Source organism: Brumimicrobium oceani (assembly GCF_003143775.1).
Lineage (GTDB): Bacteria > Bacteroidota > Bacteroidia > Flavobacteriales_D > Crocinitomicaceae > Brumimicrobium > Brumimicrobium oceani.
Genome location: NZ_QFRJ01000005.1, coordinates 57672 through 173014, shown reverse-complemented (window position 1 = coordinate 173014; position 115343 = coordinate 57672). Strand labels below are relative to the sequence as shown.

The following is a 115343-nucleotide window of genomic DNA, read 5'->3' as shown; positions in this document are numbered from 1 at the left end:
AATCGTATCGCCTTGTTCAATAGCATCTACAACGTCTTGCCCTTCCATTACCTGACCAAAAACAGTGTGTTTTCCATTCAAATGTGGGGTTGCCAAATGTGTAATAAAAAATTGACTCCCGTTTGTGTTTGGACCGGCATTCGCCATAGATAAGGATCCTTTCGTGTGGTCTATTCCATTATCTGCTTCGTCCCAAAAACGATATCCGGGTCCTCCATTTCCACTTCCAGATGGATCACCTCCCTGAATCATAAAGTTATCTATTACCCTGTGAAATACTACACCGTCGTAAAAAGGATCTTTAATTTTGATTGAATCAAAAACTTTAAGTTTTCCCTCTGCTAATCCAACAAAATTGGCCACTGTCAAAGGGGCTTTTTCATGATGTAATTTCAAAAAAATATCTCCTTTGTTTGTAGAAATGTTGGCGTACAATCCTTTTTCCAGTTTCAAGTCTTTTCTTTGTGCAACTGATAAAAACGTAAAGAAAAAAGCAAAAACTGCAGTAAATAATAATCTCATAATATAAATTTAATTGCCCAAAAATAAGAAAACTCTTTATTTATACCATGGTTTATTACAGAGCTTTAACAATCATTTAATTGACTCTAATTAGTCGAAGAATCTTTCCTCTTTCTAAAGTAATTCTAAAACTCAAAAACAGCTCATTTCCTCAAACAGTCTATCTTCCAATAAAAATCAAAAATGAGCATGAAATAATTACTTTTGTAGCAATGAAAGCCAAAAAAATTATTGTTTCGGTAACGAATGACCTGTATACAGATCAACGTGTACACAAGGTATGCTCTTTTCTTCATGAAAATGGCTACGATGTACTGTTGGTGGGGAGAAAATTGAAAAACAGTCAGCCTATTACTGATCGAAAATACCGTTTTAAACGTTTTAAACTCGTTTTTACCACGGGTGCATTATTCTATGCTAACTACAATTTACGGCTTTTTTGGTTTTTGCTTTTCACCAAGTTTGATGTTTTATTGAGTAACGATTTAGATTCTCTTTTGGCAAATTACTGCGCACACAAAATTAAAAACAAATCAAGATTGGTTTATGACACGCACGAATTGTTTACAGAAGTTCCAGAATTAACCGCCCGACCAAAAGTTCGAAAGGTTTGGCTTAAAATTGAAGAATGGATTTTCCCAAAACTACAAACTGTTTATACCGTTAATGAGTCTATTGCTTCAATTTATTCAAAGAAGTACAATAAAAATGTTCGGATTGTTAGAAATGTTTCAAAACTGTGGAAACCTGAAACTATTTTAAGTAAAAAAGAACTCAATTTACCCGAAAACAAGCACATTATTATTCTTCAAGGTTCAGGAATAAATGTCGACAGAGGCGCTGAAGAAGCAGTTATGGCAATGAAACAAGTGAAAAACGCATTGTTTTTAATTGTAGGAAGTGGTGATGTTCTCCCTGATCTAAAAATCATGGTAAAAGAGCAAAATCTCGAAGAAAAAGTTCGATTTGTGGGCAGAGTTCCCTACGACAAAATGATGAATTATACTTATCACGCAGACTTAGGTTTAAGTTTGGACAAAGACAGTAATTCGAATTACAAATATTCTTTACCTAATAAAATTTTCGATTATATCCACACCACAACTCCAGTAATTAGTTCAGATTTAATAGAATTAAAACGCGTAATTCATAAACACAATGTCGGTAGAATAATTCCAGAACACAGTGCTGATGGTGTAGCGAGAACTATAAATTCCATATTAAGTGACCCAAAACTTTTAGAAGAATTCAAAGAAAATTGTAAAAAAGCCGCTTTAGTAGAAAATTGGGAAGAAGAAAGCAAGGTCTTGGAAGAGGTGTATTTGGATTTACATGAATTCCTAGGATGACGGAACGCGGATGACGCAGATGCAAAAAGCAGCGCGGATATTCACGGTTCTCTAATTAAATCCCATTTCACTAATTTCTATACCTTTCAAGAAAATCAGCAAAAATCAGCGTTCGAAGATTCGAGTCATCTGCGTTCCACTAAAGCGCAATAGGCTACAAAAATCACCTTTATTCTACATCCCCACTCAGTCAACAGTCGACTGTTTAAAATTATCAGCCATTCAATTAAAAAAGCACCTAAACATTATCGAACTTTACATCGAATGTATCAATAAAGAAATTATGCGATTAATATTTGGTGTTTTACTTTTAACAATCACACTTGGAGCTTGTGTTCCGGCAAAGAAATACAATGATTTAGTAGCGAAAGAGCAAAATTGTGCTGATGAATTAAAAAGGTACAAAACCTCTTCCTTAGATTATGAAGCGCAGTTAAAAACGGTGCAAGCGAGAGCAGAATTAATGCAAAAAGATGTAGCTAAATTAAAAGCAGACACCTCAGCTCTTGGAAATTCCTACCGTGCTTTGCAAGCAAAATACCAACAAGCCATTTCTATGGGGGCTTCTTTTGAAGAACAACTAGACAAAATTAAGGACAGTGACGCGAAGCATTTGGCCAGAATGCGCGCAGATTTAGAAGCCAAAATCATAGAGACTCAACGCAAGGAAGATGCTTTAATGGCTGCCGAAAAAGAATTAAAAAACAAACAAATTCTCTTGGCGGAGCGTGAACAGCGTGTTGCAGAGTTAGAAGAGATCATTTCCCGTCAAGAGCTTGCTGTAAAAGCACTAGAATCCAAAATTGCCAATGCACTTCGGGGATTTGAAAACAAAGGGTTAAAAGTGGAAGAGAAAAACGGGAAGATCTATGTGAGTTTAGAGGCCAAATTACTTTTCGCATCAGGCTCTACACTTGTTGAGGCAGAAGGAAAAAAAGCCATTATTGAATTAGCAAAAGCCGTTCAAGGGGATGATGAACTTGAAATCATTGTCGAAGGTCACACGGATACGGATGCTTTGTCGCGCGCCTCTCACCCAAAAAACAACTGGGAACTTTCTGTTTTACGTGCTACTTCTGTTGTTTCCATCATGACTGATAACTCCAGTATAAATCCAGCCATTCTTTCTGCATCAGGTCGTTCAGAATATCACCCTGTGGATCCTAACGATAAGGCAAAAAACCGCAGGATTGAAGTGATTATTGCGCCGAGGTTGGACGCTTTATTTGAATTAATTTCTAAGTAGTTTTTAATTTGAAAACAGTACGTGTTGTAAAACTGATATATAATACGTATTTTTATAAGAAAATAATCGTATGAACACCAAATTAACTTTGACAATAGAAAAAGAGGTCATTGAAATTGCTAAAGAATATGCAAAAGAAAAAGGGCAAAGTCTTTCGGAAATGGTTGAGAACTATTTCAAATTTGTCACAGTAAAAAGAATGAAAATCAAGGAGAATCAACTTTCTCCTAAAGTTAGGAAATTAAGAGGAATCATTAAAACTGATGACAATTTTGACTATAAACAAATTTTAACCGAAGAACTTTCAAAAAAATATGGAGTATAAACTTTTTGTAGATTCGGATGTGGTCATTGATTTTTTTACTGACCGAGAACCTCACGTAAACCCTGCGAGTGAACTTTTTGAACTCAGTGAACAAGGAAATGTAAAACTGTATCTATCCGCTTTAAGTATCAACAACATTTACTATATCGTGCGGAGATTTTTAGGACATAAAAAAACTTTGGAAGTCGTTGAGACATTAACTGAAATGACCGAAATCGTTGGAACGACAAAAAAAGAGATTATTCAAGCATTAAAGAATGATTTCACAGACTATGAAGATTCTGTTCAATACTCTTCTGCCTTGACAATTAAAGATTTGGATTTAATTATTACTCGGAATATAAAAGATTATAGAAATTCTTCAATTGCGGTTATGACACCTTTAAATTTTCTAAAAATGAAAGACAAAAACGAGAACTAACACTTTGTCATTATAGAAAGCCACTAATTATATAATAAAAAGACAATTTCTTAGTCCAAACCAACCTCAAATTTCAAAAAACCCACTTACTTCAACACAAACACAATAGCAATTATCTTTTTACTCACGCAAACCTCGCCTTGAGAAAGCGCGGGTTCCCATTTTGGCATTGATCTAATGGAGCGTTTGACTTCTTTATCAATTTCGGCATTTACTCCTCTGAGAATTCTGATATCAGTTAAACTTCCATCTTTTTGAACCGTAAACCTAACATACACTTTGTGGGGTTTACCGCCTTCCTTAACTCTAGATTCTACGATGTTTTCCGCTATCCATTGCTCCATCGCTTCTTTCCCCCCAGGAAATTTGGCTTCAACGTCTGGAAACTCAACAATCTTATCGACGTGTGCAAGTTCGGGAAATTCTTGTTTTCGTTCAAATTCGGGTACTCTTGGCTCATCCCAAGGATAGCGTTGTCTGCTGTAGTTTATTTTCGTACCGGATTTATTCACGACCGCCAACTTGAGCGCATCAAGACTTGTATAATCGCTCAATCTATACATTAAATTATTACAATTCACTGCTTTCAAATTATCAAAATGTGCCAATTCACTCCAATTAAATTTTTCTATATCTTCATCAGTTAACCTCAACCTTAACGATGTCAAAGCTTTAATTTCTCGCTGTTCAACCCAACCATTAAAGTTTAAATCATTTCGAAGTGCCACTTTAATTAATTGCTCTTCTTTAAGGTTGACACGAGGATTATACTGGATTACACCATTCACTACTTTTTCTGTGAGTGTTAGTTTTTCATTTTGATCATAGTAATAGATAAAGCCGTTATAGAGTTCAAAATGCTTGAAACTTCCTTTTTCTATTGCGGACATATTATCTTGTAAATTTCTTGGCTTTCCATTAGCAAAGCTATTATCCAAAATAACATCAAGTTGAGGTTCTTTGTAGAGACTCCTGATCTCAACAAGTTGTTTATTCTTGAAAATCAACTTACTCCAATTTCCTTTTCTTCCTCCTATAATCTGGTTCTCTATCTCCTCAGAGTAATTGATGCTTGCACTCAACCCATTCCTTAATTCATAACTTTTAGATTTAATGAATCCGTTTTCGTGGTAAAATATCCCAATTTCATCACCTTGCTGAATGCGCTTTTCTTTATCCTTCAAATAAAAGTATCCTCGTATTCCCCCATAATCATGCAGGTAGACCATACTCACGGTATCTCCCTTATTGTAAATATAATTTTTCCAAGCCACATTACGGAAGTCGCTCAATGATTCCTTTAAATTGGAAGGAATACGAATCGCTTCGGTTTCATTGGATTTCTGCGTAGTCCATAATCCTGTTTTTCGGCCTTCACGATCAATGAGGTTAATTTGATTTCCCTTTTTTTCATTTTTAGTAAGAACATTATCTCTTTTTCCATCAATAATCTGACTCGAAAACAGCAGTCTTTTTCTTGAAGAATAATAGTTTACATAACCATCAACAAGTTGATCATCTTGAAATGTTCCTGTGTGCTCTGCGTATTGAGAATATCCAATTTGTGGAAAAAACTTGATTCGTGTGATTTCTCCATTGTCATAGTAAATAATCCTGCTATTGTTGATTGTGCTGTCTTTAATTGTTTTGGATAATAGCTGATTACATTGAAGAGAATCATATTCTTTAATGATGGACGCATTGAGAAAGACTTCTTTTTGGAGACATCCATTTTGAAAGTAATAACTGACATAAGGGACTTCAGCGGAAAAACGTTCTTTTCCAGACTTATATTTTCGGTTTCCATTGGGATAATATTCTGTGTGAATTCCTTCATTATCCCAAGTCCTTTTCAAATAACCCGACTGATCAAATTCCTCTTTAATAATTCCATTTCTTTTGTATTCTTTAAAACGAACTGTTCCATCTTCATAAAATCGGATTTTAACAGGAATTGAGTCTTCTGCTCCGTTCTTATAAATTGCTTGTCTCGATTGTTCCTTTTCGAGCTGAATTTTCAGATGTTCTTCACGCTTCCTTTTTGCTTTTTCTTTTTGAACTCTTTCCAACGCCTCTTCTTGACGACTAAGTTCAAGTGAATCTATAAATTGACCTTTCGTTGAAACCGAAAAATACTGCATATTCAAATTGGAGCTACTTCTATACTGCAAAGTGATAGAACGGTTAAACGGACCATGCCTTCTTGCCCATTTAGCATATAAATGAATCGTATCATTGGGCATAACCAATCTACTCGGCTCCATTCCATCCAAAAACCAATAAAGCGGATGATTTCGACTTCCTACTCTATGTATCAGAATAGAATCTCCACTGTTATTTATTACATGAGCACGACATTTTTCGTAGCCATAGATCTTTCCCCAATTGATGGATTGCTTCGTATCACTTTTAAGGTAGAAATAGTAATCAATCTGATCTGAAGAATAATCATATTGTCGATTTTCAGGCAGGTCAACTTGTGACCATAGGGAATTACTTACCAGCAGTACAAATACGATTTTAGCTATTTTCATGTTCTTTTTGATTAAAGAGAAAGCTCATAAATCGGTATTAATTAACTATACCATAACGAATTAATAAAGTATGCTACCGCGAGGTTTTACCTCGTGGTAATACTTTATTTTACAAGTCTCGTTTCTTTAATATAAAATAAGCTATCAAAAAGAATACCAACATATAAGCTAAGCAAACGGCTATATTTATTGGGGTATCTAGAATTACTGGAACATTTCCGTTTCTCTCTTGTCCAGCGGCTATCATTTCCTTGAGAATTGGAAATGGCGTTAACTTAGAGAAGGCATTCATTGGCATAAAGGCGTAGAAAGTTTGAAAGCCACCCAGTGAAATAGAGATTCCAATGATTGTTTCAGCGATGAATGAAAGAATAAATAGCGTAATTGAAACGGCGGTTCTTTTCACTAAAACGGCAATGAAAAAGGCAAAACTGAAATAACACATGGTTTGTAAAAAGTACAAGCCAATACTCCCTATTCCATCCATAAAAGTGCTCTCAGTTGTGGTATTTACCAACCCAAAAAGCAAAGCTGTTAGAAAAGTGTACAAGGTGATAATAAGTGAAAAAGAAAGCAAAACAAGGAACTTTCCGAGGATGGCTTTTTTTATCGACAAACCATCTATCACATGTTGCCGAAGCGTTTTATAAGTGTATTCATTGCTAATGATAATTACGGCCAAAACTCCCATCAGTATATTAAAATAACTTGCTGAATAGGTAGCAACTGCCCAAACATCTGGAAATGCAAAAGGAGAATAATCCTTTGGCAAAAAGAAGGTCATGAAATTGGTGATGAATTTCGAAATCGTGTAAATCGCTACGGGAGAAATTACCGCATAAATCAAAAAGATAATTTGCAATGACCTCAGTTTTCGAAGCTTTAAAAATTCTATGGTAAGTATTTGTTTCATTTGTTTACAATTTCTAAGAATGTAGATTCTAAGTTCTTTTTGTGCAGCATAAGGGTATTCAAATAAACTCCATTCTCTGCAAACATTTTATTGACTGCAGCATTAGAAATTTCGCCATCAACAGTTACCAGCATATGCGGATCTAAATCTTTAAAGAATTTCAATTGTGGTATTTTTTCGATAGCCAATCTTAATTCTTCTCTATGATCGGATCCTACACACAAAACTTTATCTTGAATCATGATTTCATCTAGCGTTGCCTCCCTAATTAATGCTCCATCCTTTAAAATAGCTACATGCGTACACATTTTCTCTATTTCATCTAGAATATGAGACGCAATAATGATGGTTTTTCCCTCTGCTGCAATATCCAATATTAAAGATCGAATTTCTGCAATTCCTTGTGGGTCCAAACCATTGGTTGGTTCATCTAAAACCAGCACGTCTGGATCCGCTAAAATTGCACCAGCAATAGCTAAGCGCTGTTTCATTCCAAGAGAATAGGTTTTAAAAGTGGCTTTTTTTCTTTTCCACAAATCAACACGCTTCAACACTTTTTCAATGCGTTCTTTGGTGTTATCCAAAGACTTGATGGCCGCTACAATTTTAAGATTATCTATTGCATTTAAATAAGGATAGAAATTCGGGGTTTCCAATAAAGCTCCAATGTTATTGCGATTTTCGTCTAGCTCACCTTTTCCAAACCAACTAAAGCTGCCTCCATCCGCCTTTATTACACCAAGTAAAATTCCTAAAGTTGTTGTTTTTCCGCTTCCATTAGGACCCAATAAGCCATAAATCTGACCTTGTTTTACGGAAATACTCAGAGATTTTAGCGCCGTATGCTTTTTATAGGATTTATGTAAACCATTAGTTACTAGAATTTCTCCCATTATTGATAAAGTTTACTCTAAAATTAAGAGTAAATTGTAAATATCGAAGAAAAACAAGCTGTTTTATCCTTTTAATTACAAACTAAAATTAGAAAACTAAAAACTAAACGACCTCTCATTCCAAAGGCTTGTTCTTATTCCTCCAAAAACCATGAAGTGCGTTGTGTACTCATCGGCGGCCATGTTATTCAATTCTACTCCCGGACGAACAAAAGCATCAATCATCAGCTTTTCTGAGAGTCTGTAACTACCTTCAACAGACAAATTAAAGCGATTTACCTTTCCGTTTCCACCAATTTTGTAGCCGTACTCAAAAGGTCTATTGTTGTAGGGTACATATACATCAGCGCCGTAAGAAGTGGAATAATCCCCATCTTCTCCACCTTGTTGAGAGAAAAAGAAACGGCCCGACAAAGTAAAATTAGAATTGAAATGCATACTCGCTTCAGTGAAGACTTCTACAAAGTTTGAACCTAGCGGGTGCGCTAAAGCATTTCCTTGATTTCCGTAATTCGTTGCTGGTGATATGTGAGAATAGGTAAATGGACGAGCGAAATTCAATTCCGTTAACCACCTCAATTGACCATTTGTTAATTCTTGTTTTCCTTTCACCCCGATTTGACCACTGTATTTATTGGCCCACCAACGCGTTCTGTCTACCAATTCTTTCAATACGAAATCATCGATAGCCAGCTGACCATAAATCATGAATCGATCAAATTGATAGCTTGTGTTTAAACCAATCAGTAATCTGTCTTGGGAACCTAAAGCATATTCTGTTGGTCGATAAAACAAGAATGGATTAAGATAAGCCACTTCATATCCACGATTCAACAAAGTGTCTTTTGGAGCGAAAACTACAGACTCAAAAAATCCAATTTGGAAACGTTCTGTTGCGTTAAAATTAAAGAAATGTGTTGAAGCGAACTTTTTTGTTGTTTGAAACAACTCATCTTCTTTAAAGAATTGATAAAGATTAAGCACCTCTATTTTCCATATTTTTGTCCTCAATTGTGCAAAGGGATAAGGCGCACCATAGTCACCCAGCAGCATTGAGCGCTTACCTTGCCCTATAAAATGCTGGTCTATTCCGGCTTGAATATTTAAGAAATCATAAGGTGAAAAACTCAATCTAAACCTGGGTTGTAGAGTTAGTGTTGCCGAATTATTAAAGCTTTCTAAATAATCACTTCTAAAAATGCTTGAATAGCTCAAATTACTTCCTTCTCTGCGAAAAGCATTTCCCGTCAACAATAAACGGGCGTAGAATTTCTTCGACAATTGTGTTGTAATTCCAAACCCAGCTCCTAGATTCGCTGAATAAGTTGATGCTGCATCAGATTTAAAAGAAGCCAACACATCAACAATGGGAAAAATGTGTAAATAATTGTCTTGGTATTTTTCTTTTTTCGAGACCCATGGAAGTTGGTAACCCGGTAAATACGGCTTTGATAAATTGGGTAAAACTGGATCAACGCTCAATTCGTTACTTTCAAAGAAAGCGTCATAATTTAAGTAATTCACCTCTGAATTGATTCCTGTCTGCGCAATGAAATATGAACATTGAAAAAGCAGTGCTATGATAAGTAGTTTTTTCATTAGAAATCAAAATATTGGTTAGTTAATGCTGTGCGAATCCCTATAGATACCGCTCCATAATCTACATCGCTACCAAAATTGATAACGCTTGTTCGGTAATTCATATTTATAAAGGCGCGCAATTGTGTTGCAGGATTAAATTCATATCCCAATTCAATATTGGCATTTAAAACCTGTGTTTCATTATCAATTGAGAAGTTTTGTTTGGATTCAAACAGTCTAGACTTATCATCAATGGGTTGATCTGCCTCGTAATAAACAATCTTTGTATCAATAAAAACTCCCTTGAACAAATAATTTGCACGAACAAGCAACTCCGTAAAACCATTTCCTAGCGTGTGTGCCAATGGTAAATTAAAGTGGGTGTAATTCATGCGTTCATTATTCGCAGCATACAAATTAGATGTTGCCACATTAGCTTCTAATTGGAAATTTAAATTCTTCACATTAAAAGTGTTTCCTGTTCTGTATCCTAGTTGTATTCCATACTCCTTATTAGAGACATCATCACTCACAACTTGCCCGTACAGCATGTGTTGCGGATGAAATTGCCAAGCAAAATTCAAACCAAAAAGGTTTTTCATATTCACACTTTCTGTTCCATTCACCATGGTATTCACCCCAATAACAGGTTGATAGAAATAAGGATTTACGCGTTGACTACTTGTGGCGTTATCACGCAAGTAGATCGTGGATTCAAAAAGTCCAATCACCAAAGAAGGAACAGGGCTATAACTTAAGTAATGTACCCCAATTCCTTTTCTTTCATAAGGAGCTTCCACCATATCAGTGAATACTTTTCTGGTAAGGTTTAACTGTTTCCCCCTCATAAAAGTATAGGTCAATCCTTTAATAATTTCCCAGTCGATAGTAAGATTGGTATAATTATAAGAATTATCTGAAAGCAACATTGAGCGGTATCCCCAACCATAAAAACGAGGTGCGTTTCCAAATTGAATGGCTAATTTGTCGATGGGTGTAAAGCGAACATAACTTACTGATGAAGCATAATCAAATCCATTCACTTTAAACGGCTTTGTTCTTCCTCCTCCCGGAATTACCGCGTTTTGAACGTTCAACCCTGGAGGATTGTTTGGATAAAACTCACCTCTATCCTTAAAATAATCAGTCTGGTATTTTAAAAACCGTGCTTGATTTTCATAAAAGGCGGTATAGAAGGAAAGTTTATTTTTAAGATGTCCGAAAGCCTGGACTCCACGTGTATTTTGGAACAAATAGTCAGAAGTATTTTGCAATTGCTCTTGTCCAATTGACATATTTAGAAGAGGATCCACAGCAAAAAAGAAATCTTGATTTGACTTCTGCACCAAATGCTCCTTGAATAATTTTCGCATCACCCAATTTTGGGTAGTATCCTTTGTTGGAAGTTTAAGATTGGCCTCGCTGTAGGAAACAGGGAAAAAACCATTTCCAGCAATGTTTTTTGTTCCATGTGCAAATATTGCCTTATCCTTTACGGCACTCGATGTGGGAATAAGTATCTCTTGCGACCAAGCCACTGAAGTTAATATCAGCGTCAAGGCAAGTATTAAGTTAGTTGCTTTCAAATTATAATTTTTGAAAAAAATTCATAGATAGTTTCATGCTTTTCTTAGAAGCCACAAAATACGGATTTTTAAGATCTTTTTTATTATAAACCATTGGTTTTCCAGTTTCAGCTTGGATTACCTCACCACCAATAGCTTCATATATGGCTTGCCCAGCGGCTATATCCCACTCCATCGTTGGAGCAAAACGCGGGTAAACATCAGCATTTCCATTAACTAAATCAAAGAACTTTAGGGCAGAACCCATTGCTGTGGACTTTATTTCGCCATGCTCTTCTTCGATGTATTGCGCCAGATTGAGCAAGTTTCCTGAGTAATGACTTCTAGAAGCAATAATATGCACGGGGGAATTCACGGGCGAAAGTTGAGCTAACTTTGTCCATTTTTCAGGACTTAAAGCGTTTTCATAAGTTGTTTGAAAAGCACCAGACTCCTTATTTCCTAAAATAATTTCTTTTCTAATGGGTGAAGCAATCAATCCGTAAATGGGCTTACCATCTTCGATGAGTGCAATGTTAATTACAAATTCGCCGTTTTTCTTTATAAATTCTTTTGTACCATCTAAAGGATCAACACACCAAACCCTTTTCCATGTGGAACGAATAGAAAATTGTTCTTTCTCTATTTCTTCCCCTGTGATGGGAATGTTGGTTTGACGAAGATAATCGGCTATAATTTTTGATGAGCTAATATCTGCAATAGTTACAGGACTCCCATCTGCTTTTTCGATTCTTTCAAAGTCGCCAGCATAAATTTCCATGATTACTTTAGAGGCGTCCAAAGCAGCACGAAGGGTCAGGTGATATTTTTCAAAAAGATTATTCATTCATTAAGTTTCTAACCAAGGAACTTGCTCCGATTCTCAGAAGGTCAGGAGTCATAAATGGTTTTCCCAAATGTTTTTCAACGACCTCAAAATATTGTAGTGCGTCTTCGTATGTTCTTACGCCACCGCTAATTTTCAAACCCACCTTTTTTCCTGACTTTTGTTCTGCTATCACTTGAGCCATAACTTCAACCGCTTCTAAAGAAGCTCCAGGAAACTCTTTTCCTGTAGATGTTTTAATAAAATCAGCGCCACCTTGTATAGCCAATTCACTAGCCAATCGAATTCTTTCGGCGGTCTTCAGGTAACCGGTTTCTAAAATGACTTTAAGTGTTTTATTGGGCATTAATCCCTTAAAGGCTTTTATTTCATCTACCACATGGTCATGATTTCCAGCATCCAACTCTCCCAAATTTAAGACGATATCAACTTCATCTACTCCGGCTTCTAGGGCCAATTCACATTCATTGAGTTTTGTAGAGAGAAATCCTTGAGAATTCGGGAAATTCCCTGCGACTACCGCTACTTTTAGCACCGAGTTACTTAGTTCATTCACCGCCAAAGCAGAAAAATTAGGAAACAAGCACACTGCAGCAACTGGAAAATTCTTTTTTTCAAAATCTAATGCATCGGATAAAAAGCTTTTAATGCTTTCTACTGAATCATACGAATTGAGCGATGTTAAATCGACAAAGCTACAAATCTGTTTTTTAGTCCATGTCATCTTGAGATATTTTTGGCACAAGTTACAAATTTTAGCGTATAAAAAAATGTAGCGCCGCAGGAATGCTACGACGCTACAATATTTTATAACTAATTCAATTTTCTAAAAGTCTATTGTAAAATAAAGTTAATTGGAATACGACATCTTGCACGAACAGGTTCACCGTTTGATTCGGCTGGTTGCCACTTCGGCATTGAGCGCACAACACGACGTGCTTCTGCATCAATTTCACGAGAAACACCTCTCAAAACTTTAACTTGTTCAATTGTACCGTCTTTATTGACAACGAATTCAATAAAAACACGTCCTTGATCGCCCATTTCCATAGCTATTTCAGGGAACTTTATGTTTTCTGCAAGGAATTTTTTCATTGCCGCTGCTCCTCCAGGGAAACCCGCTTCTTGATCTGGATAATCGACAATAGGAGCTTCTGGTGCTGGCGCTTCAATTGGCTTAATGTCAATAGGAGGCGTTTCTACTTTAATCGGCTCATCCTTATCCACGTTTTGTTTCACTTCAATTTCTTCAGAAGGTGGAGGAGTTACTTCAGGCTCTTGAATTTCTTGAACAACAATATCTTCCTTTTCTTCTTCGATAACTTCTAGTTCTTCGGGAATTTCAGTTCTTTCACGTTTTTCATTTTCCGTAGAGACAATTTCCACCTCTTGTTTAAACGAGAATGATAATGTAACCATAGATCCAACAATGAAAAAACCTAAGAATATGAGTGGTAATCTCAAACGTTCGTTATCAACTTCTGGATTTTTTTTAATTTCCATAACTTTTATTTTTCTTTTAGCTTACAATAATAATACCACTATTACTTGTAAGAATCTTTATAGATAATTTTAAATAAGACTATCCCAAAAATACAACCAATTCCGTTAGCAATCAAGTCTAAAACTTCAAAACTTCTTGAGTACACCACATATTCTTGCATAAATTCGATAACAACGCTCAACAAAAAACCGCCTAAAACACTAATTTGCAGTGCAAACCTGCGTAGTCCGACATAAATATTTTGTCTTTTTAGACCTATGGTCCAAAACAAAGCAAGCAGCGTATACATTATAAAATGTGCTATTTTATCTACGCCTTTAAATTGAAAGTTATCTAGACTTACATTAGAACTGGGAACTAAGCTTAAAATTATAACAAGCGTTGTCCATACTACACTTGGAAGTATAAATCGAAGCACGACTTATTTCCCTATCAGTTCTTTATATGCTTCGCTTGTCAACAAATCTTCTAAATCTGCTACGTCGGCAGCTTTCACTTTAATCATCCAACCTTCACCATAAGGGTCAGAATTTACCAACTCTGGATTTGCTTCCAGTTCTTCATTGAATTCAACAACTTCACCAGAAACAGGCATGAATAAATCCGACACTGTTTTTACTGCTTCAATTGATCCGAAAACCTCGTCACGCTCTAATTCTTCGCCTTCAGTCTCCACCTCAACGAATACAATATCGCCAAGCTCACTTTGTGCAAAATCAGTCACCCCTATAGTAACTGTATCACCTTCTACTAAACACCACTCGTGGTCTTTTGTGTATTTTAAATTTTCAGGAATGTTCATAGTTTCTAAATTTAGAAATCAAAAGTAAAATTTTTAAGTGAACTTAGTTGAGTTTTACCGAAAATATTGTGTTTTTGTTGGCTTTTGGTTTTAGGCTGTTGGCTATATGCAAAAGAATCAAATCGAAGATCCAATGTAAGGACGGTTTGCAAACCGTCCATTCCATTGTTGATGCCAATTCTTTATTAAATTCATTTTTTAATAACTTTCTCCTTCCATTGATTCTCTTCACCAACTATATTCAAAATATAAATTCCTTTTTCTAATCTGTCAATATCTATTTGAACAACTTCTTGCGAATTTATTGTTTGCTTTTTAACGACTTTTCCGTTAACATCACTAATTAAAACCTCTGCTTTTTGAACATGTGCTGGGAGCTGAATATTCAAAATATCTTTTACTGGATTAGGGTAAACACTTATTCGAGGAACTGAAATTGTAAATTCTTCATTTGACAACCATCCTGGCGAGTTACTGTTTTCTAATGTATGTAAATCTTTACCAGAGGAAACCCAAATATTGCCTAAGGTATCAAACTCAAATCCATAAAACTCATCAAAATCAATTGGACTATTGGCAGCTGTGTAAACTTCTGACCAATTATCTCCTTCTAATTTCCCAATTGCAAAAAAATCATCATTAGCATCTCCAAAAGCAACCCATAGGTTATTGTCTTTATCGAATTCTATTTCTAAAACATTGGGTGAAGACATGTTTGTGGTGTTGTTGGGGGTGATGGTGTCGTAGCCTATTCCGTTGTGGAATTTTGAAATGCCGTTTATAAAACCAAGGTAGATTGTGTCTGATTCATTGTCGAATTCCATGACGTCTGTTGGACCCCAAATATAGAATGGGTCACTACTAAGAACAGTATATGCTCCATTTTCGTAATATGCATATGAACCTATATCAACGTATAAACTTCCATTTTTTGAAGAAACTTGAGAACCCGCAATATTTGTGTTTGCTGCACCCATACCTAAGGTATACTTTAGTAAATTGTCGTTACTTCTATCTATAAAAAGCGTGTCACCGTCGTAGTATATTTTTTTAAAATTATTATCTGTGTATAACAACTGTTTTTGATAATTATCAAATAAATATAATCCTGCCAATTGCTTGGTGTAAAAAGTATGCCCAGGTGTAAACCCAAAATTTAACCTATCGCTACCCCACCTTTGGCCTAATTCATTTTCTCCAAAAGTTGTAAACGTGCCATCTGGTTTAAACACTGTTGCATCATAAAAATCAACAATCCATAGATTATTGGTGTAAGGGTCTATGGTAAATTGAAAGAAAGCCTGGTGATTATGGTAATTCTCCCCTTGCACAGTAATCCATTGCGAATGAAGAGGTAGAGAAAATACAACGACCAATGTGTAGACTAAATTTTTCATTGTTTTAAGTATTTTAAGGTAAGCATCAAGTGCAACTTCATTCCTAAATAAAAATATTTCCAGACTAAAGATATCGAATTCGTAATTGATTAATCCATAATCAACCCTATTTCTTAATAATCTTTTCCTGCCATTGATTCTCCTCACCAACTACATTCAAAATATAAATTCCTTTTTCTAATCTGTCAATATCTATTTGAACAACTTCTTGCGAATTTATAGTTTGTTTTTTAACAGCTTTTCCATTAATATCACTAATTAAAACCTCTGCTTTTTGAACATGTGCTGGGAGCTGAATATTCAAAATATCTTTTACTGGATTAGGGTAAACACTTATTCGAGGAACTGAAATTGTAAATTCTTCATTTGACAACCATCCTGGCGAGTTACTGTTTTCTAATGTATGTAAATCTTTACCAGAGGAAACCCAAATATTGCCTAAGGTATCAAACTCAAATCCATAAAACTCATCAAAATCAATTGGACTATTGGCAGCTGTGTAAACTTCCGACCAAGTATCACCTTCCAGTTTTCCAAGTGCAAAAAAATCATCATTAGCATCTCCAAAAGCAACCCATAGGTTATTGTCTTTATCGAATTCTATTTCTAAAACATTGGGAGAAGGCATGTTGGTGGTGTTGTTTGGGGTGATGGTGTCGTAACCAATTCCGTTGTGGAATTTTGAAATGCCAAAAACGAAACCAAGATAAATTGTGTCTGATTCATTGCCGAATTCCATGACGTCGGTTGCGCCAGTGAGATAAAACGTGTCGTTCCCCAACCAACTATCAATACTATTTTCAACATAAAAATATGCGCCTCGATTCGTGTAAAGCTGACCGTTTTTAGCAGCGCATTGTGTAGCATTCAGAGTTGTGTTTTCTGCTCCAATTCCTAATCTATACTTTAATAAATAATCGTTACTGCTTGTTACAAATAGGGTATCAATATCATTTGTTATTTCATTAAAACTATTACTTTGATACAATAATTGCTTTTGATAATTATTAAAAGAATACAAACCAAAAAGCTTTTTCGTAAAAAATATATGTCCTGGAGTGAAGCCAAAATAAATTTCATCTCCAGGCTCTCTATCTCCTAATTCATTTTCATCAAAAGTTGTGAAATTTCCATCTGAATCAAAAACTGTTGTAAAATATAGACTTACACACCACATACTATTGGTGTAAGGATCTATGGTGAATTGGTCGTAAGCTGAATGATTGTGGTAGTTTTCTCCCTTTACTGTGACCCATTGAGAATGGAGAGGAAGAGAAAATACTATGACTAATATGTAGAGTAAATTTTTCATTGTTTTAAGTATTTTAAAGTTTTGGAAAATGAATCTCCATTCAATTTTATGTAGTACACTCCTTTTGCCCAGTTATTTACATTGACGTTTAAAGTATTGCCTTTGGTTGGGAAATGGGTGAAAAACACAAGAGCAATCTCACATTAAAGGAGAGTTAACTCTAGAACAGTACCTTTAACAGTCAGCTACATATTAATCACCAGACAACAAATTTGTTAGTGAGCAAAAGCAGAATTGTGTGTTTCAATAAATATAAGGAATAATTATTTATTCAATATAAAAATTTTACTTTCTCCTTCATCCTGCTAAAATTCTATAAATATCGTGGCGAATAGCGGCAAAATTTTACTTTTGTATTCATGGTAAATAGCGACCAAATAAAATCACTTAAGGAACGAATTCAAAACTTGTTCGCCTACTTGTCAATCGACGAGAAGAAACGCAGTATTCATGAAAATGAATTGGCAGCGCAAGACCCAACTTTTTGGGATGACCCTAAGAAGGCAGAGGTGCTTTTGAAGAAAAATCGACAACTGAAGTTCTGGGTAGATTCCTCTGCTTCTCTGGCTGAAAGAACAGAAGACTTGGAAGTTTTGATTGAATTTTACAATGATGGTTCAGGAAGCGTTGAAGAAATTGAGGAGCTGTACAATAACATCATTGAGGATTTAGAAAATCTGGAACTAAAAAACATGCTTTCTGGCGAAGAGGATGGCTTAAACGCTGTTTTACAAATCACCGCTGGTGCTGGTGGAACAGAAAGCTGTGACTGGGCGAGTATGCTTTTGCGCATGTACCTCATGTGGGGAGAAAAAAATGGATACAAATTAAAAGAGCTCAATTATCAAGAAGGCGAGGTAGCTGGAATAAAAACAGTGACCATAGAATTTGATGGTGATTTTGCCTTTGGATATTTAAAAGGTGAAAATGGTGTTCATCGTTTGGTGCGTATTTCTCCTTTTGATTCTAACGCCAAAAGACATACTTCTTTTGCATCGGTTTATGTTTATCCTTTAGTTGATGATACAATAGAAATTGAGATCAATCCCGCAGATATTTCATTTGAAACATTTAGGTCTGGAGGAGCAGGTGGACAAAACGTAAACAAAGTAGAAACTGCTGTTCGACTAAGACACAAACCTAGCGGAATAGTCATTGAAAACTCAGAAGGAAGATCTCAACTGGGAAATAAAGAGAAAGCCATGCAGCTCTTAAAATCTCAATTGTATGAGTTGGAATTGAGAAAAAGGATGGAGAAAAGGTCAGAAATTGAATCTGAAAAGAAAAATATTGAATGGGGTTCACAAATACGGAATTATGTAATGCATCCTTACAAATTGGTAAAGGATGTAAGAACAGGACATGAAACAGGAAATGTTGATGATGTTATGGATGGAGACCTCAATGCCTTTTTGAAAGCTTACTTAATGGAGTTTGGTTCTTAAAAATTCATAAATACTTGAATACTAAATTATTATTTTATACTTTGTAGCACTTTATACTAAATCAAAATAGAATGTCTGAAGAAAATCACGTCAATAAGGATCAAAAAAAGTCAAACTCTGGGGTTTGGATTTTGCTTTTAATAATCGCCCTTTTGGGAGCAGGATTGTTGGGCTGGATGTACTCAAAAGAATCTAAAGCTTACAAAAGTTGTCAGGCAACAAATGCTCAACTAGAGCAAGAAATGAAATCTATGAAAGAGGCAATGTCTGGCTATATTGATGGGTCTACAATGGATTTACGTAAAGATTTCCAAATGATGCTGGACACTTACGACAGATTGATTGAAAAAGACGCCTCAAAATCAGACAGCCTTCAAGCGCAAAAAGACAGTATTAGCGTTCTTTTAGCCGAATTGAAAGACACAAAAAACAGAAGTTATTATCAAATCAATAAATTAAAGAAGCGTAATGAGCAATTGCGTCAAATTATGAATCGTTATTTGATTACGATAGATTCTTTAAACACGCTAAACATTGATTTAACTTCTCGTTTAGATAAAACAAGTTCAGAATTGAACATGACACAAGCCGAGCGTGATGAATTGAGAAAGCAAAATGATCAGAATGCTGAATTATTAACGAAAGGAGCTAAGTTGAATGCATTTAACTTTGTGAGTGAAGCCTTGAGGTACCAAACTTTTGGAGGAGAAACTAAATCCGTTAATCGCGCCGCAAGAGCTGAGATTCTTTCGAGTACTTTTACTATCGGAGAAAATAAAATAGCCAGAACTGGAAACAAATCTATTTTCATGCAAATTACCGATCCAAATGGACAAGTGGTTTACAAACGACCAAGTGATGTAACCAAAATCGCAGGAAGCGAAATTCTTTACACTGGTAAACGAGAAATTAATTACCAAGGTCAACTAATTGATATGACCATCGTTTACAACCTAGAAGGTAAAACAGTGGAAAGCGGAAATTACGTAGTAAAAATCTTTGCTGATGGTGCGCTGATTGGAAAAGATACTTTTACCTTGAAATAAGAGATTAAAAACTTTGAATAAAATCCAGATTCTGTAAAAAGGGTCTGGATTTTTTGTTTGGATGAAAAGCTAAGGGGAATTATCAATTATGGATTAGAAAAGTTTCACAACCGATCACATTGTTTTTATATTTTTAGGATAAAGTGATTTGTGTCAAGCTCAATTTCAGATTTACCTACTTTTACACTATTGTCTGATAAAAATTATTGGCGCTATATCTTTTTTTGTGGGGTTTAGTTTTGTCGTCAAGTACAACGTCTTTGACTATTAATATGCCCCTCAACTGGAGCTAAATTTAAAAACCTTAACTACTACACTCTAAGAAACCAAACCAAGCATGAAGCTTTCTAAATGGTTGGTATCCCATCAGTAGCTTTAAATTCAGATCAAATGAAATACTTTTATCGGACAACAATGGAACTTTTATTATTATTTTCTTCAAATGAATCTTTGAATTCTTGATTTTATGAATTTTATGATTTATAAAATTAAATGCTTGTCGGGAACTTTACCAGCAGTTTAATAAATTACAATAGAAAATGGTTTTCTCTAAAATTTGACAAGATTCTTCCATTGTTGAAAATCATAATTTTCCACAATGATCAGGATGACAGTTGTGGGAGTTAGGGGGCAAATATGCCTTAGCCTAATGTCATCCTTCGCAAATTTCTTTTTCAATTTGTTGAAAATAGAAATTTGCGAAGGATCTTGTCTGTTCACCGCTTAATCACATACTTGATTAGATATATTTACTGGTAAAGTATTGGATAGGCATTTAAAATTAAATCTACAATGTAATTGATCGTTTTCAAAACGCCCCGACATTGTATCTTCGGGGTTGGATTTTTCTTCACTTGAACTATAATAATTTGTTAATGCTTCAATACGGAGCATTTAATTGGATATTTTTGTAACAAAACAATTTCTATGAGAGTTTTACTAACGTTTATTGTATTGGTTATAGGTGTATTCACTGCTTACTACATGAATAAGACATCATTAGAAAAGAAGCAACTCCCAGTAATTCAACCCCGTGATGTCAATTCTGAAATGGTTGACCCTGAACTGGTGAACATGGGAATTGGTCACCGTATCGGTAAGTTTTCTTTAACCAATCAAAACGGTGGAACCATTACTTTGGATGATGTTGAAGGAAAAATCTTTGTTGCTGAATATTTTTTCACGACTTGTTTAACCATCTGCCCTGTAATGACAGAAGAAATGTCTCGTATTCAGCAAAAATTTAAAGGAAACGAAAACCTCAAAATCTTAAGTTTCACCGTTGACCCCGAAGTTGACGATGTATCAGTAATGAAGGCTTATGCCGAAAAACACAATGCCGAAGACGGACAGTGGCATTTCCTCACAGGAAAGAAAGAAGACTTATATAGTTTAGCAAGAAACTCTTTCTTTGTTTTAAAACCAGCGGAAGCAAGAAACTTAGGTGATGCTGGGTCTGATTTTATTCATACCAATAACTTTGTGTTGGTGGATGAAGAATTAAGAATCCGTGGCTATTATGATGGTACAAGTTCTGAAGAGGTGGATATTCTGATGGAAGATATAGCGCTTTTACTAAATAAAAAATAGGCGCAAAATAAATTGCACCTATTATATATTTTGAATCCGACATGAGCCGGAAGATTTAATCAAGTTATTGTTGAGCTAAATCGCTTTGTTCTGTTTTTGTATCAATATCTCCGTAAGCATCACATTTTGCTTTAGATGATCCACAAGAAGAGGCGATAGACACAAAAAGTAGTCCTACGATAGCCAAAGGCATCATTTTTTTCATAGCTTTTAAATTTAAAATTTGTTTGATGTCCGTAAATATATGGAATTACCGATAACTTATAGAATTATTTCCAATTTGATTTTATAAACTTGTAAAGAATAAAGCGTTGATAAGTACGTTAAAGTCTGTGATATGATAAGAATAATGATGCTTCTTGTGATTCTTTCGTCCTTCTCTATTTGGGGTCAAAATTCTTATCAATTGTCTTTTATTTCACAAGAAAATGAGCCATTTTCTCCTAAAAAAGATCTTTTTCTCGATACTCAGGAGGAAATAATTCAATATTTGGCAAAACTAAGAAGTAAGCACATTAAGCAAGGTTATGTTTTAGCTTCAGTGGATTCCATTTTCTATATGGACCAAGTTGCTCAGATTTACTACTATCGGGGAGAAAAGTTTGAAAAACTAAGTATTTCTTACGACGAAGAGGATGCATTCATTATCAGCAAAGTACCTAGAATGAATGAGCGAATGATCTCAAAATTGCCTTTTAAACCAGCTTTGGTTGAGCAACTTTTGCAAGGAATCAATCTGTATCTGAATGAGAATGCATATCCGTTCTCAAAGGTATTTCTGACCATTGATGAAATTAAACCTGGAGTTTCTAAGGCCCATCTTCATATTGAAAAAGGTCCGCCAGTAAAAATCAAAACTATTTTCATCAAAGGGGAATCTAAAGTACATGATCAATTTGTGAGCAATGCAATTGCGATAAAGGAAGGTGATGATTATAATGGAACGCTTCTCAAAAACATTTCAAACAAGATCAGTCAAATTCAATTTATAAAAGAAATTCGCCCCTATGAAGTTCTATTTACGCCAGACGGAGCAGATTTATACCTTTATCTGGAAAGCGTTCCCGTGAGTTTAATTAATGGAATTGTAGGATTACAGCCAGATCCTGTGACAGAGAAAACTGTAGTTACAGGAGATGTGAGATTGAAGCTTTTGAATATTCTTAAACGAGGGGAGGAATTAGACATCAACTGGAAAAGTTTACAGCCAAAAACACAAGAATTAGACCTCAGTTTTAGCTTTCCATTTCTATTCAATACGCCTTTCGGAATTGACACAAAATTCGACTTGTACAAGCAAGACAGCACATTTTTGAGTACAAACATCAACCTAGGAATTCGCTACTTCCTTACTGGGGGAAGCTATATCAAGGTGTTTTATCAAGCCAATAACTCCAATTTATTGTCAGGAGCTTCTTCAATTGCGAACAGTAATTTGTCGTCTTTATCCAACAATAGTTATGGAATTGGGCTCTACCGAAACAATGTAGATTTCTTACCGAATCCGAGTAAAGGTTTCCGATTGTCCATGGATATTTCGGCAGGAAGAAGAAAAAGTCGTGCAACACCAGAGGATACAACCACCATTTCAACGACCTTTAAAGGGAATTTAAACATGGAAATATTTTTCCCCTTGGCCAGAAGACATGTTTTGAGATTGGCCAATTCAACACGGAGTTATTATGCACCTAAAATTTATCAAAATGAAGTTTTTCGATTTGGTGGATTAACTTCTCAACGTGGATTTAACGAGGAATTACTTTTTGCGACGACCTTAACAACATTCACTGCCGAGTATAGATTCCTTGTTGATAGAACATCCCATGCTTTTGCGTTTTTTGACCAATCTTTTTATGAAAACAATTCCAGAGAATATGTTAGCGATGACCCTTATGGTTTTGGAGTGGGCTTTAGTTTCGGAACAAACATAGGGATTTTCTCTATTTCTTATGCCTTAGGAAAACAGTTCAATAACCCGATTGAATTGAGGGATGGGAAGGTGCATTTTGGGTATGTGACTTATTTCTAATGCTGTAGGCGGTAAGCTGTAGGCGGTATGCTTTAGGCTAAAAGTTGCACTCTGCAAAGCATAAAGCCTACTGCCTAAAGCCCAAAGCCTAAAAGCTTAAAAAGCCTCACCAATTGTAAAATAAAATCCTGTGGTTAAATCGCTAGAAACTCCGAAGTCTATTCTTGCGTTAATTTTTCTTTCTTTGTCGACCTTGAATCGAAATCCTAAGCCTGCGGTGGTACGAATGTATTTTGATTGAAACTGATCAATTTCGTTTGCTACGATTGCATTTCCAGCAAAAGCCACCATTCCAAAGCGCCAAAACAGCGGGGTTCTGAATTCTGCTTGCCAGCCTATTTTTTGCTTGGCGAGCCAATATCCGTCATAATATCCTCTCATTCTTTTGTTTCCTCCAATTCCAGAAAGGTGAAAAAAAGGTGCGTTCCCTTGAATGAATCTCCCGTAAATATTGGCTGCGATTACTTTGTCATTTTTTAAATCGAAATACCTGATGGCGTCTATTGTTGTGAGATTATAAGTGAAATCGCTTCCTACCCACTTTCCAAATCGTTCGAAACTGGCTTGAATAGAATAACCTTTTGTTGGGTAGAAATTATGATTTCGTGTGTCGTATTTCATTCCAATTCCTAGTCCACTGATAATTCCCCCTTGACTTCCAGTGATTTTATCTTGTATCAATTGTCCGCCTTCTTCTCGTTCTACCACATCAAAATTATCGAAGGTATAGTGAACTCCTCCATAAAGTCCTGGTAAAATTTCGTAATATGCTTTGAAACGGATACGCGGATAATTCACAGAATATTGTTCTACTTTTCGTGGTTCATTATTCAAACCGTAAAAATTATAGAAGTAGCGATAATAACCAATTTCTCCATTAAAAACCACTTTGTTTTGTAAGGCCCAGATGTCAAAAGAAGCATAGGTTAACACTTGCTTTTCTAAGGTATAAGCTGCTCCTAAATTGATTTGTGAAGGACGAAGAATTGTATCAAGCGGGTTTGTTTTAAAACTAAAGAATCCCGCGGCTCCAAATCCTAAGCGTGTTTCTGGACCATAAAAAAGAATGGGAATTGCAATTATTTTTGGGGAATACCTTGTTTTTGTAGCATCATTTATTGTGTCTTTCTCTTGTGCGAAAATGCCCGCAGAAAATGCTGCGAGAATGGTGAATAGGGAAAGTAAAATGTACTTCAATTGTTTTTTGCGTAAATGTAATAAAACTCTAACAGTTATGGGGAGGATAATGTTTGATGGTTGGTTGCGCTGTAATGGAACGCTTAATAATGATTAATGTTTAATTATTAATGTTTAACGTGGTTTTGACGGTTGTTTTACTTGTGGTTTGTGTTTTATTGGAAAGCGAGCCTTAGGCTGGCTAGTCACCGAAGAGTTTTCTCGCTGACTAGCCTGTCGAAGGCAGTGAATAAGTAAGGAAAAACAGATACCTTTTAGTCTTTAGCTGGTGTTCTGAATTTCCGCTCTGAATATTGACCAATATAATAGGCTATTAAAATCGGGATTAAAGAGAATGCCATGTAACTTTCTGCATTTCCGAATTGATTGATTAATAATAGAATCACTGTTGTAACGGCGATAAAAATGATGTGAAATATTCCTTTTTTCATAGTGTATGTTTTGTCCTTCGAAAATACGATTTTTTTTAATAATCTTCAAGGGCTTTGTTTGCGAGGTATTGGAACACGGGTGACGCGGATCTTCGAACGCGGATAAACGCAGATATTTTTTGTTGGATAAATTCTAGTTTATTCGTTTCAAAACACCCCATTTCTCAATAATCCTCCAACCTTGTATTCAATTGATAGCCTTCAATCAACAAGGGTAAATTTTCATCGGCTGTTTCGAAGAAAGGCAATTCTCCTGATTTTAGTTTTTCGTCTAGTTCGGCTTTTGGGAGTAAATGTTTTGCATGATCCAAGTAAGTTCCCTTCATTAAATGTCTGTATTCGTGTTGGAAAATGACTGCTGCAAATCCATCCAATCTTCCTCGCTGAATTTCTCCTTTTTGATTTTTGCATTCATATTCTATCCATTTAAAAGTAGCCACGTTTCCTCTATCTTCACCGTTTGCACTCAAGCATCCGTGCCAAAAATTCTTGCGTTCTTTTGAAACATTCGTGATGATGGGATTAATAAAAACTTGATTATTGACTGTTCCCAAAACTTTGTACCTTGAATTATCATCCATGGCTTCAATAATGAAAATTTGCAGTCTTTTCCCCAATTGATTTGCCGCAATCCCCACACCTTCTTCTCGCAGCATTACCGCGTTCATACTGTCTATAAATGTATTCAGTTCAGGCGTATTAAACTCATCTTCTTTAATGCTGCGTGGCGTTAAATAAAGCGCGTTTTTATCTCTGCCTTTCTTATTTTTAGGAATATGTTGAACTACCTTGTACCCTTCTTTTGGGCTTTCGAATGTTAGGGATTTGTTGGTTGAGCAGCTGGTATGAGAAAATGCTGTCATGAGTAGAATGGTGAAAATTATGTAATTTTTAATCATGGGGAGTTTTTGTTGAACTTGCTGTTTTATTATTTCCAATTTAAATTTTCAGGATTCGTTTCTTCAGGTTTTCGAGATGCTTTTTTTTCAATTTCATCAATTAATTTTCCTTTCTCTGAATAGGTTTTATCAATTATTCGAGCACGTTTTCGCTTTTTAAAATTCACGATAATGTGTCGTTTTAATTTTTCGTTTTCATAATACCATTTTCGCTCCCATTTATAGACAGAAGTATCACCAGATTTTGATTCATAAACTGAAGAATAAATAAGGAGACTGTCTTTATATAATCTTTCACCTGTGAAACTCCATTTTCCTTTTTGACCAGAAAAATGCTCTCTGTAATCAAATGAAGTGTCTGATAAAGTATCTGACTGCGAGAATGAACTCGTAGCAAACGAAATAAATAGAAAAAGTATTGCAAGGATTTTCATTTCTCTAGTAATCTGAAGTTGTTACTCCCCTATTGGATATTGGTTAAAGGTAAGAAAAATTAAGAAATCGTGAATTGATCTCAATAGAGCAAGGAGTCACTCTATTACTTTGATCTTGATAGAAATTAGCTTATCCCTTACAAATCAACCTACTCAAATCTGCACTGTTTTTAATAGCATTACAACCATTTTAAAATGGTAAATCATCTTGATTCTTGTCGTGCTTATTTGCCTCTTTTTCGCTTTCCATTAATTCGTAGTCTCCATTCAAATAGAAATCATAATCTGTGGCATTTTTCTTATAAAAATCATCTTCTGGAATGCCATCAATTACAAAAATTCTACGAAATTTCATTTTTCCTCCAAGGAAGTAAGACTCCTTGATATATTCTCGACCTTTCTTATCTGTATATACCTTTTTCATTGGTTTTGTTTATTTGTGGAATTAAAGTGGTGAGCGAAAAATCACTTTTAGATTCACAGGAATGTCAATATTGGAGGGTGTTACGCAGTTGTATCCTAAAGGCTGTCTTGTGGTGCGTTACCTTTTGGTGTAGATATCGGATTCACTTGGATTTGACCTCCGATTGCTTTTAATACTTTCATTATTGTCGAAAATTGAGGTTTAGCACCGTCTGATAATGCTTTGTACAAACTCGTTCTGCTCAAGCCTGTTTCCTCAGCAATTTTTGTCATTCCTATGGCTTTTGCAGTATGCCCGATTGCGTTAATCAAATCAGCATTATCTCCATTTTCTAAAACAGTATTGAGATATTCCACAATCATCTCTTTGCTGTCCAAATAATCCGCTATTTCAAATTTTGAAGTTTCCATTTTCTATTTTTTTAAATTATTCCTAACAGCTCTTATCAGAATTTCATACTTTGACGACACCTATCCTCGCTCAAAAACAACAATTCAATCACTATCCAACACACCCCACTCATCAACAATCTCATTTCCTCTGGTGATCATCAATTTACCAAATTGCAAGAATACAAATTCACTTTGGTGAGGGCGCAAAAAAACAAAATCATCAACTTCTAAATTTGCAGTCATGGGTGCATTAACCATTGTTTGATTAGTGGATGCTCCAAAAAGTGTGTTCAGCTGTAAGTCTTCTGGAAAAACATAATCTGCTTTCCAAAATCCTCCATAAATAAAAAAGGATTGAGCATTTTTTCTATTGATGAAACGCAAAAGTGTTTTAAACTTTTCTAAGCCTGGAATAGTGGTGTCTTTCATTTTTTTTAGCACAGGAGTTGCTATAAAACACGCTGGACTATAATTACTTAATGTTGGAACATCAAAGGTGCTTGGCTTAACAAAACACGAACCTGCTGCAACATCATTTAAAGGTGAGGATGAAGTGTTATGCAAGCGAACGGTTGGACTTCCTGCACCGTTAAAAGTCAGACGATCATTCCAAAGTTCTGAAAATTGTTCTTCAACCATCCTTTTGCTATCATTATAAAAGTTGTTGCTACTGCTCAAAGATTTCTTTTGAGAACGAAGAATTTTTGGCACCTTTACCACATGCGGATCATAGCCCATAAAACCGCTAAATTCTATTTTTCCACCACTGGCTTTTATAATTTCTAAAACATCTTTTACTTCACTTAATGTTTGAAATCCGCCCCGATGCAATCCGACATCAATTTCTAAATTTAAACGAAGCGTTTGCTTTAACTCTTCTGCCAATTTTAAGTATTCCAAAGCGCGCTTTTTTGTATCCACTAGCCATTGAATTTGACTGTATGGATTAAAATCATTTTTACTTTTTGGAAAGTTCTTAAAAAAGAATGCTGCAGTTTTTATAGGCATGGGTTTTCCCAATAGAATGTCAGCTTTGCTATCTAAAATGGTACTCAAATGACTTAAAAAAGGTTGATGAAAAACCATAAAACGATTTGTGTTCATCTTTTCTGCCACATAGTTCAATAAATTGGGGGAGGGCAAAGATTTGACCACTACGCGAAAGTGCGCATTCGATTTTAGGTCAGCTTTAAATAGTTCAATATTTTCATCTACCCTGTCAAGATCGACCACTAAAAACGGTATTGCCCGATGATGGTTTTTTAAAGTAGAATTAAGCTGTTCAAAGTAGTTCTTATCGCTCTTCTTTTTCATCATCCAATCAATTGCTTTATGTACGGGTTTGTGAAAATTTCATCTGGGTCTTGCTCTTTTCTGATCTTATTAAATTCAGGATATTTTGGGTAAAGATCTATCACATCTTGCTGCGTTAATGTATGCATTTTCCCCCAATGCGGACGACCTCCATAAGACCTGAAAATTGCTTCTAAAGCTTTAAAATACTCCGTATTGTCTTTTTTATTGTAGACATGGCAAGCGATGTAAGCAGAATCACGACCATAGGCTGGACTCATATAAATATCATCTGCTTTTACCCACCGACTCTCTATTGGAAAATGAATAGCAAATTTTTCAGAATTGACTAACTCAATAATTTCTTTCATCACGTCTTGATAGGCTTCAGCAGGCACATTATATTCCATTTCTGTAAATTTAACCAAGCGCATGGTTGCATATACTCTGTGACTGTAGTTTAATTTTTTCATGGTCGGTACGGCTTGAGCCACGATTTTAGAGACCATTTTATTCTTAGATGGAAAGATTTTGGCCAATGCACACAAGGCCTTGAAGGTATAATTTTCTAAAACTAATTCTGACGCATAGTTCAAGAAAGTATCTTTATCAGGTTCTCCGCTTTCTGCAATATTCGTAGTTTTGGTCCAAACCGTTTGGGTATAAGGAAACCAATAATGTTCAAAATTTCGATTTTGACGATTTCTTTCCGATATGCTTGACATTACTTCGTTCAATTGTTCCTTTCTATTCGTAACCAATAATTTGTAACTCGGAACACATTGCAATGTGATTTCGGTAATTACTCCCAAAACACCCAGAGAAACTTGAGCTGCTTTAAATAATTCAGGATTTTCCGATGGAGAACATGATTTGATTTCTCCTTTTCCGTTAATCAATCTTAAAGCAATTATTTGGGTACTAATTGTTCCAAAATCCGTTCCCGTTCCATGGGTTCCGGTACAAATTGTTCCTGCGATAGACTGCGCATCAATATCACCAAGGTTTTCCATTGCAAGACCTTCTGCCCACAAAAGTTCGCCGAGTAATTTCAATTTAGTTCCCCCTTTCACCGTAACCTGACAATTGTCCTTATCCACATTCACCAATCCTTGATATTCATCCAAACTCAATAATATTTGGTCTGTTTTACACAACTCCGTAAATGAATGTCCGGTTCCAATTACCCTAATCTTATTCCTTTCATTGGACGCTTTCAAAACCAAATTTTGAATATCAAACTCCGTGGACGGATAGGCAATTTGGGCTGGCTTCCATTCCACATTTTCTGACCAATTTTTTCTGTGATCTCTACCGCCTTCCAATCGAACTTGTGCAATTTTTGCACTAGTTGACATTTCATCAAGTTCACCTTTTTTGTAGGCGTTTTTAATTATTCCTTTAATAGATTCAATCATTGAGTTTTCGTTAATGTAGTAAATCGGTCCATGAGGTATCTCAAATAGACTATGCTTTTTGAGATTCGTTTTTAATATTATTCTATATCGATAATGAATTATTTGTCCTTTCGCCCGATATCTTTTGAGCTTTTTATCAAAAGATATTATTTCAGAAAATGGAATAAACTTTTTACCACCTAAATGCCTTCCAAGCCAATGGTCGTTTTCAATGATTAGATTTTTATTACTACAGTCAAGAGTTATTTTGTTGGTAATACTCCAAAATCTGGCGTGTACAATAAAAATGGATAAAATCACTAATGGTAAAAGGAGATAAATCGGTTCTTCAATATTTATAGTTGCAACTGCAACGAAAAACCCGAGAAATATTATGAACAAGCTTCCGAATAGCCAATTCCACTTTCCGAATTTAAGAATTAAAACGGGTAAATTACCGTCCACAGAGAAGCCAGAAGCAGTTCGCTCTGACAATTCAATTAATTTTTCACAGTAAAACGTTGAATTTTCGTCTGAACTCATCATTTCTCCCAAATGTTCGTCACTGCCTATTACTTCATTCAGTTCCTTTGAAAGTAGATTTCTCATTCTATTTAATGCTGTCTAACGGGAGTCTGCGCACAAACCCCATTTTTACTCAAATATAACTCATATCAAACAAATAAACTTCATTTGAGGAAGTCTTATTTTTATGTTTTAACAAAAATGAAAATGGTTGACTTTTATAAAAACTTCTTAAAATCGACTTAAATGGCTTTAAAAAGTCCAAAAAAGTAAAAACAAGTGCTTTTAGCTTGTTTTTTAGGTCTTTTACGCTAAAAATAGACATAAGTCTCCTGAGATTGTAGCAAATCATCATTAAATTGACTTCGGACAGTACGTTTTCCTTGCCTTTCATTAAGGTGAAAGTAAAACCCCATTGCCGTTTTAAAGTTCCAAATTGATGTTCGGTTACTTGCTGTCTTAAACGATAATAATTTGGGTTTTCATTGACTCTTTTTTCATTGTTTTCTAACGCTTCTTGATATATGGAACGTTCAATTAACCTTCCGTTTTTAGCTGCGGTACATTTTTCACGAATTGGACAAGTTTTACATGCTTTAAAGTTTTTATAATGCTTCACTTTGTGACTGCCTTTGTTGTAAACATTTCCTGTACCAGCAAGAGTTTGGTTGTTTGGACAAGTGTAGGTGTCTTCGGATTTATTGTATTGAAAATCTTGCATATCAAAAAGCCCATTCTTTTGAGAAGAATGTTCTTTGGGAGAGGAATAAGTTATGATGTTGTTTTTAGAACAGATATCAATATGTTTTCCAGTGGTGTAGCCTTTATCCGTAAGGCAATCCATTTGCTGAACTCCTAGCAATTCCTTTGCATCTAGAGCCATTGGAGAAAGTGCATGTGTATCATTAACTGTACCTGTGTCGTTGTTTACAAAAAGGTTATTATTCGCATCACAACCTGCCTGTACGCAATAGCCAACATTAACTATGTTTCGGTGCAAAACCACACTTTTAGCGTCTGGATCTGAAAGACTAATTTGACTCTCCCCCGATTCTTGAAGTTGCTTTTCGATGTTTTTGTAATTATCTTTTTTGTTATTTTGATAAGCTATTTTATCATTAATTTCTTGTTTGACGGTTTCAGAATCTGCTAGTTCAAGTGCCTTTTGGTATTCGTTGATTTTACTGTCTATATAATCAATATGTCTATCAATTTTCTTCTGGTTAAAATTATTTTTCAAAGCATTTTGAGCTCTTATTTTAAAGGAATCAATGGCAATAACTTCGCCTGAAATTAGCTCCCAATCTTTGAGTAAGACCACAAAAAACCGAAAGGCTTTTTTAAAAGCATCGGCATTCTCTTTTCTAAAATAAGCAATTTTTCGAGCCGATGGTCTTAAACCTTTAAGCAACCATATTACTTCAAGATTTACCTTGCAGGCGTGTTCTAATTTTCGAGAAGAGCGCAATTGATTTTTGTATCCATAAAGATACAATTTGAGTAGATCACTTGGGTGAAAAGGTGGGCGACCTTCATCGGCTAATACTTGTTTAAAACCCAATTCCTGAAGTGGAAGCATCTCCACAAACAAATCAACAATACGTGCCCAAGAATCGGGAGAAACCATTGAGTTGAAGTCCATCATCTGGAGCTGATATCGATCGAAACCTTTAATAAAATCCATACCTAAAGATACGAAAAAATGAGCAGATTTTTAAGTGTTTTTGGAAGTGTATTTTGGGTTTTTGCGCAGTCTGACGGTTTGGCTATGTGACGACCTGTTTTTAAATGTTTTATCGAAGATACAAACATTTCATTTACATGAATGTAAAAATCGAAGGTTTTTACAGGCTGACTGCAAAGGCTGTGTTATGTGTGCAAAATTATTATTCAACTCGGAAGACTTTTTTTGTGGTTCCATCTGAATATATGTATATGAGTAAAGTGTTTGGTTTTTCCACGATTTCTCTACCTGTTAAATCAACAACTTTAACAATTTCCTTATCCTCTAATTTATATTCATTTGTGCTAAGGAAAGGATTATATCTTCCGATATGTGAAGTGGGAGCGCTGAACTGACCACCACAATAAAGCATATTGTCATAATCTTCTAGGCACACGATCCATTGATTAAAGTTTGCTCCAATTTGAGACCAGTCTGTACCATTCCATTTCATAACAGTTCTTTTCAAAATTAATGGAGGACTAGCAAAAATATCTGCTGCTATATAAAGCTCGTTACTAAACTCCCAAAACTCATGTATTTTTTTAATAATTGTATCGCCCATCGATGAATAGTTCGTCCCATCCCATCTAGCAATACCTTTCATTTCTATTCCTGAAATATTGTTCCATACATTACCTATAAGTAAATCTCCCTGAAAACTTTTCATTGGTCCAGTAGTTGAGAAGACTATATTAGAGTCAAAACTGATCCAATTTGATCCGTCCCACTTAGCAATGTTTTGCACATTCGTATTTGAGCCAGAAGCCATAAACTCTCCAGTTGCATATAGTGTGTCTTCATGCACCTCTAAATGAAGAACCGTACTATCAAGCCCATCACCCATAGAATCCCATACGTTTCCATCCCATGATGCAATATTTTTAATTGTAACTCCACCGATTGTGTTAAATCTTCCTCCCGAAATTAATAAAGAATCATAGCTGATTAGTTGTTGCGTTGATGAGAAAGGGTTCTTATTAAAATTACCACCTATTTGTTCCCAACCACCATTGATAAGTCGGAAAACACTTGATTGGGAGCTTTGATATGGAGAGCCTCCTCCTGCGTAAAGCGTGTCGTTATGAACACTCAACGTTAGTATTGAACCTATACCTGGAAGGTTTGGGTAATTAGTCCAAGTTGATCCATCCCATGATTTAACCCCAAAATAAAATCTACCGCCAACATACAACTCATTATCGAATTTGATCATGTCATAAACTATATCGTCTATACCTCCTGATACATCTTCCCAGCCTTGAGCTTTAGAATTATATGATAATAAGAAGAGCAATATCGCTGTGAAAATATATTTCATAATATGTTTTTTTACTAAAAATAAGCTATTACAATTGAGCAACCATATTTACATTATAAACAAATATTCAATTATGGATTTACTCTCATTACACCTAACGTTTGAGTATATGGTTTGTGGCAGGCAAAAGTGCGCAATTTTTTCGGTTAAAGTTTTACGATTTTAAAAATACAAAAACTTTGTGATTTTGCACTAATTTCGCCATAAACTATATGCGCTGTTGAAACGTACTTTTTCAGACGTCGATTGAAATACTGACTTTCCCACCAAGTCCTTTTTCAACGATGTCAAATAGTGTTTTTAAAGTCAGATTACTGCCATTATTTTCCACACGAGAAATGTAAGTCCGTTTTTTGTCAACAAGTTCTCCAAGTTGCTCTTGAGTCAGATTTTTTTCCTCACGTGCATTTCGTAAAAGTAAACCGATTTTAAATGATTCAAAATCTCTGTCGAGTTCGTCTCTGCGTTCAGTTCCTTTTTTCCCGTAAACTGTATCCTTTATTTCTTTCCAACTTTTAGTTTCCATTTCCTTTGTTTTTTTCTTCGTAATACTCTTTCATTAATCGAACAGCTTTATCGATTTCTTTTTTCGGAGTTTTCTGTGTCTTTTTAGTAAATCCGTTTAAGAGTATAACTAATTTATCTTTATCAAAGAAGCAAAAAACTCGCCAAATATTCGAACCTAATTTTATTCGAGCCTCATATAATCCTTTATGAGTTTTCATGGGTGCCAAATATGTTTTCGGCACGTGCTGATAAGTTTCGATTATTTCAATGACCTTAAAATTTTGTCTTGAACTTTTATCGGTTGAGCAAGTAGAAACTCCTCGAAATAATTTTTATATTGTATTACTTGCCTAACTTTTTCCATTCCGACAAAGGTAACTTAAAAGTTACTATTTCCAAAATGTTTATAAAGCTATATTTAAAGATCAGTTGTATTTGGGTATGCTTTACAACAATCGACTACACGCATAACGCAAATCTCTTCCGCTATCACTCCCACCAAATATAACACATATCTCAACACAAAACCCAACTACATCATACATTTCCAACAATCTACAGAAAAAGTAAAATATCAAATCAATCTCCTAGTCGAAGAATTATATGTATAATAAACGTTTAATTCTTCCGCTAAAACCCAAACCCGAAGCTTCGATTCCCGCCCCGTCGGAAACCGGTAGCATTATGAACTTGTTTTTGTTTTGCAGTTCATGCTAATTTGAGTAGCGACCTTGTGAAGCTCACTCAAATAGCTTGAATGCCAAAAAGAAGGAGTGAACTTTAGGTTGTAGGCGGAGATGGTGGCCTAGTATTAATTTATATCATTAAAAGTTGCTTATGGGGGTTAAAGATGAACTAAGAAATTGTATTTATAAAGTCCTCCCCCTTGTCCCCCTCCAAAGGGGGAGGTGCTTACCAATAACTGTTTAAGATCGTTGAAAATGTATAAACCAACAAAATGAATCAGAGTCCTAAAAAAACCTTACCCCAACTCCAACAAAACAGGACAATGGTCTGATCCCATCACTTCATTTAAAATGTCGGCATTTTTTACTTTGCTTTTCAGTGATTCGCTCACTAAAAAGTAATCGATTCTCCAGCCCACGTTTCTTGCTCTTGCTCCGCCACGGTAACTCCACCATGAATATTTCACTTCGTCGGGGTGCAATAAACGGAAGGTGTCAATTAAGCCATTTCCGGTGAAGGCATCCATTCCATCGATTTCTTTTTGGGTAAATCCTGCGCCTTTATTGTAGTTGGCTTTTGGCCTGGCAAGGTCGATATCTCTGTGGGCAACATTGAAATCTCCACAAACTATGACTGGTTTTTTGGCTTTAAGATCTTTTAAGAAAGTTAAGAAATCTTGATCCCAAGTTGTACGATAATCTAATCGCGATAAGTCATTTTTAGAATTGGGTACATAAACCACAATGACATAAAAATCTTTGTATTCGGCAGCAATGACACGTCCTTCTTGGTCATGTTCCTCCGTTCCAATTCCATAAATAACATCCAAAGGTTTTTCCTTACTCAAAATAGCAGTTCCAGAATAACCTTTTTTCACTGCTGAATTAGAAACAATATGATAATCCTCAAATGATTTTAACGCTTCTTGAACTTGATCATCTTGCGCTTTCGTTTCCTGCAAACATAAAAAATCTGGATTCAAAGCCCTCATATCCGCCTCAAAATCCTTTTGGATTATCGCACGAATTCCATTTACATTAAAAGAAACCAATTTTGTCATAATTCTATTTTTTTTGTAAAATATTAAACGTACTAATTAAGCATTGAAACTTCTGAAGTAGAAAGTTTTTTCATCAAGTCTTGCATTCCAATATCCTCCCCTTTGTGCCCCTCCGAAGGGGGAGACGCTTCGAACCAATGTTTATCTATTAAAGTCGATATTTTCGACTTTGAACTATTTTTTATCTTAGAATATCAACATTTCTTAATTCGAAAGTTCATTACTTATGATTTTGAGCTAGAAAATCGAATAGCAAGGCGCCAATGATTTTGAATTATAGGGAGTTGACAAGTGTCAATGACCGAATTCAAAATTATTGGCAACGCCGATAGTCGGTTTTATAGCCAAAATCAATTAGAAGCCTGTTACTCCGTTTACGGTGGTATACTTCAGGATATTCTTCTTATCCGGGTGAATCCTCGCAAAAGCAGATTGAACAGCGATTGTTCCTTCATGGAAACCACACAAAATCAATTTCAATTTACCAGTGTAGGTATTCACATCACCGATGGCATAAATTCCTGGGATATTTGTTGAATAATCTGTTGTTTCTACTTTGATTGCGTTTTTCTCGATTTCTAACCCCCAGTTAGCGATGGGACCAAGTGAAGGTTTTAATCCGAATAAGGGAATAAAGTGATCTGTTGGAAGAACTTGTTCTCCTTCTTTCTTGTGCTTAATGGTTACATTTTCCACTTTTCCATCACCTCCAATTCCAACAACTTCTCTGTCGGTAAGCAAGTTGATTTTTCCAGCTTCGGCTAAATCCATTACCTTTTGAACAGAATCTAAGTGACCACGGAAAGAACTTCTTCTGTGAACCAATGAAACTTTAGAAGCAATGTTTTTCTCTGTTAAGAAAATTGCCCAATCCAATGCAGAGTCTCCACCTCCAGCAATTACACATTCTTTTCCTCGGTAAAATTCTGGATCTTTAATGATGTATTCCACTCCTTTGTCTTCGTAGCTTTCTAAGTTTTCGATAGGTGGTTTACGTGGTTCAAAAACACCTAATCCGCCAGCAATCATAACGATTGGCGCTTCGTGTTTTGTTCCTTTATCTGTTGTCACGATAAATTTATCATCGGCTACTTTTTCGATATCCACAGCGGCTTCACCTAGTGTAAAACCAGGTTTAAATGGCGCTGCTTGTTCCATTAAATTATCTACTAAATCCCCCGCCAATACAGATGGAAAACCTGGAATATCATAAATTGGCTTTTTAGGATAAATCTCTGAACATTGTCCTCCTGCTTGGGGCAGTGAATCAATTAAATGACATTTCAATTTTAATAAACCTGCTTCAAAAATGGTAAACAAACCTACTGGTCCTGCACCTATTATAATTATATCTGTTTTAATCATATTTCTTGTTCTTATCGTAAATCTAATTGACTTACAAAATTAACGATTCTTTGTTTAACACTCAATAGCTTCTATTGTTTTCCTTTGAAAAGCTAACTAAACTCTCTTTTTAATGGTTAATGATAAATGTTTAATTATTAACGGTGAGTATAATGATTTTGACCCTTTGAAAATACATTTTATCAGCGTTCCAATAATTCGTAATTATTTAATTACTCAAAAATCGTTTGCATCACACTCAATGATTTTGGGGTTTTAAAACCATTTATATGTAATCGGAAATAATTGATTAAATGTTCTGTAATTTGTTTTCTGTGAGTTTTATGAATGTGCATGGCGAGTAAAGCATTCTTTTCACTTTGTAAAAGTTCGATAAGAATAGCGACTACCTCATCATTTACAAAAAGGTGACTGCTTGGGGTTTCATTGGCAATTACACCATCTTGCAGATCGAAAATTGAACCATTGGGGTCGCTTACATTTATTCCAATTCCTACTTGATCTGCTAATTTAAGCAAAAACCAAATGGGGTAATTGGTGAATTCGTCTGAATTGTCAATCCACTTTACTTCATGTTCTAAAAAAGCAAACATTTCAGCGTCTTTGTCACTGCTTTGTAATACTTGCGCCAAGACTTCAGTAATAAAAAACGCCAATCCACTCTTTAAGGGATGATAAGGAATGCTCTGCGGAATAAATGTAGGATTAATTTCGGTAATCTTACCCAAGTCACTATCTTCTCGGCGGAAAGCAGTAATCTCTACTAAACTTAAAGCTTGTAAAATATTACCCTTCTTTTTCTTTCCTCCTTGAAAAATATAGGCTTGAAAACCGTTTTCTAAAGTAAAGAAATTTAAAATTAAACTCGTTTCGCTGTAATTGAGTTTCCTCAATAAAATACCATGCTGAATTCCTTTCATTTTCCTAATTAATCAGCACTACTTTTCCTACCTGTCGCCCCTTCACTTCTGGATCATCAACGCTTGTCCAAATTAAATAGACTCCAGTTGCTGCACGTTTGCCGTCCATGGTTTTTCCAGACCAAGTAGCTGTTCCTCCATTTGAAATGGTTTGGTAAACGAGCTTACCTGAGATATCCGTGATTTTAACATCAGAATTATACGCTATTCCTTGAATGGTAATGGGTCCAGAAAATTCTGGATGAACGGGATTAGGAAAAACATTTACGCTTTCATATTCCAAATCCCCTTGAGAAGCATCAGAACGATAAGAAATTAAACCGTCTTCTGTAAGAAAAAACACCTCTCCATTCGTTTGATTAATACTGATATCAAGAATAGTATTACTCAATAACGGGCTATTTTCGGAAGTAAAATTGCGTTCTACTCCTAATCCATCAGGAGAAAGCAAGAACACGCCAGAACTCGCGGTTCCAATCCATTTTCTGTTTGCTCCGTCAATTTCAATTGAAGTAATGTGGGTTGTTCCTAAAACAATTTCAACATTTTCTCCAAATTGAATTAATAATTTTTGGAAATCATACTGTCCGGGATCGGCTTCAAAAATATTTGATGCGCTATACAAAACGCGCATTCCTTCAGGAGTTCCAATCCAGATATTTCCTTCAAAATCTTGAGCAATAGCTTCAACAGAATTCGAAGGGAGACCTCCATTGTTTGGAGCGGTTGATAAAAACCTGTATTTATCATCGCTGGCATCGTCAATATTCTCTCCTTCATTGAACGCCAACAATCCAGCTCCAATAACCGCCATCCACTTTGTATTGTTATTGTCTATTAAAAGTCTGCCTGTGATTCTATTATTTACCGCACTTCCAACGTTAAACTCGTACCACACCCCTTCTTCTGACTTCACTTTTAATGGTTTTACTGCGTTGGCGTTGGCCACCCATAAATTGCCTTGATCATCATATTCAATATCTGAAATATATCCCCAACCTACGTTTCCTGTTTCTTCAATTAAGCTATTTGAAAACACAAAAGTATCTACAATTGTAGCTTCGTTGGTAATCACCAGTGGAATTCCAGAATAACTGCCATAGGCAACTTCTTTGGTGTTTTTTGGATTAATCGCCGTAGAAATAAAATCCCAGGTTGGTGTTCCCGCTGTCATTACTTCCTCACTAATCACAGTTGAAATCCATTCGTCATTGGTCATGGTTGCCCCTCCTCTTTTACTGAAAGAAGGCCCTGTTCCATTTAGTCCTCCTCCAGCTACAGCCAAAGTTCCATTGCGCCATTTTGAGCGATAGGCAGAATTATATCTTGGTCCACCAAAAGTAATTAAGCTTGAATTAAAAGCATTGCTAGCTTTAACTAAGCCCCACTTACGATCTGCGATATAGTAATCATTACCAACAATGCAAGCATGAGCAGGCTCTGGGAAACTAGTATTCTGATATTGATAAACGTTATCCACTTGATTCAATGCTAAATCATAATTATAAACAGAACCAGCTACAGAAACCAATAAATTCTTTTGCAGACCATCCAAACCATGAATCTCAACCTCATCCAAAAAGGCAGTGGGCACACCATTTACTATCTGGAAAAGTGTATCCCCGTTGTAAAAATCATGATTGTAAGACAAAAACAACTTATCATCAAACACTTCCAGTTCGTTATAAACTCCGTTTGCTGTATAGTCAGGTACTTTGTTCATTTTTTTCCATTGACTTGGGTCGGCCAAGAAAGAATTGTTTTCTTTCCCTACATAAACCCCCTCTTCCGTTAGCACATAAATACTGTCTTGATAAAAGGCAACATCTATAAATTTTGTACCCGAAGTAGTGGGATTATAGGTATCTTTAATTTCATTTTTATTTAGGTTTACCACTACAATTCCAACACCTGTTGCCATGTAAGCAAACCCTTCTTTTACAGCAATTCTGTTAATCCTCTTTAAACCGTTTACAGACGATTGAACAATAGCGGGTAAATTATAAACACTATTATTGTTTATAATGTCTAGATTACCAGTTTCATAGCCAATAAGTAAGCTAGCAGAGCCCTTATCGAAGGCTACCGCCGAAGGAGAAACATCAGACAAATAATTGGCGACGGTCCATACTGTTTTCTCTCCCTGCTCAAGATCATACTCTAACATTCCGTTATTCATTATGGCATAAATAACATTATTGCCCTCAACTACGTCTATTGCTGAATTCGGTGATATGTGCATTCTCCATTCTCCCATTCCTAATTGGGATAAACCAACCAGTGAAAAGCCAAATGCTATTAATAGTGTTCCAATTTTTCTCATGCTGAAGATTTAACGCCAAAAATCGTTATTTATTTGAAATTTGAGTGAAATATAAGGAATCAAAGACTCAAAAATTCAAAATTCAAAGAATCAAAAAATATTCTAATTGTATTTACTAACTTTAGACCATGAAATTTACAGAGCTCGGATTAGACGAACAACTTATAGAGGCAATTGGATACATGGGGTTTGAAACCGCAACTCCAATTCAAGAACAAGCCATTCCAGAAATTATAAAAGGACGCGACATTATTGGTTGTGCACAAACAGGAACTGGGAAAACGGGTGCTTTTGTTTTGCCTATTCTACACAAAATAGCACAAAATCCAACGGATAAAATAAACACACTAATCATTGTTCCAACACGTGAATTAGCCGTTCAAATTGAACAACAAATTCAAGGTTTATCTTACTTTATTTCTGTGAGTTCGAAAGCCATTTATGGTGGTGGAGATGGAAAAGATTGGAGCGAACAAAAAGAAGCACTGGTGAACGGAACAAATATTATTGTTGCAACGCCAGGAAAACTATTGTCGCATTTAAAAATGGGATATGCTGATTTCTCCTCTTTACAACATTTGATTTTAGATGAAGCAGACCGTATGTTAGACATGGGATTCATTGATGATTTGTCAACAATTTTTAAAAGTTTGCCTGCAAAACGCCAAAACTTAATGTTTAGCGCAACAATGGCCAATGAAATCAGGAAATTTGCCAGAACTTTATTAAAAGATCCTGTTGAAATTAATTTGGCTTTGTCAAAACCTGCTGAAGGGGTAAAACAATCTGTTTATTTAGCTTTTGACGAACAGAAAAATGCTTTATTAAAATCTTTAATTCAAGAAAGAACAGATTACAAACGAATTATCATTTTCTCTTCCACCAAAGAAAAAGTGGGGACGATTGTGAAATATTTAAAGAAAAACAATCTGAAAGCCAGCGGAATTTCTTCAAACCTAGAACAAGAAGAAAGAGAAGAGGTTTTACGCGGATTTAAATCTGGGAGGATTTCATTACTTGTTGCGACAGACGTGATGAGTAGAGGTATTGACATTAAGGAAATCAATATGGTGATCAATTATGATGTGCCGAGAGATGCCGAAGATTATGTTCACCGTGTGGGAAGAACAGCACGTGCCAACACCAAAGGTGAGGCAGTTTCTTTGATTAACCCAAAAGACATGTCGAAACTGTCTAAAATTCAAGATTTAATTGGTTCAACGATTCCTGTTTCTCCATTGCCAGAAGAATTAGGTGAAGCACCAGTTTGGAAAGAAAAATCGAAGTCTAAACCATTCAATAAAAACAAGAAAAAGAAGAAGTGGACGAAGAAAAAACCAAGTGCTAAAACCGTCGATAATTCCAAAAAAGACAATCCAAAAGAGAACCAACAGAAAAAAGAACATTCCAAAAACAATCCACCAAGGAAAAGCCAACCAAAGCCAGAGCAAAAACGTAAGGAGAATCAAGAGAAGAATAAACAGAATAAAGAATAGTCTAAATGAAAAATGTTGCTTTTTTAATTGCGAGTGGGTTGTTAATGTTTTCATGTTCGAATGAGAAAAATCAAACAGAAGAAGATATACAAACTGAAAAGGAAGAAATTCAAGAAACGGTTTCTGATAGCACACCAGATGCCGAATGGAATGGCGAATACATGAAAATAAAAGACGAAGAAGAACCAAAAGTGAAAAGAAAAAGCCAAGGTTCTGACTTTTACAGCATGGGCAGAGTGGACTTGAAAATTGGAGAGAACCAAGTAGATTTCAAACTATTCGAACGCAAGAAAAACGCACTTACTTTTACCAATGAAAGCATCACAGCATTTATCAGAAGTGCGTTCAACGAAGACATAAAGGTCCGCTTTAAGAAAAAAGACATTGTTATCAATCACAAAGGAAAATATAAAGCTGACCCCTCTGAAAAAGCCAACAATTCTTTCTCAATGACCATTTTGGCTGGTGAACAAGGAAAACAAAAAGAATATACTTTAGAAAGTGGAGAAGCAGAAATCATCGCTTTTTCACCACGTTTAGGAACTTTAGAAATGAAAATTAAAAGCATTTTCGTGAAAAAAGATGGCACTAAACAAAATGGCGAAGGAATGATTAAAATGAATTTCGAGAATGCTGTGATGACGGCTATTTAAATTTTAAATTTGACTTTTGCTTCGCTTAGTCAAATTTAGAATTTACAGTATTGAGTTTTGAGTGTGAGTATTGAGGCGAAATCAAATGAGGTTTATTTTCCTCTCTAAATCTCTGTGTGCTTTGTGCCTTCTTGGTGGACTTTGTGGTTAAAACATAATAATAGCTCGGGTTAAGCAATTCTCTAAACTCTGTACCGTTACAAATCTTTTTCTATTAATGCGAACACTAAATCTTAACTATTTTTGAATGTCCAATTGAGTTTTCTGTAACTACTTTAACAACATAGTTTCCTTTTGGAAACGAACTGATGTCTAAAGTTGTAGTTTTTGAATTAACTTTCTGGCTAGAAATTATCTTTCCGTCCATTGAAAATACTACCAACTCACGAATTAATTCATGCGATACTATATTAACTTTATTTTCTGATGGATTGGGGTATAATTCAAATGACAAGTTTTGATTTTCTTCAACTAGATTTGCAGTAAGTGTATTGGTTAAAACTTGCGCTCCGTTTACTCCCCCACCATTGGTTGTTTTCCATAAATGCCAGTCATAGGTTATCAAGTTTTGAGAAACTAAAAAACCAACTGTATCATTCACAAACTCCATGAAACGAACATTCTCATTGATATTTCCATTGAATGCATCGACATCATAAAATGTTTCTCCACCATCGCAACTGCGAGCATACCTCCCATCCAAAACCATGTGAATACATGAGTTAGTAATTGCAATATCTGCAAGATCATACCTCTGAGGAAAATGAATAGCTTTTTGTGCTCCAAGTGGCAAAACATCCATATTCAATGATGCAAAATTACCATTGTAAGGTGGACCAAAGTCCTGCCCATTCCAGGCATACAAAGTAGAATACAATATATCGTTATGAAATTCAACTTGATAAACAAAACCTTCGCATAAGGGATTGAAGGGTTGGGTTTGCCTATCACCTGAAATTGGGTCGTAAGTATATAAATTTAAATTGCCATGATACACAAATTGATCCTCCAATAAACCAAGACTGTTGGGGTAAATGGTATCAACATGTTGCCAGTTTTGACCGTAATCATTGGTAAGATACATGCCTTGTTGGTAGAAAAACATGCCTGTACTGTCGTTAATGAAAGACAGTGACCTCTCTTTATTAAACCCTTGAATTGAATCAATGGTTTTTTCTGTCCAAGTAAGACCATTATCCAAAGACGAATGCAGTACTTTTCTTTGATATGGTGGATTAGCTGTTGAGTACACATTGATTAGTGTTGAAAAATACAAGTTCCCCCCTTCGGTAACACAAGCATTATCTCGCATTATAGTTTGATTGAGAAAAAGTGTGGAATCCCAAGATTGTCCATAATCTGTACTATTATATGCCATTGCGTTAATAGACGACCCTCCGTTGTAGGGTTCAGTAATAATCATCATGTCGCCGTTGTCGTTCATTTCGAAGACCTTTATATCAAACATACTATAATTACTCGGAATTTCAAAAACCTGAGTGAATTGAGCTTCACCCACAGTTGCTAGCAAACAAAAAAGAAATGTTAATCGAATCATAGCTTAACTATTTTAGAATGGCCAATCGAGTTTTCTGTAGCTACTTTAACAACATAGTTTCCTTTTGGAAACGAACTGATGTCTATAGTTGTTGTTTTTGAATTAACTTTCTGACTAGCAACAAGCTTTCCGTCCATTGAATATACAACCAACTCACGAATTAATTCACTGGATACAATATTAACTGTATTTTTTGATGGATTAGGGTATAATTCAAATGACAAGTTTTGATTTTCTTCAACTAGATTTGCCGTAAGTGTATTGGTTAAAACTTGCGCTCCGTTTACCCCTCCACCATTAGTGGTTTCCCATAAATGCCAGTCATAGGTTATCAAGTTTTGAGAAACTAAATAACCAACTGAATCATTTACAAACTCCATGAATCGAACATTCTCATTGATGTTTCCATTGAATGCATCGACATCATAAAATGTTTCTCCACCATCGCAACTGCGCACATACCTCCCATCCAAAACTATATGAATGCATGAGTTTGTTATAGATAAATCAATAAAGGCATACCTCTGAGGAAAATGAATGGCATTTTGCGCTCCAAGTGGCAAAGCATCCATATTCAATGATGCAAAATTACCATTGTAGGGTGGACCAAGGTCGTGACCATTCCAGGCACGCAAAGCAGAATATAATATATCATTATGAAATTCAACTTGGTAAACAAAACCTTCGCAAAGAGGGTCGAAGGGTTGTGCTTGCCTATTACCTGAAATTGGGTCGTAGGTATATAAATTTAAATTGCCATGATACACAAATCGATCCTCCAAAAAACCAAGACTATTGGGGTAAATGGTATCAACGTGTTGCCAGTTTTGACCATAATCATTGGTGAAATACATGCCTTGCTGGTAGAAAAACATGCCTGTACTGTCGTTAATAAATGACAATGAGCGATCTCGAAGCGAACCATCTATAGAATCAATTTCACTTTCCAACCAAGTTACACCATTATCTTGTGATGAATGTAATACCCTCTTTATATAACCTGGTGGATTGGTAGTTGAAGGAACACTTATGAGAGTTGTGAAATATAAATTGCCTCCATCCGTAACACAGGCATTATCTCTCATCATAGATTGATTAAGAAATAAGGTTGAATCCCAAGATTGACCAAAATCAGTGCTAGTATATACCATCTTATTAATAGTTGGTCCTCCGTTGTAGGGTTCAGTAATAAGCATCATGTCACCGTTATCGTTCATTTCAAACGCTTCTATATCAAACCCACTGTAATTACTCGGAATTTCAAAAACCGGGGTGAATTGAGCTTCACCCACAGTTGCGAACAAACAAAAAAGAAATGTTAATCGAATCATAGCTTAACTATTTTTGAATGTCCAATTGAGTTTTCTGTAGCTACTTTAACAACATAGTTTCCTTTTGGAAACGTACTGATGTCTATAGTTGTTGTTTTTGAATTAACTTTCTGGCTAGCAACTATCTTTCCGTCCATTGAAAATATAACCAACTCACGAATTAACTTATCCGATACAATATTAACTTTATTTTTTGATGGATTAGGGTAAAGCGTAAAATTTTGATCGTTTTCCATATTATCCGTTGACAAAGGAGGTGTATCATACAACCCATCAAGCGTAATAAAAGAACCCCAAGCTGCAACAAAATCACCTGACAGGTTTGATGGACCAAGATCTCTAAAATAATCGTTGTACATTGTCCCTGTTAATACTTCATAAGGTTCTGTGAACAACCTTTCATCTGGAGGAGTTGTAGGCAAATTTACTGTACCTGTATTTCCTGCAAAATATAAGCGATTCACTTCGTTTACATTGGTATAGTTTAGTTCAACAGGGCCTTCAGAATATCCACCGTTACCAAAGAATGTTGTATATCGCAATTCATCCGAATTATCAAAAACTGCTATGTAGGCATCCATGGCCAATGATCCAATGTTGTTATTGATTTGTGTGCTGTCATAAAAATTGATAGGATTGCTGGCAGGAAAAGGAATTTTGGGTCCGAAACTTGAAACGGGTTCATTTCCACTATTGCTCATTCCAGTAATAGCGTATGCACCCTTATCTAATATAGCTATTGAGGGTCTTGTCCAAACCACAAAAGGTGAGTAAGAAAAGGTTCCGTATTCTTCAAGGTCGCCACTGAAATAGCCTGACAAAGTGAAATTTAAGGGTGAATTTGCTTGTGGAAGAGTAAACTTAAATAAGAGGTGGTCAGCTGCTCCCCACGGTGCTCTGCTCATTCCTGCACCGATAATTGGGATATCACCACTACCATGGTTGGTGCAACTGTTTCCAGGTACTGCATAAGCTGTACCGATACCGTAAGTAATATTCGTTGAAACATCTGTCTGTAAGTCTGTTACCATATCCCGACATTCTCCGCCATAATAAGCGGTATGGGTGAGTACATCATTTTGGTCAAACACAGCTATAAAACCATCGTAATACCCCCCATTATAAGCGTTAAAATCTGGATCAGTTGAGGGGTTTAAGGACGGCATATCGTTATCAAATCTCAATACTCCACCGATAATCAATTGGTTTGATTCATTTTTAGTCATGGTGTTGATCCTTTCAACATCAAAACTATTAAACCAAAGAGGTTGATTGTTAGCATCAATCTTCATGATGAAACCCGTTCCATCTGTAAAGTTTGAAGCACCCGCTTGCGGAATTAAAGGTGTAGAAGTACTCCGCTCTCCAACGATGTATATCGAACCGCTCTTATTCATAATTTCCATAGGAATTTCGGCATCTTCCCCACCATAATATGTGCTGTAGTTCAAAATTCCGTTGGCGTTAAATCGAGCATAAAATAAGTCAAAACAAGTTCCGCAATTTGGATTGCTTGATACATCATTCGTTGGGTCAATAATACCGTCTCCATTAACATCCGCTAATATCAAGTCTGTCGATGCACTCATTCCTGCCATAATAATGTCGTTATTTGTATATGTAGTGATAGACATTGATTTATCAAGTGCAGGTTGATTCGATGCCGTTGGGTTATCACCTCCTAAAAACGTGTACCATTGAGGTTCAATGTCCTCGTTAAATTTTATCAAAAAAGCATCACCTCCATCGGAATAATTCATATTCGGTGAAAAACCAACGGATTCTGCAAAGTCAATATTGTTAGCTTCTCCAGAATAATACACATTTCCTTGTTCATCCGTTGTTACTGAGTGTAAGGTCGTTTTTCCCGCTTCACCTATATAAGAACTCCACTCCAAATTATCTCCAGCTTCTTTTGTTATTACAGGATCATCACCCTGTTTAATTGAGACAAATACAGGAAGCGAAGTATTATAGTTTGGTACGTTAAAATATACTCTACCATCTGCATCCACCATATATGTTGCAGCTAAAAAAAGTATATTATCTGAATTATCTATTTGATAGGCAACTGGTTTTTGAAACTGATAAGTGGATTGGTATGCATCTATATCGACGTTGCCACCGGTGAAGTTAAGACCAGTTAATCCGTCAAATTCCATTTTTATGGTAGATGGGTTAACTCCTTGTTTAATTCTGAAAAGAGCCTTTAATCCTTTACGATTGTGTGTCAGACTCATATCAATTCCATTGTATAAGTTTTTAAAATGTAATTCTCCAACTTCTCGAATATTTTCAAATCCAGCTGAAGAAAGCCCAGTATAATAATGTCTTTTTGCATGACCAATTAGATGGGCTGAAGGTAAAAGTGTCTTATAACTTTTTACCCTATCATCAAAAAAACGCAAGTCCAAACGATTTACGTCATAATTTAAGCCAGTAGTATCAACACCAATTGCAGAAACAAAAGACAATCTATCACGCAATACAAAATCAAAGAAATCTGGTTGAGCGCTATAAAACATTACTTTTTTTGCACTAACATCAGGCTGTCCAAATACACCAAGTTGTCCCCTATTTTCTATAAAAGAGCCATTTTTATAGGATAGTTCAGCTTCATAGTTTGCGATTTGTAATTCGTTATAAGGAAATGAATCTGTTTGACCATTTGAAAATAAAGATACCGTTCCGATTATACATAAACAGAGGTATTGTCTAGTTTTTAATTGAGCTTTTTTCATAAGAATAATTTTTTAGTGTCCACTATATTAATAAAAAATTATCGAACTTCATAGTTTTTTTTGAAAATCATTTGCTGTAAGCAGCAAGCTTTGAGCATACTGCGTATAACTTATGGCTTATTCCTAAAAACCTTCACACTTGGATACCTCCCACAAAACTCGTCTAACTTTTTTCCCCGATTCACCTCAAAAACCTTCGACGCTTTAGACTCTGGGTGTAAATCCCTATGCTGAAATAACATTCTTATATTTCATACAACTCTTACCAGTTTATTCAGTAAAATAAGCTTCTTTAATACATTTACTTACTTTGTGTCTTCTTAGTGTGCTCTTTACTTCGACAAGCTCTGCACAAGTGTGGTTAAAACCAAGAATTATAAATCAAAACTTTTTGCCCTTTGTGATGTCAGTATTGAGTTTAGAGTATTGAGTATCGAGGCGAAATCAAATGAGGTTTTGCTTTTATAATAAAGTAGCTACAGATTTGACATTAAATCGCTTAAATCAGACTCAAATCGCAATGGTTTAGTTGTTCTCGTGAGCTTGCTTCGCTTCGGTACTTTTCAAGAAATGAAATGCTGCATTAAAACTCATCCTTGGCTGTGGAATTCCAGATGCTTTGATTTTAATATTTCTGAAAAACGAAGCAAAAGTTTCAAAAACTTCGGGGTTCTCCTTTATTAGCAAAGAACTTTAAACAATTAAAAAACTATTATCAGTCGGTTTTGATCAAGATTTTAAAACCAATTGAAATACCAACTGGAGGCAATTCACCGGATAGAGAAACGTAAGGGTTATCTATTAATTCTTGATAATACGCATTAAATCCTTTGCTACGAAACGGCAGGATGGCTCCAATTTGCCAAGCATTTAATTTTTTAGTTTTTATTTCTATTCCTGCTCCGAGAGAAAAACCGTAGTCTGTTCTGTTAAATTGATTTGTGCCTTCTATTTTAACTGTGGCTGTATATCCGTACATGCCCTGAAAATAAGGAGTGACTTGTCTCTTTGCCAAAGGTTTAATTACTAATCCTCCGTTTACTCCTAGCCCAGTTAGGTTGTAGCCTAATCCAAGAAAAATTCCTGCATAGTCAACTAATATATATTCTAATTTACCCCCAAAGCCTCCATAATCCAGCCCCAAACCAAAACCGACGTATGAGGGGTTTTTGTGGTAAAACTCATATTCTTTTTTATCTATTTGTTGGGCTTGAGTTATGATAGAAAAACTTAAAAATATTATTGGGAGTAGTTGTTTCAATTTCTAAAATTTTAAGTTGTTAGCGTTCACGCCTCGAAAATAGCGAATTCAAGCGAAAGATGAACAGTTTTTTTAAAAACTCAGCGAACTTTGCGCCTTCTTTGTGTACTTTTCGGTTCAATTTTAGAACCTCAATTCGTAATTAAATTAAGCCATCTCCAAAGCTTCTGTATTCTCCTCCCAAGCTTCCATCACCTCATCCAATTCCGTTTTCAGCGCATCGTATTTCTTCAAAGTTTCTGCTGCTTTTTCTTCATCCGAATAGTCTAAATCAGCAATAATTTTATCCATTTGCTTAATTTCTACTTCTAATTTTTCGATGCGTTGTTCTGCTTTGCGAACAGCATTTTTTAAACGGCTAATTTCTTTCTTCTGTTCTTTTTCTTCTTCGTAAGAAAGTGCTGGTTTGGCTGCTGCTTTTTCTTCTTCCGCTTTCACTTTCGCCGCGGCTTCTTCTTTGGCTTTTGTTTTATTACTTTTACCTTGTTGCTGTGCTTGTTCGAAAGCTTCTGATTTCTTAGCAAGATATTCTTGAACAGTATAATGGTGAATTTTTAATTGCTTGTTCTCAATATCCCAAATTCTATTTGTTAACCCTTCTAAGAATTCACGGTCGTGAGAAACGATAATAAATGTTCCTTCGTACTGCTTTAAGGCTTGTTTCAATACAGCTTTACTCTGAATGTCCAAGTGATTTGTTGGCTCATCGAGAATTAAAACATTCGATGGACTCAACAACAATTGACACAAAGCCAATCTCGTTCTTTCCCCTCCAGATAAAACTCCAACTTTTTTGTCAACATCTTCTCCTCCAAATAAGAAAGCTCCTAAAATAGAACGCAATTGTTTACGGATTTCTCCTTTGGCCACTAAATCTACCGTTTCATAAACTGTTTTAGTTGGATCCAATTTTTCCGCTTGATCTTGAGCAAAATAAGTTACTTCAACATTGTGTCCGTAAGTTACTGTCCCTTCACCGTCTTCGGTTTTCATTATCCGTTTCAACAATGTAGATTTACCCACACCGTTTGGTCCAAGCAAAGCGATCTTCTCCCCTCTTCCAACAGATAAATTGATTTCCTTGAACAAATTCAAATCTCCGTAAGATTTACCAAGATTTTCCATTTCTAGCACCGCTTTTCCGGGTTGAACACTCAAAGGAAAATTAATCCTCATTGCTGAAACCTCATCCGTTTCCACTTCAATAAGCTCTGTTTTATCTAATTTTTTCATCAATGACTGCGCAAATGAAGCTTTACTTGCTTTTGCACGGAATTTATCGATTAATTCCTCAGTTCTTTTGATTTCTTTCTCTTGTTGTTTTTGTGCGTTAATCAGAATTTCAATCTCTTCAGCTCTTCTCTCTTTGTAAATAGAATAAGGATAAGGGAAATTCAAGATTTTACCTTTGGTAATCTCCAATGTTTTCTTAGTCACGTTATCCAAGAAATATCGGTCGTGGGAAATAGTGATTAATGCTCCTTCAAAACGCTGAAGGTATTTTTCCAACCATCCAATTGAAATAATATCCAAATGGTTTGTAGGCTCATCGAGTAATAAAACCGAAGGATTATTGATCAGAATTCTCGCCAATTCGGCACGCATTTTCCAACCTCCTGAAAATTGATTTAATGGCTTGGTGAAAACACTTTCTTGAAAACCTAATCCTAAAAGTGTAGTATTAATTTTCTCTTCCCATTGATATCCTTCAAACAAATTAAATTGTTCGTTGGCAAAATTCAAATCATCCAATAATTGAAGATATGAATCTGTTTCGTAATCTGTTCTTGTTGTTAATTGGTGATTAATATCGTCGATTTGCGTTCTAATTCTATTCAAATCTTCATTTGAAAAATCTAAGTAATCAAACACACTTTGGTTGGTATCAATTACGATATCCTGCGTTAAATAACCAATAGTGGCATCCTTAATTTTATGTATTCTACCCTCTGTTGGCAACTCTCTTCCTGAAAGCAAACGCAACAAAGTGGATTTACCCGCACCGTTTTTTCCAACAAGTCCAATTTTGTCACCTGCATTAATTTGTAGGCTGACTTCTTTAAATAAATACCCTTGTGGTAAGTGAAAGCTTAAATTCTCAATATTAATCATGCCGCAAAGGTAGTAAAAAGATGTTGGATTGTATTTTGAAAAAAGTGGATTAGGTGAGATAAAAATTATTGGATTATTGAGGAAGTTCTTGAGGCAGTAAACCAATTAAACAGCATTACAGTTTGCTCTTTATTGGAACGCGGATGACGCTGATCTATGAACACGGATTTTCACGGATTTTTTTAATGTAGGGTAAATAGAATCGATTAATCCGATAGTTCGGATTCGTGATTTGAACTTAATTCATTAAATTTTATAGAAACCTAAAATATAGAATCACCACAAATCAAAAGTAATAAGGAAACGCATAAATCAGAATTCGTTTTATTGTTAGGTAAAACAAGAAGGCAATTTAAAGACGAAATCTTAATCGATGAAATAACACAAGAAGTTGAGCAAGCTAGAAAATCACGATATGAAAAAGAAGAAAATAACAATGACCGTTGAAAAAACGAATACTGGATTTTCTGCATTTTCAGAAGATTATCCAATATTCACTACTGGAAATTCAATTCCTGAACTCATCAATATCACTTACGAAGCAACCGAATTACATTTCGAGGATAAAAAAGTTAAAGTTGATTCCAGCAGTATTAAATTCGAAATAGATTTTAATCAATTCTTCAAGTATTACAAGGTGCTAAACGCTTAATTTCTTGCGGAAAGAATCGGAATGAATGCTACTTTGCTCTCTCAATATGTCTTTGGAACAAAAAAAACTTCAGCTAAACAAAGTGAAAAAATCTTAGATGGTATTAATCAAATTGGTCAAGAATTAAGCGGATTGAATCAATTGCGAACTACATAGAAGAAAAACTTAACCAACTGACCCGACTGAACAGCTCGTCTGAATCCAACATGATAGCAGAGGTACTATAACTAATTGAACGCTATAGAATCAAACTATTTTTAATACCCCCCTAGTCATCAGCTCATTATAAAAAAGATCGATTTCTTTTTTAAACAACTCTATTTTTTTTATCTTTGATATTTTCACCTTCAGAAAAAGCGAAACTAAATAAGCTGTGCTCAGCTGATTAATAAATAACATCCAAAACCAAATATGAAAAAAATCATTCTGTTGACTATTATTAATCTAATAGGTTTTGGCACTTTTGCTCAAGACACTGAAAGTTTGAACTACTCAACTATTAATTTAATTAGAAGCGGGAATTTTCTAGGTTCCAGTTGTGCATCGGATATTATATTCCCAAATCAAAGAAAGTTCAATTTAAGCTTAAAATCCCATGTAGAATATAAAATATATTCCACAGGACAAATTGCTATTACCGTTGAAGAATCTTGTCCTGCTACCCCAAATACTACTGCCTCATTTTCAAGTCAGCAACTGATCATAGAAGTTGAAGCAAATAAAGAATATTATGTGTTATATAACGCTTTTCGATTTGAACAGTTTGAAAAAGAAGATATTGAAAAACATTTGAAAAAAGCCAAGGACAACAAAATGACATATAGTGAGAACCTTGATGCTCCTATAAATAGAGCATCAATTGTGGCAAATAAGATAGGACCGAGTCAAGGAACAGGTTTTTTGATCAATAAAGATGGATACATAATTACCAATAATCATGTAATTGAAGGAGCTAAAAAAATTATTGTTAGAGGTATAAAAGGTGATTTTAACACCTCCTTTGAAGCTGAATTAGTGAGTGCAGATGGTCAAAATGACTTGGCCTTACTAAAAGTAAATTCAAACCTAATTGAATTCTCTAATCCTCCATATCAATTTGGAAACGTTGACAGTATCAGAAAAGCACAAGAAGTATTAGCACTGGGTTATCCTTTGAAAAACATTATGGGAGAAGAAATAAAAGCATCTTCTGGAACGATAAATTCTTTATCCGGTTACAAAGGCAGTATAAGTCAGCTTCAATTTTCCGCAGTAGTACAACCGGGAAGTAGTGGAGGTCCTCTTTTTAATAGTCAAGGAGAAATAATCGGTGTGATTTCTTCAAAAATAAGATCAGATCTTGCTGATAATGTAAACTATGCCATTAAGGTTAATTATTTAGCTTTTTTTCTCTCCCAAATAAAAGAGGTTGAACTCAATTTAGAAAAAGGAACTGTAAAGAATTGGAGTCCTTCAAGAATTGTTGAAGAGTCATCTAATTTTATTTACATTATCGAAACGGAGTAAAACTAGCAATAATGGATTCATAGCACCTCTGAAGTTCAACTAGATATTCCCCCGTTAAAGAAGGTAAATAATTAGGTTATCAATAAAAATCGCTAATTATAATACTCAACCAACTTTTACTTCACCAAACAACAAATTCATGAATATTAAACTTTCTATTTTCCCAGTTTTATTGACCAGCTTATTATTTTTCAGTTGCAATTCTGAAGAAAAAAAGCAAGCTGACGCCAAACAAGAAGTTGAGGAACAAATCCAATATGAAGAAAATGTTTCCATTGAGAAAATTGAAGAGGGAATTAAGAAATATATTCTTGAAACCACTGAAAAATCGGGTGGAACATTCAACATTAAAAATGATTCGCTTGATTTAGATTTACGATTGGTACGTGTTCATACAGAATATTTATCGCATTTAGGTCCAGGAAGTTATTTCGCTTGTGTCGATTTAGCCGACGAAAAAGGAGATGTTTATGATGTTGATTTTTTCCTTGAAGGAACAGAGGACAGCATGAATGTAGTGAGAACCGATATTCATAAATTGAATGGAAAACCATTTTATACTTGGAGACAAAATAAAGAGGATAAAACTTGGTCAACTGTTCCTATTGAAAATGCTGATGAAGGTTTACTTGGCGTTGTAGAAGGTCAAGATGAATTTGAGTTTTACTATGACCTCACGCTTCCAGAAATTGATGGAAAAGGAAAAATTTGGATTCCAATCGCCGAAACAAATCCCTTTCAAGAAGTTGAAATGCTTTCTGTAGATATTCCCGTTAAAGAAAACTATTTAACAGATGATCAATTCGGAAACAAGGTGCTTTATTTAGAACTAGATGAAAGTCACAGTCACAAGGACATCTCAATTGCATACAGCGTAAAACGTCTAGAGAAAAGTCCTTACGAAGCGGATAAAGATGAGGATTTAGAGCAATATTTAAAACCCAACACTTTAATTCCAGTTGGAAAACAATTTAAGGACATCGCACTTTTTGCTATTGGAAATAAAACGAAAAACGATCCATTAATTAAAGCCAGAGCATTGTATGATTATGTGATTGACAGCATGAAATACATTAAAAACGAAGAAGGAACTTACGGGACGGGAGACGCAGTTTATGCTTGTGATGCACAAAGTGGAAATTGCAGCGAGTTCCATTCTTACTTTATCGCTTTGGCAAGATCTGTAGACATTCCGGCTCGTTTTGCAATTGGAGCTTCGATTCCATCAGACAGAGACGAAGGTGGAATTAATGGTTACCATTGTTGGGCGGAGTTTTACGCAGAAGGAAAATGGTGGCCAGTTGACATTAGCGAAGCCAACAAATATACAGCTTTGGCAACCTATTATTTCGGACACCATGGTGCTAACCGAATTGAACTTTCTAACGGAAGAGATATACAATTTAATCCTGGACCAGCTTCTGGAGCAATCAACTTTTTGGCGTATCCAATTATGGAAATTGATGAATTTATAGTGAAACCAAAAACGACCTTTACTTTTGAAAGAAAAGGTCGTTTAAATTCATAGATGAATAGGGATTTCAACCATAAAATCGGAAATCGGAAAATTTAAACGTTAATTGACCATCGTTTGGGCCGTATCGGATGATTCACCACGGACAACCCGCAATGTAATTCCCATAACGTAATTCCCATAACGTAGAGCCACACGGCCGTGTGGCTCTACGTTATGGGAATTACGATTTACGTTATGGGTTTTACGATTTACGTTATGGGAATTTTGTTTTATGGATTACGGTTTGTAATTTCAAATTATCCCGATACATTCTCAATCAACAACATCAATTTATCCATATATTTCTGTTCCTGATCCATTTTCCCCTGTATAACCGTGGCCTCACCAGATTTTCCAGCGGATTCTAATTCCTGTGATTGTTTTTCTAAATCTTCTAAAATGGCTTCCTCAGCTCTTGCTAAATTTACCAGCGCCATTGGTAGAACTGCATTCACATAAGCTCCGCCATTGTTAGATAAGCGTTCTAACACATAGAAATATTCCATTCTTGTTTTTACATCTTGGCTTTGGTAAAAAGAGGCATAATTTAATACTCCGCCTATTGCATCATAACCAGAAATATCACCGCTTGTAATTGCGTCAGACATAAATTCTATGTTGGAAACATCACCAAAATTCTTGTAAATCCCTATTAATTGTGCTTTCAATGCAGAAGAACGTTCTTTTTCAAGGTCTTTTGCGAATTTCAAAACTTTCACAACATCATTTTTTGTTCCTTTCGTTAATCCATTTAAAGCAGCAGAAACCACTAAATAAGAACTGTCTTTCTCAATTGCGTCAATTAAAATAGTTCGTGTATTCCCTTCAAATTCAGCTTTGAAAAAATCATTAGCCAGCGTGCTTATCGCCGTAGATCTCACTTGTGAATTTTCATCCGAAGTAGCCATTGTATTCAAATATTCAAACACTTCTTGATTTTTGTCTGCTCCTAGTTTATTCAATTTTGAAATCGCCAACTGACGGATGTACCAAAAATCATCTTCCAAAGCATCCAAAATCAATTGTTTTCCTGCAGGGGCTTGTAAACGCGAACCGTAAGTCAAGGCTTTTTCTCTGTCTTTGTAACGTGGAGCATTGTAATATTGGTGAACATACCATTCACGTGGTTTTTTGTGAGTGAAAACGCCCAGCAATGTCCTGTCTTCGTCAACTACAATATTTTCCAACTCTCCCTCAAAATCGAAAGTAAATGTGTTGATGTTTTTATCTACAACAACATCATAAGAAGCTTTTTCACCATTCGCATAAACACCAATTTTTAACGGCAATTTGTACAAAGGTGCTTTTTCTAAATCTTGTGTTTGATTAATGTTAACTGTTACTTTTCCTTCTGCCACTTCTTGCGAAATATTTAGTTTTGGATGATAAGCAGACAAGAACCACTGTTCAAAGAACCAATTCAAATCCTCTCCAGCCACTTCTTCAAAAGCCAAACGCAAATGATGAATTTCTACAGGCTGAAAAGCATTGTCGTTTAAATATTTCTTTAACCCTTCAAAAAACGCATCGTCTCCCAAATAGTAGCGCAGCATGTGTAAAATTCTACCTCCTTTATTGTAAGAATGTGCATCAAACATATCTTCTTTATCTTCATAATCGAACCAGATCATGTCGTGATAACCCATTTGTTTTGAAGATTGGAAATAACCATCGGCCTCTTTTTCTGCAACATAATCTGCGTGGTCTCTTCCGCTAAATTCCTCGTCCCACAAGTATTGAGAATAGTTTGCAAAAGCTTCATTTAATGGAAGGTTTGCCCAGCTTTCGCAAGTCACTAAATTTCCAAACCAATGGTGAAACAATTCATGGGCGATAATTGCATGGTTATTGTCATCGATTAATTCTCTTTTCGTTTGATAAACAAAATCGCCAAAAACAACCGCCCCAGTGTTTTCCATTGCACCAGAAACATATTCTCTTACCACCACTTGGTGATATTTATCCCATTTATAGTCAACTCCCAACAATTCAGAGAAATATTCAATCATGCGAGGCGTTTCACCAAAAATGGCCTGTGCATGTTCTTCCCATTCTGGCTCAACATAATAATGTAAAGGAATTACTGTTCCGTCAGGCTTTGTGTAGGTATCTTTCACTACTGCAAACTCACCAACGGCCATCATGAATAAATAAGGAACATGAGGTAAATCTTGTTTCCAATAATCTGTTCTTGTTCCGTCTGCATTTTTTGTTGCAGATATAAACTTACCGTTAGATAAAGTCTTGTATTTATCCTCTACGGTGATGAAAATTTCTTGTGTTGTATTTTGATTTGGTCGGTCAATTGTAGGAAACCAAACTGAACTTGCTTCGGTTTCTCCCTGTGTCCAAATATGTGGCATTTGCATTTCATTTTCTCCTTTCGGATTAATAAAATACAATCCTTTATCGCTGCTAATTGCGCTTGAACCGCCTTCCAATTTTTCTTCTGGCTTGGCGATATATTCTATCACAACAGTATATTCTTCATCTCTTGAATATTCTTTATCCAATTTTATTCTCAAGAAATTGGCATCATTATATTTGAAGTTCAAATCTTTCCCCTCCATTTTTACGGAATGAATTTGCATTGCTTTAGCGTCGAGAATCAAACTATCTGTTGAATAGAAATAAGGCGAACAAGTTAGCGTTGCTACTCCATTCATTTGAGATTTTTCCCACATAAAATCTACTTCTAGTTTTGTGTGTTTCAAATCTGTTAGAATTGTCGCCGATGGATTATAATGTGGTCTTTCAATGATTTCTATTTTAGAATTCTCTTCATCTGAAGCATCACTTGCAACATTAGTTTCCGTACTTGATTCGGTTTGTTCCGAAACTTTATCTTGTGTTTTCTTCTCTTTGGTTGTTCCACAAGAAGCCAATAAACCAAGAGAAACAACTACAGTGAATATTCTTTTCATAAAATTGATTTTTATTTAACAGAACAAAAATGAGAATATAAATTGAATTTCTTTTAAAATGATAGAGCTATGGTCTCATTTGAAGTTAAAAAGGTCAATTTTTGATTTAGAAGGAAAGATTTTAAAGAACATTCAAGGAGAAAAATTATATTTGTGAAGATTGACTTTTAAAAAATCAGAAAATGGCAGAAGCGAAATACATTGTTGACGGAAATGAAGTAAAAGGGGAAAAAGGATTCAGTTCAGTAGAATGGATTGATGACACTTATTTCAATATTCATTTTATGGGTAAGAAATTTCATGGCGAAATTGTTGAAGCTGCAACTGAAGACCAAAAAATGACCATTAAAGTCAACCAACGTACTTTCGAAGTCAAAAAAGAACGTCCTATTGATGAGTTGATTCACAAAATGGGATTAGACAAGAAGAAAGTAAGAAAGCTTCACCAATTGAAATCGCCAATGCCAGGACGTATTTTAAAATTCTCTGTCGAAGTTGGAGACGAAATTACAGAAGGAACTCCACTTCTTACTTTGGAAGCCATGAAAATGGAAAACGTAATCAAAGCCGAAGGAGAAGGAAAAGTAAAAGCAATTGTTAAAGAAAAAGAAACCGTTGTTGAGAAAGGCGAGTTGATTATTGAGTTTGAGTAGGATTATTGGTGGGATGACGGAACGCGGATGACACGGATGCATGCAACGCGGATTTTCACCGATTTTTTTGTGTGGTTTATGTTGTAAAAGGAATTATTGCAATCAATTTTGACATTATAATTTTAATAATCAAACACCAATTTTAGTTCGAAGGTAAATCTCACCTCTCCCTTTTGGAGGGAGATACAGAGGGAGGACTTGCTATAAGCTATAAATAAAAAGCAAACTCAAGATTTACAGAAAATATTCAGTTTGAAACACTCCAAAACTCAGCACTCTTGTTCATTACTAAAAATCCTCCCCCTTGTCCCCCTCCGAAGGGGGAAACGCAATCAATCAGCATCTTACATGAGAACTAAGTCTTTCTTTTCTAGTTCGTAATTCTCTACTTCGAGCCAACAACTCATTTTTAGTGCAGTTTTCATTTTGAGACTTACCCAACAAACAACAAGCTTGATTATCAACTAATTTAAAACTAAAAAAACAGCTGTTGTAGTCCTAATGTAGACATACATTAAATTGATTTTCGTATTATTCTCTCTATTTTAGCGAAAAATATTAGTGCATTATGAAAAATCGATTTTTAAAGCTAATCACAGTTTTAGCGTTACTCATCACCAGCCCATTTTCTTTTGGCCAAAACCCTGGTGACACCACAGTGGTTCAAACATTAAATTTCAACAGTGTAGTCAGAGACACGCAGATTGTTTTTCCAACCTTCAACTCAAATGAGGTGGAGCGTATCTGGATGAAATACACCATGCGTTGTAAAGATGGATTGGTTTCTCCGGGAGTACCTGGTCAAACAAACAAAGGTTGTGGAGAGTGGGATTATTCTTGTAATACTTACATCACCGATTCCACTAGGCTAGATTCAGTTAAGGCGACAATTGACGAATATATCGTTTATCCTTATGCTTCAAGTGATGACAATTACAGCACAACTCCAACATACAATGTTTATTCAAACGAACATTATGACGTTCAAATTACGGCAACTGCAAACGAAACAAATGCTGTTGTAACAACTGGAGGAACACAAAACTCTTCCACACTTTCACACACAAACAGAGGTGGTAGAAGTTTCGTAATGCTAACAGCGGCACAATTAACAACAGCGGGTTTAACGATTGGAGATATTGACGCTTTGAGTCTTTTCAGCAATGGAAGCACAAATTCTCTAAATCATTTATCTATCCGATTAAAAGAAATTACGGTTACTGATTTGAATGACGCGCCTTATACCGATTTAATTAACGGAACAGAAGTTTATCACGGAGATTTAACATTGACCAATGGTCAAAACAAAATTCCATTTTTCCAACCATTCAACTGGACGGGTGGCAATTTGTTGGTTGAAATAGTTTCTTCTTCAAATAACAATTCTACACCAATTGCACTTTCAGCTACAGATATTGGAGCGGCTCAATCATTAACAAATAATGAAAATCAATTTGTTCAATTCTTCCCTGGAAACTATATTTCAGTTCCTGGTTATTTAGGAGTTACAGGAAATGCCGACAGAACAATCGAAGCTTGGATTAAAACAGAGGGAACAGAAGTAGATGTAATGTCTTGGGGAGAATCATTGCCAGGAAAAAGATTTACTGTTAAGGTAAACCAAGACGGAAGACCAAAACTAGAAGTTCACAATGGTTCTGTAACAGGAAATTTCGTAGTTAATGATGGAGAATGGCACCATATCGCAATTTCTATGTCGGGAATTAGTCTTTCAGGAACAAAATTCTACGTTGATGGTGCATTAGTAAATAATATCGACGTGAATAATATCGTTGTAAACACAGGTGCTTTTAATGAAGTTGAAATTTCTAGAGGTGACTGGAATAACTACTTTAACGGAGGGATGGACGACATCAGAATTTGGAATGCTGAATTATCAGCGGCAACCATTCAAAATTTCATGCATTCTAGAGTTGATGCAAATCACCCAGATTATGCGAATCTGCAGTTGAACTATGTTTTTGACGGAACAACAAACATGATCGACGATTTATCGCCAAATAATAATGACGGAGAAATCAAAGGAGGCACAGTTTTCGGGAAACGTTCGTCGAGTGAACATAAGTTTGATTTCTCGAAAAGTTCAATTATTCCAGACATTACTTTACACCAAGCAGATTATACTTTAAACATCACCAATACACAAGAAAAGGATTCAATCATGAAAGAAAACTACGTAGTAGCAGAAAACGTTTTGGATCCTACAAATGGAACGTATTCTTCAGATATCGTAACAAGCTATTTGAATTATTATCCAAAAGCACATACGACTTATGACATCAATGGGACGTTAATTGGCGATAATATAGACGCCAACGCATTTTTACTCTCCAATTCGGTGATTGACTATTTCTACCGTTCGCCAAGTTCGCTGGAAATTCTCTCCTTAGTAACGCCTTATGGTGTTAATTTAGATTTAGGAATGGAAGGTGTTGCATGGTATTTTGATGTAACAGATTTTTATCCAATCCTTCAAGGAAATCGTGGACTAAAAATGACAAGAGGAGGTCAATGGCAAGAAGATATTGATATTCAATTCTTGTTTGTTCATGGAACGCCAACAAGAGAAGTTTTGGATATGCGCCAGATTTGGAGAGTAGACATGGTGAATCACACAAATATTAATGCCAACAAACATTACGAGCCGCGCACAGTTGATTTAGATCCTGCAACGCAAGTCGCTAAAATCACGTCAGCCATTACAGGTCATGGTCAAGAAGGTGAGTTTATTCCTCGTCAGCACACATTGCAAGTAAATAATGGTCAGCAAAATTTCCAATGGCAAGTTTGGATGGATTGTGGAGAAAACCCAATTTATCCACAAGGAGGAACTTGGATTTATGACCGTGCAGGATGGTGTCCTGGAATGCCAACTCAAATTGAAGAATGGGACGTAACGAACTTCATCAATAACGATCAAATTGATGTTGATTACAATGTTTTAGGCGCAACTGGAGATTCACGATACATTGTAAGTCATCAAATAACTTCTTACGGAGCAACGAACTTTAGTACAGATGCTAGAATTGTAAATGTTCAAGCACCAAATGATCAAATTTCTTTTGGAAGAACAAATCCAATGTGCAGTGATCCATTAATTACTGTTCAAAACTCTGGAAGCAGCAACATTACTTCACTAACGATTGAATATTCAATTAACGGAGGAACTGTTGAATCTTTTGATTGGACAGGAAATTTAGCATTTTTGGAGGAAGCAGAAATCACCTTACCTTCTACTTCTGCACTTTGGACTGGTGTTGTACAAGGTGCTGGAAATCGCTTTAAAGCAAAAATCACTTCTGTAAATGGAGCGGCAGATGAATATGCTTTAAACAACACTTACACTTCTAAATTTACATCAACAGATATTGTTGCACCAAGATTTATTTTGGAGATTAAAACCAACAATATGGCCAATCAAAACCAATACAGAATTGAAGATGCAGATGGAAACATCATCATGGAAAGAACAAGCTTAGCCAATGCTACAACTTACAATGATACCATGGCTTTGACGATAGGTTGTTACCGTTTCGTGATTGAAGATACAGGAGGAAATGGAATTGATTTTTGGGCAAACAATGAAGGAACAGGAACAATGCGATTTAAATCAATGACAGGTGGTCAAATTAAAAGACTAGAAGGTGATTTTGGAGCAAGCTATATTTATGAATTCAGCGTTACAGAAGACCTTTCTGTGAAAAATCAAACAATGTATGATCCAACTATTAACATCTCACCAATTCCATCAAGCGATTTAATAAACGTAGAGGTCAAAGGAAATCAAGACGGAACTTACGCAATTTTTAATGCACAAGGTCAGTCTATGAAAACTGGAACGATTAAAGACTTAAAAGAAAACTCAACAATTTCTATTTCAAATTGGGACGCTGCAGTTTACTTTATTCATTTCAATACGAATGAAAAAACAACAGTTCAGAAGTTTATTAAGAATTAATACCTCAATGGATTAAGAAATCCATTATTTTAGCCCAATAGAAAAATGAAGAAAATCTCTTTACATATCATTTTTCTGTTGGGCTTTTTATTTGTCCTAACCGAAAGCACTGCTCAAGAAAATTACGATTTTGTTGAACAAAAATGGTATGAACTACAAGAAGAAACTGAAAATGCGCAGTTTAATGAAGTGAAAATCCTTTTTGAAGAATTTGCCAGATTAAGTCGGAAAAACAAACAGGATTCTTTGCTTACCGAAGGCATTATCTTCATCGGCAATTACTACAAAAATCAAGATGAATTTGGTGACCGGATAAAATGGTATCAATATGCCATAGATTCATTATGCAATGAAGAAAGATTTCAATGTGTTCAAATCCGCAGAGCGTTTTCAAAGATTTATACATTTATCGAACAATATGAAAAATCAAATGAACTTTTAAACGCAAACTTAAAGTTCCTTGAAGAAGGAAATTATAATGAGGCAACTTCCTCAGAATATTCTACTATTGCAAAAAACCATTTACGAAACAACAACTTCAACGCTGCTGAAAAATCTTATTTCAAAGGACTTGCAGCCGCAGAAAAAGCAAACTCTTCATTCTATATACTTAGTTCCTACAATAATTTAGGTTTTTTCTATTCCCAAATTGCTGATCTTCCAAAAGCAGAAAGCTATTACCTAACTGGAATCGAAATGCTAGCAAATGACAGCTTATTGAGAAAGAAACATGCAGCTCAAATGGCTTTATTGAAAGGAAATTTAGGTGCAATTTATTTGAATGAAATTGATAAAGTTGAAAAAGGAATACAATTCCTAAACGAAGACATTAACTACAACTTAAAAAGTGGTGATTTTGAACTGGCCATTAACGCAAGTGCTGAATTGGCGGGGTTTTACTTTGAAAGAAAAAATTATAAACTGGCCAATAAAACATTAAAAAATTGTCTAGAAACCATTAATCAGTCAGCAAAGAAGAATCAAAATTTAGTTCCAATATACTACTTGCTTTTTAAAGTAAATTTAGAACAGAAAAGAAACGATGAAGCACTGGAATATTTTAAGGCCTACGATTCCCTAAAAACAATTAATGATGCACTACGAGAAGAACGAAGATTTAGCATTGAGAAAAGTTTATTGGAAAACATTCTAAATGTACAACTGGAAAATCAAAACCAACAAATTAAGCTCAAAAACCAGGAAAACGAAGTCCTTCAAGAGAAAAACAAACACTTTTTCTACAGATTAATCATCGGATTGATTTCATTTGTCACTTTGGCTGTTCTTATTCTTCTCTACAGCAGAAAAAGAATTTCATTGATGAGAGTTAAAAAGGAATTGGCTGAAAATCAATTTGAAATTGAAAAATTAGAGAAAGAAAAAACCAAATTAGAACTGAAATATAAGAACAAAGACCTCACTGATTTCGCCATAGATATTTCTCGAAAACAAGAAGTTTTAACGGATGTGAAATCAAAATTAAATGAAATTCTAAAAAATAAATCTGACTTAGATGAAATCAAAAAAGAAGTTCGAACTTTAATCCATTACACCAATAATAATATGTTGGTAGACGAACAATTAAAGGAATTTCAAGAAAATGTTGAAGAAGTAAATTACAAATTCTTAGATCAATTGGGAAAAATGCATCCTGAACTCACAGAATTGGACAAAAATGTTTGCGGATTAATACGCTTAGGATTATCCAATAAGGAAATCGCCACAATGAGAAACGTGAGCTACAAAGCCATTCGAATGTCGCGCTACCGAATTCGTAAAAAATTAGATTTGCCCGCAGAAGTTAATTTAGTGGAGTTTTTGAAATCGATAGCTTAAAATATTTTGTCTTCCGGATGACACAAAATATATCCTTAAGCCTTTGGTTTTGTTCATGTATTAAGAAATTCAACTCCTACTTCACAACTTTATCCTTCTTTCATTTGTTGCTTATAGAAAGGCATTTTAAGCTAAGTCATGCTTTATTTTTTATATTTGTAACCGATGATAAAAGTCAGTGATATTAAAAGTCCAGTTGCGGAAGAACTCGAGAAGTTTGAAGAGCATTTCAGGAACAGCATGAATTCTAAAGTTCCACTTTTAGATAAAATCACGCATTATATCATCAAACGAAAAGGAAAACAAATGCGCCCAATGTTTGTCTTCCTTTCCGCTAAAATGCTGGGAGAAGTCAGCAAGGACACTTACAATTCTGCTTCATTAATCGAACTTTTACACACCGCAACATTGGTTCATGATGATGTGGTGGATGATGCCAACGAAAGAAGAGGATTTTTCTCGATCAATGCCTTATGGAAAAATAAAATCGCTGTTTTAGTCGGTGATTTTTTACTTTCCAAGGTATTACTGATGAGCATAGAACACAAAAAATACCGTTCATTAGAAATCGTTGCCAGGGCCGTTCGTGAAATGAGTGAAGGAGAATTGCTTCAAATCGAAAAATCACGTCGTTTAGACATCGATGAAGACACCTATTTTGAGGTCATCAGACAAAAAACAGCTTCTTTAATTGCAACCTGTTGCGAAGCGGGAGCAGTTTCAGTTGAACGAGAAGACGAAGCTGAAAGAATGCGTCTTTTCGGGGAGAAAGTTGGACTGGCTTTTCAAATTAAAGACGATATTTTTGATTATGGAACTCCAGGAAAAATTGGAAAACCAACTGGAAACGATATCAGAGAACAAAAAATGACCCTTCCTTTAATATACACTTTAAACAAGGTGGATAAAAAAACCAGAAAGGAGTTAATTAATATTGTAAAACGCCACAACGAAAATCCCAAAAAAGTACGAAGAGCAATTCAACTGGTGATTGACAATGGTGGAATTGATTATGCCTACGATTACATGATTAAAATAAAAGACGAAGCTCTACAATTACTTGATCCCATTCCTGATTCACCAAGCAAACAATCGATGATTATGTTGGTTGAATATACAACGAGTAGGGAGAAATAGTGCTTCAATTCAGAAGAGAGCCTTAACGCAAAAAACAAGCACATTTTTCCTTGTCCCAAAAGCTCTGTGAACTTTTTGATTAATTTCAGTGTTATATTGAAAGCTTAAGAAAGAGGTGACCGCACAAGAATAGAAACTTTATTTGTTAAATAGACTACTGCGGAGTAAGCATTTATTGCTTACCGATAAAAACATATAAACCAGAAATTATGAATTTAAATCCAACAATCGATGCTTTGAAAAGCAGTTTAGAACTCTTAAATCAAGAGTTCGAAAAGGTAACCGAAGAAAAGTTAAAGAAAAAATACCTCGTAGTAATTGAAAAAATTGAGAAATCAATCCATTACATCGATGAAATGGAACACAGAACTTTTTAGAGGTTAAGAATATTTATGTACATTATTTCGTCTTTATGAACCACTGTTATTCCGCACCTTAGACAAACTCAGTCACCGAAGTATAATCACGTTGACTGAGCTTGTCGAAGGCAGTGAATTCGGAGAGTGATTTCTTAAGGAAGCTTGATTGTCGAAGGCAACATAGAATGCTTTGTCAACAAAGTCGTCGCTATGATTACTTCACCCTTTATAATTTGATTTTTTTCTCCAGCAAAGGTTCTGCGTTAATCAAAAAATGGGCTCTCAGGCATCAGAGGGAACTGCAAAAATTCGTAATTGACAATTCGTAATTACCTAATCCGTATCTCCACCCTCCTATTCGCCTGAATCTCCACATCAGATTTTGCATCAGGATGTTTCATTTGAGTATTTCCCAAACCAACAGCGGAGATTCTAGATTTCTTAATTCCCGTATCCACAAGGTATTCCTTCACTTTATTGGCCCTTCTTTTGGAAAGTCTTCTTGCCCTCCAGGTATTCTTACCAAATCTATGCACATGTCCTTGAACCTCAATTTCGACACCAGAATTATTGGCCATGAAATCCTTCAATCTTTTTAGTTTCACGTAGGCAGACGGCAGCAGAACATCAGATTGGGAGACAAATTCCAAACCTTCCAATTCAATCGATTGATTGGTTTGAATGGGCTCCATAAAAATAACTAATTCATCGCCTTTGAGGCTTCTCAAATGTACCTCCCTATCTTCGAAGAAATATCCTGTTGCATCAATTTTCAGGTTCATCCTCAGATTATCAACATTGGGAACAACAAAGTCAGAAGCCATATAAAGCGCATTATTCTTTTTAGTTCCAGAAACAATTACCTTAGCGACCAATGGCAATTTAGATTGTGCATCTCTCAATTTAATTTCGAAGGCTTTGTCAGAAATATCCGTTCTAAAGTCGTAGGTTTTCTTCATCTCCTCAATATCTTTATCTGTAATTTGATTTCCAAAGGAGGAAATAAGCGTGAAGTCTGATAGTGCAGTAGATTGTGAATTGATGCAAAGAATCAAACGCTGATTTGACTGAATCTCAACAGAATCCAAGAGGAAAGTTAGCATATTTTTCTTTGTCACTATACCATTTTGAATTGGAGGAATAGAACCATTCAGAATAGCTCCACATTTTTCACCTTGATCAATCAAAAAAGCGACATAATTGAATGAAAAATCAGCTTTTTCAAGTGTAATGGATAAGAAACCTGGTAATTTTGTTTCACAATTAAACCACAAGCTGTTGATTTCGGCACCTTCTAAAACGTTAGGGAAGAATTTAAAATCATCAACTTCACCTCCAGCACCTGTTAATTGAACATTCGAAGAAACATTTGGCTCAATTGTAATTGCACCAATACAGTCTCCAATATTACTGTTCATTCCTGATTCAGAATCCTGCTTGATTTTCTCTTGACTAAGAAGCAGTGATGGCAATAAAAAAAAGAAAATTATGAATTTATAAACCATTTATTAGCATTGATGACTGTGTTTTCATGCGCTAAAATAACTAAATTTGGGGTCATGACACAAGAATTTGACAATACACTATACGAAAGATTAGGAGAGCATAACATTAAAGATCTTGTCGATGCTTTTTACGAAAGGGTTTATCAACACCCTGTTTTAATTCCATTATTTGACGAGGACAGCATTGATGAAATTAAAGATAAACAATTTCGCTTCTTAACCCAGTTTTTGGGTGGTCCGCTGCGCTATATTGAAAAATATGGTCCACCAAGAATGAGAATGCGTCACTTACCTCACAAAATTGACCAAAACGCAATGATTGCCTGGCTTTCTTGTATGAAGGGAGCGATTTCTACATTGTCACTTTCAGAAGAAAATGCTACAGAATTATATAATAAATTCCCACAGTTAGCACAACACATGGTGAATAGTTGATTTTTTTGGCTTTAGGCAGCAGACTTGATTTGCTTTAATGCTTATCGGGAACTTTACCAGCTATTTAATATACTGCAATAAAAAGTACTCTCTTTAACTAAGCTAGATCCTTCCAGAGTTGAAAATTAAGATTTTCCCCTCTCACTTGAAATATGACCCTAGCTTAATGTCATCCTGAAGCGGATTTCTTTTTTCAACTGGTTGAACAAAGAAATTTGTGAAGGATCTTGTTAGTTTACCGCTGAATCACATTATGGCTGGGTTAGATATATTTACTGGTAAAGTATCGGATAGGCATTATGCTTGATTAGCTTTTTACAGCATACGACCAAAAGCCCAAAAACATTCTGCAAATTGCTTATAAAAAGAGCCTTAATTCAGTTAAACTACTTATTTTTGTCCGCTTAATATCAAATGGGTTATGAGCAATACAAAAATCAAGAGTGCAATCATCTCTGTTTTCAATAAAGAGGGTCTTGGACCAATCGTAAAAGAACTTTCAAATCAAGGCGTTACGATTTACAGCACAGGAGGAACACAGTCATTTATTGAGGATCTTGGAATAGCGGTTAAACGTGTTGAAGATTTAACTTCTTATCCGTCAATTTTGGGTGGTCGAGTAAAAACACTTCACCCTAAAGTTTTTGGTGGAATCTTGAATAGAAAAGACAACGAAAAAGATCAAGAACAATTAAAAGAATTTGATATTCCATCTTTTGATTTAGTAATGGTAGACCTTTACCCATTCGAAGAAACCGTAGCCGCAGGAGGAACTCACGAAGAAATTATAGAGAAAATTGATATCGGAGGAATTTCCTTGATTCGTGCAGCTGCAAAAAATTACAAGGACGTAATGTTGGTTTCTTCAACAGAGCAATACGCAGATTTCCTAAGCATTCTTACAGATCAAAAAGGAGAAATCACTATTGAGCAAAGAAAAGCTTATGCAAAAGACGCATTCAACGTAAGTTCACATTACGACACACACATTTTCAACTATTTCAATACCGATGACGAAGCGGTTTTCAAACAAAGTATTACCACAGCAGAAGTTTTGAGATATGGAGAAAACCCACACCAAAAAGGAATTTTCTATGGTGGTTTAGATAGTATTTTCGACAAACTACACGGAAAAGCACTTTCTTACAATAATTTATTGGATGTTGATGCCGCAGTTAACTTAATGGAAGACTTCAAAAATGAAGATCCAACATTTGCTATTTTAAAACACAATAATGCTTGTGGCTTAGCTACTCGCCCTACGATTGAAGAGGCTTATAAAGCGGCCTTAGCCGGAGATCCAGTTTCTGCTTTTGGAGGAATCCTAATGTCTAACTCAAAAATTGATGTTAAAACAGCAACTTTAATCAACGATTTATTCTGTGAAGTAGTTATTGCACCTGCTTTTGATGAAGAAGCCATTGAAATTTTAAAATCTAAGAAAAATAGAGTTATCTTGGTCATCAAAGCATTTGATCTTCCAAAAAAACAATTCAGAACTATTTTAAACGGAGTTTTAGAGCAAGACAGAGATCTAATCACCGATAAAATTGAAGATTTTGAAACGGTAACAAAAGCAAGCACAACTGAGCAGCAAAATAAGGATTTAGCTTTTGCCAATAAACTGGTGAAACACACAAAATCAAATACAATTGTTCTGGCCAAAGACGGTCAATTATTGGCAAGTGGAACAGGACAAACCTCAAGAGTTGATGCTTTAAATCAAGCCATTCATAAAGCAAAATCATTTAACTTTGATTTAAACGGAGCGGTAATGGCTTCTGATGCATTCTTCCCTTTCCCAGATTGCGTGGAAATTGCGAATAAAGAAGGAATCAACACCGTTATTCAACCAGGAGGTTCAATCAAAGATGAATTGTCAATTAACTATTGTGACGAACATGGAATGGCAATGGTTTTCACAGGAAATCGCCACTTTAAACATTAAAACAAAAAAATTAAAAAATAGTACATTAATTTCCTTAATTTTGGGAGTGAATTTACTACACGAATAAAGACACTTTTAGCTCGGCAACAAGAATATGGGATTATTTAGCTTTTTAACACAAGACATTGCAATAGATTTAGGAACGGCCAACACGCTTATCATTATGGATGATAAAGTTGTTGTGGACGAACCATCAATTGTTGCAAGAGACATTCAAACCGGTAAGATTGTTGCCATTGGTAAAAAAGCGCAACAAATGCATGGGAAAACCCATAAGCTCATTGAAACTATTCGTCCTCTTCAAGATGGTGTTATTGCCGACTTCCAATGTGCTGAGCAAATGATTCGCGGAATGATCAAAATGATTAAGAAGCGTAAAAGTCTCTTTAATGCCTCATTAAGAATGGTTATTTGTATTCCTTCAGGAATTACAGAAGTGGAAAAAAGAGCCGTTCGAGATTCTGCAGAACACGCCGGAGCAAAAGAAGTGTACTTAATTCACGAACCTATGGCCGCAGCAATAGGAATTGGAATTGATGTGGAAGAACCAATGGGAAACATGATTATTGACATAGGAGGAGGTACTTCTGAAATTGCTGTAATCGCCCTTGGAGGAATTGTGAGTGATAAATCTATTCGTGTTGCAGGTAACGATTTCACAAAAGATATTGAAGAATACATGCGTCGTCAACACAATATTTTGGTTGGAGAGCGCACTGCTGAACAAATTAAAATTGAAGTAGGTTCTGCATTACCAGAATTGGATACTCCTCCAGAAGACTTCGCTGTTCGTGGACGAGATTTAATGACGGGTATTCCAAAAGAAATCATTGTGAGTTATGTTGAAATTGCACACGCTTTAGATAAATCAATCTCTAAAATCGAAGAAGCAATTTTGAGTGCTCTAGAAATGACACCTCCAGAATTATCTGCAGATATTTACAAAACTGGAATTTATTTAGCGGGTGGTGGTTCAATGCTGCGTGGATTAGATAAACGTATGTCTTTAAAAACAAAGCTTCCTGTTCACATTGCAGAAGATCCACTAAGAGCTGTAGCAAGAGGTACGAGCATCGCATTAAAAAATATAAACCGTTTCCAATTCTTGATAAGAGATTAAAAGCAATACAATTTCATGCTAAAGTTTATAGCATTCTTCCGAAGATTCAGGGTTTTTCTTGTCTTCCTTATTTTGCAAATTGCCGCGCTAAGTTCCTACTTTTCGGTAATGAGTTTTCCGAGAACGAAGTTCTTTAATTCATCTACCGCAGTTACAGGAACTCTCTTGTCATTGGAAAGAGATTTGGCAAAATACCTGTATCTCGATGAGGCCAATGAAAAGCTACAGGCAGAAAATGTACGTTTGGAAAGAAAAATAGCCGATAATTATTTTTCGATTGACACCAATACTGCAATAATTAACGATACCTTAAGAAGATTAAGTTTTGAACGAATCCCAGCAACGGTAATCAATTCATCACATTCACATGCCAATAATTACTTCACCATTAATGCCGGAAGTGATAAAGGAATTGAAAGAAAAATGGGTGTTGTTTCCTCCAATGGAATCGTAGGAATCGTTTATGATGTTTCTAAAAACTTTGCCATTGTAAAATCTGTTTTAACCAAAGACATCAACATTAGTGCTTACATTAATCAATCAAATGCCCATGGCTTAATTAAATACGAAGGCACAAATCCGCGGAGAGTACAACTCACAGGATTCTCCAACGACATAGAAGTAGAAATTGGCTCGAAAGTTTCGGCACGTGGAAGCGGAGGCTATTTCCCTCCAGGAGAACCCATTGGAGTGGTTGAAAAGGTAGAGCCTGTTGAAGGACAGCCTAGATGGGATATAATCGTAAGGCTTAACCAAGACATGAGAAAATTAAGGTATGTTTATGTCATCAAAAACATCCATAAATTGGAGCTAGAAGCCCTAGAAAAAAACATCCAGCAATTGCAATGAATTATCTCGTAAAAAACATACTTCGTTTATTGATTTTCGTGCTTGCACAAGGATTAATCTTTGGACAATTGTCCTTTGGCTACGGCATTCATCCCATGATTTACCCTCTGTTTATCATCATGCTCCCTTTCGATACGCGTCCAGTAGTACTCATGATTCTGGCATTTATTGCCGGAATAGGAGTAGATTTCTTTATGAACACCTTTGGCCTGCATGCCAGTGCTGCTGTGTTTATCGCCTTTATCAGACCTGCTGTTTTCCGCCAATTTGCACCGCGAGATGGTTACGACATTCTTAAAGAACCTATCGCCAAAGACTGGGGTTACCCATGGTTCTTGAAAGTTTCTGGAATTACCATTCTACTCCACCACCTTTGGTTTTTTGGATTGGAATATTTCAAATGGTCGGCTTGGAAGGAAATTCTTAGCAGCACACTACTCAGTTCCATTATAACTTTAACTATATTTATACTCATCCAGGTGCTTTTCTTTAAAAAGTCTAAAAATGTATGAATTTAGAAAATAGGCGACTCGTTTTTATCCTCCTTTTCGTTTTTGTTGGCGTTGTTTTCACCGCTAGGCTCTTTTACATGCAAGTAATCGATGATAAATGGATTGAACGTGCTGGAGAAGTGTCTAAAAAGAAAATCACGATAAAGCCACCAAGAGGAATTCTTTATGACAGAAATGGCGAGAAAATAGTGGCCAACAAAACCTACTACAACCTCATGTTTGTAGAAGATGATATCGACAGTTTGGATACTTTGGCTTTTGCCAATCTGATTGGTTTTTCAGTGGATTCTGTTCACATGAGATTTGCTGAAATTAGAAAAGAACTAGATAGAAAAACCAGAAGTAAAAAAACAGGAAACGACACCGTTGTTAATGACTACAGAAGCTATTTGCCCCATGCGTTTTTAAAAGAACTTTCGGCGGATGAAATTTCTGAAATCGCCATGGACTTATCTGATTTCCAAGGTTTCTATGAAGAACCCATGAGTATGCGCGATTATCCCTATCCGTATGGCGCAAATATTTACGGTTATCTCAATGAAATCAGTGGACCAGAATTAAATGCAGATAGAAGATTCTACAATGTGGGAGATTTTATTGGTCGCTCTGGACTAGAGAAATACTACGAATATGAATTACGCGGAAAAAAAGGAACAAAAGTGATTCTTACTTCTTCCAGAGGAAAATTAGTAGATAATTTTGCCGGAGGAAAACTAGATACCAACGCGCAACAAGGTCCTCCACTGCATTTGGGAATTGACATTATTCTTCAAGCGTATGGAGAAGAACTCATGAAAAACAAGCTAGGCTCTGTTGTTGCCATTGAACCTTCAACGGGAGAAATTTTAGCAATGGTAAGTGCTCCAAGTTACAACCCTAATTTAATGGTGGGAACGCGAAACATCAGAACCAACTATAGAAAATTATACAAGGATACTTTAAAACCCTTTTACCCAAGACCTCTGGCTGCAGAATATCCTCCAGGTTCAATTTTTAAAGTGGTAAATGCATTAATTGGATTGCAAGAAGGCGTAATAACAGAAGATGCCTCTTTTCCATGTACACAATCCTGGGTGGGTTGTCACAATCACCCTCCTGCAAATAGCGTTGCAAAAGCCATTCAATTCTCTTGCAACCCTTATTTCTACTACGAAGTAAAGAAGATCATTCAGCAAGGAAAACACACAAGCAATTTTAAAGATGCAGCGGAAGGACTGGCGCTTTGGGAAAAGTACATGCACAGCTTTGGCTTTGGAATCAAACCTGAAACGGATATTTATGGCTTGCGAAGTGGAGTAATTCCTAATGTTGCTTTTTATAATCATTGGTATGGTGAATTTCGCTGGGCCTTTTCTACCATTCGCTCGAACAGTATTGGTCAGGGAGAGGTTAAAATGACTCCTTTACAAATGGCAAATTTAGCAGCAATTGTGGCCAACGATGGATTTTATTATGAACCACATTTAGTCAAAAGCATTGGTACAGAAGGTCCACAAGACAAATTTCTGGTTAAAAAGCAAACCATGATAGACGCTAAACATTTTGCCTCTGTGAAAGAAGGAATGCGCGCCGCAGTAAATGAGCCCCACGGTACTGCCAGAAGAGCCAGAATAAAAGACATTGTAGTTTCGGGAAAAACAGGAACAGCACAAAATCCACATGGGGAAGATCACTCTGTTTTTATGGCTTTTGCGCCTTTTGACAATCCGAAAATTGCCATTGCTGTATTTGTTGAAAATGCTGGTTTTGGTGGAACTTGGGCTGCTCCAATTGCAAGTTTAATGATGGAGAAATACCTTACAGGAGAAATTGCTGATACTTTAAAAGAAAAAAGAATTCTAGAAAAGCACTTTACTAACATCAATGAATAATTACAGAGAAAAGACGGTTGGGTGGGATTGGTTTACAATTATTATTGTATCTCTTCTATTGTTGATGGGAATGGTCAATATTTATTCTGCTGCCTTTAATCCGGATAGACCATTTTTGTTTGACCTAAAAACAATGTACGGTAAACAGCTTATGTGGATTGGCATAGGTCTTTTTATGGGAATTGTAATCTCTTTGATTGATGCGGAATATATCCGAAAATTAACGCCCTTGGCCTTTATAGCTGTAATTATTCTTTTAATTCTAGTTTTGTTTACTGAGCCCATCAACGGAGCGCGGTCTTGGCTTGGTGTTGGTCCCTTTGGTGTGCAACCCTCCGAATTTTCCAAGTTGACCACCGCATTGATGTTGGCCTATATCATTTCTCAGAACAGAGGAAAATTGATTTCAAAACAATCTTTAACAATGGCTTTAACCTTAGTTATTGCAACTATGCTCTTGGTTTTAATCCAAAATGATACAGGAACATTCTTAGTCTTTACCGCATTTTTCTTTGTAATGTATCGAGAAGGAATTACTTTTGATCCTATTATTTTATTTTTCTCTAATCGTGTTTTAGGATTAAGATTCAAACATACTTTTGTTGGAATTCACTTTATTCCTGTTTTATTCATCGTGATTTTCCTCAGTATAATTACACTCTATTTTACAGAATCCAAGCATACATTTTCATTTTTACCAGGATATGATTTACCCGGATGGATGCTCTTGCTTTTCATAATAACCCTTCTATTTGGAATTTCCTTCTTCATCAATCAGAGGTTTGCTGCCCAAAGAAGTAAAAAGAAGATGAGATCAGCGATTCTTATCGTTTACATTGTAACTGTGGGACTTGTAGGACTAATTTCTTACACTTACTTGAATGTTTTACAGTCTCACCAGAAAGACAGGATTGATTTATGGTTAGGGAAAATCCAAGATCAAGACGGAAAAGATTACAATAGAAACAGGGCTTTGGCTGCTGTTGGTTCAGGAGGATTTTCTGGTGTTGGTTACCAAGAAGCACTTTTATCGAGTCCTAGAAGTAAACACGTTCCTGAAAGTGAAACCGATTTCATTTTTTCTGTTTATTCAGAAGAATGGGGTTTTCTTGGATCAGCAACACTGGTTGTTCTTTTCACAACATTGCTGATTAGAATTATCGTTATCGCAGAACGACAAAAGAGCAGATTTGCCCGGGTTTACGCTAATTCCGTCGCCATGATTATCTTTTATCACTTTGGCATAAATGTAGGCATGAACATTGGAATTATTCCCGTAATCGGAATTCCTCTGCCATTTTTTAGCTATGGTGGTTCATCAATGATGTCTTTTTTAATCATGATTCTTATTCTCCTGAAATTAGATTCTCAACGTAAAGAAGTCTTAGCCTAATGAAAGAAAAATTTGATTCATTTACTCCTTTTCTTCAAGCCATTCTACTTTTTGTTGTTGGAGCAGTAGCATTTATTCTGATTTCCATCATTACTACTTTAGTCATAACCATCATTTATCCTGAAATGCCTGTTGATGACTTAAATTTACAACTCAAAGCATTTCCTATTCAATATATGTTCGTCAATTTTATGCCGTTTCAACTCGGATTCTTGTTGACACCGGGACTTGTCTATACTTATTTAAGAAAAGATGCAGATAATATCTTAGCCAAACCTAAAGCTGTAACCGTACTTTGGTCTTTCTTGCTTTTTATCTCTGTATTTTTTCTTTTGCCATTTATCAGCGAAATTAATCTAGACATCACCAAGTTTTTAGGTGCTTATGAAGCTTTGGTTGCAGCGAAAGAAATCGCAGATAAACAATTAGCCGGCTTGGTTGGTGAAAGTGGCTCAGCAAGCTTCTATTCTTCATTATTAATCATTGGCGTCATCACTGGAATAGCAGAAGAGTTCGCATTTCGTAAATTCTTGTTTCACCACATGTTGGTCAACACAAAAAAGCTATCCTTAAGCCTCATCTCTAGCGCCGTCATTTTTGCGCTACTTCACTTCAATTACATTCAAATCCTCCCCCTTTTTTCCTTCGGATTGGTCTTAGCAATGATGTATTTCGTTTCAGGAAGCATAATTCCAGGAATAATAATGCATGCCTTAAATAACATCTTGAATGTTTATTGGCTAGCCAACGACAACTTCCCCTCGTGGATGAATGAATTGGATTTGAAAACAACCATTCCAGCTACGCTGTTGCTTTTGGGGTTGATTGTTTTTCATTTGAGAAGGCAGAATAGTAGTCAAATGAAAAGGGAAAAATGATAAATTCGTAAAACTCACTTTTAGAATCCAACTTAAATACTATCAGAAAAATAAACTAAGGCCTAATTATTCAATCTTAGTTAATCTAATAAATCTTCATTTCAACATTGAAACACTTTAAAATACGAAAAAATACATTAAAGTCAAATTTTTAATTTTTCATTCCTTTTTCCTCCACTTCAATTCCATTGAAAAACGGAAAAACAGATTTTAACCCTATTTTTCATTCCTTTCTCTCTACTTCAATTCTATTGAAAAGCGAAAAAACACATTAAAACCATATTTTTCATTCTTCATTCTTCATTCTTCATTTTTCATTCCTTTTTCTCCACTCGAATCACCACTCTCTCCCCATCAAAACCAAGCGTTTTACTACTCTCAAAAATCATAGATTTACGTTTCCTTTCTTTCACTTCATAATCTCCGCTGAACTTATAGGTTTGTTGCTCTACTTCTTCGGTATAAAAATCTTCACAATCTTCTGGAGCTACGATTCTAGAAATTGTGAACAGCTCAGCTTTTTCGTTGAACTGCCAATAAAATTGACTTTGTTTGCCTTCAAGATTCCACGTTGCGGTGCATAAAGTTTCGTAGATATCGCAATCGTTAATTTCCCAAACTGGTAAAGGAGAAATATTTTGACCATCAACTGAAAGTTCTACGACTTCCCAAGTTCCTGCTTTCATGAGGCGTTTGGATGCGCGTTTGTTTTTGTCGCAAGATGCCAAGAAGAATACTGTAGCAAAGAGTAATAATGTTAGTTTTTTCATAGAGTAAAATAATTACGAATGACGAATCTTTTAATTACGAATTCGATCACTATTGGATTATAAAATTCAAGTTACACATTATTTCGATAATTCTAGAATGATTTTTTCCTAAAATTATCTTTAATTTAATTTTCTTCCGAAATAATTGTAAGTATAATCGACAACACTATTGTCTTGTGGATCCAATGTACTAGAGTTTATAATCATTTCGGCTTCTCCATTTATTTTATTGCGAACAATTCCAGACAAACCTGTACAAATAGAAGTGGTTGTATGACTTAAGTTAAAATGAAACTCACGGAAAGATCCAGCTGTGAGATCCCTACTAAAGCTATCACAAACAATTCCTGTACCATCAAAATTGATGAAATCAACCGATTTTGTAGACCATTTATCATTTATGTCCACACCAATATCTATACTGTCATTCAATTCACTTGAAAAAATTCTGTAAACACCCTCTATGCTTCCAAACTCAATATCTTGATTTACACCGTTCTCTATGGGGTATTGTGAAACAAAAAAGGTTTTTGTAATTGAATCATAACCGTCATCATTCGGAAAACAAGTTTTGTTGGGTTCCTTTTTTACCACTAACGTAATTGGAATGTTATTTCCTATCCATTGGTTAGAAAAATAACGGCTTGCAGTTTTTGTTTCAAATTCCTCAATACCAATGTACCACTTATACTCGGCATTCTCTTCAAGCGCCCTGAATTGAAGTTCAGTTTCATTAAAAGCAGTATCCGTTTCCACCCAATCGTAATGCGGAACATTATATAATTGCTCTTCAATAACAAAATCCGCACTCACCTCACTTGCACATTCACAAGGGTCTGCGGTCTTTTTTATTTCTAATTGATCTTTCTTACAAGAAAATAAAACAAGTAAAAAGACAGAAGTAAGCAGTAGTATTTTTATTAAAGTTTTCATAGCGTATTTTTAATTATGAATGAATAATTAGGAATTACTAATCCAATCAAATTTATTCAGAAATAAATCACCATAACTCGGATTTGGAGAGTTAGTTGGCAAACTATTATTAGTTGGATTATTATGATTAGTGCTTACTCCATTTACACAATTTGTCTCTTGAGCATTTGCATAATTTAGTAACAAGGCAATCCCAATTGGTAAGATAATTTTCTTCATAAGGTTATTGTTTTATGGTAATTTCCTACCGAAGTAAGATTTTGAAATTAATGGTTCACTTATATCATCATGATAGCGCAACTTCAATATAAATTTATTATCTAAATTAATTTCAGCAAAGTCAATGGTAACATTTTTGCAACTGTCAAAGGGAGTAGCGTTCAATGTTCTTAACCCTCTGTAATTTCTTTCAACATAGTGATAAGAAGCAGAACATGTTGAGCCATTTCCGTCGTAATTAACTATCTCATAGTAACGACAGCCCATCTCAGGGGGGTAAGCGTTTTCAACATAATACAATCCCATAATTATAGAATCTGTCGAGTTTTCCATGGCTACTTTAAACTCGCCATCTAACAAATGTGTAGTGCATCGGTCATAAATATTAAAGGTTTTAGTAATCGAATCATACCCATCATCATTTGGAAAGCAAATTTTATTCGGTTCCTTATTCACAACAAGTGTTATTGAAATTGTTTGATTTGTCCATTGACTGTCAAAAGTTTTATATACTTCTTTGTCTGACTCCACATCAGCACCGATATACCAAGTGTATTCTGCATCATCTTCTACAGCCCTAAAATCCACTCTTTTTCCAGATAACACATGGTCAGTTTTGGTTTCTAAAGCTAGAGAAGAGTTAAAAGCTCTTTCCCAAATCTCAAAATCCGCACTCACCTCACTCGCACATTCACAAGGGTCTGCGGTCTTTTTAATTTCCAACTGGTCTTTCTTACAAGAAAATAAAATAAGTAAAAAGAAAGAAGTAAGCAGTAGTATTTTTATTAAAGTTTTCATAGCGTTTTTTTAATTATGAATGAATAATTAGGAATTACTAATCCAATCAAAATTATTCAGAAATAACACATCGTATGACACCATTGGATGAATATCATTTGGAAGATTGGAATTTGTTGGTGAGTTTGGGTTCGTGCTCACATTATTAATACAAGGAAAGTTTTGTGCCCACATTGTAAAAGACATTAATGTCAGTAAAATAGTTGCTATTGTTTTCATATATTTCTAATTTATTTTTCTTCCGAAAATATGTTTATTGACTTCTTGATTTGGATCTGAGTCTTTAAAATAATAATAACTCATCTCAATCTTACCGTTTAAATGATGCCAGGCCTTAAAAGCTCCGATACTTAAACAATCACCTGCGGGTCCTCCTCCAACCTGAAAATAACGATAACTTTTTGTGCCACTGAAATAATTACCAGAACAAACACTTCCTTCTCCATCAAAATTGGTGATGTCCGCAGAATAACAATCATATTGCGGTGCATATTCGATAAATTCAATATCGATATCAAAAGAATCTGTACTGTTTTCTGACGCCATTCGAAAAGTTCCTTCCAGCAGATAAGGTTCGTGACAGACATCATAAATATTAAATGTTTTGGTAATTGAATCATAACCATCATCATTTGGAAAACAGATAAGGTTAGGCTCCTTTTCAACAACCAAGGTGATAGGAATCGTACTTCCAACCCATTGGTTTCCGAAATTTGTAAAGGTCTCTCGGTCATTTTCAATATCTGCTCCTATGTACCAAGTGTATTCGGCATCTTCTGCTTTAGCACGAAATCGTACTTCCTTTGATGCACTATTCTGTAATACATGATCGGTTATTATCATTTCTGAACCAGCAAGTTGAATATGTCTTTCTATTATATCAAAATCAGCACTCACCTCATTAGCACAATCACAAGGGTCTTCTGCCTTTCCAATTTCCAATTGATCTTTTTTACAAGAAAATAAAGCAAGTAAAAACACAGAAGTGAGCAGTAGTATTTTTATTAAAGTTTTCATAGCATTTTTTTAATTATGAATGGGTTAATTACGAATTCAATCACTCTCAGGTTAAAAAATTCAATTTACATATTATTTTGATAATTCTAGAATTAATTTTTCAAGGCGAGTGATGCGTTCTTTCATTTCAGATTCTTCTTCATTCGAAGATTCTACCTCCACAACACGCTCTTCTAATTCTAAAATATAAAGCGTCAATTCCTCCACCTTTTCGACCAAAAGTCTATTGATTTCACCTATATCCGCACCATTTTCTTCTACTTCAACAGCCGTTGGCATATTTGGGAGGTGTTTGTTGGTATTGATGAAAGTTCTGAGCTCTGAAAAAGTTCTGAGTTCGTAATCAGGTTGAAAGACGTAATCTGGGAAAGGTGCTAGCGTTGTAATGTATTTTCTGGCGTAAACCTCACCTGAACCAGTTACTTGAAAGTTAGCCTTTGTATTGTCAACACCATATCCTTCAATTAAAGAAGATGAGTTAGTAGTTACTCTCAGCCTAAGCGCCATTCCAGTGCTTCCATTTGTATTCACACTCAATCCATTATCGTTGGTTGAAATAATTGAAAATTTGGCGTAATTTATAGTACCATCTTCTATCCCTCCTACAGAAATTCTACTGGTAGAATTTTTAAATGTCATCCCAACACTAGGAACAGATAAGGTTAAATTCCCACTTTCTAAATTCTGGAAGAATAAATTATTATTAGCCATCATCACCAAACCACCATCATTAGAGGTCATTCCAGTAATAGAATTAGTCAATCCAATACGTGCGGCTTTTCCATAATTTATTGTTGATTTTAAATAATTCTGAGTACTAATTTCTTTATCATTCCCCAAGCTCCCTGACATACTACTAGGAAAGCCTGGGCCCAAACCAGGACCTATATAATCTACCACCCCATGAACTTGAAAATTAAAATTAGGTAAGACTGTATTTGAGTTAGCGGTTGGACTTGTTCCTACTCCAACATAACCTGCTTGGATAGAATTACTTGTTGTAAGAGGCCATGAAGTATTATATTGTGCGTTAACAGCAACTGAAATAGAAGCAATTGCTAAAATTGATATTAGTTTTTTCATAAAATATAGTGTTTATTTATGTTAAAGTTAAGTTAAGTTAAAAGCAAATTTATTTGGTTTTTTTTTCAAGAAAACCAAAATCTATATTAATTCCATCTAAATTTATCACTAATCTAATATCTATGCAGAAATCTTTGAGCATACTTCTAAAATGACTTATTAAATATTTCTCCGACCAACAAAAGAAAGATTCCTCAATACTCTGTATTTTCGGAATGAAAACCGATTAGTATCTTGTCCCAATCAATAATATCAAACCCCTGTCATTCCGAATGGATTGAATCGACTGAGGTATACTCAATTCCTATATACTATTTATATTATGCACCATTCAGCTTCGCTCAGAATGTAACTCTTGTCTCCTAAAATAGAATCGGCTGAAATAAGCTCGTTTAAATGATCAGGAAATTTATTAACTTAATGTTCCAAAATTTCAACCTTACAAATAATAAAAAGACGAAAAAACTAAAGAATACAGATCACAAATCCTATGGATTTCAAATTAAAAGTTCAATACTTCCGATGTAATTCTACAAACAATCTTTTACAACACAACACCCATAAATATACAAGTCAAAAATTCAATAATAAAACCTCAAAATAATATAAAAGCAAAAATCCCATCAACATTTCTGCTGATGGGACAAATATTAAAACAATTTAGTTAGTTCTACCTATTGTTCTTTAATACTATTGTTCTCTAATACTGTAATCATTTTTATTCCCCATTTCGGATGCTGAATAAGCAATTGAATTAAAATCTAAATCTCTTAAGATATCGCGTGCTGTAAAGATTACTCCCATAGGCACTTTCTCATCTGCTTTAAAACAAGTAATGATGTTCTCTTTTGGGTCGGTCATTTCTGCTGGCTTGTCATTGAACTTCGCCAATTTCCATTTTCCGATATAGTTAATTCCATCTGGGTGTAATAAACCGTCGTATTGAACAGCTACACCTTTATCGAACTTGCTTGCATCACCTTTCAATGGTTCACCTAAATACACAAAGTCAACCGTTGAACGCTGCTTAAATGGTGTTAAATCCGTTAAACCAACACCTTGTGCAGGAATAACTTTCACCAATGGGTCAATCTCTTTGGTAGTTGTTGCTACCATGAAGAAGAACAAAAGCATGAAGACAATATCGGGAAGTGAAGACGTATTAATCGCCGGAGCTGGCTTCCCACCATCTTTTTTAAATTTTGACATAATTAACGTTTTGGTTTAACCTCAATTAATCTTAGAGGATACAAAGTTTCTATCAATTCAGTATGCTTCTTGTACTGACGCAATTCAGGAGTGTCTTCCAACTCGTTCTGGATAATGTAACGATTCATCGTTGTCCATGTTGTACCAAAAAGAGATTCGGCCTCTTCATCACGTAATTCAGTTACTGCACGTTGAACCTCTGATTGAACAGCTACATAAGCCGAATAATCTGTGTCAACAAAGGATTCAAGACGAACGTGTGCTTCAAAAGCGATCTCTGGCATTTCTTTCTTCCCACTAAATTCAGTGTACAAATTCATCATGTCCAACTTTTCTTGCCATTTCTCAATAGCTGCCAAAGTTTGTTCGATTAATTTTTCTGTATTACCATCTGTTTGCTCTTGATTTTCTAAAGCATCTAACCTGTTTTGTTGATTTTGCAAATTGGTAGAATATAATTCTTTTGTACCATAAGCATAATAAGGATAGTTTAATTCACGATCAGCCTTTTTTCCTCTATTAATAGTATAAAAATGCTTTATTCTGCTGTTCAACGTAGAGATATCTTCAGGCTTGATAATTGAATCTCTTGCTTGAATAACCTGCTTACTGTTGATTACAATCTTATAGATATTTTTCTCTTCAACAGGAGGCGGAGTAATTTCCGACTCCACTTTTTTAGGGATTTTACGCAAGTAAGCCGTATCCTTGTCCATTGTTGTTGTAACAAGGAAAAAGATAAGTAACAAGAAGGCGATATCCGCCATCGAACCTGCATTAATTTCCGGTACTACTCGCTTTGCCATTCCTATTAGTTCTTAATTAATTTAACAATTAGTCCCATGAACATTGCCAATGCTGAACATACTGCTAAACCAATTATAGCGGTATAAATTCCAGCGTGGGTAAAGTCCAACGTGGCCTCACTTGCTGTAATGTCTCCAACTACACCTAAAGACTCAACAGTATCTGTTGTTCCCATAGAATACAAGATGAAAAACAAAACCGCCGCCACAACAATTCCTAAAATTGATTTAATAGCTTGTACTGGTCGTGTTACTAACAACACTACGAAGAACAAAAGAACTAGAATTACGGCTAGAATAATTGCGTAAAAGCTAATATTCGTAACACCACTAAAAGCAAAGCTTTCCATGAAGTTTTGTTTTACCAACTCATCACTTTCAGCATTTACGCCAGAAGTCATAACGATAAAACCGAATATCAAAGCAGGAACAGCAATCACAACCTTAATGATTAGTCCTAAAATGTTCAATTTCTTTTCATTATCCATAATATATGGTTTTTTTAAAAGTGAATAAATAGATGAAGATAAAATTACTTCTGCGCAACTTTATATTTAATCATCATGTCCACCAATGAAATTGATGAGTTCTCCATCTCGTTTACAATTCCATCCACCTTAGCAACGATGTAATTATAAAAGATTTGTAGAATAATCGCTGAGATCAAACCGAATACTGTTGTCAAAAGTGCTACTTGAATACCACCTGCAACTGTAATTGGAGATACTTGTCCATCTTCAACAATTTTCTCAAAGGCCTGAATCATCCCGATTACCGTCCCCATAAATCCAAGCATTGGTGCAAGAGCAATAAATAGAGAAATCCAAGAGATACCTTTTTCTAAAAGTCCCATTTGAACACCACCATAAGCAACAACAGTTTTCTCCACCGCTTCAACTCCTTCATCTACTCTAGCGAGTCCTTGGTAGAAGATAGATGCAATTGGACCTCTTGTATTTCGACAGATTTCTTTAGCCCCTTCAATATCACCTTTCGCAATAGCTGCTTCCACATCTGCTAAGAATTTCTTAGTGTTAATAGAAGAAAGGTTAAGGTAAACAATACGCTCAATACAAAGTGCTATACCGATAATCAAAGCAATCAATACGATACCCATCCAAAATGGATCTCCTTCGATAAACTTCTTTTTAAGAGTGGAAGTAAAACCTACTTCTTTCTCTACTTCAGCTTCCTGAACTTCTTCTACAGGTGCTTCTTCAACAGGCATTGGCTCTGCAGAAATGGCCTCCACAGCCATGGAGTCGCTACCTTCTTGAAGTTCTACTTCATTTTGATTTGCAGGATCTTGTTGGTCTGCAAATGATACTGTGCTAAATCCGAATGTAAACATTCCGATGATTGCTAAAGAACTAACTATTTTTTTCATGTTCCAAAGATTAAAAATTAATCGTTTCTGTAAAATTATTACTATTCCTAAATTATCCAAAAATTTACAAGTTAAACTGGCGGAGAGGAAGGGATTCGAACCCCCGGTTCCGATGAAGGAACACTCGCTTTCCAGGCGAGCCAATTCAGCCACTCTTGCACCTCTCCAAATGTAACTTATGCCTTTTCGACGGGCTAAAGTACAAAAAATTATTTATTCCAATAGGAAACACCCACTCTTCTTGAAAATTCTTTGCGATTTTCCCAAAAACACTTTGATAATTTAAATAAAACAGCATCACCAAGGTCTTGAGCCCTACCCACTTCAATTAGAATAAGCAAAGTTCAATTAAAGGATAAAAGAAAAACAATTCTTTTTGAGACCCTATACTTTGATTTAAAACATGACTAAGGCAATGCTGGCCAGTAATTTTATAATCTTGTCCTGATCAAAGCCAAACTGGAAGCGCAGTTTTGATGCCCACAAATTATTCTTTGCGTAACGCCCTGACGAAGAACGAACATGTATTCTGAAATCCCCCCCTTTGAGTCGTTACCTTTCAACATTAACGAAATCACCGAATGGTTCTTTAAAATGAAAAAAGGCTCTAATCAATTAAGATTAAAGCCTTTTTCATAAAATTAGCGCTCCTAAATTTAGGGCTGAATAAATACAGTAGCAACGTTTTCTGTTTCCTGTTCAATTTTTATAATACCTTTTCCTTTTAAATCATCTTTTTTAGCATCAATATCTAAAACCGCAACACCTGCTTGCCCTGTTTGGTAAACATCGTTGTAATTAAATATAGCTATTCCTGAAGTATTAGTAAATGCAGTATCTCTTCTAATCACTGGTTCAACTGGCACTTTCGTTGAGGTTCCATAAAGTATTACTCTGGCACCAACGACAATTGCATTCGCGGTATCTAACACTTTAACCTTAGCTATTGTATCTTCTTTCTTATTGCAAGAACCTAAACTTAAACTCATCCCTCCCATTAGAATAAGTATGCCTGCAAAAATGATATAATTTTTCATGTTGTTTTTGATTTTCAATTTAAGTAAACGTAACGTTATCTTCTTTAACGAGTGGTTTTACTTAAAAGTTGCTATTCATTTATAATTATCGTTTCAGTAGAAGTTAAATATTGCTTTGCCCTTGCTGTTCCTAAAGTAAAAAACTCTGCTGTATCCTTCGCATAAACAGTAAAATAAGCGATTTTGTCATCGTTTTTCCCGTACTGGTCAAAAAGTTCATCTAATTCAAAAATAGCCACACCTGATTCGTTCGTCTTTTTTTCCTCTAAATATTCTGGCGTATCTTTATCAACGTCACCAACAATTCTAACTTGAGCATTTGGTGTAAGAATATTAGCTTGCGACCTTACAAAAATCTTCAAAACAGATGGTTCATCTTTAGTACATGAAGACATTAAAACAGCACTCACACCAATGATAAGCGACAAAACTATGTTTTTAAATACCATATTATTAAGTTTTTTAGTGTGGCTAAGTTATGGAATAATTATTATTAAGCGTAAAACTAATTTAATTTTTGTTAATTATTTTGAGTTAAGTCCTTAATCAATATGAATTTTTTGCAGAATCAAAAAAGTTTCCAGTTCCCATTAATATACAACTCCAAATACGAACACCACGAAAAACTCTATTCTTCGACCTTCCTCAATCATGGCTAAAACGCTCCTAAGTTGCTGTTCCTCGGAGATAACGCAAATATTAAACACTTGTTTTTTTAAGCTTTTTCCGGTAAACCATTAGAGTTTAAAGTTTAATAAAACTTCTTACAGGGCTGCTCTTAGAAAAGAAACAGCAGTTTTTACGGCAATTCTCAAAGGGTTAAATACAACTTTTAAACTTGTAGACGCTATTATGGAAAATAACTACTAAATTTGCACGAGATAACTTTGATTCTAAAGTATAATAAAGCGTAAAGATCATTTTCAAGATGTCAGATATTCAACAAAAACTAGAGGAACTTTTAAACGAAGTAAAAACTGCTTCAGTCAGTGATGCAGCACAATTGGAAGAATTTAGAATTCGTTTTCTAGGGACAAAAAACTGTCTAAAGCCTCTTTTTTCGGAGCTAAAAAATGTTCCCAACGAGGACAAAAAATCAGTTGGTCAACAAATCAATGAATTGAAAAATGCAGCACAAACTGTTTTTGATCAATTTAACGAACAGCTTTCAAATGAAGCCAACGAAGAAGAAAAAGTAGATTTCTCTCGACCTGGCGAGCCCAATAATATTGGTGCTAGACATCCAATTAGCGTAATTAGAAAAGAAATCATTGCGATTTTTGAGCGCATTGGTTATGGTGTTTCCGAGGGCCCTGAAGTTGAAGATGATTGGCACAATTTCTCGGCATTAAATTTCCCAGAGGAACATCCTGCCCGAGACATGCAAGATACTTTCTTTGTAGAAAAAGGAGATAAAGAAATGGCTTTACGAACACATACCTCTTCTGTGCAGGTGCGTGTAATGGAAAGTAGCAAGCCACCTATTCGCACCATTTCTCCTGGTCGTGTATTCAGGAACGAGGCTATTTCGGCACGTGCACACTGTTTCTTTCATCAGGTAGAAGGACTATTCATTGATAAAGATGTTTCTTTTGCAGATTTAAAGCAAACCATTTTGTTTTTCGCACAAGAAATGTTCGGAAAGAAGACAGAAATTCGTTTGCGTCCTTCTTATTTCCCATTTACTGAGCCAAGTGCAGAAGTAGATGTGAGCTGCACAATTTGTAGCGGAAAAGGATGTAACGTTTGTAAATACACCGGTTGGTTAGAAATTTTGGGCTGTGGAATGGTGGATCCAAGTGTATTGGAAGCTGTAAACATTGACCCTAAAGAATATAGTGGATTCGCCTTTGGAATGGGAATAGAAAGAATTGCTCAATTAAAATATAGAGTCAATGATTTGCGTTTATATTCCGAAAATGATGTGCGTTTCTTAAAACAATTTAAATCAGCATTTTAATTATGGGACTTTTTTCATTTAGTAAAAAACCGCGTCCAAGTAAACTGAATTGGATCAATATTAACACGGTTGAGGAATTAAAGCAAGCCATTGCAGAAACAGAAAACGTGGAAGGTTTATTCTTTAAACACTCTACACGCTGTAACATTTCTGCGATGGCCTTAAATGGTTTTGAAAATCAGTGGGAACAAGACGATAAATGTGAATTGTACTTTATTGATTTAATTGCACATCGAGATGTTTCCAATGCTTTGAGTGAATTAACGGGAGTGGAGCACCAATCTCCACAAGTTATTGTCGTTAAAAACAATGAAGCCATTTATGCAGCTTCACATAACGGGATCTCAGCACGTGAAATAAAAAAATCGATTTAAAATGACGCAAAAAATAGTTTCTTATCTAGCGGTTTCAACCTTGTTATTTTTTTTGTTCGTTGGCTGTAATGGAGACAAAGATGAAATCAAAACAGGAAGTTTGGTGCCTGCAAGATTTGAATTGCCTTTTAACAATACCACGGTTCAAAAAGGTCAATCCATTCAAGTGGAAATTAGTATTGCTGCTCCATCAGAAGTAAAGTCTATTAAGGTTTTCACAAAAGATTCTGTTCTTTATGAAGGGGCGATCAATAAAAACAAGAAACTATTTAAAGTCAGCACCTCATCCTGGAGTTACGGAACAAACCAGCTCACTTTAGAAACAACACTTAATGACGGGAAAACACGTCGAGATAATCGAATTTTAAAAGTTCTTCCCGATGTTTTTCCCAAAGAATATTCGGCTGAGGTATTAAAGGCATATCCTCACGCCACAACTTCTTACACGCAAGGATTAGAGTTTGATGGAGATCAACTTTATGAAGGAACAGGAGGAACGGGCGCTACAGGTAAAAGCATGATTGGCAAAGTGGACCTGACTACTGGTCGAATTACTGAAAAAAAATTGCTGGACGAAAAATATTTTGGTGAAGGCATCACAATTATGGGAAATCAACTTTTTCAGTTAACCTGGCAAGAGCACACCTGCTTTGTCTATGATAAAAACACTTTAGAAGAAATCAATAAATTCACCTACACTGGAGAAGGCTGGGGCTTATGCAACGACGGAGAACAATTGATTATGTCTGACGGTTCTGAACGTTTATACTTCCGAGATCCTAAAACTTTTGGATTAAAAAAATCCATAGAAGTTTACACGAATGAAGGTCCTGTCAAAGGATTAAACGAATTAGAATATATCAAAGGTAAGATCTATGCGAACGTTTACACCAGAAACCAAATAGTAATTATTGATCCGAAAACAGGTGTTGTTACCGGAAGAATTGACGCCAGCATTTTAGCCTTAGATTACCGAAAAACTGGAGAAGTACTCAATGGTATTGCCTATAAAAAATCTACGAAGCAATTGTTTGTTACAGGAAAAAACTGGCCGAATTTGTTGGAGATTGGATTGGTGGCATTGTAGGGGCGATTTGCAAATCGCCCATACAATCGCCCATACAAATCGCGCCTACAATCGCCCCGCCAATGTTACCACCTTTCTTACCGTTTGCGTCTTACTTGAATTCACATCGAATACGTCAAACATAATAATATAGGGGCCAATCGCAGCTTTTGTACCGTCTTCGCGCGTTCCTTCCCACTTCACCGTTCCAGTTCCGCCTAATAATTCTCTCTTAAGTAATGTTTTAATCACTCTTCCTTTGTCGTCGTAGATGATTAAATCCCCCAATAAATCTGGAGATGAAACTTCGTAAGTTAAAAGTAACACATCTTCGAATCCGTCGCCATCAGGAGAAAAAGACTTCGATGATAAACTTAATGTTCCTTCTTCTTGATTTGGTTTCATATCCTGAGAGTTAATTCTTCCCGGCGTAGCAAAACCTACAGTTTCGCTTGCACTGTGCCAATTTGAGGAGGAATTCGACGGTTCATCGGCTGAAAAACGTTCTATACTCACTCCTTTATCATCATTGAGTAAAGAAAAATGCCATTCGTCGCTGTAAGAAACCTTGTCCATAACTGTATCGTTGAACAATAAATAAACAGTTGATGAATCGGAATTGTAACTGGGTAAACTGGGCATTTCCAAGAATTTTCCAGGAATAGCAAAAGGATAGCTCATTAATTGGAAATTAGAATCGCTTGTTAGCACCACGTAATCATTTGGCCCCAAAACATAGCTTTGTGTAATCTGTTTTTGGTTTGCCACTTCTCCCTCTTTGTGATTTCCTAGTTCCCAATTCAATAAATCGATAAACTTCTCTGAGTTGTTGTAAATTTCAACAAAATCAGCTCCTCCTGTTAAAGGATTAAACAAGATTTCATTAATAATTAAATCTCCTTTTTCTGAATTTTGCGGCAATACAAAACTTCCATCGTAGCTATTGGTGTTTCCTGAGCAATCTGAGAAATCCTGCAATTCGTAAGAATAAAGTTCACCTGGAATAAGCGACTCTACGAATTCGAAAGTAACTTCAGTTGGGTACTTTTCTGTAATTATGCGTGAATTAATGGTTAAATTAGGTAGAGAAGAGAAGACCGCGTTTTCTAGACTTAATGAATCCATACCTTCTGAGAATTTAAGTATTAGTCGATTGGGAAGCTCCGTTTCGAACCCAATTACGATTGGAGCTTGTGTGTCTGGAGCGCTACTGTAAACACTGTTTTGAAATCCTGGAGTTCCGCCAGTAGGATCATTACTCGCTCTCCAATTATCAGCTGAAGAACAAGCTAAATCTGGATTTATGCGCTCAATACTCCATCCACCATCTTCTTTGTTTTCATCATTATACCATTCATCGGTGTAGGAAATTTTATCAACGACAATTCCATTCTCTGAGGCTAATTCAATATCATCTCCGCTATTATTCAAAGATGCCCAACTGGTTACACCAACACCCTGCGGATAGTCTGCCACCCCACCAGTAGGAACTAAAATCAAGTATTCACCAGGCAACAACCAAACATCTTGAATCGTTCCAGCCGAATTATTATCGCTCAGTTTCCAATCCTCTAAATGAAAAAACTTGCTACTTCTATTGTACAATTCTACATATTCAACTTCTGGCATTCCAACTACTGGAGATTCATCTGCCAAAAATTCATTAATAATTATATCGCCAAAAACTGGTGTTTGGGCAACAACATATTGGAAGGTTTCGCTTTGACTCGCCATTGGATTTCCGGCTAGATCTTCTGCATTATTCGCCGTTAATATATAAACATCACCTATATTAAAAGAAGTTGAAAAAGTTAAAGTAAACAACGCAGTATTCGCAGAACTTTGCTGAACAGAAACTGGATTTCCCACTCCATTATCCACAGAATAATTACTTAAAGTTTCTCCTGTAGCTTGATCCATTCCCTCGTCAAATAAAAGCTCTAATTCAGTTGAAGAAATTGGTGAAACACTCGTTATACTAGGTGGAATATTATCTACTTGAATAATTCCAGCGTAGAAATCATCAAACTTAAATTTCGATGTATTACTCGATGTGTATTTCGTCCAAACGCCAATGTGCTGACCTAAAACATTGGCCGAATAATTTGCTGTAGCATCCAATTGATAGCCGATTCCTCCTGATAAATCTGTGTAAAGTTCCCAGTCTCCATTAGCCAGATACTTTATTTTAACCGAAATTTCAAAACTAGCGGAAACGATTGCTGGTGTACTCGTTAATATTACAGTTTCTGTTCCCCCTACTCTTTCAATAAGATAAATGGGGTCAGCACTTCCATTCTCTCCAATTTTCATAAAAATCCCATCAGGAGATGTTGATAAATCGGCATTTGTGGCTGTCAAATAAGTTTCACCTCCGTTATTAATTGAAGGACTAAATCCATAATTGATTTTCACTCGCCATTCTCTGTCTTCCAACTGAGTTAAATTGTGGGGAGTAGATAAATAACTTTCTCCAGCGGCAGCTGCATCTAATTGTAATTCATTATTAGAATTCACAATAAAATCCGCTCCAGTCCCCACCCATGTAGGATTACTGGTGAAATCTCCGTCATCGAAAGAGTCCATCATTTGACTCCATACATTCGAAATGAAGAGGCTACAAAAAAGCAATAATAGATGTTTCATAATTTTGTCTTATTCAGTAGTGCAAACTACAAAATGTCTTACAAATATAAGCGTATTCAATGATTGCCGAAATTATAGGCGGGATTAATGGAAAATTAGAGGAAAGATTTAAGTTCTTTTAATTTGACTTTGAAGCCCACAAGCATTGTTTTAGGTGTCCATTTCCAAAATCCAGCTGTCCAAATAGAAAAATAATTACATTTGTAAAAACAGAAAATCATGAGAATTGCAATTGTTGGAGTAACAGGAATGGTAGGACAAGAAATGCTGAAAGTACTAGCAGAAATGAATCTACCGATTACAGAATTAATTCCTGTGGCTTCCAAAAATTCAGCGGGAAGTAAAATTACTTTTGGAGGACAAGAACACGAAGTTGTGGACTTGGAAGAAGCCTTAAAAATGAAACCCGATGTTGCTTTATTTTCTGCCGGTGGAGATATTTCTTTAGAATGGGCTCCACAATTTGCTGAAATTGGCTGTAGAGTTGTAGATAATTCTTCTGCTTTTAGGATGGATGAAGACAAAAAGTTGATTATTCCAGAAGTTAATGGAGACGAATTAACAGAAGACGATTTTATCATTGCCAATCCCAACTGCTCTACAATTCAAATGTTGATTGCTCTTGCTCCATTGCATAAATTATATACCATTAAAAGAGTTGTTGTTTCAACTTATCAATCCATTTCTGGAACTGGTGCAAAAGCCGTTAAACAAATGGAAAACGAGCGTCAAGGAATAAAAGGAGAAATGGTTTATCCTTATGCAATTGACCAAAATGTCTTGCCACATTGCGATGTTTTTTTAGACAATGGCTATACCAAGGAGGAAATGAAATTGGTGAATGAAACACATAAAATTTTAGACCCAAAGATTAGCGTTACAGCAACTGCAGTAAGGGTTCCAGTTCAAGGTGGACACTCTGAAGCCATCAACGTAAGTTTTGAAAATGGTTTTGATATGGCTTTTATTCGTAAACTATATCACAACAATCCCGCGATACATTTACAAGACAACCCAGAAACAAACACCTACCCCATGCCGCTTTTTGCTCGAGGAAGAAACGAAGTTTTTGTTGGTCGATTAAGGAGAGATGAAAGTCAAGAAAACACATTAAACATGTGGGTTGTTGCAGATAATCTGAGAAAAGGAGCGGCCACGAACACAGTTCAGATTGTACAAAAAATGATTGAGAAGAAAATAATTAAGATTGGGACTTTTTAAAATACGACCACGAGATGCAATCTCGCGGTAGCATATTTTTAAAAAACATTTCAATTAAACCTTTTTAAACCAAAACAAACCATGAGCTATTTCATTGACCGCATTGCAAAACACATTTTCGAAGAGCAAATTCCATTGGAACATTTAACGATTGTTCTTCCTTCACAACGTGCTAAAAAATACTTGCAACGCGCTTTGTTTAAAGCCTATGGAAAACCAATTTTTTCTCCGAATATCATTACGATGAATCGCTGGGTGCAGGAATTATCTCCTTTGCCAATTATTGAGCCCACACGTGCCTTGTTTAAGCTTTATGACACACATTTAAAAGTCGATACCGAAGAACCACAAACTTTGGATGAGTTCTTTAAATGGGGAAAAACTTTGTTGAGCGATTTTGATGAAATGGACCGTTACCTCATCGATAGCAAAGATTTATTTCGGAATTTGGCCAACATAAAAGACATTGAAAACTGGAGTTTTAATAGCGAAGAAGAACTCACGGAAGGTCAACATCGCTTTATGCGTTTCTGGGATTTATTGGCCGATTATCACCAGCATTTCAATGAAAAACTCAAAAAAGATGGCGAATGTTACATGGGAATGGCCTACAGAAACTTGGCAGAAAACATCGATTTAGCATTTGAAAAAGATAAGGAAGTTCAATTTATTTTCGCTGGTTTTAACGCGCTTTCTCCTGCTGAAATTTCAATTATGAAACAATTGAAAAACATGGGCAGAGGAGAAATATTCGTAGATGCAGATGAATACTATCTCAACGATAAAAACCATGAAGCAGGAATCTTTATCCGAGATTTGTTTAGCGAATTAAAGGTGAAGGAATTGCCTTTTGTAGTGAATAAAATTGGAACAGAAAAGAAGGAAATCAACATCATTAATTGTGCCCAACCTACGGGACAAGCAAAAGTGAGCGCAACGATTTTACATGATGAAATTCCACATCAAGAATTGTCTGAAACCTTGCTTTTACTCGCCGATGAAAAGTTGATTGTTCCTGTAATGAAAAACATTCCTAAAAACGTAGAGCAAACAAACATCACGCTAGGATTGCCGCTAAAAAACACGGCAATTAAGTCTTGGGTGGATATGCTTTTTACGGTTCAAGAACATTTTCAGCAGTTCAATTCAAAGCAGATTTATCATAAAGATTTCGTTCGTTTTATTAAACATCCATTCATTACTGGGTTTTGCGATAAAACGGAGTTGCAAGCCATAACGGATATTGAACAAAAGATTTTAAGCAAAAACTGGACATTTATTTATCCTAAACAATTGGCATTAGGAGAACGACTTTCTAAATTAATTGAACTCTTTTTTACGCCTTGGAAAACAACGGAAAAGGAATATTCCTTAACGCAAATCAGAAGCTTAAATCAAAGCATTTATGAAGGATTAAATAATGACGATAATGCAATAGAAAGGTCAATTTTGTATCATTTCGACCGTTCATTGGTCAAATTAGAGTCAGTTTTGGCAGAATTCACACCAGATTTAAGGTTAGGAACTTTTAAATCTTTGTTTAATCAGCATTGGGTGAATGAGAGCATCGCTTATTACGGAAATCCGCTGGATGGACTCCAAGTCATGGGACTTTTAGAAACGCGTTTAATAGATTTCAAAAACATGATTGTTGTGGGATTAAATGACGGAAGTATGCCCCCAACAAATGCCATTCAAACCATTATTCCTATGGATTTAAGAAGGTATCACAATTTGCCCACACCAAGAGAAAAACAAGGACTTTTTGCGCATCACTTTTATCGCTTATTACACCAGGTGGAAAATTGCTGGATTACTTATTCATCTGCGGACAGAGACTTGGGAGGTGTGGATGAACCATCGCGCTATATCATGCAATTGCAGTTGGAACTTTCCCGTGTAAATCCTCTGATTGCATTCAACACTTCAGATTATACCATTTCCAACGAAGAGGAAGAAAGCGAAGGATTAATCATTCCAAAAACGGAGGCTGTTTTGAGTCGTATGGATGATTATTTTGGAAGACGCACTTCAGCTTCAGCAATGAAAACGGCCTTGCGTTGTCCGCTGGATTTTTACTATAAATACCTACTAGGTTTTGGAGAAGAAGACAAAGTAGAAGAAGAAATTGAAGCGAGTACTTTTGGAGATTTTATTCATAAAACGTTGGAAACCTTGTATGAGGATTTTGCACAGTTGGATAGCGAAGGAAACAAAAAGGAACATCATAAATCCTTAGCTGCGATTGATATTGACAACATGATTCAGAAGCAAGGCGCGGTGATGAAACAGCATTTTTATGAATTTTTCAATTTAGAAGCGAATCAAAATTTAGAAGGAAAAAACTATTTGAGTTTAGAAATAGCCCAACATTTAACGGAGCGTTTTTTACAGAAAGAAAAGAAGAGTTTAAAAGAGCACAAAGGTCATTTGTTTATCGTGGGTTTAGAAATGGAATTAAAAACCACACTAAACCTAAACATTCACGGAGAAGAAAAAGAAGTGAATTTCATTGGATTTATTGATAGAATCGATGATTTCGAAGGAAAAAAGCGAATAATCGACTATAAATCTGGAAAATGTACCGAAAACGATGTGAAATTGACAAAAATCTCCTCAAAAGCAAAAACGGAGGAAGATGTTGTGTTTGAATTTATCAAGAAGCTTAAAAGCAGTAAATACGTTTTCCAAATGTTGGTTTACAACATGTTATTCCACGAAAAATTTAAAGAATATCCAGATAAAGTTGGAATTATCTCTATGGTGAATTTGAATGATGGCCCGTTTTATTTGGATAATCAAATGACGGAAACCACAGAAGAATTAATGGATTTATTCGAAAAAGCGTTAACACAGATTGTGAGTGACTTGTATGATGTTGAGGTGGATTTTGAGCATGATGTAAAGAGTTTGTATTGTGATTATTGTGAGGAATAGGTTTGATAGAGGGAGAGTGAGAGCCGATAAATCGGCAGGGAGAGTTTTTAGGGAGAGAAGTGGTTAGAGTGAAAAAAGGAGGGATAACGGTGAAACTTATTTTTTCACAAATCTTCTATTTTACGATTAAAGTTTCTTGCGTTTTTCAATTCATCAATGAGTTCATCGGCTGAATGTTCAGAATCCCAAGATCCATACAGTGAACTAAGTGGAATTTCTCTTTTTGACTTTTTGAACTTTTCATTGACTTTGAAAGTCGTGCTATAAGCTCCAATTTATTATCAGGACTTAGATTTTTCAAAAATGAAAAGTAGTTGTATATCAATGTTGTATTTATATCTGTGGCTTTCATGTTTAAATTTCTGACTTCTATCAGACTTACGAAATAAATCACATATTTTTGATTGTTTTTAGCTTGAATTTTGCTTTTTTCATGCAGAGCCGAACGGCCGTTCGGCTCTGCATGAAAAACCCCATTCACCTTAACCTCTTCAATTCCCCATACTCCGCATCAAGTTCAATCCCAAACTCCTGCTCCAAAACATCCAAATAAGAAGAATCATCTTTCAGTGTGGTAATTTCTTCTTTTCCGTTAATGGTCTTTTTCAATTTGTTGTGATATAAGCTAATCATTCCGTTTTCTATTGGAAGCGCGGCTATTCTGGCGTTGGTGAAAAAAGAATCGGGATGAGTTGAAGTATAATGATTACCTAATTTAATATCGATTTCAAAAACTGGGTTTAAGTCAAAACTATACAGGTTTTTCCAGTGTCCTTTTGAATTGCTCTGAAGTATGTATCCATAGACTTCGTCATTAACCAATCTATAGCTTTGATTTTCGAATGAAATAGGCTCGTTGTAAACAAGAGGTATAGGAATAAGTGGTGCTTCAGCCCCGAATCCTAAATCTACTATCCAGCTTTTGTTATCAATTGTTACTAAGGTGGTTTGATGGGTTCTTCCGGTGATTTCTCTGGATAAGTGAACCCTTCCTAAAAGTGGACGTGCATCAAATCCGAATGCTTTGAGTGCCATGACCAGTAATCCGTTGAGTTCAAAACAATATCCTCCACGTTTTTGCCTAACCAATTTTTGAAATATAGACTTTGAATCAATCTGGATGTTTCTTCCCAAACAAATATCAAAGTTTTCAAAAGGAATGGCTAAGTGCTGGGCGCGGTGAAGTGCCTTCAAGCTTTCGAAGTTTATTGAAATCTCTCCTTCGAAATTTATTCGTTTTAGGTATTCTTCTTTGTTGAAGTTATTCATTTTTTGGTTAATTGGTATAATAATTTGTTCTAAAACCTTGTTGAAATAATCTTTAAACTCTTTTCAATAATCTTTATAGAATTTTCAGAAACCCCAGATAATCCAGCGTATTTTCTCCAGTTTTGAACAATCCCTTTTATTTCTTCAATTACTTCCTCAGCTTTGTTTATTGAAAAAACATCTGCCAATTCCATTAATTCTTTCTTTCCTGGGTCAACATAGTTTTTAGCACAAGCCGTACTGTGATATCCTTGAGATGAAGAAGAAAACGTTAAATCATACGCAGGCGCAAGTGACCATTTTCCGCTAACATCCATTAAAAATGCAAAGTTTTTAGAATGGTCATCACGGTTATGCGCAAGGACATTAAAAACGGCTCTTCGGAACATTTGTTCAACAGCTTGGGCACTACGTGTTAATTTCTGCGTTTGAAAAATTAAGTTTCCATAGTCCAAGGTGCTATATTCATAATCATCATGAAGCAGACCAGCAGCCGATAACATGTGAAGCTTATCATTTCCAATTCGGTCAAACCTTTTGGTTCCAAAATAGCTATTCCTTTCTTCACTGATAAATATTTTACTTTCAGCCATTTCAATACCTGAAGCCAAAGCCATTTTATAATAAGCGAACTCTATATTGGCGACATCTTTAGAGTCCACATTTGCAGCGAATTTAATGATCCAGTGTTCATAACCTTCAGGTAAATTAGCGATACCGCTGATGAGGGAATCTGTCTTCTGATTGAAGCCTGCGTAAATTTTTGGTCGTGCTCCACCAGGACTTCCTCCTCTCCCGAAAATCTCATCAATCACTGCCCCACTTTCACCTATGAGAATATCAGAAATATTGTCATTCAAAACATCTAAATTAATATCAATTGTATCATTTTCTTCATCCGAACTTGGTCGGTATAGAAGTGCTCCTAAACTATTCTTTCCTGCGAATGTCAAATGATCTAATGCACTTAACGATTCAAAAGCAATTTTATCAGCACTTAAGCGTTTTTTGATGAGTAAGTTTCCCCATGCATCTGGCAAAGAATCAGCAAATACACCGAAAAGACCATTGAATGGTTTTTCTTGAGACGATTGTGGAATGTTATTGAGTTTTAATTGATTTGGCGAAAGATTATTTCCTGTTTTTAAATAAGCGTCACTGTATTTGAATACTATTTTTCTATCCACCAAAATAAGCTGGCCAACAAGTTCTTCTTGCTGAGAAAATTGTAAAAACACGTCGAGTTTTGTTGTCATACTAATAATCAAATAATTTCTTCAAGCCCTCCATTTCATCTGGAAGCAAAAGTGATTCAAATTCTGCCAATCGGTCAAGGGTATTAGAAATTTTCAATAATGATTCAAGAGAAATAATTCCTGTTCTCTCGAATTTTCGAATACTCGCATAAGCCACTCCCGATTTTTCGGATAATTCCTTTTGAGTGAAATTTTGTTCTTTTCTTAAAGCTACTACGTTTTTTGACAAAAGAATCATTACTTCTTTCGGTGTATTTTGATCTCCGTATTCTCCCATTTCTAATCTTAGAATTTAAAAGTAAAGATAAGGAATTAAATCAGGTTATCGCTATTATAATAGCAATATGTGTAATTTAAGCACATTATCGATACCCTGATAGCGATTTTTAAATCACTTACAAGGTCTAAATTCCCATAACCATCCAAACATCACAAGCAAAATGCCCGGAATCTCCCAATGGTTTTTCTACTCTTTCAAATCCGATTTTCTCATACAAAACTATCGCTTCCTTTAAGCTAGGGAAAGATTCTAAATACAAATGAGTATAGCCTTGTTCTTTTGCGTAAGCGATGCATTTATTCATCAATTGTTTACCGATTCCTTGGCCTCGGTATTCGCTTTTGAGGTAGATTTTTACTAGCTCAGCATAACCAATTGGTAAATTTTTAGTTGGGTAAATCCCACTTCCTCCAATCACTTCGCCGTTGATTTCCGCTATAAAATATTCACTTTTTGGAACGGAGAAAAAAGTCTCGTAAAGTTCGTCTGTTGTTGGATCGGTATAGACAGTTCCTGGTTTTGCTTCGTCGTATTCTTCTAAAGCAGTACGAATGATTTTAGCTATTGTCGGATTGTCGGAAGGCTGGATTTCGCGGATGATGAGATTTTCTGACATTTGAATAAATAATTATAGAAACGAAGATAATCATTTCGGGAACTAGTCTCTTCATTCTCGGCCTTTTTCTTACACTGTTTTATCCTCCCTCTGTATCTCCCTCCAAAGGGAGAGATGCTTCGAACTAAATTTTTATTATGGATTAAATTCGTAATTCAAATAATCGTAATTAACTTCCTTTAAGGCTTCAAGAATTCGTAATTCGTAATTGATTATTCCTAATTGAATCCGATTTCTTATTTTAGCACAAAAACAAAAGAAATGAGTTACGAAAATATAACAACAGAGCAAAAAGAGCGTGTTCATTACATTACGGTGAATCGTCCAAAACAAATGAATGCATTAAATAAGGCTACAATTCAAGAATTACACGAGGCTTTTAAGGCTGCAGATGAAGATGGCGGAACACGTGCAATAATCTTAACAGGAAGTGGCGAAAAAGCTTTTGTTGCTGGTGCTGACATTAAAGAATTTGCTGATTTTGACACAGAAAATGGAAAAGCTTTAGCTGCTGAAGGTCAAAAGAAATTGTTTGATTTCATTGAGAATTTATCTACGCCAGTTATCGCAGCAGTCAATGGATTTGCTTTGGGTGGCGGACTAGAATTGGCCATGGCTTCTCATATTCGTGTGGCTTCAAATAATGCAAAATTAGGTTTACCTGAGGTTTCTTTAGGTGTAATTCCTGGTTATGGAGGAACACAAAGACTGGCGCAATTAGTTGGTCGAGGAAAAGCAATGGAAATGATTACAACTGCAGGAATGATTTCTGCCGATGATGCTCAAAACTGGGGTCTGGTGAATCATGTTGTTGCTCAAGAAGACTTAATGGCCTTAGCGGAAAAGATTGCAGGTAAAATTTGTAATAATTCTGGAAATGCAATTGCTTCTGCAATGAAAGCGGTGAACGCAAATTATACTGATGGCGTTGATGGATTTGAAGTTGAAATTACTGAATTTGGAAATTGCTTTGGAACAGAAGAATTTGTTGAAGGAACTGCCGCTTTTGTGGAGAAAAGAAAACCTTCCTTCAAGTAGTTTTTGTTTATTTCACCGATAGCTGCGTTGAACCCCTTTTTTCAACAGTTGTCCCGATGATAATATCAGGACTATTGATTTAAAAAATAAAGTTCGCCTTGCTCTTGGCTCTTGGCTTCAAATTCAAAAACCACATATCCAGAAACAATTTAAATTTCAAAAATTGCTTCAGGAATAGATAAACTCAATGCTGATTTCAAATTTTGGAATCAGCATTTTTGTTTAGAATCGATGATAAATTTCTATAGAAAATGTAGCTAAATCTTAAACTGCTTTATTAAAAAAGCAATATAAGCAAAGAGTTGCTTTCTTAATAAAGCAATCCAAACATCCATAACGGAATTATGTTTCCAAAACCAACTTCTATGTTATCTTTTGCAATGAAAGAATTTTTCACTCCAGTGATTTGTTTACTACTTTTGTTTTTTCCTCCAACTTCAAAAGTAAATTTCCGATCAATCAAAAAATCACCTTTAGGAGCGAGGTCTACATGGTACTGACAAGATAGTTGATTCGCAAAAAAGGTTTCTCTTATGTTTCCAATGTTGGCATTTTCATTGGCTAACACATAAATTAAATTCGTATTATTTAGAAGGAGTTTTTCTGGTTTGGTCAACAGGCCAATTCCTGTGGCATCCTTATATAATTCTTGAATAATTCCAACCTTATTTAATGTTTTGATGGATTCTACCAAGGAGTTTCTAGACAAGCCTATTCGCTCGCTCAATTTTGAAATGTTTGGTGTAAACGGAACGCTTGTAGCAATTGCTTTTAGTAGTTTCTTAAACTTTACAATCGTTTCGTAACGCAAGTTTTCAACTGCCATAATATCTACTTCAATCATCAAGTTAATGGTGGTCATCACTTTGTGATAGTAGCTTTGTTCGTTCTCCATAAAGTAAGGGTAGGCACCCACTTTTAGATACTTTTCAAACAAAGGTAAAGGCTGGAAGTGCTGAAGGATTTCCCCTGCAATTTCAACGTGATTTTCCATTAAATCAGAAAGCGAATGAGCAGTTAACTCCAATCCTGTTTCGAGAAATAAAAACTCCCTAAAAGACAATTCATGTAAATCATAGCTTACCATTCTGCGACTTAAATCTGATTCAGATTTATATAATTCTAATACCGAAGAAGAAGTAAGCACAACATTTAAACGGGGCAAATTGTCGTAAATCAATTTAATTTCTCTTGACCAATTGGGGTATTTATGTACTTCATCCAACAATAAATGGGTTCCACCATAATTATCAAATTCCTTGGCCATTTCGTATAGATTGTTTTCATAGAAATAAACATGATCCATACTTACATAAAGCGTACTCGATTTTGGAAAATTGAATTTTGCGAATTGTAACAAAAGCGTAGTCTTCCCCACGCCTCTCACGCCTTTTATAGCGATAAGTCTGTTCGATAAATCTACCTTGTCAAATAAATAACGCTTGTAATTCATTTGAAATAATAACATTCTCGACTGAAATTCTAATAGTAACTCTTCCATTTTGCTTTTCTTATTAAGCAAATATACAAATAATTGCTTTATTAATAAAGCATTATTGACTCTAAACTGCTTTATTAATAAAGCAGTTTTTAAAAAGGAGGTAAGAATTGTCTTTTCTCGATCACAAAAAAATCAAAACCATTCGCATAAAATCCTCATTTAAAAGAATCCATTTATCTTAGCAACTTGATTAAAAGCAAATGAGTAATCCATTAAAGAAATTAGCAGGACAAACAGCGGTTTACGGCTTATCGAGTATCGTAGGGCGTTTGTTAAATTATCTGCTGGTTCCTTTATATGTTACCGTTTTTGTAAATACCTCCGATTATGGAGTGATATCTGAACTTTACGCTTGGATTGCGTTTTTGATGGTTTTGTTGACTTTTGGAATGGAAACCGCATTTTTCAAGTTCCTTTCAGATCATCCAGAGAAAAAAGACAGCATTTTTCGCAATTCGATGTTGAGTTTAGTGGTGATTAATTCTATATTCCTTTTACTGGTTTTAATTTTCAATGGCGCTATTGCGGATGCGCTTTTATTTCCTGACAATCCAGAATACATCATTTTGCTGGGAATAATCGTGGTTATTGACGCTACTTCTGCTCTGCCCCTTGCTAAATTAAGAGCGGAAGAAAAAGCCAAAAAATTCGCGCTTATTCAGCTTGCTGGAATTGGAATTAATATTGGCTTAAATCTGATTTTGATGCTCTTGGTTTTCCAACCAGAAACAGATGATCCTGCCGTTGGAATTAGATTTATTTTGATTGCCAATTTGGTAGCTTCATTAGTAAAACCAGCTATATTGCTTAGAGATTATCTACAACTCAAATGGATTTGGGACACTACTTTGGTGAAATCTATGTTCAAATACAGTTTTCCCTTGGCTTTGGCAGGCTTTGCATTCATCATCAATGAAACTGTCGATAGAATATTATTGAAACACCTGACTTATCAAAAATCGATTGGAGAATTAAGCACTGAAGCCGCCTTAACTTTTGCCGAATCTCAAGTGGGAATATACAGTGCAAGTTATAAACTCGCCATGTTAGTCACGATATTTTTACAAGCCTATCGTTATGCTGCCGAGCCTTTTTTCTTTGCGCAAGCCAAAAACAAAGACAGAAATAAAACTTACGTGAAAGTAATGAATTACTTCGTTGGAGCGGTTTTCTTAAGTTTTTTAGGCGTTTCTCTAAATATAGATGTTTTTAAATATTTTATTCCAAACCCGGCGTATTGGGAAGGCTTGAGAATTGTTCCTATACTACTGTTGGCAAACGTTTTTTCCGGTATTTATATTAATCAAAGTATATGGTATAAACTGAGTGGTCAAACCAAATTTGGAGCCTATATTGCCATGGGAGGAGCGGCACTAACATTGACTTTAAACTTTATTTTCATTCCAATTTACGGCTACATGGCCAGTGCTTGGGCTACTTTCATTGTGTATGGTGGCCAAATGGTGGTTTCGTATTGGTTGGGGCAAAAACACTACCCTATTCCATATAATTTAAGAAAGTTCGGATTGTACAGCATCACTGCGATCACCCTCTATTTTGTATTCACTTGGATCAATTTAGAAGCTGGAATTTTACAACTAGTAATTCACAATCTTTTCATCTTACTTTACGTAGGATTAGTCTATTGGATGGAAAAACCAAAAGCACTTGCTAAATCCAGATAATTCAGTTTATCTTTGCCCAATATTTTTTTGAAAATGTTATTAGCAAAGAGCAAGACCCACAATCGTTTAGTATTTATTGATATCGCAAGATCTATTGCGATTTTGATGATGCTGGAAGGTCATTTTATTGTAATGGCTTTAACGGAAAACCACCGTGGGAACGACTTGTTTCTTTATGATATTTGGCGATTCACACGTGGGTTAACAGCGCCATTATTCTTTACCGTATCGGGATTAGTTTTTACTTATCTTTTGGTGCGGAAGCAGGAGGATTTTTTTAAAAATAAACGCGTAAAAAAAGGTTTCAGTAGAGGTTTAAAATTGATACTTTGGGGTTATGTTTTACAGCTCAACCTTTTCTATTTATTTAAAGGATTAATCAATCACGGTGAATATACTTTCAGTGGTTATTTGTATATTTTTCATGTTTTACAATGCATAGGACTTTCTTTAATTACGGTTATTTTACTTTATGGGTTAAATCGCTTAGTTAAAATCGTACCGCTAACTTGGTGGTTTGGAATCTTTGGAACATTGGCTTTTATACTTCGACCAACTATTTACGCTTTAGATTTTTCATCTCTTCCTCATCTTATAGAAAACATGCTGGTTGTAACCTCGGAAGATCGTCCATTTAAATCCATATTTGCATTGTTTCCTTGGGTTGGTTTTGTACTTTTTGGAGCAATGTTAGGTGCTTATGTGAGCAAGAATCCAGATAAAGTTTACACCAATAAATTCCCTTTAATTTTATTCATAAGCGGTTTAGTCCTCAATGTATTTTCTGATCTTATTCTGGGATTAATACAAGCACCATTTCTCAGTATTTCAGGAATAAAACCATTCTACGGTTTGGGTTATTTATTTGCTCGATTTGGTCAAGTAATTTGGGTTTTGGCAATCATTATTTTCTTAGGAAAGCACAAACGTTATTTAAGAATTGTTTACCACAGAAAATTGAGCTTTCTAAAAAGCTGGATTATTCCTGTTGGCTTTGGAGCAACGGGGCTTTCATTAATTATTTATACACTTTTCACAGGAAATGAGCATGTCGTTTTCCCCACGTTTTCAGTTTATGCTTTAGGACATTTATTGCTCTTTATTGGCGTAATCATAACGAGTGCCAAACTCATCAATTGGAATTATGATCTCTTCATAAAGCTCGGACAAAATACACTTTCTATCTATATTGTTCATGTGATTATTCTCTACAATGGTTTATTCGGATTTGGACTAAGTACCTACATCGATAAAAACCTTTCTCCTTGGTTTTCAATCTTGGGCGCTATCGGTTTTATCATGGCTTTTGTTTATTTCGTAAAGTATATCGAAATTTTCCAAAAGTACTATGGAAAGCTGTTTTTCTGGAAGAAAACATTTTAATGTTTAAGGTTTAATTATTAATTAATGTTTAACGCCCAGGGTATTGAATTTCAACTGCATTAAAATTGTGGTAAAAAGATGTCCAGCGCATCAACACGTTAATCCTTAAACCTTAATAATTAAACATTAAAAAAATACAGCGCAACCACATCCCCATTAATCATTAGAAAAAGCTATGCAATCACAAAATCTTCTTTATGAATAACCTCATTACCGATTTTCAATTGAACGCTATATTTTCCGCTTCTCCAGCCCCTAACAGATAACTTAAAGTTGAAGCTATAATCGCCTGTTCTAGAAACTGGCATTTCGCCCCCTAGCGCTTGAAAAAGCTCGCCGTCTTCTCCTAAAACTTCCATTGTCATATTTCCAGTTTTTGTGACTTTATAAGACAAGAGCCCTTCAATTTTAGTGGTTTCTTGAACTATATTTCGATTTTCATCTACCGTATAAACTGGATCTGTATTGTACCAAACATTCTCCTTTCCTGTCAAGGAGCAAACGTATTCTCTTAAATTCTTTACCTCGTCGTTCCCATCTTCATAAATTCCTGAAACATCATCATCACCAGCAACACACCAAAGTGCGGTCTGTTTTGTACCATCATTAAAATCTTTGTTCCCCAGATATTTGGCAATTTTGTTCAGCTTTAAATCGCCTTCCTTCAAAATTGTAAATTGACTTCCTTCTGTAGGTGAGCTGTTTTGCGGCTCAACACAAAAACCTTTTATTAAATATTGATTCGAAGTTGAATTCAAAACGATTAACTCTTCTTCAAGAGTAAGTAAATCCTGATCTTCTTCAAACTCACTCTTGAATCGTGTTCCCGGCGGAATTAAAATACCGCTTATATTTTTCAGCTTATTTATTTCTAGCAAAATTGCCTCTCCGCTGTGTTCACCATTAGAAGTTGCAGTTACACTTATTTGTTTGCTTTTTATGGCATCAAAAATATTTACACTTTGCGCAAGGGTCTTTTCGAAGGAAGCCAAAAATAGAACGGTAATAAAAAGAAATATTGTTTTCATAATAAAGGTGTTTATACCCACATAACGCCATCACGATTAAATAGTTACAATAATTCAAGAAAAAAAACTCTAGAATCGATTGAAAAAAAAGAAACGATTGAAATAAACTCCGAAAACTCAGTACTAATGTTGGTCTAACTCCATCCCTTTAGTATTGAAAATAATACTACTTTAAACCCAAAAACTCATCCTTTCCAGGAGATAGAAATTCGATTATTGTCCAACTAAAAAATCGATAAACTCCTCTTTGTCCAAAGCGCCAAAATAGTTTTGGATTTCCACATCTTTCAAGGCTAAAGCTATTGAAGAGCGATCATAAGGACTCTTAACAAGTATATTTTCGATTTCTTCAACAGCATCTCGTCCAAAAAAGTCTCCGAAAATATTAACTTCCTTTATTCGGCCTTTTTCAACGAAAATCCTGACATCTAATTCCCCTACTGCAAAGCGTTTATCGTATTGAATATTAAATTTAGGAGCCCTACCATAATTCCAATTCCATGAATCATATTTTTCCTTCTTAAGTTCATGAACGGCCTTCCACTCCTCCTTTGTTAATCGGTAGATTTCAAATGCCGTTGTTTCTGAAAAAAGGCCTTTAAGCAATAACTCACGAAACTCTTCAATGGACAAAGGTTCTTTCATGAATTCACTGATATTGGCCACCCTGCTGCGTACAGATTTATGCCCTTTAGACTCCAACTTACTTGGCTTTACATTCAAAGCATTAACCACTTCTCCTAAGTCTGTGTTGTACAACAAGGTTCCATGACTAATCATTCGTTTTCCGGTAGAAAACTGCGCGGTACCAGAAATCTTCTTGTCCCCCACTAAAATATCATTTCGCCCCTTTAGTTCTGCATCCAAGCCCAAGTCCTTCAACACAGAAATAACGGGCTCTGTGAATTTTTTGAAATTATGCATTTGGGTGATATCATGATTTGTAATAAAGCTAAAGTTTAAATTTCCAAAATCATGATAAACCGCTCCACCACCGCTAACCCTTCTTACCACATGTATGTTATGGTTATCGATGTAATCTTGATTTACCTCCTCAATGGTAATTTGATTCTTGCCGATAATTATTGAAGGCTCATTGATGTAAAACAACAAATAATCGCTTTCTGGATTAAATTTTCTTACAATATATTCCTCTAAAGCAAGATTTAAATGGGGATCTGTAATACCTTCGTTTTCTACAAATATCATATGACTCTTTTTGAGTGTGCGTTTGAATATCAATCTTTTATTAGTCGCTGCTCAGAAAGACAATAAACTTAATGCATGCTATAAGCTTTGTTTGCCTCTGAACGACCACCATTTGGAAAGCTTAAAATTAATGTTTTTTCTGAAAATCTAAACACCGAGCTAACGCATTTGATTCGCGTCTAATTTTCTTTACCCGTAAATATGCTTATTTCTCTACAGTCCTGTTCGGTTTACTTTAATTTCGATAAAATATCCAAAGCTTCAGCTACGTGCTGATCAAATTTTAATTGAGAATTAAACACACCTTGAACAATTCCTTTTTTATCGATTACATAAGTTACACGCCCTGGAATTAAGCCCAAAAGATTGGTTGGAACACCGAATGCTTTACGCACTTTTTTATCTGAATCAGCCAATAAAGTAAAAGGCAGCCTGTGTTTTTTAGCGAATTTATTATGGCTTTTTTCATCATCACTTGAAATACCAATCACCTGGGCTCCTACCGCAATAAAATCCTCATAAGCATCTCGGAATGAACACGCTTGCTTGGTACAGCCTGCAGTTTCATCTTTTGGGTAAAAATAAATGACTAGATTATCTTTACCAATAGCCTCTTCCACTTTAAAAAGCTTTCCGTCTTGGTCTTTTAATGTGAATATTGGACATTTATCGTTTACTTTAATAGAGCTCATTTTTATAATTATTAAGGTTTGGTACAAGCGCGAAACGCCGTTTGTTTTTAAATCTTGATTGATTAACACATTTTATGCTAAATAGTTTTTTCTGAGAACCAACATCTGAGATTTAAAAATTAACGCAATGCAACTAGTTTCCTTCTAATTCCCTCAAGTCGCTCGATCAATTCTTCCTTGTTGAGGTCTGGCTCAGTAATTTCAATTTCTCCGTTTTTTAAGGCTTTTTTTGCGCCTTCCAGAGTATGTCCATCAACTTTTACCAGCTGATAAATATTTTGGATTTCCAATATACTCTTAGGAGAAAATAAACGATTACCCTTTTTGTTTTTTTTGGGTTTAATAGAAGGAAATTCCTTTTCCCAAAAACGAATCAATGAAGTATTCACATCAAACATTTGGGACACTTCACCAATTGAATAGTACAGCTTTGTTAATTCAGACGCTTTAATCATAACTTGAGTTCGTAAAGGCTAAATTAATGAAAATAAAGTAATCTAATGAGAAAGTTTAGTGAGTAATCCTCAACTTTAGAAAAATTAAATGCTTGCCTGGAACTTAACAGCCTGTTTAATAAATTTTGACAGAAAATAGTTTCCTTTTTAATTTGGCAAGCCCCTTCCCTTGTTAAAACAGAAACTTGCGAAGTATCTTTTCAGTTCAAAGCGTAATTCATACCTGATAGGATGTACTTACTACCAAAGTACTAGCTAGGTATTTTAATTTAATCAATGTGTTGTGCGAAAGATTCAGAAATTGATGATCTGTATTTAACTTAATCCATCGATTTAAGTGCATTCTTAGAGATTTCTACAATTTTCTCATATTGCTCTGGTGTTAGATCAGAATGGAAATAATTAATTGGATTAACTTTATGACCATCTTTTTCAACCTCATAATGCAGATGAGCTCCTGTAGACTTACCGGTGTTTCCAACCAATCCAATTAAGTCTCCTCGGTTTACAAGGTCGCCTTCCTTCACCAAAAAGGAGCTTAAATGGGCATATCTGGTTTTATAACCAAAGCCATGATCAATAACAATTTCTTTACCATAACCCCAACTATTCACACGAGTTTCTATAACCTTTCCTTTTCCTGTGGCATAAACATCAGTACCTGTTTCTGCAGAAAAATCTGCTCCCCAGTGCATTTTACGTGTTCCATAAACTGGATCAATTCTCCATCCATAACCAGAAGCCATTCTCTTCAACTCCTTATTATTAACGGGCTGAATAGCAGGCAAAGAAGCCAATCTGTTTTCTCTTTCTTTGGCGAGTGAAACCAGCTCTTTGAAGGATAAACTTTGAGCATGTAGCTTTCTTTCTACTTCATCCAACTTTGAAATCGACTCGATAAGCAACTCGCTATTAGACATTTTTTTGTAGGCACTGTAAGCGTCGCTTCCCCCAACACCCATCAGTCTTAATTCTTCAGGAAATTCATTTGCGCCCAAAGCTGTGCGATACAATTCTTCGTCACGTTTTTTAATGATTTCCGTTACTTGATCAACTAATTCTAATCGACTTTGAATGTTTTTAAACTCCCCTTTCAATTCAAGTAACTCTTTCTGAAGCGCTTTTTCTTTTGGAGAATCGATTCGGTAGGCAATAAAAAATGCAAATACTAAACTCAAAACGATGGTTGGGGCAATAAAAATAAAACCTCTCAATATACGCTCTCCTATGGAACGTTTTACTTTTTCGTAAGAAAGCGTTTTGGGATTGTATCTGAACTTTGTCTTTGACATTATTTAACTTGTAAAACAGCGCAAAATTATGTAAATAATCTAACTTTGCAAAATCGTTAACTTTGATTAACAAGATAAGGACCAAATTATATTAAAGGAACCCAATGAAATTAGAAGAAATCAGACATAAATTCCTCTCTTTTTTTGAAGAGAAAGGACACACAATTGTGCCTTCTGCACCAATGGTAATTAAAGATGATCCCACCTTGATGTTTACAAACGCAGGTATGGTACCATTTAAAGAGTATTTCCTTGGAAATGCTGTGGCCAAGGACAAGCGTGTTACTGATACTCAAAAATGCTTGCGTGTTTCCGGTAAACATAACGATTTGGATGAAGTGGGCGTGGATACTTACCACCACACAATGTTCGAAATGTTAGGAAATTGGTCTTTTGGAGATTACTTTAAAAAAGAATCCATTGCTTGGGCTTGGGAACTACTCACAGAGGTTTATGGAATAGACAAAGACAATTTGTATGTTACCATTTTTGAAGGAGACGAAAAAGACGGAGTACCAAGGGATACAGAATCTTATGATTTCTGGAAACAATGGATTCCAGAAGATAGAATTATTGAAGCCAATAAAGACGATAATTTCTGGGAAATGGGAGAAATGGGACCTTGTGGACCTTGTTCCGAAATTCATGTAGATATTCGTTCAGAAGAGGAAAAGAAAAAAGTTGACGGTAAAACTCTAGTAAACCAAGACCATCCTCAAGTTATTGAAGTATGGAATTTGGTATTTATCCAATTCAACAGAAAAGCGGATGGAAGTTTAGAAAAGCTACCAGAAACACACATAGACACAGGAATGGGATTGGAGCGTTTAGCGATGGCCTTGCAAGGAAAACAATCCAACTATGACATCGATTTATTCCAAACACTGATTGCGCAAATCGTAAAACAGTCTGGATTCAAATATGGCAGCAACGAAACAACGGATATTGCTTTACGCGTAATTGCGGATCATGTTCGTGCTATTGCATTTTCAATTTCCGACGGACAATTGCCTTCAAATACCGGCGCTGGTTACGTAATCAGAAGAATTTTGAGAAGAGCTGTGCGTTATGGTTACCAAACCTTAAAAATGAACGAGCCTTTCTTGGCTCCATTGAGTAAGGTTTTAATCGCAGAAATGGGTAAAGCTTTCCCAGAATTAGTAGACAATAAAACTTTAATCGAAAATGTAATTCGCGAAGAAGAAATGAGCTTCTTCAAAACACTAGAACAAGGAATTAAGCGAATTGAAATCATCATAGAAAACCAAAAAGAACAAGGCGTAAAACAAATCCCCGGAGCACAAGTTTTTGAATTGTACGATACTTTCGGCTTTCCATTCGATTTAACAGAATTGATGGCAAGAGAAGCGGGAATGACACTTGACCAAGCTGGATTTGACCAAGCCTTGCAAGCCCAAAAAGATCGATCGCGATCTGCAACTTCATTAAAAACTGATGATTGGACAGAGATTTTAAAGGACGAAAAAGAAGAATTTATTGGTTATGACCACTTAGAGGCAGACGTAAAGATTACACGTTATAGAAAAGTGGTTCAGAACAAAAAAAGCTTCTATCAATTGGTATTTAATTTGACTCCTTTTTATCCTGAAGGAGGTGGACAAGTGGGCGACAAAGGATATATTGAGTTTGATGGTGAAAAAGTTTCAATTTTTGATACAAAAAAGGAAAACAATCTGATTGTTCATTTAGTGAAAGAATTACCAAAAAATCCAAGTGCTACATTTAAAGCCGTTGTAAACGTTGGAAAGAGATCGCTTTCTGCTGCAAATCACAGTGCAACGCACCTTTTGCATCACGCCTTGCGTACAGTGCTTGGAGATCATGTTGTTCAAAAAGGTTCTTTAGTGAATCCAGAATATTTGCGTTTTGACTTCTCCCATTTTTCTAAAGTTACAGAAGAGGAGTTAGCGCAAATTGAACAAATAGTAAATGATTTAATTCGTCAAAATACACCCTTGAATGAATTGAGAAATACACCCATAAAAGAAGCGCAAGAACTTGGCGCAATGATGCTTTTTGGTGAAAAATATGGCGATACCGTTCGTGTAATTCAATTCGGAGACTCAATAGAATTATGTGGAGGAACACACGTTCCAGGTACAGGAAATATTGGTTGGTTCAAAATTATTTCGGAAGGCTCTGTAGCTTCTGGAATCAGAAGAATTGAAGCCATTTCTAGTCAAACAGCTGAGCAATACATCAACAAGAAACTGGAGCAATTAAACAGTGTGAATGCATTGTTTAAAAACACCAAAAACCTTGTTCAATCCGTTGAAGATATCCTAGAAAGCAATAACCGCATGCAAAAGCAATTAGAACAAATTGAAAAAGAGCGTGCAAAAAACATTAAAGGAGATTTAAAGAAGAACATTGTTGAAAAAGACGGAATGAACTTCTTAGAAGCAATTGTTCCTTTGGATGGCGGTGCAATTAAAGATGTTTTATTCCAATTAAAGGGTGAAGTAGAAAACCTTTTCGCTGTAATTGGAGGAGAAAAAGACGGGAAATGTACCCTAAGCATCATTATAGACGATGAAGTTGTAAAAGCGAAAGATTTACATGCTGGAAACATGATTCGTTCGGCAGCAAAACACATCCAAGGTGGTGGAGGTGGGCAACCATTCTTTGCAACTGCGGGTGGTAAGAAACCAGAAGGATTGAAAGCGGCTATTGAGGAGGTTAAAGCGATGATTTAAGAAAAAACTGAACCACACAAAGAAAGTAAAGAATTACGCAGAGTTACGGTGAGTTTTCGCAAAGAAGGCGCAAATTAAAGAAGAAAAAAGTTGAAGGTGAAATTTTACTTAAAGGTAAAATGAAATTGGAGATGATAATACATCAAGGAGAATAAGAAAGTAAGACTTTCCATTCTCCTTTTCTTTCTTTGCTAAACTCTGTGTTATCGTGCCCTTTCGTGCCTCTGCGAAAACTTTGCGTAACTCCGCGTCACCTTTTCACTTTACCCTAGGAACTCAACTTCATGCAACTGCAAGCCAGAAGCTGGAGCATTGTACGAAAGTTTAATCTTTTTCTCGCCATCTAGGGTTTCCAAAAACTCTTCCCAAGTTTTTAACCCTTGCCCCAATTCGAAGAGCATTCCCATCATTAAACGAATTTGATTGCGTTTAAACCCTATTCCCCGAACTTTTACCAGATAACTTTTTTCTGGAAAGAAAGAAGCCGTGAGTTCTGTATTTTCAATGAGCTCACACGACAAAACTTCTCCTGTGGTAATGGTCTCTGGGTTTGGGCGAAAGGTGTAGGAATAAAAGTCTCTTTTTCCAACAAATAGTTCTGCCGCTTTTTGCATGATTTCAATATCTAAATCTGCTAAGATATTACACATAAAGGCAGCACAATAAGGGTGAAACTTTTCTCCATAAGCAAAGTAATAATGGTATTCTTTTATTTTCTTGGATTGAATAATATTGAATTCTGCTGAAGTAGGAACGACAGAAAGTGCTTTAACATCTGCGGGCAAATTATGATTAAAATCGTTTAGAAAGAAATCCAAATCTTCGATCTTCTTATCGGTAAAAACCTCTACATAAGTGTGATTAACCGAAACTTTTGCATCTGTTCTTCCAGAAGCTAAAACCTTGCTTGCCGTTTCTGGCAGCACCCAGTTCAATGTTTTTACAATCATTTCTTGAACCGTAATAACATTAGGTTGTTTTTGCCAGCCGTGGTAGCGAAATCCCAGATATTGGATTTCTAGTAAATAATAAAACCGTGTTCTCATAACGGGTTTGAAGATATAAAAAAAGCAGTCCCAATAGAGAACTGCCCTTTATTAAAAATATAATTTCTGATTGTTTTACTTTTCCTCTTTACGCGTTGCTGTCTTTTTATTTCTGGTTTCAACAGATTTAATTTCGCTCAACTTTCGTTTGTTCTCCACCTTAGGCTTTCGCACTTGATTCGTTTTCGCTTCTGGTTTAACCATCAATTTTTCATTGGGGTTTTCTACTTTTTTCGAAACTAATTTTTCACTTTTATTGGCTTTTACACTGACTTTGTTGTTTGCTTTTGTTGTGTTTTCCTGTGCAAATGTTGGAGCTGTAATCAATAGCGTAAGGGCTCCTAAAATCATTATTGTTTTTTTCATGGCGTTCAATTTTTAAAAGTAAATATAGAATTTATAAAACAATTATCGTTCCATTAATCATTAACAAACAAGCAGTCTACTAAAAATCATTTTCATTAAGAGTAAATTCATCAATTCCACCGTAAACATCATCATTATTATCGTCTTCGTTAAAATCATCGTCTGATGAAGAGCTTGTATTTTTACTAGACCTTAAAATATTGGTTCGAGCAATATTTAACCGAATCTCAGTTTTCAATGTACCGTCCTCTTGTTGGTAAGCTTTGGCATAAGGCGTTCCCACGACTTCCACCAATGCTCCGCTTTTCAAAAAATCTAAGATCCTCATATTTGAACCTTCTTTTTTCCATATTGTACAGTTGACCCAGGTGGTTTTTGTTCGCGACTCTCCAGTTCTTTTATCTCTCCAGTTCTTGTTGTGCGCTACGGGAAAGTTGACCGCTACAACACCACGGTCCATCTTTCTAACTGTTGCGTCTTTTCCTAAATTACCTATCAATCTTGTTTCAAATACCGTTGCCATGTTTGTGTTTTGCTTTTGAATTCTTATTTGTCTGAATTGTTTCGAAAATATAAATATAATCAAACAGGGAGGAATTGACAAATATTGGTGAGAAGAGTGGAAATGAAAATTAGGGTATTGGGAAGCGAGAATTCTTAATGCAATAAGAATTGGTTCAAAATAAACAGTAAAAGCCAAAGCAAAATAGCTTAGGAATTAAATTGTTGAACGAAAAAAGCGCATACCTCTCGATTTTTTCATTCTTCGTTTTTAATTTCTAATTCTGCCTTCTTCCTCCAACTATTCATCAAGGTTATTAAACCCAGAAAGAAAGCAATATATGTAACGCCTTGTTGGGTTTCTATGGTGTCCTCTGACATAAATGAACCAATTGCCATTAGGGAAAATCCAATTCCAATGAAGTTATTTAGTTTAATATTTTTCCATAAAAACCAAAGCCAGAATCCGGAAAAAATGACAAATGCAACAATTCCAAAGCTAATCCAAAATGTCATAAATTGGTTGTGCGCTCTATTCCAATACATTTCATCCAGCTGGGTATTTGACTCCCTGTAAGCTTGATCGAATTCAATCTGCAAATCACCCGTTCCCACTCCTGTTAAACAATTGTTTTTTATAATTTCTTTTCCCGCCTTCCAGTGCTCAAATCGCTGAAGCAAAGAGTTTCCATCCGGATCTCCACCAATTGCATAGTGAAAAACTTCATTTTTTAATCCCGATATTCTATATTGGAAAACGCCATAAGTTTCTCTGATGTTCACCATTCCATTTTCTACATTTTCAATATCTTCAGCAGACATCAACAACATCCCCTCCTTGTCCTTAGTTAAGCCCTTTGAAGCCATGTATCGAATTAGAATTTGGTTTAGCTCGTAACCTGAGGCCAATTCAGTTGTATAATCTACGTCTGACCTCTCATTCCAAGCTTTTTTGAGCTCATCCCCCGCGATTTGAGATAAAATATGATGCCCATTTTCAAACCATAATGAATTGGTATCATTGTAATACTTCTCGCCATTTTTACTGTGTGTTGGTAGATTTCCGAAGTTCAACAATGGTTTCTCTGGAACTAAGTAATTA

General features: G+C 35.5%; 102 protein-coding genes and 1 tRNA gene (2 of these 103 cut by a window edge). 35 read left to right on the top strand and 68 right to left on the bottom strand.

Features of this window, described 5'->3' with window-relative positions:
• On the bottom strand, window positions 1-522 hold the 5' end (the start) of the coding sequence (locus DIT68_RS08530; RefSeq protein ID WP_199223396.1) for a peptidylprolyl isomerase. The gene continues 573 nt to the left of window position 1, outside the view; only the first 522 of its 1095 coding nucleotides appear in the window; it begins with the start codon at window positions 520-522; its stop codon lies beyond the left edge, outside the window.
• 212 nt (window positions 523-734) lie between these two features.
• Here DIT68_RS08530 and DIT68_RS08525 point away from each other — a divergent pair, with 212 nt between their 5' ends.
• The 4 genes from DIT68_RS08525 to DIT68_RS08510 all read left to right on the top strand — a co-directional run bounded on the left by DIT68_RS08525 (window position 735) and on the right by DIT68_RS08510 (window position 3863).
• The gene (locus DIT68_RS08525) at window positions 735-1871 is read left to right on the top strand and encodes a glycosyltransferase (RefSeq protein WP_109359376.1); all 1137 of its coding nucleotides are present in this window, start codon (window positions 735-737) and stop codon (window positions 1869-1871) included.
• A 283-nt stretch (window positions 1872-2154) separates the two neighbouring features.
• Entirely contained in the window at window positions 2155-3117 is a 963-nt protein-coding gene (locus tag DIT68_RS08520; RefSeq protein ID WP_109359375.1) for an OmpA family protein, read from the top strand.
• Between the two features lie 70 nt (window positions 3118-3187).
• Window positions 3188-3442, top strand: a complete 255-nt coding sequence (locus tag DIT68_RS08515; protein ID WP_109359374.1) for a DUF6364 family protein — start codon at window positions 3188-3190, stop codon at window positions 3440-3442.
• Window positions 3432-3863, top strand: a complete 432-nt coding sequence (locus DIT68_RS08510) for a type II toxin-antitoxin system VapC family toxin (protein ID WP_109359373.1) — start codon at window positions 3432-3434, stop codon at window positions 3861-3863. The genes DIT68_RS08515 and DIT68_RS08510 overlap by 11 nt, the downstream gene beginning before the upstream one ends.
• 86 nt (window positions 3864-3949) lie before the next feature.
• Here DIT68_RS08510 and DIT68_RS08505 read toward each other — a convergent pair whose 3' ends face one another.
• The 13 genes from DIT68_RS08505 to DIT68_RS16685 all read right to left on the bottom strand — a co-directional run bounded on the left by DIT68_RS08505 (window position 3950) and on the right by DIT68_RS16685 (window position 17270).
• Window positions 3950-6397, bottom strand: coding sequence for an energy transducer TonB (locus tag DIT68_RS08505; protein WP_109359372.1), 2448 nt, complete (start codon window positions 6395-6397; stop codon window positions 3950-3952).
• A 109-nt stretch (window positions 6398-6506) separates the two neighbouring features.
• Window positions 6507-7310 carry an ABC transporter permease subunit gene (locus DIT68_RS08500; RefSeq protein WP_109359371.1) on the bottom strand — a complete coding sequence of 268 codons (804 nt, stop codon included), beginning with the start codon at window positions 7308-7310 and terminating at the stop codon, window positions 6507-6509.
• Window positions 7307-8203, bottom strand: coding sequence for an ABC transporter ATP-binding protein (locus tag DIT68_RS08495; protein WP_109359370.1), 897 nt, complete (start codon window positions 8201-8203; stop codon window positions 7307-7309). Before DIT68_RS08495 ends, DIT68_RS08500 begins: the two co-directional genes overlap by 4 nt.
• 96 nt (window positions 8204-8299) lie before the next feature.
• Window positions 8300-9802 carry a hypothetical protein gene (locus tag DIT68_RS08490; RefSeq protein WP_109359369.1) on the bottom strand — a complete coding sequence of 501 codons (1503 nt, stop codon included), beginning with the start codon at window positions 9800-9802 and terminating at the stop codon, window positions 8300-8302.
• Window positions 9802-11370, bottom strand: coding sequence for a hypothetical protein (locus DIT68_RS08485; protein WP_109359368.1), 1569 nt, complete (start codon window positions 11368-11370; stop codon window positions 9802-9804). Before DIT68_RS08485 ends, DIT68_RS08490 begins: the two co-directional genes overlap by 1 nt.
• Before the next feature lies 1 nt (window position 11371).
• On the bottom strand, window positions 11372-12196 hold the full coding sequence (locus DIT68_RS08480; RefSeq protein WP_109359367.1) for a 3'(2'),5'-bisphosphate nucleotidase CysQ family protein: 825 nt from the start codon (window positions 12194-12196) through the stop codon (window positions 11372-11374).
• On the bottom strand, window positions 12189-12920 hold the full coding sequence (deoC, locus tag DIT68_RS08475) for a deoxyribose-phosphate aldolase (RefSeq protein WP_109359366.1): 732 nt from the start codon (window positions 12918-12920) through the stop codon (window positions 12189-12191). The genes DIT68_RS08480 and deoC overlap by 8 nt, the downstream gene beginning before the upstream one ends.
• A gap of 110 nt (window positions 12921-13030) precedes the next feature.
• On the bottom strand, window positions 13031-13699 hold the full coding sequence (locus tag DIT68_RS08470; protein WP_109359365.1) for an energy transducer TonB: 669 nt from the start codon (window positions 13697-13699) through the stop codon (window positions 13031-13033).
• Window positions 13700-13740: 41 nt separating this feature from the next.
• Window positions 13741-14118, bottom strand: a complete 378-nt coding sequence (locus DIT68_RS08465) for a VanZ family protein (RefSeq protein WP_109359364.1) — start codon at window positions 14116-14118, stop codon at window positions 13741-13743.
• Window positions 14119-14121: 3 nt separating this feature from the next.
• Window positions 14122-14502: a glycine cleavage system protein GcvH gene (gene gcvH / locus DIT68_RS08460; RefSeq protein WP_109359363.1), complete on the bottom strand. Its 381-nt coding sequence runs from the start codon at window positions 14500-14502 to the stop codon at window positions 14122-14124.
• A 191-nt stretch (window positions 14503-14693) separates the two neighbouring features.
• Window positions 14694-15899 carry a T9SS type A sorting domain-containing protein gene (locus DIT68_RS08455; RefSeq protein WP_146194165.1) on the bottom strand — a complete coding sequence of 402 codons (1206 nt, stop codon included), beginning with the start codon at window positions 15897-15899 and terminating at the stop codon, window positions 14694-14696.
• A 106-nt stretch (window positions 15900-16005) separates the two neighbouring features.
• Window positions 16006-17211, bottom strand: a complete 1206-nt coding sequence (locus DIT68_RS08450; RefSeq protein WP_109359361.1) for a T9SS type A sorting domain-containing protein — start codon at window positions 17209-17211, stop codon at window positions 16006-16008.
• Window positions 17208-17270: a hypothetical protein gene (locus tag DIT68_RS16685; protein WP_394336379.1), complete on the bottom strand. Its 63-nt coding sequence runs from the start codon at window positions 17268-17270 to the stop codon at window positions 17208-17210. Before DIT68_RS16685 ends, DIT68_RS08450 begins: the two co-directional genes overlap by 4 nt.
• Before the next feature lie 300 nt (window positions 17271-17570).
• Here DIT68_RS16685 and prfB point away from each other — a divergent pair, with 300 nt between their 5' ends.
• Both prfB and DIT68_RS08435 read left to right on the top strand, forming a co-directional pair.
• Window positions 17571-18656: a peptide chain release factor 2 gene (gene prfB, locus DIT68_RS08440; protein WP_109359359.1), complete on the top strand. Its 1086-nt coding sequence runs from the start codon at window positions 17571-17573 to the stop codon at window positions 18654-18656.
• 71 nt (window positions 18657-18727) lie between these two features.
• Window positions 18728-19702, top strand: a complete 975-nt coding sequence (locus DIT68_RS08435) for a hypothetical protein (RefSeq protein ID WP_109359358.1) — start codon at window positions 18728-18730, stop codon at window positions 19700-19702.
• Window positions 19703-20425: 723 nt separating this feature from the next.
• Here DIT68_RS08435 and DIT68_RS16335 read toward each other — a convergent pair.
• Window positions 20426-20596, bottom strand: coding sequence for a hypothetical protein (locus DIT68_RS16335; protein WP_158276145.1), 171 nt, complete (start codon window positions 20594-20596; stop codon window positions 20426-20428).
• A gap of 33 nt (window positions 20597-20629) precedes the next feature.
• Between DIT68_RS16335 and DIT68_RS08430 the strand changes: the two genes are divergently transcribed.
• Window positions 20630-21292 (top strand): SCO family protein, encoded by a 663-nt coding sequence (locus DIT68_RS08430; protein WP_109359357.1) that lies wholly within the window; start codon window positions 20630-20632, stop codon window positions 21290-21292.
• Window positions 21293-21356: 64 nt separating this feature from the next.
• Here the strand turns inward: DIT68_RS08430 and DIT68_RS16330 are convergent, their stop codons facing one another.
• The gene (locus tag DIT68_RS16330) at window positions 21357-21497 is read right to left on the bottom strand and encodes a hypothetical protein (protein WP_158276144.1); all 141 of its coding nucleotides are present in this window, start codon (window positions 21495-21497) and stop codon (window positions 21357-21359) included.
• Between the two features lie 132 nt (window positions 21498-21629).
• Here DIT68_RS16330 and DIT68_RS08425 point away from each other — a divergent pair, with 132 nt between their 5' ends.
• A complete protein-coding gene (locus DIT68_RS08425) occupies window positions 21630-23321 on the top strand; it encodes a BamA/TamA family outer membrane protein (RefSeq protein ID WP_146194164.1) in 1692 nt (563 codons plus the stop codon).
• Window positions 23322-23417: 96 nt separating this feature from the next.
• On the opposite strand, the gene DIT68_RS08420 is transcribed toward DIT68_RS08425, so the two are convergent.
• The 16 genes from DIT68_RS08420 to porZ all read right to left on the bottom strand — a co-directional run bounded on the left by DIT68_RS08420 (window position 23418) and on the right by porZ (window position 40219).
• Entirely contained in the window at window positions 23418-24518 is a 1101-nt protein-coding gene (locus DIT68_RS08420; protein ID WP_158276143.1) for a BamA/TamA family outer membrane protein, read from the bottom strand.
• A 254-nt stretch (window positions 24519-24772) separates the two neighbouring features.
• Window positions 24773-24949, bottom strand: a complete 177-nt coding sequence (locus tag DIT68_RS16325; protein WP_158276142.1) for a hypothetical protein — start codon at window positions 24947-24949, stop codon at window positions 24773-24775.
• A 164-nt stretch (window positions 24950-25113) separates the two neighbouring features.
• On the bottom strand, window positions 25114-25848 hold the full coding sequence (locus tag DIT68_RS08415) for a peptide deformylase (protein ID WP_146194163.1): 735 nt from the start codon (window positions 25846-25848) through the stop codon (window positions 25114-25116).
• Between the two features lie 29 nt (window positions 25849-25877).
• The gene (locus DIT68_RS08410) at window positions 25878-26282 is read right to left on the bottom strand and encodes a hypothetical protein (protein WP_109359353.1); all 405 of its coding nucleotides are present in this window, start codon (window positions 26280-26282) and stop codon (window positions 25878-25880) included.
• Window positions 26283-26472: 190 nt separating this feature from the next.
• Window positions 26473-26706, bottom strand: a complete 234-nt coding sequence (locus DIT68_RS08405) for a hypothetical protein (protein ID WP_109359352.1) — start codon at window positions 26704-26706, stop codon at window positions 26473-26475.
• Window positions 26707-26801: 95 nt separating this feature from the next.
• Window positions 26802-27116, bottom strand: a complete 315-nt coding sequence (locus DIT68_RS08400) for an addiction module antidote protein (protein WP_109359351.1) — start codon at window positions 27114-27116, stop codon at window positions 26802-26804.
• An 84-nt stretch (window positions 27117-27200) separates the two neighbouring features.
• On the bottom strand, window positions 27201-28415 hold the full coding sequence (locus DIT68_RS08395) for an alanine racemase (protein WP_109359350.1): 1215 nt from the start codon (window positions 28413-28415) through the stop codon (window positions 27201-27203).
• Window positions 28412-30397 carry a D-arabinono-1,4-lactone oxidase gene (locus DIT68_RS08390; protein WP_199223395.1) on the bottom strand — a complete coding sequence of 662 codons (1986 nt, stop codon included), beginning with the start codon at window positions 30395-30397 and terminating at the stop codon, window positions 28412-28414. The genes DIT68_RS08395 and DIT68_RS08390 overlap by 4 nt, the downstream gene beginning before the upstream one ends.
• Before the next feature lie 49 nt (window positions 30398-30446).
• Window positions 30447-31997, bottom strand: a complete 1551-nt coding sequence (locus DIT68_RS08385) for an IS1182 family transposase (RefSeq protein WP_199223394.1) — start codon at window positions 31995-31997, stop codon at window positions 30447-30449.
• 202 nt (window positions 31998-32199) lie between these two features.
• Window positions 32200-33357 carry a Kelch repeat-containing protein gene (locus DIT68_RS08380; protein ID WP_109359349.1) on the bottom strand — a complete coding sequence of 386 codons (1158 nt, stop codon included), beginning with the start codon at window positions 33355-33357 and terminating at the stop codon, window positions 32200-32202.
• A gap of 235 nt (window positions 33358-33592) precedes the next feature.
• The gene (locus DIT68_RS08375; RefSeq protein WP_109359348.1) at window positions 33593-33883 is read right to left on the bottom strand and encodes a helix-turn-helix domain-containing protein; all 291 of its coding nucleotides are present in this window, start codon (window positions 33881-33883) and stop codon (window positions 33593-33595) included.
• Window positions 33873-34106 carry a type II toxin-antitoxin system RelE/ParE family toxin gene (locus tag DIT68_RS08370; RefSeq protein WP_317133893.1) on the bottom strand — a complete coding sequence of 78 codons (234 nt, stop codon included), beginning with the start codon at window positions 34104-34106 and terminating at the stop codon, window positions 33873-33875. The genes DIT68_RS08375 and DIT68_RS08370 overlap by 11 nt, the downstream gene beginning before the upstream one ends.
• 740 nt (window positions 34107-34846) lie before the next feature.
• Window positions 34847-35611 carry an exodeoxyribonuclease III gene (locus tag DIT68_RS08365; protein WP_109359347.1) on the bottom strand — a complete coding sequence of 255 codons (765 nt, stop codon included), beginning with the start codon at window positions 35609-35611 and terminating at the stop codon, window positions 34847-34849.
• Window positions 35612-35965: 354 nt separating this feature from the next.
• Window positions 35966-36976 carry an NAD(P)/FAD-dependent oxidoreductase gene (locus tag DIT68_RS08360; RefSeq protein ID WP_109359346.1) on the bottom strand — a complete coding sequence of 337 codons (1011 nt, stop codon included), beginning with the start codon at window positions 36974-36976 and terminating at the stop codon, window positions 35966-35968.
• A 212-nt stretch (window positions 36977-37188) separates the two neighbouring features.
• Window positions 37189-37896, bottom strand: coding sequence for a DNA repair protein RecO (gene recO, locus DIT68_RS08355; protein WP_109359345.1), 708 nt, complete (start codon window positions 37894-37896; stop codon window positions 37189-37191).
• A gap of 4 nt (window positions 37897-37900) precedes the next feature.
• Window positions 37901-40219 carry a type IX secretion system anionic LPS delivery protein PorZ gene (gene porZ, locus DIT68_RS08350; protein WP_109359344.1) on the bottom strand — a complete coding sequence of 773 codons (2319 nt, stop codon included), beginning with the start codon at window positions 40217-40219 and terminating at the stop codon, window positions 37901-37903.
• 128 nt (window positions 40220-40347) lie between these two features.
• Here porZ and DIT68_RS08345 point away from each other — a divergent pair, with 128 nt between their 5' ends.
• Both DIT68_RS08345 and DIT68_RS08340 read left to right on the top strand, forming a co-directional pair.
• A complete protein-coding gene (locus tag DIT68_RS08345; protein WP_109359343.1) occupies window positions 40348-41715 on the top strand; it encodes a DEAD/DEAH box helicase in 1368 nt (455 codons plus the stop codon).
• A 5-nt stretch (window positions 41716-41720) separates the two neighbouring features.
• On the top strand, window positions 41721-42368 hold the full coding sequence (locus DIT68_RS08340; protein ID WP_146194162.1) for a hypothetical protein: 648 nt from the start codon (window positions 41721-41723) through the stop codon (window positions 42366-42368).
• 226 nt (window positions 42369-42594) lie between these two features.
• Here the strand turns inward: DIT68_RS08340 and DIT68_RS08335 are convergent, their stop codons facing one another.
• The 5 genes from DIT68_RS08335 to DIT68_RS08315 form a co-directional block, all read right to left on the bottom strand.
• Window positions 42595-43926, bottom strand: a complete 1332-nt coding sequence (locus DIT68_RS08335) for a T9SS type A sorting domain-containing protein (protein ID WP_109359341.1) — start codon at window positions 43924-43926, stop codon at window positions 42595-42597.
• Window positions 43923-45257 carry a T9SS type A sorting domain-containing protein gene (locus DIT68_RS08330; RefSeq protein WP_109359340.1) on the bottom strand — a complete coding sequence of 445 codons (1335 nt, stop codon included), beginning with the start codon at window positions 45255-45257 and terminating at the stop codon, window positions 43923-43925. Before DIT68_RS08330 ends, DIT68_RS08335 begins: the two co-directional genes overlap by 4 nt.
• Window positions 45254-47998: a DUF7948 domain-containing protein gene (locus tag DIT68_RS08325; RefSeq protein WP_109359339.1), complete on the bottom strand. Its 2745-nt coding sequence runs from the start codon at window positions 47996-47998 to the stop codon at window positions 45254-45256. The genes DIT68_RS08330 and DIT68_RS08325 overlap by 4 nt, the downstream gene beginning before the upstream one ends.
• A gap of 715 nt (window positions 47999-48713) precedes the next feature.
• Window positions 48714-49259, bottom strand: a complete 546-nt coding sequence (locus DIT68_RS08320; RefSeq protein WP_109359338.1) for a hypothetical protein — start codon at window positions 49257-49259, stop codon at window positions 48714-48716.
• A 147-nt stretch (window positions 49260-49406) separates the two neighbouring features.
• The gene (locus DIT68_RS08315; protein WP_109359337.1) at window positions 49407-51371 is read right to left on the bottom strand and encodes an ABC-F family ATP-binding cassette domain-containing protein; all 1965 of its coding nucleotides are present in this window, start codon (window positions 51369-51371) and stop codon (window positions 49407-49409) included.
• A gap of 415 nt (window positions 51372-51786) precedes the next feature.
• Here DIT68_RS08315 and DIT68_RS16420 point away from each other — a divergent pair, with 415 nt between their 5' ends.
• The 3 genes from DIT68_RS16420 to DIT68_RS08300 all read left to right on the top strand — a co-directional run bounded on the left by DIT68_RS16420 (window position 51787) and on the right by DIT68_RS08300 (window position 55057).
• Window positions 51787-52023, top strand: a complete 237-nt coding sequence (locus DIT68_RS16420; RefSeq protein ID WP_199223393.1) for a hypothetical protein — start codon at window positions 51787-51789, stop codon at window positions 52021-52023.
• A 411-nt stretch (window positions 52024-52434) separates the two neighbouring features.
• Window positions 52435-53529, top strand: coding sequence for a S1C family serine protease (locus DIT68_RS08305; protein WP_109359336.1), 1095 nt, complete (start codon window positions 52435-52437; stop codon window positions 53527-53529).
• 139 nt (window positions 53530-53668) lie between these two features.
• Entirely contained in the window at window positions 53669-55057 is a 1389-nt protein-coding gene (locus DIT68_RS08300; RefSeq protein ID WP_109359335.1) for a transglutaminase-like domain-containing protein, read from the top strand.
• Window positions 55058-55302: 245 nt separating this feature from the next.
• Here DIT68_RS08300 and DIT68_RS08295 read toward each other — a convergent pair whose 3' ends face one another.
• Window positions 55303-57969 (bottom strand): M1 family aminopeptidase, encoded by a 2667-nt coding sequence (locus DIT68_RS08295; RefSeq protein WP_109359334.1) that lies wholly within the window; start codon window positions 57967-57969, stop codon window positions 55303-55305.
• Window positions 57970-58151: 182 nt separating this feature from the next.
• On the opposite strand from DIT68_RS08295, the gene DIT68_RS08290 reads away from it, so the two are divergent.
• From DIT68_RS08290 to DIT68_RS16320, 5 genes are all read left to right on the top strand, one after another.
• Window positions 58152-58622 carry an acetyl-CoA carboxylase biotin carboxyl carrier protein subunit gene (locus DIT68_RS08290; RefSeq protein ID WP_109359333.1) on the top strand — a complete coding sequence of 157 codons (471 nt, stop codon included), beginning with the start codon at window positions 58152-58154 and terminating at the stop codon, window positions 58620-58622.
• 568 nt (window positions 58623-59190) lie between these two features.
• A complete protein-coding gene (locus DIT68_RS08285; RefSeq protein ID WP_109359332.1) occupies window positions 59191-62601 on the top strand; it encodes a LamG-like jellyroll fold domain-containing protein in 3411 nt (1136 codons plus the stop codon).
• Between the two features lie 45 nt (window positions 62602-62646).
• Window positions 62647-64437, top strand: coding sequence for a LuxR C-terminal-related transcriptional regulator (locus DIT68_RS08280; RefSeq protein WP_109359331.1), 1791 nt, complete (start codon window positions 62647-62649; stop codon window positions 64435-64437).
• A gap of 165 nt (window positions 64438-64602) precedes the next feature.
• Complete coding sequence (locus DIT68_RS08275; protein WP_109359330.1) at window positions 64603-65574, top strand: polyprenyl synthetase family protein; 972 nt, start codon at window positions 64603-64605, stop codon at window positions 65572-65574.
• Between the two features lie 209 nt (window positions 65575-65783).
• Entirely contained in the window at window positions 65784-65951 is a 168-nt protein-coding gene (locus DIT68_RS16320; protein WP_158276141.1) for a hypothetical protein, read from the top strand.
• Window positions 65952-66262: 311 nt separating this feature from the next.
• Here DIT68_RS16320 and DIT68_RS08270 read toward each other — a convergent pair whose 3' ends face one another.
• A complete protein-coding gene (locus tag DIT68_RS08270) occupies window positions 66263-67438 on the bottom strand; it encodes an OmpA family protein (protein ID WP_109359329.1) in 1176 nt (391 codons plus the stop codon).
• Window positions 67439-67492: 54 nt separating this feature from the next.
• Between DIT68_RS08270 and DIT68_RS08265 the strand changes: the two genes are divergently transcribed.
• The 8 genes from DIT68_RS08265 to DIT68_RS08230 all read left to right on the top strand — a co-directional run bounded on the left by DIT68_RS08265 (window position 67493) and on the right by DIT68_RS08230 (window position 76444).
• Complete coding sequence (locus tag DIT68_RS08265; RefSeq protein WP_109359328.1) at window positions 67493-67873, top strand: globin domain-containing protein; 381 nt, start codon at window positions 67493-67495, stop codon at window positions 67871-67873.
• Window positions 67874-68294: 421 nt separating this feature from the next.
• Entirely contained in the window at window positions 68295-69821 is a 1527-nt protein-coding gene (gene purH, locus DIT68_RS08260) for a bifunctional phosphoribosylaminoimidazolecarboxamide formyltransferase/IMP cyclohydrolase (protein ID WP_109359327.1), read from the top strand.
• A 94-nt stretch (window positions 69822-69915) separates the two neighbouring features.
• Entirely contained in the window at window positions 69916-70941 is a 1026-nt protein-coding gene (locus tag DIT68_RS08255) for a rod shape-determining protein (RefSeq protein ID WP_109359326.1), read from the top strand.
• A 15-nt stretch (window positions 70942-70956) separates the two neighbouring features.
• Complete coding sequence (mreC, locus tag DIT68_RS08250) at window positions 70957-71790, top strand: rod shape-determining protein MreC (protein ID WP_109359325.1); 834 nt, start codon at window positions 70957-70959, stop codon at window positions 71788-71790.
• Window positions 71787-72302: a rod shape-determining protein MreD gene (locus DIT68_RS08245; protein ID WP_109359324.1), complete on the top strand. Its 516-nt coding sequence runs from the start codon at window positions 71787-71789 to the stop codon at window positions 72300-72302. Before mreC ends, DIT68_RS08245 begins: the two co-directional genes overlap by 4 nt.
• Window positions 72299-74173, top strand: a complete 1875-nt coding sequence (locus DIT68_RS08240; RefSeq protein WP_109359323.1) for a penicillin-binding transpeptidase domain-containing protein — start codon at window positions 72299-72301, stop codon at window positions 74171-74173. The genes DIT68_RS08245 and DIT68_RS08240 overlap by 4 nt, the downstream gene beginning before the upstream one ends.
• On the top strand, window positions 74166-75566 hold the full coding sequence (gene rodA, locus DIT68_RS08235) for a rod shape-determining protein RodA (RefSeq protein WP_109359322.1): 1401 nt from the start codon (window positions 74166-74168) through the stop codon (window positions 75564-75566). Before DIT68_RS08240 ends, rodA begins: the two co-directional genes overlap by 8 nt.
• Window positions 75566-76444 carry a CPBP family intramembrane glutamic endopeptidase gene (locus DIT68_RS08230; RefSeq protein ID WP_109359321.1) on the top strand — a complete coding sequence of 293 codons (879 nt, stop codon included), beginning with the start codon at window positions 75566-75568 and terminating at the stop codon, window positions 76442-76444. Before rodA ends, DIT68_RS08230 begins: the two co-directional genes overlap by 1 nt.
• 314 nt (window positions 76445-76758) lie before the next feature.
• Here DIT68_RS08230 and DIT68_RS08225 read toward each other — a convergent pair whose 3' ends face one another.
• The 14 genes from DIT68_RS08225 to DIT68_RS08165 all read right to left on the bottom strand — a co-directional run bounded on the left by DIT68_RS08225 (window position 76759) and on the right by DIT68_RS08165 (window position 86152).
• Complete coding sequence (locus DIT68_RS08225) at window positions 76759-77214, bottom strand: hypothetical protein (RefSeq protein WP_109359320.1); 456 nt, start codon at window positions 77212-77214, stop codon at window positions 76759-76761.
• A gap of 120 nt (window positions 77215-77334) precedes the next feature.
• A complete protein-coding gene (locus DIT68_RS08220; protein ID WP_109359319.1) occupies window positions 77335-78147 on the bottom strand; it encodes a hypothetical protein in 813 nt (270 codons plus the stop codon).
• A gap of 27 nt (window positions 78148-78174) precedes the next feature.
• Entirely contained in the window at window positions 78175-78366 is a 192-nt protein-coding gene (locus tag DIT68_RS16195) for a lysozyme inhibitor LprI family protein (RefSeq protein WP_146194161.1), read from the bottom strand.
• Between the two features lie 12 nt (window positions 78367-78378).
• Window positions 78379-79164, bottom strand: a complete 786-nt coding sequence (locus tag DIT68_RS08215) for a hypothetical protein (protein ID WP_109359318.1) — start codon at window positions 79162-79164, stop codon at window positions 78379-78381.
• A gap of 27 nt (window positions 79165-79191) precedes the next feature.
• Window positions 79192-79383: a hypothetical protein gene (locus tag DIT68_RS08210; RefSeq protein ID WP_109359317.1), complete on the bottom strand. Its 192-nt coding sequence runs from the start codon at window positions 79381-79383 to the stop codon at window positions 79192-79194.
• A 6-nt stretch (window positions 79384-79389) separates the two neighbouring features.
• Complete coding sequence (locus DIT68_RS08205) at window positions 79390-80181, bottom strand: hypothetical protein (RefSeq protein ID WP_109359316.1); 792 nt, start codon at window positions 80179-80181, stop codon at window positions 79390-79392.
• 72 nt (window positions 80182-80253) lie between these two features.
• Window positions 80254-81264, bottom strand: a complete 1011-nt coding sequence (locus DIT68_RS08200; protein ID WP_109359315.1) for a hypothetical protein — start codon at window positions 81262-81264, stop codon at window positions 80254-80256.
• A 690-nt stretch (window positions 81265-81954) separates the two neighbouring features.
• Window positions 81955-82473 (bottom strand): ExbD/TolR family protein, encoded by a 519-nt coding sequence (locus DIT68_RS08195; protein ID WP_109359314.1) that lies wholly within the window; start codon window positions 82471-82473, stop codon window positions 81955-81957.
• Between the two features lie 2 nt (window positions 82474-82475).
• The gene (locus tag DIT68_RS08190) at window positions 82476-83279 is read right to left on the bottom strand and encodes an ExbD/TolR family protein (RefSeq protein ID WP_109359313.1); all 804 of its coding nucleotides are present in this window, start codon (window positions 83277-83279) and stop codon (window positions 82476-82478) included.
• Window positions 83280-83284: 5 nt separating this feature from the next.
• Window positions 83285-83767 (bottom strand): hypothetical protein, encoded by a 483-nt coding sequence (locus tag DIT68_RS08185; RefSeq protein WP_109359312.1) that lies wholly within the window; start codon window positions 83765-83767, stop codon window positions 83285-83287.
• Between the two features lie 44 nt (window positions 83768-83811).
• Complete coding sequence (locus tag DIT68_RS08180; protein WP_109359311.1) at window positions 83812-84666, bottom strand: MotA/TolQ/ExbB proton channel family protein; 855 nt, start codon at window positions 84664-84666, stop codon at window positions 83812-83814.
• Between the two features lie 77 nt (window positions 84667-84743).
• Window positions 84744-84833: transfer RNA gene (locus tag DIT68_RS08175), tRNA-Ser, on the bottom strand.
• A gap of 489 nt (window positions 84834-85322) precedes the next feature.
• Window positions 85323-85703 (bottom strand): hypothetical protein, encoded by a 381-nt coding sequence (locus tag DIT68_RS08170; protein WP_146194160.1) that lies wholly within the window; start codon window positions 85701-85703, stop codon window positions 85323-85325.
• Window positions 85704-85774: 71 nt separating this feature from the next.
• Window positions 85775-86152 (bottom strand): hypothetical protein, encoded by a 378-nt coding sequence (locus tag DIT68_RS08165; RefSeq protein WP_109359309.1) that lies wholly within the window; start codon window positions 86150-86152, stop codon window positions 85775-85777.
• 488 nt (window positions 86153-86640) lie between these two features.
• On the opposite strand from DIT68_RS08165, the gene pheS reads away from it, so the two are divergent.
• Genes pheS through DIT68_RS08150 form a run of 3 tightly spaced genes read left to right on the top strand, consistent with a single transcriptional unit; the run spans window position 86641 to window position 89124 of the window.
• On the top strand, window positions 86641-87663 hold the full coding sequence (gene pheS, locus DIT68_RS08160; protein WP_109359444.1) for a phenylalanine--tRNA ligase subunit alpha: 1023 nt from the start codon (window positions 86641-86643) through the stop codon (window positions 87661-87663).
• A gap of 2 nt (window positions 87664-87665) precedes the next feature.
• On the top strand, window positions 87666-88037 hold the full coding sequence (ytxJ, locus tag DIT68_RS08155; protein WP_109359308.1) for a bacillithiol system redox-active protein YtxJ: 372 nt from the start codon (window positions 87666-87668) through the stop codon (window positions 88035-88037).
• Window position 88038: 1 nt separating this feature from the next.
• Window positions 88039-89124 carry a glutaminyl-peptide cyclotransferase gene (locus tag DIT68_RS08150; RefSeq protein ID WP_109359307.1) on the top strand — a complete coding sequence of 362 codons (1086 nt, stop codon included), beginning with the start codon at window positions 88039-88041 and terminating at the stop codon, window positions 89122-89124.
• A 45-nt stretch (window positions 89125-89169) separates the two neighbouring features.
• Here DIT68_RS08150 and DIT68_RS08145 read toward each other — a convergent pair whose 3' ends face one another.
• A complete protein-coding gene (locus DIT68_RS08145; protein WP_109359306.1) occupies window positions 89170-91749 on the bottom strand; it encodes a lamin tail domain-containing protein in 2580 nt (859 codons plus the stop codon).
• 219 nt (window positions 91750-91968) lie between these two features.
• On the opposite strand from DIT68_RS08145, the gene DIT68_RS08140 reads away from it, so the two are divergent.
• Both DIT68_RS08140 and DIT68_RS08135 read left to right on the top strand, forming a co-directional pair.
• A complete protein-coding gene (locus DIT68_RS08140; RefSeq protein ID WP_109359305.1) occupies window positions 91969-92970 on the top strand; it encodes an aspartate-semialdehyde dehydrogenase in 1002 nt (333 codons plus the stop codon).
• 81 nt (window positions 92971-93051) lie between these two features.
• Entirely contained in the window at window positions 93052-95907 is a 2856-nt protein-coding gene (locus DIT68_RS08135; protein ID WP_109359304.1) for a PD-(D/E)XK nuclease family protein, read from the top strand.
• A gap of 477 nt (window positions 95908-96384) precedes the next feature.
• Here the strand turns inward: DIT68_RS08135 and DIT68_RS08125 are convergent, their stop codons facing one another.
• From DIT68_RS08125 to DIT68_RS08110, 4 genes are all read right to left on the bottom strand, one after another.
• Window positions 96385-97176: an arylamine N-acetyltransferase family protein gene (locus DIT68_RS08125; protein ID WP_109359302.1), complete on the bottom strand. Its 792-nt coding sequence runs from the start codon at window positions 97174-97176 to the stop codon at window positions 96385-96387.
• 29 nt (window positions 97177-97205) lie between these two features.
• Window positions 97206-98432, bottom strand: a complete 1227-nt coding sequence (locus DIT68_RS08120; protein WP_109359301.1) for a type II toxin-antitoxin system HipA family toxin — start codon at window positions 98430-98432, stop codon at window positions 97206-97208.
• Window position 98433: 1 nt separating this feature from the next.
• The gene (locus DIT68_RS08115; RefSeq protein WP_109359300.1) at window positions 98434-98709 is read right to left on the bottom strand and encodes a helix-turn-helix domain-containing protein; all 276 of its coding nucleotides are present in this window, start codon (window positions 98707-98709) and stop codon (window positions 98434-98436) included.
• Between the two features lie 127 nt (window positions 98710-98836).
• Window positions 98837-99328: a GNAT family N-acetyltransferase gene (locus DIT68_RS08110; protein WP_109359299.1), complete on the bottom strand. Its 492-nt coding sequence runs from the start codon at window positions 99326-99328 to the stop codon at window positions 98837-98839.
• 261 nt (window positions 99329-99589) lie between these two features.
• On the opposite strand from DIT68_RS08110, the gene DIT68_RS08105 reads away from it, so the two are divergent.
• On the top strand, window positions 99590-100366 hold the full coding sequence (locus tag DIT68_RS08105) for an enoyl-CoA hydratase/isomerase family protein (RefSeq protein ID WP_109359443.1): 777 nt from the start codon (window positions 99590-99592) through the stop codon (window positions 100364-100366).
• A 310-nt stretch (window positions 100367-100676) separates the two neighbouring features.
• Here DIT68_RS08105 and DIT68_RS08100 read toward each other — a convergent pair whose 3' ends face one another.
• Window positions 100677-101867: an ATP-binding protein gene (locus DIT68_RS08100; protein ID WP_109359298.1), complete on the bottom strand. Its 1191-nt coding sequence runs from the start codon at window positions 101865-101867 to the stop codon at window positions 100677-100679.
• Window positions 101868-102067: 200 nt separating this feature from the next.
• On the opposite strand from DIT68_RS08100, the gene DIT68_RS08095 reads away from it, so the two are divergent.
• The gene (locus DIT68_RS08095; protein ID WP_109359297.1) at window positions 102068-103552 is read left to right on the top strand and encodes an oligosaccharide flippase family protein; all 1485 of its coding nucleotides are present in this window, start codon (window positions 102068-102070) and stop codon (window positions 103550-103552) included.
• A 33-nt stretch (window positions 103553-103585) separates the two neighbouring features.
• Window positions 103586-104935 carry a heparan-alpha-glucosaminide N-acetyltransferase domain-containing protein gene (locus DIT68_RS08090; protein ID WP_109359296.1) on the top strand — a complete coding sequence of 450 codons (1350 nt, stop codon included), beginning with the start codon at window positions 103586-103588 and terminating at the stop codon, window positions 104933-104935.
• A gap of 173 nt (window positions 104936-105108) precedes the next feature.
• On the opposite strand, the gene DIT68_RS08085 is transcribed toward DIT68_RS08090, so the two are convergent.
• The 5 genes from DIT68_RS08085 to DIT68_RS08065 all read right to left on the bottom strand — a co-directional run bounded on the left by DIT68_RS08085 (window position 105109) and on the right by DIT68_RS08065 (window position 109611).
• Window positions 105109-105963 (bottom strand): hypothetical protein, encoded by an 855-nt coding sequence (locus DIT68_RS08085; RefSeq protein WP_109359295.1) that lies wholly within the window; start codon window positions 105961-105963, stop codon window positions 105109-105111.
• 213 nt (window positions 105964-106176) lie between these two features.
• Entirely contained in the window at window positions 106177-107172 is a 996-nt protein-coding gene (locus tag DIT68_RS08080) for a lipoate--protein ligase (RefSeq protein WP_109359294.1), read from the bottom strand.
• A gap of 230 nt (window positions 107173-107402) precedes the next feature.
• A complete protein-coding gene (locus DIT68_RS08075) occupies window positions 107403-107864 on the bottom strand; it encodes a peroxiredoxin (protein WP_109359442.1) in 462 nt (153 codons plus the stop codon).
• Window positions 107865-107983: 119 nt separating this feature from the next.
• Window positions 107984-108316 (bottom strand): MerR family transcriptional regulator, encoded by a 333-nt coding sequence (locus DIT68_RS08070; RefSeq protein ID WP_394336378.1) that lies wholly within the window; start codon window positions 108314-108316, stop codon window positions 107984-107986.
• A gap of 323 nt (window positions 108317-108639) precedes the next feature.
• On the bottom strand, window positions 108640-109611 hold the full coding sequence (locus DIT68_RS08065; RefSeq protein WP_109359292.1) for a M23 family metallopeptidase: 972 nt from the start codon (window positions 109609-109611) through the stop codon (window positions 108640-108642).
• A gap of 104 nt (window positions 109612-109715) precedes the next feature.
• On the opposite strand from DIT68_RS08065, the gene alaS reads away from it, so the two are divergent.
• Window positions 109716-112328, top strand: coding sequence for an alanine--tRNA ligase (gene alaS / locus DIT68_RS08060; RefSeq protein WP_109359291.1), 2613 nt, complete (start codon window positions 109716-109718; stop codon window positions 112326-112328).
• Window positions 112329-112591: 263 nt separating this feature from the next.
• Here the strand turns inward: alaS and DIT68_RS08055 are convergent, their stop codons facing one another.
• The 4 genes from DIT68_RS08055 to DIT68_RS08040 form a co-directional block, all read right to left on the bottom strand.
• The gene (locus DIT68_RS08055) at window positions 112592-113374 is read right to left on the bottom strand and encodes a tRNA pseudouridine synthase A (protein ID WP_109359290.1); all 783 of its coding nucleotides are present in this window, start codon (window positions 113372-113374) and stop codon (window positions 112592-112594) included.
• Window positions 113375-113449: 75 nt separating this feature from the next.
• Window positions 113450-113740 (bottom strand): hypothetical protein, encoded by a 291-nt coding sequence (locus tag DIT68_RS08050; RefSeq protein ID WP_109359289.1) that lies wholly within the window; start codon window positions 113738-113740, stop codon window positions 113450-113452.
• 79 nt (window positions 113741-113819) lie between these two features.
• Window positions 113820-114263, bottom strand: coding sequence for a single-stranded DNA-binding protein (locus tag DIT68_RS08045; protein WP_146194159.1), 444 nt, complete (start codon window positions 114261-114263; stop codon window positions 113820-113822).
• Between the two features lie 236 nt (window positions 114264-114499).
• On the bottom strand, window positions 114500-115343 hold the 3' portion of the coding sequence (locus DIT68_RS08040) for an O-antigen ligase family protein (protein ID WP_109359287.1). It continues 728 nt past the right edge of the window; only the last 844 of its 1572 coding nucleotides appear in the window; its start codon lies beyond the right edge, outside the window — the gene reads right to left on this strand; its stop codon occupies window positions 114500-114502.

Bases quoted from the DNA above. Each gene is read 5' to 3' on its own strand.
- DIT68_RS08220 (WP_109359319.1), bottom strand. From the start codon at position 78,147: ATGAAAACTTTAATAAAAATACTACTGCTTACTTCTGTCTTTTTACTT.
- DIT68_RS08240 (WP_109359323.1), top strand. From the start codon at position 72,299: ATGAATTTAGAAAATAGGCGACTCGTTTTTATCCTCCTTTTCGTTTTT.
- DIT68_RS08050 (WP_109359289.1), bottom strand. From the start codon at position 113,740: ATGAAAAAAACAATAATGATTTTAGGAGCCCTTACGCTATTGATTACA.
- DIT68_RS08215 (WP_109359318.1), bottom strand. From the start codon at position 79,164: ATGAAAACTTTAATAAAAATACTACTGCTTACTTCTTTCTTTTTACTT.
- DIT68_RS08185 (WP_109359312.1), bottom strand. From the start codon at position 83,767: ATGGATAATGAAAAGAAATTGAACATTTTAGGACTAATCATTAAGGTT.
- DIT68_RS08080 (WP_109359294.1), bottom strand. From the start codon at position 107,172: ATGATATTTGTAGAAAACGAAGGTATTACAGATCCCCATTTAAATCTT.
- DIT68_RS08200 (WP_109359315.1), bottom strand. From the start codon at position 81,264: ATGAAAAAACTAATATCAATTTTAGCAATTGCTTCTATTTCAGTTGCT.
- DIT68_RS08415 (WP_146194163.1), bottom strand. From the start codon at position 25,848: ATGATTAAAAATTACATAATTTTCACCATTCTACTCATGACAGCATTT.
- DIT68_RS08505 (WP_109359372.1), bottom strand. From the start codon at position 6,397: ATGAAAATAGCTAAAATCGTATTTGTACTGCTGGTAAGTAATTCCCTA.
- DIT68_RS08085 (WP_109359295.1), bottom strand. From the start codon at position 105,963: ATGAAAACAATATTTCTTTTTATTACCGTTCTATTTTTGGCTTCCTTC.
- DIT68_RS08280 (WP_109359331.1), top strand. From the start codon at position 62,647: ATGAAGAAAATCTCTTTACATATCATTTTTCTGTTGGGCTTTTTATTT.
- alaS (WP_109359291.1), top strand. From the start codon at position 109,716: ATGAAATTAGAAGAAATCAGACATAAATTCCTCTCTTTTTTTGAAGAG.
- DIT68_RS08315 (WP_109359337.1), bottom strand. From the start codon at position 51,371: ATGATTAATATTGAGAATTTAAGCTTTCACTTACCACAAGGGTATTTA.
- DIT68_RS08285 (WP_109359332.1), top strand. From the start codon at position 59,191: ATGAAAAATCGATTTTTAAAGCTAATCACAGTTTTAGCGTTACTCATC.
- deoC (WP_109359366.1), bottom strand. From the start codon at position 12,920: ATGACATGGACTAAAAAACAGATTTGTAGCTTTGTCGATTTAACATCG.
- DIT68_RS08405 (WP_109359352.1), bottom strand. From the start codon at position 26,706: ATGAAAAAGGTATATACAGATAAGAAAGGTCGAGAATATATCAAGGAG.
- DIT68_RS08515 (WP_109359374.1), top strand. From the start codon at position 3,188: ATGAACACCAAATTAACTTTGACAATAGAAAAAGAGGTCATTGAAATT.
- DIT68_RS08055 (WP_109359290.1), bottom strand. From the start codon at position 113,374: ATGAGAACACGGTTTTATTATTTACTAGAAATCCAATATCTGGGATTT.
- DIT68_RS08110 (WP_109359299.1), bottom strand. From the start codon at position 99,328: ATGTCAGAAAATCTCATCATCCGCGAAATCCAGCCTTCCGACAATCCG.
- rodA (WP_109359322.1), top strand. From the start codon at position 74,166: ATGAATAATTACAGAGAAAAGACGGTTGGGTGGGATTGGTTTACAATT.
- DIT68_RS08120 (WP_109359301.1), bottom strand. From the start codon at position 98,432: ATGACAACAAAACTCGACGTGTTTTTACAATTTTCTCAGCAAGAAGAA.
- DIT68_RS16420 (WP_199223393.1), top strand. From the start codon at position 51,787: ATGAAAAAGAAGAAAATAACAATGACCGTTGAAAAAACGAATACTGGA.
- DIT68_RS08400 (WP_109359351.1), bottom strand. From the start codon at position 27,116: ATGGAAACTTCAAAATTTGAAATAGCGGATTATTTGGACAGCAAAGAG.
- DIT68_RS16195 (WP_146194161.1), bottom strand. From the start codon at position 78,366: ATGAAGAAAATTATCTTACCAATTGGGATTGCCTTGTTACTAAATTAT.
- DIT68_RS08520 (WP_109359375.1), top strand. From the start codon at position 2,155: ATGCGATTAATATTTGGTGTTTTACTTTTAACAATCACACTTGGAGCT.
- DIT68_RS08510 (WP_109359373.1), top strand. From the start codon at position 3,432: ATGGAGTATAAACTTTTTGTAGATTCGGATGTGGTCATTGATTTTTTT.
- DIT68_RS08480 (WP_109359367.1), bottom strand. From the start codon at position 12,196: ATGAATAATCTTTTTGAAAAATATCACCTGACCCTTCGTGCTGCTTTG.
- gcvH (WP_109359363.1), bottom strand. From the start codon at position 14,502: ATGAACATTCCTGAAAATTTAAAATACACAAAAGACCACGAGTGGTGT.
- DIT68_RS08360 (WP_109359346.1), bottom strand. From the start codon at position 36,976: ATGATTAAAACAGATATAATTATAATAGGTGCAGGACCAGTAGGTTTG.
- DIT68_RS08165 (WP_109359309.1), bottom strand. From the start codon at position 86,152: ATGGTATTTAAAAACATAGTTTTGTCGCTTATCATTGGTGTGAGTGCT.
- DIT68_RS08100 (WP_109359298.1), bottom strand. From the start codon at position 101,867: ATGGAAGAGTTACTATTAGAATTTCAGTCGAGAATGTTATTATTTCAA.
- DIT68_RS08330 (WP_109359340.1), bottom strand. From the start codon at position 45,257: ATGATTCGATTAACATTTCTTTTTTGTTTGTTCGCAACTGTGGGTGAA.
- DIT68_RS08275 (WP_109359330.1), top strand. From the start codon at position 64,603: ATGATAAAAGTCAGTGATATTAAAAGTCCAGTTGCGGAAGAACTCGAG.
- DIT68_RS08450 (WP_109359361.1), bottom strand. From the start codon at position 17,211: ATGAAAAATTTACTCTACATATTAGTCATAGTATTTTCTCTTCCTCTC.
- DIT68_RS08290 (WP_109359333.1), top strand. From the start codon at position 58,152: ATGGCAGAAGCGAAATACATTGTTGACGGAAATGAAGTAAAAGGGGAA.
- DIT68_RS08180 (WP_109359311.1), bottom strand. From the start codon at position 84,666: ATGAAAAAAATAGTTAGTTCTTTAGCAATCATCGGAATGTTTACATTC.
- DIT68_RS08495 (WP_109359370.1), bottom strand. From the start codon at position 8,203: ATGGGAGAAATTCTAGTAACTAATGGTTTACATAAATCCTATAAAAAG.
- DIT68_RS08380 (WP_109359349.1), bottom strand. From the start codon at position 33,357: ATGAAATATATTTTCACAGCGATATTGCTCTTCTTATTATCATATAAT.
- DIT68_RS08065 (WP_109359292.1), bottom strand. From the start codon at position 109,611: ATGTCAAAGACAAAGTTCAGATACAATCCCAAAACGCTTTCTTACGAA.
- ytxJ (WP_109359308.1), top strand. From the start codon at position 87,666: ATGGGACTTTTTTCATTTAGTAAAAAACCGCGTCCAAGTAAACTGAAT.
- DIT68_RS16320 (WP_158276141.1), top strand. From the start codon at position 65,784: ATGAATTTAAATCCAACAATCGATGCTTTGAAAAGCAGTTTAGAACTC.
- DIT68_RS08105 (WP_109359443.1), top strand. From the start codon at position 99,590: ATGAGTTACGAAAATATAACAACAGAGCAAAAAGAGCGTGTTCATTAC.
- DIT68_RS08135 (WP_109359304.1), top strand. From the start codon at position 93,052: ATGAGCTATTTCATTGACCGCATTGCAAAACACATTTTCGAAGAGCAA.
- DIT68_RS08365 (WP_109359347.1), bottom strand. From the start codon at position 35,611: ATGACAAAATTGGTTTCTTTTAATGTAAATGGAATTCGTGCGATAATC.
- DIT68_RS08125 (WP_109359302.1), bottom strand. From the start codon at position 97,176: ATGAATAACTTCAACAAAGAAGAATACCTAAAACGAATAAATTTCGAA.
- DIT68_RS08245 (WP_109359324.1), top strand. From the start codon at position 71,787: ATGAATTATCTCGTAAAAAACATACTTCGTTTATTGATTTTCGTGCTT.
- DIT68_RS08195 (WP_109359314.1), bottom strand. From the start codon at position 82,473: ATGTCAAAATTTAAAAAAGATGGTGGGAAGCCAGCTCCGGCGATTAAT.
- DIT68_RS08385 (WP_199223394.1), bottom strand. From the start codon at position 31,997: ATGGATTTTATTAAAGGTTTCGATCGATATCAGCTCCAGATGATGGAC.
- DIT68_RS08295 (WP_109359334.1), bottom strand. From the start codon at position 57,969: ATGAAAAGAATATTCACTGTAGTTGTTTCTCTTGGTTTATTGGCTTCT.
- DIT68_RS08075 (WP_109359442.1), bottom strand. From the start codon at position 107,864: ATGAGCTCTATTAAAGTAAACGATAAATGTCCAATATTCACATTAAAA.
- DIT68_RS08470 (WP_109359365.1), bottom strand. From the start codon at position 13,699: ATGGAAATTAAAAAAAATCCAGAAGTTGATAACGAACGTTTGAGATTA.
- DIT68_RS08335 (WP_109359341.1), bottom strand. From the start codon at position 43,926: ATGATTCGATTAACATTTCTTTTTTGTTTGCTAGCAACTGTGGGTGAA.
- DIT68_RS08425 (WP_146194164.1), top strand. From the start codon at position 21,630: ATGATAAGAATAATGATGCTTCTTGTGATTCTTTCGTCCTTCTCTATT.
- DIT68_RS08230 (WP_109359321.1), top strand. From the start codon at position 75,566: ATGAAAGAAAAATTTGATTCATTTACTCCTTTTCTTCAAGCCATTCTA.
- DIT68_RS08190 (WP_109359313.1), bottom strand. From the start codon at position 83,279: ATGGCAAAGCGAGTAGTACCGGAAATTAATGCAGGTTCGATGGCGGAT.
- DIT68_RS08115 (WP_109359300.1), bottom strand. From the start codon at position 98,709: ATGGGAGAATACGGAGATCAAAATACACCGAAAGAAGTAATGATTCTT.
- DIT68_RS08140 (WP_109359305.1), top strand. From the start codon at position 91,969: ATGAGAATTGCAATTGTTGGAGTAACAGGAATGGTAGGACAAGAAATG.
- DIT68_RS08325 (WP_109359339.1), bottom strand. From the start codon at position 47,998: ATGAAAAAAGCTCAATTAAAAACTAGACAATACCTCTGTTTATGTATA.
- DIT68_RS08095 (WP_109359297.1), top strand. From the start codon at position 102,068: ATGAGTAATCCATTAAAGAAATTAGCAGGACAAACAGCGGTTTACGGC.
- DIT68_RS16330 (WP_158276144.1), bottom strand. From the start codon at position 21,497: ATGAAAAAAATGATGCCTTTGGCTATCGTAGGACTACTTTTTGTGTCT.
- DIT68_RS08225 (WP_109359320.1), bottom strand. From the start codon at position 77,214: ATGAAAAAACTAACATTATTACTCTTTGCTACAGTATTCTTCTTGGCA.
- DIT68_RS08455 (WP_146194165.1), bottom strand. From the start codon at position 15,899: ATGAAAAATTTAGTCTACACATTGGTCGTTGTATTTTCTCTACCTCTT.
- DIT68_RS08340 (WP_146194162.1), top strand. From the start codon at position 41,721: ATGAAAAATGTTGCTTTTTTAATTGCGAGTGGGTTGTTAATGTTTTCA.
- DIT68_RS08045 (WP_146194159.1), bottom strand. From the start codon at position 114,263: ATGGCAACGGTATTTGAAACAAGATTGATAGGTAATTTAGGAAAAGAC.
- DIT68_RS08430 (WP_109359357.1), top strand. From the start codon at position 20,630: ATGAGAGTTTTACTAACGTTTATTGTATTGGTTATAGGTGTATTCACT.
- DIT68_RS08205 (WP_109359316.1), bottom strand. From the start codon at position 80,181: ATGAAAACTTTAATAAAAATACTACTGCTCACTTCTGTGTTTTTACTT.
- DIT68_RS08255 (WP_109359326.1), top strand. From the start codon at position 69,916: ATGGGATTATTTAGCTTTTTAACACAAGACATTGCAATAGATTTAGGA.
- DIT68_RS08090 (WP_109359296.1), top strand. From the start codon at position 103,586: ATGTTATTAGCAAAGAGCAAGACCCACAATCGTTTAGTATTTATTGAT.
- DIT68_RS08145 (WP_109359306.1), bottom strand. From the start codon at position 91,749: ATGAAACATCTATTATTGCTTTTTTGTAGCCTCTTCATTTCGAATGTA.
- porZ (WP_109359344.1), bottom strand. From the start codon at position 40,219: ATGAGAAAAATTGGAACACTATTAATAGCATTTGGCTTTTCACTGGTT.
- prfB (WP_109359359.1), top strand. From the start codon at position 17,571: ATGGTAAATAGCGACCAAATAAAATCACTTAAGGAACGAATTCAAAAC.
- DIT68_RS08305 (WP_109359336.1), top strand. From the start codon at position 52,435: ATGAAAAAAATCATTCTGTTGACTATTATTAATCTAATAGGTTTTGGC.
- DIT68_RS08490 (WP_109359369.1), bottom strand. From the start codon at position 9,802: ATGAAAAAACTACTTATCATAGCACTGCTTTTTCAATGTTCATATTTC.
- DIT68_RS08210 (WP_109359317.1), bottom strand. From the start codon at position 79,383: ATGAAAACAATAGCAACTATTTTACTGACATTAATGTCTTTTACAATG.
- mreC (WP_109359325.1), top strand. From the start codon at position 70,957: ATGCTAAAGTTTATAGCATTCTTCCGAAGATTCAGGGTTTTTCTTGTC.
- DIT68_RS08150 (WP_109359307.1), top strand. From the start codon at position 88,039: ATGACGCAAAAAATAGTTTCTTATCTAGCGGTTTCAACCTTGTTATTT.
- DIT68_RS08265 (WP_109359328.1), top strand. From the start codon at position 67,493: ATGACACAAGAATTTGACAATACACTATACGAAAGATTAGGAGAGCAT.
- DIT68_RS08170 (WP_146194160.1), bottom strand. From the start codon at position 85,703: ATGAAAAATTATATCATTTTTGCAGGCATACTTATTCTAATGGGAGGG.
- DIT68_RS08395 (WP_109359350.1), bottom strand. From the start codon at position 28,415: ATGATGAAAAAGAAGAGCGATAAGAACTACTTTGAACAGCTTAATTCT.
- DIT68_RS08375 (WP_109359348.1), bottom strand. From the start codon at position 33,883: ATGGAAACTAAAAGTTGGAAAGAAATAAAGGATACAGTTTACGGGAAA.
- DIT68_RS16325 (WP_158276142.1), bottom strand. From the start codon at position 24,949: ATGAAAAAAGGAATATTTCACATCATTTTTATCGCCGTTACAACAGTG.
- DIT68_RS08525 (WP_109359376.1), top strand. From the start codon at position 735: ATGAAAGCCAAAAAAATTATTGTTTCGGTAACGAATGACCTGTATACA.
- DIT68_RS16335 (WP_158276145.1), bottom strand. From the start codon at position 20,596: ATGCTCCGTATTGAAGCATTAACAAATTATTATAGTTCAAGTGAAGAA.
- DIT68_RS08500 (WP_109359371.1), bottom strand. From the start codon at position 7,310: ATGAAACAAATACTTACCATAGAATTTTTAAAGCTTCGAAAACTGAGG.
- recO (WP_109359345.1), bottom strand. From the start codon at position 37,896: ATGAAAGGAATTCAGCATGGTATTTTATTGAGGAAACTCAATTACAGC.
- purH (WP_109359327.1), top strand. From the start codon at position 68,295: ATGAGCAATACAAAAATCAAGAGTGCAATCATCTCTGTTTTCAATAAA.
- DIT68_RS08270 (WP_109359329.1), bottom strand. From the start codon at position 67,438: ATGGTTTATAAATTCATAATTTTCTTTTTTTTATTGCCATCACTGCTT.
- DIT68_RS08300 (WP_109359335.1), top strand. From the start codon at position 53,669: ATGAATATTAAACTTTCTATTTTCCCAGTTTTATTGACCAGCTTATTA.
- DIT68_RS08390 (WP_199223395.1), bottom strand. From the start codon at position 30,397: ATGAGAAATCTACTTTCAAAGGAACTGAATGAAGTAATAGGCAGTGAC.
- DIT68_RS08410 (WP_109359353.1), bottom strand. From the start codon at position 26,282: ATGAAAATCCTTGCAATACTTTTTCTATTTATTTCGTTTGCTACGAGT.
- DIT68_RS08345 (WP_109359343.1), top strand. From the start codon at position 40,348: ATGAAATTTACAGAGCTCGGATTAGACGAACAACTTATAGAGGCAATT.
- DIT68_RS08435 (WP_109359358.1), top strand. From the start codon at position 18,728: ATGTCTGAAGAAAATCACGTCAATAAGGATCAAAAAAAGTCAAACTCT.